We start from the raw sequence: 115,343 nt of genomic DNA, 5'->3' as shown, positions 1-115,343 counted from the left end.
GCATGGGCATGGGGGCGTCGCTCCTCGTGGCTGTGAGAGAGAAAGGGGGAGGGGAAGGGGATGAGGGGGCGGCGGCACGGGAAGCGGGTGCCGCCGCCTTGAAGGAACTGGCCTAATCGGTCCGGCTGTTCGTGCGCTTGGGCAGGAAGAACATCAGGGCCCACATCACGGCGAAGGCGCCGCCGACCCACCAGAGCACGCCGGTGAACGCATCCCGGTTGACCGCGGCGTCGGGCGAGCCGCCGGTGACTGAGAAGAACACGAGGGCGGTCAGCGCGGTACCGAGGGCGATGCCCAAATGCATCGCGGTGTTGAACAGGCCCGAGGCTGAACCGGCGCTCTCGTGCGGCACCTTGGCGAGCGACATGTCGGCGATCGGTCCGCCGATCGCGCCGAGGCCGAACCCGAGCATCAGGACGGGGACGGTCGTCGTCAGGAGCGTCAGGTCGCCCTGCAGGCTGACGACCTGGAGCCCGTAGGCCGCCAACGAGCTGACGGCGATCAGGACTCCGGCCTGGGGCAGGCGGCGCCCGAAGCGCCCGGCGGTCTTCATCCCGATCACCGCACCGGCCAGCTCGCCGAGGGAGAGCGTCACGAAGGCCACGGCCGCCTGGAATGGGCTCATGCCCAGGCCGCGCTGCAGGTACAGCGTCCAGGTCATGAAGAACAGGCCGCACAGCAGGCCGAGCATCAACTGCGCGGACAGACCGCCGGAGAACGCCTTGCCCTTGAAGAGGGACAGAACCACGAGCGGGGCCTCCTTCTTGCGCTGCTGGTGGCGCAGGAAGATGCCGAGTACGAGGAGACCGCAGGCGAGCACGGCGAAGCACCACAGTGGCCAGTGGTGTGCGTGGCCCTCGGTGAGCGGGAAGACGATCAGGAACACGGCCAGCGCGGACAGCAGCATGCCGGTGAGGTCGAGGCGGTCGGCGTTCTCCGCGGTCGACTCGGTGATGAACTTCCGGCCGAGGAGGAGCACGGCGACGCCGACGGGCACGTTGATCAGGAAGATCGGCCGCCAGCCCAGTCCGAACAGGTCTGCTTCGGCGAGCACGCCGCCCAGGACCGGGCCCAGGACGTTGGCGAGCGACAGGACGGCCCCGTAGAGGCCGAACGCCCTGCTGCGGTTCTTCCCGTCGAAGGTGACGTGGAGGGTTGCCAGGACCTGCGGGATCATCACGGCGGCTCCACCACCCTGGAGCACGCGGGCGGCGATCAGCATGCCCGGGCCGTTCGCGATGCCGCACAACAGCGAGGCGAGGGTGAACACGGCGGTGCCGATGAGGAGGACCTTGCGTCGGCCGTATATGTCGCCGAGTCTGCCGCCGGTGATCAGCCCGAGGGCGATGGTCAGCGAGTAGCCGGCTGTCAGCCACTGCACAGCGGCCGGTACGGCGCCGATCGTTTTCTGGAGGGTGGGGAGGGCGGTGAGGACGACCGACTGGTCGAGGATGTCCATGAGCTCGGCGACCAGGACCACCACGAGGGCGATCCTGGCGGCCCGGGTCAGCCTGGATGCTGTGCCGGACGCGGCGTGGGCCGAGGGCTCGGCTGGGTGCTTCGGCTCGTTGTCGAGCACGGGAGAAGCCACGGGGGGACTCCTGGTTCAGGAATCGGGGAGCTCGCCGTCAGCCGCGCCGGGGCCGGAAAACACGAAACCCGGGGCAGTCGGCAGAGCTGCACCCGGGAAATGACAGGAAACTTGCGGGGGTGGGTGACGCAACTCAGGCCAGTGCGACGTCCGCCCCCGGGCACGTTCCAACGATCAGAACGTGGGGGAATGCGGACGGCTACAGGGCCTGGGAGATACGTCGTCACCTCGAAACCACTACAGAAGGACCAGGAAGTCCGAAACCGCCGCCGAAGGGGTCTTCGGGGCGGGGACTCATCCACGATACGACAGCCCCAGGCCCCTGCGCACGCGAGATACGCGGAGGCCCTCCGTGAGGCCGAGAGGGGGCGCGTCCCGCTGCCGATTGAGTTCCGGCCAGGCAACCTGTCGACCGCCGGCCACCAGCGGCTCGGGCACAATCAGGAGCCGTGCCCACCCCTCCTGACCCCACTGTCCTGTACCCCGACGTCGCGGCCTGACGACATCCGCCGGGCAGCACCCTTCGTGCACCTGACCGGACGCTTCGAGGTGCCCGACCTCGACCCCGCGCGCCTGACGCACTCCGAGTGGCAGAGCATGCGCCAGGAGGCGAGCGAACTGGAGTATGTCTGGAAGGAGACGTACCAAGCCCTGATTGAGGCGGCGCACGCCGAGCCGGCGCTGCGCGCCCTCTACCCGTTCACGAGCCACTGGGCGCTGCGCTTCTCGATTACCACCCGCCCGCGCCTGACCGTCGTCGGACGTGCCTGATGGCGCACAGCGACGGTACGCACGGGGTGGGCAGGCTCTTCACCGGCGGGGACCTCGATCGATGCGCCACGGTGCATGAGGCGGTGGAGCTGGCAGTGTGTCAACTGCCCTCCGGCCTCAGGCCAGTCGCGCTCGGCGAATGACTGTGCTCGTGGCCAGAGCAGTGTCGCAGTGCCGGCGATCGTCCCAACCGGGCCCCAGGGACAGCGTCCACTTCCAACGGCAGAAATGGCCGCGCGAGCGAAGCCGCTGTGCGCCCGTGCCCGTGGTGACGTCATCGCTTGGCGCGTGACTGGGCGAGCCTGGTTCCAGCCCTGGTCAGCCTCTGGCCGAGGAGGTGGATTGGCTCGCGTCCGTGTCGGCACTCCGCGCTCTGTGCCCGTCCAGTAGGTACCGGGGCATCGGTGGAGTTCCGAGAGTTGAGAGGGAAGGTTGTGGGAGGGGGAGAGGGCTCCAAGGGAGAGGGGGGAGAGGGGGGAGAGGGGGGAGAAGAACATTGAATTATGGAGGATGCAAGGGGTGAATGACATGTGAGGTGATGTTGGGTGATACGAGGGTCACCGGCCAACTTCTTTGTGGCATCTGCCAGTACGGCGGCCAGGCAGGGCGGAGGGAGACTTTCTGCCACGACCGCGACCTGGCAAGTCTCTGCATCGGGGCGGCCCGGCGTGGCCACGTAACAAGGACGAAGCGCAGAAGGGGGCAGCACGTGAGCGTGCAGCAGTACGACGAGATCGGCGAGGCATTCGAGGGATTCAAGTCCCTGCCGCTGATGCGTTACGGGGAGGTGCCGAGCTTCCTGGACATGGTCGGGGACGTGAGTGGCAAGTCGGTTCTCGACGTGGCGTGCGGCACCGGTTTCTACAGCCGGGAGTTCAAGCGGCGCGGCGCCACGGATGTCTTCGGTGTCGACATCTCCGTCGAGATGATCTCCGCCGCGCAGGAGAGCGAGCAGCGTGACCCGCTGGGTGTGCGCTACGAGGTCGGTGACGTGGCCGATCTGCGGCCTCTCGACCGGCGCTTCGACATCGCCGTGGGCGTTCAGTGCCTCAACTACGCCGAAGACATCGCGGAGATGAAGCGGATGTGCCACAACATCCACCAAAACCTGTTTCCGGGCGGGGAGTTCTTCGTATTCGCCCAGAAGCCGGACTACCGGTTCGACTGTGAGTCCCTGGACAGGTACGGGTTCCGCTGCGAGCCGACCGGCGAGGAAACCGAGACGGGTCTGCGAGTGCGGGTCACGGCTCTCCTCGACCCGCAGCCGATCAGCATCGTCAGCACGGTCCCGCGCCGCGAGGTCTACGAGGACTGTCTGCGGGCGGCCGGCTTCAGTGAGGTGGAGTGGGTGCCGCTGCAGGTGTCCGAAGCCGGCATCCGTGAGTTCGGTGAGGACTTCTGGGCGGACCTCCTCGCGAAGCCGCCGCTGGTGATGCTGCGCTGTCGCGCCTAGCCGGCAGGCCGGCCGACTGGCTGGTTGGCCCTCCAGTACCGTTCCGTCCCGAGTCTTCCTCGGGACGGAACGGTACTGGAGGTCTGGTCCTGGAGGGGATGCGCGACAGCGGCGCCGCACCGCGCCACGGGCGGGGCGCCGACTACGGGGCTCTCCCAGCGGGCTCGCCCCCACAGAATGCGCGCACCTGGGCCTGTTCGTCGCCTTCCCGCTTCGACGAACTTCGCGTCGCAGCACATCAACTGCGCCGCCCGCCCCGGCCGCATAACCGTGTCCAGGATTCGTGGCCCAGTCCCATCCGGGCACGCCATGGGCATGTCGGATAGGGTCCTCCGGGCGACGGAACCGTCGTAGAAGTCCATCACCCGGGGGAATTTCGTCTTATGCATCCCGTTGCACGTGTCTTCCAGATCCTGTTCCTTGTCGCGGGGCTGTTCATGCTCGTTGTCTCGATCGGCGACAGCGGCTATCACGGCACGGACCACTGGAAGTGCGAGACCCGGTCGGTACGCGACGGGCTTGAGCCGCACCAGGAAGAGAAGTGCGAGGGCGGCGGCACAAACGACACCACCCTCGTCCAGGCCCTCACCGGTCTGGGCCTGATGATCGGCTCCGTTTCCATCACGGTCGGCGGCCGCCGCACGCCCCGCGCCGACACCCCGGCCGCGCCTGCCGCCCCGCAGCAGCCGTACGCCGCCCAGCAGTTCCCCGCGCAGCAGCAAGGCCAGCCCCACGTCCAGGCTCAGCCCCAGGCATTCCAGGGCACGCCGCCGCAGCCGCCGCAGAACTTCTGACGGCTACGGCATCTACGGTGGTGGCAGGGCGCTTTCCGGCTTGCACGCACCCGGTGCGTACGGCCGAAGCGCCCGCAGCCCTCACAGGGGACATGAATCCCACGCGGCCGACTCCAAACCCCAACCCAACGCCTCCGCGCAGACAAGGCGTACGGGCGTCCCGCGTCTGCGGAAAGGGGTTTGGGGCAAGCGCATCGCAGTCCGCATCGCCCGCAAAGGTACCGCCTCCAGCGAACGCCTCGTCCGCCGAAGGTGGGCCATCGAGCGGCTGGTCCAACACAACTTGGGCAGCGGCGGCGTGCACAAGGCCGTTCCGGCCGCCGGCTACGTCACCTTCCACTGAGCAAGCGAGCCGGCCCCCTCGCTCAGTGCGAACTGCGGTCGACGGATGCGCTGTTCAGCGACGTCCCACACACAGATTCGACGGATGACGAACCGGGCCCGGGACGTTCACGTGCCGGGCCCGGCAGTATCAGCCATTCATGGCCGCCCAGAACTCCTCGAAGGACATCTGGCGGTCGCCGTTGGTGTCGAGCGAGTCGATCAGGTCCTGGGCCTGCGACTCGGTGATGTCCGAGCCCTCCAACTCCGCCACGACCTTCCGGTATTCCTCCGCGGTGACCAGGCCGTCCCCGTCGATGTCGTAGCGCTCGAAGACCTTCCGCGCCGCCGTCTCCATGATGTCCGCCATGTACTTCGCCCTTCTGTGATCTTCGCTGACGGGCCCAGACTATCCGTCCGCCCGGAGCAACGCGGGCGCTGCCCAACCGGCTTTGGAGACGGCGGCCCAAAGCCCGACAGCGTCGCGGCCGACAAGGGCATGCAGCAACGGACCTTGTCGTGCATACCTGCGGCGCCGCTGCATCCGAACACACGGTTCCGGAGAAGACCGACAGCCAGGCCGCCCGCCTACGCAAGAGTTCACGCGGCGGACGGGTCCCAGCCCAGTGTGGCGTGTCCCGTTGGCGCTCGTGGTGTCCTGCGCGCTGGGTGCATGTAGCCAACCGGGGAAGACGCGTACGCGGCGCGGCGCTGCTGTTCAGCCCGTCCGGTGGCGGCGGGTCCTTGCTGCGCTGGAAGACTTCTTGGCGCCCGCCTTTGCTTCGCCCGGGAGCCAGGGTACTTCGAACCGACCGTCTTCTCCGGGGTGCTATTCGTCGTCTCGTCGTTGCTGGGCCGGGAAGGGGGATGAGGCTGGCCTCCTCCCGGAAGCGGTCGTGCACATCGTCCTCGACGAGCGGCCCGAAGCCGTCCATCAGCGTCTCGGATGCCTCCAGCTCGTCGGGCCCGACCTCGACCTGCCGGCGGGGGAGGACCCCGTCCAGGGGGCGGATCCGGTGCGGCCGTAGGAGCTACTGGGCGCGGCGTGGGGATCACCGCGCGAAGTCCAGCAGAATGACCGGCCGCTCTCTCCTGCCCGGGCGGTCTCCGGCGGGCTCCGGGCGATCGAGTGTCCCGAGAGCACCGAGCGCCCGCACGATGTCGGCGCGTGTACCGGGGACGGGCAGTTGTGTCAGCTCAGTCGAACACCAGGACGCACAGCTTCAGAGGAACCCGTGTTCCTGAACGTAGCTGAGCAGCGCGACATCGTCTGCAAGCCCTAGCTTGCGCATGGCCGACATCTTCTGGGCCGTGACTGTCTGCTTTGACCTGTTAAGGCGTCTTGCAATCTCGCCGAGGCCCAAGCCGCTGGCGAGATGCCTGATGACCTCCAGCTCCTTGGGGCTCAAGGAATCGCGGCCAGTGGTGGGGGTGCTCTCTGGGGTATTCACTCTTGAGTCCCTTCAGTAAGGGCGGCTTCGGGCGCGGTCGGGCTCCGGGGGAGACCGGTTCCCGGCGTACGGCGGCGCGTAACGGCGAGACGTGCGGATTGCGCCGGATGCCGCGGTGGCAGGAAACTCGGCCTTACGGCCGTGTCCGAACGAGTTGTGGTCCTGCCACTGGGACCATCCCGCCAGATGGCGCACCCTTGCTTCCGCTCTTCCGCGGCCGATGTTGGGCGCCCAAGACGGCCACGGAGCGAGACCGTGGGTGAGGCGTGAGGGATCGCAGCATGCTCAAGGGGTGGCGTGCGGTTGTGTCCGGCGGGTGGTGGCCAGGGTGCGCCACCGGGCGCGGGTGGCCTGCTGGCCGTCGAGCGAGCTGGCTCAGGGCCTCCGGCGTTGCTCGGGCGACTACTTCGATGCAGGAGCCGACGTGCAGGTAGGCGGCTGCTGTCACCCAGTCCGCGTCCGAGTCCCAGTCCCAGTCCCAGCGCGGCGGGCCCTCACACGACGTGCGTAGTACCGCTCGCCGTAACGTGTCTCGTTCCGTGACGCGTCCTGTCGTTGGTGACCTGGGGGACCGGGCACTATGCAGGACGACGAGACCGTGTTGCTCGCACCGGCTGTGGGTCGTCGGCCGTGTTGATGACCGGCGGCTGCTCGTTGTCGGGGCTGGGCTTGTCGCGGTGGAGGCGTTCGATCCTGCGGCCCCAGGCTGTGCCTGCGAGGACGAGGGCGGCCCCGATGAGACCGGCGATCCCGAGGCGTTCGCCACCCAGTGTGAGGCCGACCACGGCGGCCCAGATGGGTTCGGTGCCCAGGAGCAGGCTCACGCGTGACGGGGAGGTTTTGCGCACGGCCCACATCTGGATGAAGAAGGCGAACACCGTGCAGACGAAGGCGAGGTACAGCAGGCCGCCCCATTCGGGGCCGGTCAGCCGGGGCAGCAGGGTGATGAAGGAGTCCCCGGCTAGTGGGCTGAGGGTGCAGAAGAGAACGGCACCCACGCTCATCTGCAGGAACGTCAGGGTGAGTGAGCTGTACTGGCGGTGCGCGGAGAGGCGGTGCATCGTCGTGACGTGCACGGCGCGTAGGCCGGCGGCGGCCAGAACCAGCAGGTCTCCGAGGGAGGGGGCGCGCAGGCTGGAGCCGGAAGCGAGGAGGGCGACGCCGACGACGGCCAGGACGGCTGCGACGAAGAAGCGCGGCGGGAGCCAGGAGCGGGTGACGACACTGTCAAGGATCGGGGTCATGACGATGGTGAGGCTGATGATCAGCCCGGCGTTGGTGGCCGAGGTGCCGGCGATGCCGTAGGTCTCGCTGAGCAGGACCGAGGCGAGGATGGCTCCCAGTATCAGCCCGGTGCGGATCTCGGCCGGGGAGGCTGTGCGAAGGGCTCGCAGGCAGAGGGGGAGCATGGTCGCCGCGGTGATCAATAGGCGCAAGGCCAGCACGGCGACGACGGTCTCTGGGGTGACCAGTTCCTTGGCTGCCAGGTAGGTCGATCCCCAGGCGATGGCGACCAGCAGCAGCATGGCGTCCACCAACGTGGTGGGGCCGGTGCGGCGAAGTGCGGGCATGCGGCTTCTCTTTTCGGCCGTTCGGCGAGGCTCGGTCGACGGCCTGTGCGCGGCGGCCGACCGAGCCGGTGGTGGGTCAGGAGAGGGCGTAGGCCGCGCTCTCCTCGCGTATGGAGGCTTGCTCCCAGGCTTCGCGGTCACGCAGGTAGCGCGGCCGTTCCGCGATGATCGCGCGGGTTTCCGCGCCGCCGGGCGTGAGGTGCCACTTCACCGAGCCGGTGACCTGGTCGGCGCACAGATCCATGAATGCCGCTACGGCTTGGCGTAGTTGGCCGAACCAGCGTCCTTCCAGGGCCTCGCGCACCCACAGTTGCTCCAGGTGCATCTTCTCCCGGATGGTCTCGGCGGCGAGCGTCGCGCCTTCCAGGTGACGGTAGGAGCGCAGCAGCAGCCAGGCGGCGGGCATTTCCCTGATCTCCAGGACCTTCTCGCCGTTGTCGAGGTGTTCCAGGCCGCTGTATCGCCCGAGGCCGTAGGAGCCGACGCGCTCGTTCAGGGCCTCGATCAGGTCGATCAGGTTCATCGGGGTGCCGTCGACGGCGACCGGTACGCCCGCCCTGAAGGTCACCTCCACCGTGTCGCTGGGGGCGGTGTGCCGCACTGCGCTCCACCGGAACATGTGCTCGGGGACGCAGTGGTCTTCGGGGTCGTCGAGGATCCCCGACTCGAACTCCCGGCACCACAGATTCGAGTCGCCGCTGACGATGCGCTCGCTCATCTGGTCAAGGCCGACGCGCTTGAGTTCGAGGATCTTGTCTTGGCGGTCCACCGGGTCCAGGTCGTAGGGGCTGCCGTACCAACCGGAGAAGTCCAGCAGTTCGAGCGCACCGTTGAGACGGCGGAGAGTGTTCTGCGAGCGATTGGCGGTATGCAGCACGGTCGTGGCGCCCAACTGCTGGGCGAGCTCGACCGCGAGCCGGGCGATCAGCGGGCGGCTCAGGGTTGAGCTGACGGGGTGGGTGTCGAGATATACGGCCTGAGCGGCGATGGCCGGCCGCACGTGTTCCTCGGCGAATTCCTGGCGGCCATCGATGATGTGCAGGCGCACGCCCAGCGCGTCCGCGATGCGCTGCTTTTCCTCGCTCGACTCGTCTTCGCCGAGATCCACGCTGACCGCGTGGACATCGGTGAAGTTCATTTCGCGCAGTCGGTGCAGCAGATAAGTGCTGTCCAGCCCACCGCTGAAGAGCGTGACGAGCGGACGGGAGCGGTCTATTCCGACGGCTTCGAGCTGGCGGAAGGAGCGCAGCAGATGCTGGTGTGTCACTTCCCGTCCACCGCGCTTTCGGCGCGGGTGAACATGGCGATCAGCACGTCGCGATGTCCTTCATCACTGCCGGGGGTGGGGGTGAGGGCGGTGACGTCGTGCAGCATGCGCGCGTCGTCGGCGAAGAGGAACTCACCAGGCTCGGTGAGCTGGACCTCGGCTCGGCCTTCCCGCGATGCGGCGTCGTAGATCCCGCTTTTGCCTCCCTCGACGGAATTCCGACCGATCAAGAGCGTCAGGACGAAGTCGACGCCGTCGCGGTGCATTCCCTCGGGAGCCGGCTGCCCCTTCTCCCCGCTTCGGGCGAGGATCCGATTCTGGAACGTCTGCACCTTCCAGGCGCTTCCTGCGCCGGACGCGGCCATCACGTCCGCGCACCGCCGGAACACCGCTTCCATCACCGGGCTGTTGGCTATGTGTTCCTCAAAGGGCTCGAAGCTACGCTCGATGCCACCGTTGAGGTGATTGACCTCTTTGGACTGCGAATACGGGACGTGCGGAAGAAGAGTGACCCGGGAGCTTGCTGTGGAGCAGTGGAATTCGGAGTAACGCCGCAGTCGGTACGTTCCGCCGTCCGCCATGTAGTTATCCTGGCAGAGGCTGTTCCAACTGTCGGTGAATTGCTTCCACTCGGCGCCTTCGACGAGGGCCGGGCCGAGATTGCTGTGCAGATAACCTTGCTCGGCGAGCTGAGCTGCAGCTTTCTGTAAGGATTCAGGCATGGCGAAGCCTCCAAGAGATGCGGGTGACCGCCGCGGCAGCCAAGCGAGAGTCATTTGCGTGCCAGTGCATGCCAAATTACCCGAAACGCCGGGCCGCGGAAGAGAATAAGTGAAGAGAGAAGAGAGGCTCGGCATCATTGCGCGAGTCGAAGAAGCGCCGTGAGATGGCAGGCAGGTCAGGCCTTTGTGGGGCACCTAATCCCCGACATTAGAGAAACCCTACTCCAGAGTTGGTCAAGGCAGCAAACGCTTTCAGTGCTCGGTTCAACGCGCGTAGATCATCACCGCGCGGTGAAGTGTCTTGCCGACGTCCACCCCGGCCCGGACCCCCGGCGCGGTCACCTCCACCGGCTCGTCGCACTCCATCCCGCAGACGACCTCGCCAGCAGTGTCCGATGGCGCTCTGCTTCAGGTAAGCCTCTGCCCCGCAGCCGGCCGATCAGGCTCCTGGCCTGCGCCAGCGCGAGGCGCCGTGCACGAATCCCTGTCGGGCAGCGCTCCCGCCGGCTGGGTTCGGCTTCGTCCGGGCCTGCGGGGAGAGAGCGGGCCGGGGGGGGGTGAGCCGGGTTCAGCCTGATGCGCCACCTGCGCCTCGGCGGTGCCCGGCTGCTGACGCTTCGCCGGCGGCTGGGGGAAGCCAGCGGTGCCCGACTGACCGCAGCCTACGTTCGTCGACGGCCAGCCGTCCTGGCGGACAACTGGCCGTCCCACGTTCGCGGTGTCCTTTGGAGAAAGTCTCAAGAATCGAGCACGGCGGCGACGGCCTCGATCTCGACGAGTTGGTCCTTGTAGCCGAGCACGGTGACGCCCATCAAGGTGCTGGGGACGTCATGGTCAGCGAACGAGTCCCGGACCACCTGCCAGGCGGCCACCAGGTCTTCCCGCCGGGCCGATGCGACGAGGACCCGGGTACTGATGACGTCCTGCAGTGACGCGCCTGAGGCAGAGAGAGCGGCCTGCATGTTCTCCATGGCTTCGCTGCCTGGCCCGCGTAGTCCCCGATCGCTGCTGTGGAGCCGTCATCGTTCAGCGGACACGCCCCAGCGAGGAAGATCAGGCGTGACTCGGCGGGCGCAGTGGCCGCGTAGGCGTACTCGGCGACGTCGGACAGGGAGGCGGAGCGGATCAAAGTGATGGCACGAGCCACGGTCGTGGGGTCCTTTCCCATCGGATGTTGAGGGGGGACATCCTGCCAACGGCCAGTTGGCTTCCGCCTTCCCCTTTTTCTCACAGACGGTCAGCCGGGCGCCGGGGAGGCGAACGAGCCGACCACAGCGAAGAACGCTCTATGGAACCGCCACCACCGGGGGCTTCGACGTCACCGAATTCGCCCAAAGCGTCGACGAGGCAGGCGGCGACGTCACCGCAACTCCCCGGCAGCGGCTCCGGAAACCAGCCGCATGCACCCCTGGGCGCACCTCACCCACTTGGAGATTCGCACCTGGCGACCCCGCCGGCACCCACCCAGGCCTCGCGTGTGAACACTTGGCCAGCCACCTCTGTTCCCCCGTTCGGCACCGGTCCGCCGCGGGTTTTGGCTACGGTGCCAACCGCGGCCGCCAAGAGGCAATCGCGGCTGAAAAAGGGGGAGGGGCATGCTGAACGAGAAGGACATCCTGGAGGCGGTGCGGCGCCACGTCGTCGAGCGCGGGCAAGCACCGAAGCTGGGCCTGCCGGCTGCTGGGGAGATCACCTGGCACTCGCTCCTCGAGGGAAGGATCGTGCGCTCCATAGAGAGCCGCACAGAGGAAGAGCGGTTGCACCGTGGTCGGATCGACCTGTCGGACCGCCCGCAGTACGACAGGCTCCAGCGTCACCGGCTCGCCCCGCCGAAGGACCCTGCCGTCGGGACGACACTGAAGCTCGTGCAGCGAGGATCGGTGACAGAACAGTCCTGCGCCTGCGGCAACGGAAGGGTCGCCTGCCCGCGCTGCCAGGGGAGGGGCGACCTACCGTGTGAGGAATCCGCCACCTGTACCGACTGCCGTGGCATCGACTCCTGCCTGCGCTGCGACGGCACCGGACACCGAAGTCGGAAGTCTGTCGATGACCAGAGGCAGGCAACGGACGAACGCCTCACCTGCAAAAAATGCGGCGCGCTGGAGGCCGCCTGCTCCACATGCCGCGGCCGGGGACGCATCACCTGCACGCGCTGCCAAGGGAAGGGCGTACGACGGTGCCCCGACTGCGACCGCGCGGGAACCGTGCCCCACGAACGGTGCGGAGGCACCGGCCACACGGTGACATGGGTCGAAGGCATTATCAGCCGGCAGCCGCGGACTGAGGAAATCAGGTGGCCCGAGTCGGGACTGCCCTACATGGCCCGCCAGTACGCACGCGAAAACGGTAACTGGCGAAAGACATCCCTTACCGACAACGACTCCATCCCTGACGCTCTCGAGACCGAGTTCAAGGCGCTCCTGCGGCCCCGCCTCAAGCCGTGCGAAGGCGAAATCGCACGACAGGCCAGCCTGCGGTACCTCCCACTGGTCCGGGTCGCCGTTCCCCAGCACAGGCACCGGGTCTACTACGTCTTCCCCGGGGACACCGCACTTCAGGTATTCACCCTGCCCTCACAGCAAAGAGCCTGGCAGATCGCCGGAGTGGTTCTCGGGGCCCTGGCAGTGCTCTACGTCTTCTCACGACTCATCTGGTAGAGCATTCACGCACCCCGCGGGCCCCCCTGCCCCGCCATGCGAACCGCGCATCGACTCGCAATTCGTCGCAACGCAGGCCCAAACCTGGGCCACGGAAGGCGGTGGGCCAGGACGTCGTCTCGCTCCCGCTACGGTGCTCAGGCACCCGGCTCGCGCCGCTGCGTACGAACCGTCGGCCTGGTCGGCGTGTGCGTGGCCAGCGGTTCCGCTCTCTCCCGCGCCCACCGCGGGCGTGACCCGCTGCGACTCAGCGTCCTGGTGGGTCATGTTGGCCAACTAGCTGGCCAGCCCCCGTAGAGGTCACCCTGCCTGCGACTTGATGTGGTCGATGACCTCTTTGAACTCCTTCGTGGGCGAGAAGTCCATGTACTCACAGTCTTCGAGTGCTTCCGGGGCGTGACCGGGCGGCCAGTAGAACGCCTGGCCTGCCTCGTAGATCTCGTCCCCCTGCTTCGTCCGCATCTTCAGACGCCCCTTGACCAGGTATCCCCAATGGGGGCACTGGCACAGGTCGTCGGGCAGGCCCTTGACCGCCGGCGCCATGTCCGTGCCCTTGGGAAGCCGCGCGAACGCGACGGTCATGTCTCCGCCGACCTCCTGCATACGCAACTCGACACCACCGCCTTCGATCGCGACCGGAGCTTCGTCGCGCGTCGTCGCCACCATGACTCCTCCATATCCGGTCCACTGAGAGACCTGGGGGAACTCGCTTCCCCTCCAGCCTGTGCCTTACGGCTCCGGTTCGCGACACTGGGGGCTCGCGTCGGACCCGCGTCCACATCAACGACCGGACCAGAACGGTCACACAATCGACCGGACGCGTCCCTGTGAGCAGCGGAGTCTCTGGCGTACGCCCCGCCCGTCCGGGGGCGGGGCGTACCTGGTGCCTTGGGATCAGGCTGGGATCAGGTGGGGGGCAGTTGGGGGCTGAGCGGGTGCGGCGTCGGTGTCTTGTGGTGCTCTCCGGCTGTGCGGCCGGTTTGCTGGGCGGGGATCTGGCGTACGCATTCGATGAGGTAGTCGCCGGTGTCCGGTGCGAGGGTGACGCCGTGGGTCTCGCTGTGGAAGCCGGGGAAGCGCCGGTCGAAGGATTCCAGGGCGGTCAGGTAGCGCAGCAGCGGGCCGTCGGGGCTGCCGATGTTTTCACCGGGCATCAGGACGGGGATGCCCGGCGGGGTGACGGTGACCATGGCGGCGGCCACCCGGTCGGCCGCGTCGGTCAGCCTTACGCGCTCGGTGCCGCCGCGGATGAGGCGTTGGTAGCAGTGCTGGGGCGGGGTGACGGGCTCGGGCAGGTCTTGGAAGGCGGTGTCGAGCAGCTCGACCAGGCGGGCGTCGCGCAGGTGGTCATGCATCTCCTGGCACAGGTCGCGCAGGGTCTGGCCGGTGTAGCGGTTGGGGTGGGCGGCGACCAGCTCGGGCAGCAGACGCTCCAGGGGGGCGTTGTGGTCGTAGAGCGATTTGAAGTCCGTGAGGGCGTCCATGAGGGTCCCCCACTTGCCCTTGGTGATCCCCATGGAGAAGAGGATGAGCGTGGTGTAGCTGTCGGTCTTCTCCACCACGATGTTCCTGGTGGCCAGGTAGGCGGTGAGGATGCGGGCGGGGATGCCCCAGTGGGACATCTGTCCGGTGGCGTCGATGCCGGGGCAGGTGAGGGTGACCTTGATGGGGTCGAGCAGGCAGTAGCCCTCGGTCAGGCCGGTGAAGCCGTGCCAGTCGGCGTCGGGCTCCAACTGCCAGCAGGACGGTTCGGTGCGCAGCAGTTCGGGCGGTGCGTCGGCGAAGGGCAGACGTTTGCCGGTGGCCGGGTCGGTCACGGTCTGGGGTTGCCAGACGCCGAAGAACCAGTCGGGCCGGTCGCCGGCGGCGGCGATGCGCCCGGCGATGCGTACGACCGTCTGGCGAAAGCGGATGGCTTCGGTCACCGCTTCGTCGATAAGGCAGTGGCCCTGGGGGCCGTCCATCATCGCGGTGGCCACGTCGAGGGAGGCGATCATCGGATACAGCGGTGAGGTGGTGCCGTGCATCATGAACGCCTCGTTGAACCGGTCGTGTTCCACCGGCGCCCGGGGTGCGGGCTTGACGTGCACCATGGCGCTCTGCGATAGAGCGGCCAGCAGCTTGTGGGTGGATTGGGTGGAGAAGACGGTGGGGCGTTCGGGGCCGGGGAAGGTGTCGGGGCCCACCGCCATGCCGTAGCGGCCGGCGTAGAGGGGGTGGAAGCGGGCGTAGGCGAACCAGGCTTCGTCGAAGTGGAGCCGGGGGGTGCTGGGTGCGAGGGCCTGGGCGACCTGGAGTGTGTCGTAGCACAGGCCGTCGTAGGTGGAGTTCGTCAGCACCGCGTACTGCGCCTTGGGCGAGACGGCGCCCTGGGTCAGTGGGTTGCGGCTGGTCCGTGAGGCGACCGACTGAGCCTGAATCTCGGCGGGCGGCAGGGGGCCTGCCAGTCCGTAGCCGTTGCGGGTGGGGACCAGGTAGACCGGCCGGGCCCCGGAGAGGACCAAGCCGTGGAGCACCGACTTGTGGCAGTTGCGGTCCACCAGTGCGATCTCGTCCTGGGTGACGCAGAAATGACCGACCATCCGGTCGCAGGTCGAGTCGCCGTGGAGTACGAAGTAGGTGCGGTCGGCGCCGAAGACGCGGGCGGCGTTGCGTTCCGCCGCACCGACCGGGCCGGTGTGTTCGAAGAGGGAACCGAGCTCCCCGACGGAGATCGACAGGTCGCTGCGCAGCAGCCGTTCTCCGAAGTAGTCGTGGAAGGCCCGGCCGACGGGGGACTTGAGGAAGGCGACACCGCCGGAGTGGGCAGGGGTGTGCCAGGAGTACTCGTGCGCGTGGTCGAAGCGGCGCAGCGCTTTGAAGAACGGCGGTAGCAGGTCGTGCTGGTAGCCGCGGGCGGCGCTGGCGATGCGTCCGGCGATGAAGGGTGCGGTGTCCTCCAGCGGCCAGATGTAGCCGACCACCGCTTCGGCCACCCACAGGGGCAGGTGTTCCAGGTCCTCGCCGGCCGTGACCAGGAAGACGGGGAGGTTCTGGAAACGCCGGCCGACGTGGCGCAGTACCTCGGCGCCGCCTGTTTCGTCACCGTCTGCGGCGGCCTGGGGAAGGTCCCAGTCGACCACGGCGGCGGCCATGCCCGCCTCGGTGCGCAGCACTGCCTGGGCTTCGTCGGCTGTGGTGGCCCAGCGCACGTCGAGGCCCCGGGTCTCCAGCTCGTTGCGGATTCGGCGCAGTTGCTCGGTGGCGGCGCCTCCGCTCTGTTCCTGTACCGCGAACAGAACCGTCCCGTCGGTCATAATGGCCCCTCTGCTCCGCGCGATTCGGCGCATGGTGCTGATGCGCGCCATGCGTGCTGTCCGCGAGACAACCGGAAGAACACGGGCAGTGGCCCAGTTACTGGGCGAAACCACTCCGACGAGGGACACGCCGCATCTGATCGCGCTGTGTGAACACTTCTGGCGCTGTCCTTGCCGACGACGGCACCTACACCGTCACCCTCGCCGACCGCCTCGGTACCGGCCAACTTGTCATCAAGGCCGCCGACCAGTCCCTCACCCAACGCCGCAACCTGCCGCTGGGTGGGCCCCGAGGCACCAAACCGACTGCCTGGCCCGGCTCCCAGGGGCTACGTCGGGGGGACAGACGACACCGACGACACCGGGCTGACGCACCTCGGGGCGCGCGAGGACGACTCGGAGACCGGCCGATTCACCTCGGTCGCGGTGCTGTTCGAGGGAGCGCAGGCACGGCGTCGCCGGGCGATGCGCCGTTCGGAACTGGGTTTGGCCGGTAGAGCCGTCAGACCGCTGGAGTTGGTGCGCTGGCGGGTGCGTCGGATGTCGGCAGTTCCGCTGGCCGGGTTGAGGTCTCCTGGTTGACCGCCTGACGGATTCGCGCGGACGTCGTCAATCCCCGCCGAACGGCTGGGTGTCCTGTGGCGCCATGGCAGTACGCACTGCTGGTACGCGTCACGTATTTGCGGTACGCGGTATTCCTCGGCCGGGCGAAGACGAGCGGTATGCCTGGGAGTTGCGCCGGCAACAGCCCTCCGGGCAGTCGCAACACACGCCCGCGCGATCACCACAACTTATCCTTCGACTGACCGAAACATTGACGGCTAGAGGGCCAAGGCGGGGGAGAGACATGACATATCGGCGCGCGGCGCGGCACTCGTCGAAGGTGTGCTGATCACGCTGTTGCTGTGGTGGGCGGGGGCGAGCACGCAGGCACTGCAACTGCCCGGGAGCACGGGCGTGTTCGACGTTCAGTCCGCGAACGAACTCCGGCGATGGCTCGCACCCTGGTCGTACGACCCTCCGACGGCGCTGCTGTCCGACGGGCCTGCGAGTGGGGCCACGGCCTTGAGTGGAGGCACCCAGTACGCCGATCTGTACAGCACCGCGATGCAGATCAGGTTCGTGGCCGTCTTCGTGTTCTTCCTGGCCGGTGCGCTGCTCCTGGTCCGCAGGATTCCACCGACGCAGGGCCGTACGCCGGCCACGCTGCTGGCGCTGTGGGCCTGGGGCCCGGTGGCCGGAACGCTGGCCGTGACGGTTTCCGCACCGTGGCTGATCGCGTCTCAGGGGCACGGCAGCTACCGGTTCCTGCCGCAGCTCGCTGGTGTGATCGCGTCGAGCGGTCCGGTCGTGGTGTTCGCGGCACTGTTGACCGCTTTGCTCACGGTGCTCGTGGCGCGTGTGACCGTCAAGGGCGTGGACCCGCTGCCCCGGCACAGTGTGCCGCCGCGCGCTGCCCGCCTGGCCGCGAGCGTCGGGACCGCGGTGATCGCGCTGTCGCTGGTGGTTCTTTCGTACCAATCGGTGGCGGCCTGGATCCAGACCGGATTCGGCGGGGGAGGGCTGCTGTCCGAGCCCGGCGATCTGCTGCGCGAGTGGCTGCTGCTCGGCGGCTGGACAGGCCCGGCGTCCACACCGCTCGGCGACTGGCTGCTGTACCGAGCCGCGGATGTGCTCATGCTGGCCGTGATCTGGTGGGCGCTGCGGCTTCTGCCGGGCCTGCTCACACGGACCACGGTGGCGGCGATGGTGGCAGGCGCGGTCTGCGCAACCGTGCTGGGGCTGCTGGCGAGCCAAGTGCTGCACATGGCGCTGGACGACACTGTCACCGTATGGGGGCCTGCGTACCTGTTCTCAAAGCTCGGTGACGGCGTTCCCGCGGCTCTCACCTTCGGCAGCGCGGCGGGGGTAGCGGCCCTTGTGACCCTGCGGCTGGCCGGGGGCTGTGGCACGGGCGATTCCTCACGGTGATGGAACGGGCGGTACGCCACGTGGCGGTCTCGTCGGCTGCCCCTTGCGGTGGTGGCATGCGGCCTCGCAAGCCATCCAGGCTGCCGCGCTTCGCAGGTCGGCTGGGGCGTGTGCCTCGCCAGCCGTGAGAAGCCGTATCGCCCGTGCCGAACAGCGGAACGTCACAATGTGTGAGGTTGGCCCGAACGCGCAGTACCCGGACGGGATGCCGCTACCGGCCGCAGGTCCCCCCGGCCTTGCTATTCGCCTGGGGGTGACCAAACACAAGTAGGCCCGCGACCCCGCCCTCGAAGGTCACGAGTCCGCCCGCAAGCGGGGCAAGTCGATCGGCGGCGCCGGCCCGCACTCGCACCACTGCCGGTGCGGGGGCGTTGCCGGCGCTGCCCGACGCGGCTCCCACGATGGCCCGGCGGCCGGGTTCCCGGGCCATCGTGGAAGACCACGAACACAATCGTGGAAGGTTACGAACTCAGCGGGGAGGGTGCGCAGTTCACGCCCGCTCCACCCGGATCAGCGGATCAGCGGATCAGCCCAGCGTCACCGCGCCCTCCGCCACCCCGAACCACTCCTCCAGCGCCTCCGTCAGCCCGGCCATCGACGTCGGCGCCTGTGCCCCCGCGTCGGCCGCCCAGGCCGTGAAGCCGTCCGGACGGACGAGGACCGCCGCCAGTTCCGGGCGGGAGGGGCAACTGGCCGTCAGGATGTCGACGCGGCCGGCGTAGCCCGCGGCGAGGGCCCGGAGCTCCGGGTCGTCGGTGAGGTCGAGCAGGAGCGCCCGGCCGTCGTGGAGGTGGTCCGCGAGGCGGCCGCCGTTGGTGAGTTCGAGGTCCGGGGCGCTGCGGCCGGTCAGCGGGTGGTCGCCCGGCAGCTCGTACCGCACGCCGGCACCGTTGAGCCGCGCGGTGAGGTACGTGGTGCCCACGACCGTCCCCGCCAGGTCGCTGACGATCTCGCGCAGGGCCCGGGACTGCGGGTCCGGGCGCATGGCCGCGACCTGGGACAGGGTCCAGTCCAGGACCCACGCGCCGACCGGGTGCCGCTCGGAGGTGTAGGTGTCCAGCAGCCCTTCCGGCGCCCGGCCGCCGATCACCGCGGCGAGCTTCCAGCCGAGGTTCATCGCGTCCCCGATGCCCAGGCTCAGTCCCTGGCTCCCGAACGCGGAGTGCACGTGCGCCGCGTCGCCCGCCAGCAGCACCCGGCCCTTGCGGTACTCGGTGACCTGGCGGGCGTGGTCGGTGAAGCGGGTCGCGGTCCGCACCCCGGTGATCGTGACGTCCACGCCGGATACGCGGCGCAGCCGGGCCTGGAGGTCCTCGGCGGTGACCGGCGCGTCCCGGTCGGCCGGCGGGCCGTCGAATTCCACGGTGACGACGCGACCCGGCATCGGCCCGTGGGCGTACACCCCGGTGTCCGTGGCGGTCCAGCCGACCTTCAGATCCTCGGTGCCGGTCATCTCCACGATCGCCTGGTGACAGGTGATCTCCGGGTCCGTACCGGGAAATTCGAACCCCGCGAGCTTGCGGACCGTGCTGCGGCCGCCGTCGCAGCCCACGAGCCAGCCGGCGCGTATCGCCCCGCTGCTCGTCCGCACGGTGACGGCCCCGTCGTCCGCGTCGAAGCCGGTCAACTCCACTCCCCGGCGCACGTCGACGCCGAGCTCGTCCGCCCGCCCGCCGAGCAGCCGCTCGATGTCCTGCTGGGTCACGAGAGCGATCTCGGCGGCGGGTCCGGCGTCGCCGAGGCCCGGCTCCGTACGGTCGACCAGGTCGGCGCGCAGCATGATCCCGGCGAAGTGCCCGACGAACCCGAGCCCTTGGCCGGCAGCCCCGCCTCCGTCCCCGCCGTTCCGCTCGCGCATGAACGCCCGGAAGCGGTCCATCGCCTGCCGCTGCACCTCGGCCAGCGCGGGCAGCATGCCCCGGCGGTAGAGCGCCTCGGCGCTGGGCGTGGTGATCGCCCCGCCCTTGACCGTCGGGTCCACTTCGGTGAGGCGCTCCAGGACGGCCACCCGCGCGCCTCCGAGCCGGAGCTCGCAGGCCAGCATGAGTCCGACCGGGCCGCCTCCGGCTACCACTACGTCATAGTCCATGGCGCCCACTATGACCGAGGGTCAAAAAGGCCCTTACACCGCCCTGACCAGCCACAATAGGCGCCGCGTGTCAAGCGATCGGCGCCGCGAGGAGGGACGGTATCGGGCCGTCCGCGCGCTCCTCCTCGGCTATCTCACCCGCCCCTCCGCCGGTCACCTACACGAGGGAGGTGCCCGGCGGTCACCGCTAAGCGGCGCCGGTATGGGAATGGGCACGGGAATGGGCATGGGAATGGAAATGGGGGTGGCTTGACGCAAGGCTGCAGGACGCGGTGTCCGGGGGATGTGATCACCGGTCAGCACCTGGCCGTCACCCCGCTCAAGCAGACCGCCGGCGGCCTGACGCGGACGAAGCACAGCAACGGCCGCAGATGCTTCCCTCCGGCCAGGAAATCCCCCGCCAGCCCAGGCACCTCACCCAGTGACCTCTCGCAGTGAAGGTTGCGCGTTCTGACCGAACGTTGGTCGAGGGGCCTGCTTCTCGCCGAAGGTGGTGCGCTCTGCTCAGGGCGCGGATCGATGAAAAGGCTGCCGTCCGGCTCGTGAGAGCGGGCGGCAGCCCCGATCGGCGCGTGACGGGATCAGTCGGGGATCCGCTCCAGGAGCCAGGTGCACAGTTCCTCGGTGATGGCCGTGTGCGCGGTGGTCGTGGACGAGCAGAGGAAGTCGTCCAGCTCGCTTTCCTCTGGATCGGCTTCGCCGATGTTCAGGTACAGGTCGTCCTGCTTGTCGACGTCGCGGATCGCGACCGCGCTGACCGAGGGGACGAAGCACACGTCCTCGTGCCGCAGGTCCACCTCGCCGCCGAACTTCTCCAACGTCTCAGCGAGGATCTTGTAGGTGTGCAGGGTTCCGCCCGGCGCCCCGTCCAGTTCCGGGAAGCCATCGGTCGTGATGGTCTTCTCGGCCTTGGGAAACCTGCGGTTGAGGTAGGCGGCCGTCACGTCGTGGCCCTGGGCCTGGATGTAGAAGGTCGTGCCCGGGTAGATCCGCTCGATCCGCAGCGCGACGTCGCCGGGCATCGCGCCCGGCAGGCCGACACCGTCGGCGCGACCATTGGCCACGGCGATCTTGCGCGGGATCATCGGCCAGCCGCCGAGCTGGTCCAGAGCGTCGAGGAACTCCGTGCGCTCCGGGGCGACGCCGATCTTGCCGGTGTCCTTGTCGTAGTGCTGCCACAGCATCTGGCGCGCGGCCGGGCTGTTCATCTGCTTCGCGAAGTTGTTCGGGAGCGGGATGAAGTGCGAGAACGCCTGCACGCCGACCGGAATGGAAGCACCCCGGTGCGGGCTGTCGTAGGAGAAGTACAGCGCGGTCTGGTGGTCGATGCGTTGCCGCTCCAGGTGGGCGAGTGCGTAGCGGGTGACGATGCCGCCCATGCTGAAGCCGCCGACAACCAGGGGGACGTTGCCCTCTCGCTCGGCGGTGGCCCGCAGGATGGCGGCCTCGGCCGCCCGCGCGTTGTCCAGGATTGACGCGCTGCGCTCCTCGAACCCGAGCAGGATCACGTCCCTGCCGCGCCGGCGCAGCTCGCTGATGAACGGAAAGGCGCTCTCCAGCCCGTCATAGAGCACGTCGAGCTTGCTCCGGCCGAGGTTGAAGCCGTCGGCCATGATCACGGGCCGGACGAGACCACTGTTGCCCTCACCACGAAAGACCCAGGCGAAGCCGTTCGGCAGGGTCCACTCGTCGTGCTCCGGTACCTCGATCGTCCCGGCGGGTTCGGCGGTCAGCGGACCGCCGAGGGTGAACGAACCGACGTTGGGCTCGGCCGTCTCGGACATGGTCGTACTCCTCGTGGAGGGGGGTGGGTGAGACGACGTCATCATGGAGGGCAATCCGGGCACATCAGTTCTCTGAAATGCGGGGTTCACCACATCTGATGGAGAACTGACGGGAATGTTTGACGGCCCGGGCATGTGCCGTTGGCCTGTTCTCCTCGCTTGCCCGTTCCACATCGGACGCACGCCGAGAAGAGCCGGACACCGCTGAGGAGAACCGCTCGTGACGACCACTTGGCTCGGGCTTCCAAGCCGGCCGCGTTGCTGGCGTCAGGAGGTCGGGCCACAAACCGGGACACCCGGCGCCCTACCTCGGCACACCCTCACGTGAGAGCCGGGACGGAGTCTCGTTCACTGGCGGCACGCAACCGTCGGTGAGAACGCTCAACCGTCGCCGCGACAGAACGCCCAGCGCGCTCCACCGGCCACATCGGCACGGGCCTTATCCCGCAGTCCCACTCCTCCAACACGAGGGACTCGTCCGGCCGACGGAGGCCGACTCCGCCGTGCAGTGGCCGATGTAGCAGAGCCGGCCGATAGCTGTCCTCGTACTGCGCCGGCTCGTCGACGAGTTCGGCGCCGTGGGCGCGCAGGCGGGCGACGACGTCCCCGATGTCGTCGACGGCGAACCTGATGCGTCGGAGGAATCCGATGCGACGCCCTTAGCGAGTTGTTCGATCCCGTGACGTTCCGGCACGTCGACCAGCTCGGGATCGCTGCCGGCATGCGGTGCTGGGAGGTCGGTGCCGGTGGTCCGTCCGTACCGCTCGGTCTGGCCGAGCGAGTCGGGCCCGCGGGAACGGTGATCGCCACCGACATCGACGTGTCCTGGACCCGGGACATCGCCAGTGGCGTAATCGAGGTGCTGCGCCACGACGTGGCGGCCGAACCGCCGCCGTCCGGGGGCTTCGACCTCGCCCACGCCCGACTGGTCCTCGTGCACGTCATCGACGGCACCGAGGCGCTGCGCCATTTGGTCAGGGCGCCGCGGCCCGGCGGCTGGCTGCTCTTGGAGGACGCCGCCCCGGGGTTGCAGCCGCTGTTGTGTCCGGACGAGTCGGGTCCCGCACAGCAGCTCGCGGAACGTCGCCACCGGACGCCTCGACCTGGCCACCGCCCGATGATTTCCGCGTGGGGACGCCGCCCGTAACTCCCCTGATGGCCCGCCTCCTTGGGGCTGTCCCGTGGGTGGTCTCGATCCGACGGACGCGCCTCTGAGGTGTTCGAGGATTTACGCCCAAATTGTGGACATGAGTTCCAATTGCAGGCATTCCCGAGGCAAGGGAAGATCGACAAATCAGGCAGGCGAAGAAACTAGCAGCAGGAGGTACCTGTCGTGCTGACCGGTGACAGTTTGAGCAGCAGCACCTTTGCCGTCGAACTGGGCAACTTCCGAGTCGAGACCATCCAGAGCGTGTCCGGACTGCAACTGGAACAGGACGTCGTCGAGGTCCGGCAGGTGTCCTCGACCGGTGAGCTGCTCGTGCGCAAACAGCCCGGCGCACGAAAGAGCGGTGAGGTCACGATCACCCGTGGCATGGACAAGAGCACCGCATTCACCGACTGGATCAAAGAGACGCTGGTCAACGCAGATCTCGACAGCGCCCGGCAGAACATCACCATCGCTCTGATGGACGCAAAGAGGGAGACCGTCCGGCGTATCCACCTCAGCAACGCCTGGGCGTCCCGCTGGGAAGGCCCCTCACTGGAGGCTTCTGACGCCGGACCTGCAACAGAGCAAGTAACAATCACCTACGAGGACATCACCGTCGAGTAGGCACGTTTGACTCACCAGTCACGCCCTACCAGTCACGCCCTACGGATGTCCGGCGGGTCACGAGCGAAGCCAGAGGCGAAAAACAGCGACGGTCACGGTGTTGTGGAGATGTACGCCCTCTTGTCGAAGCCGGTGGGCCCGCCGCCCGCGCTACCACGGCGCTGGCGGTTGGCTCGCTGCTCCTTCCTCTCGGCAATCGTGTGCTTGATTTGGTGATGCCGCCAGGTAGCGGCGGTTCCGGCGGGATGAGTACGCCTCGTCGCCACGCAGACGATCGGGGTGTGTACGCGGATGACGCCGGCCGGACGTGCGGCACGGATGCGTTCCAGGGCCGGGGTCAGTTGTGGGTATCGCCCCACTGGCCTACAGTCCGGGACTGCTGCGTATCGCCGGGCGATCAAGCTCGTTAAGACGAGCATGAGCGTACGCACAAGTGCCCGAACCGTCATCGTCATCCTTGCCCTGGCGGGAGCGAGCCAGACTTCCGCGGCCTGGGCTGACAGCCCCTATCAGCAGTCTTCCGACGACCTTGGAACGATTCTGCCCGTCTGCCAGTCGGTCGACCGACAGAGCACCCCGGGGCTGCTCCGCGGCCTTGGGCTCCCCTCCACAAATACCAGCACGACTACCTGCGGCCCCGTCGCGTTTTCCTGACATCCGCAGCAGTGCAAGCAGCAAACCACGGAGAGAGCTGAGTGCTCCAGTCGGCGAATCCCGCCGGCAGAAGCACTCAGTACTTTCACCAGGACATCCCGACGCTGCCCTGGCAAGCCCTGGTGCCTCCTCCCAACCCATCGACAAGTGACGTCACTGCTGCACTGCTGCACTACTCCCCGATGACGCCATGCTTCCTACAACCAGCCGCACCCTCGCTGCTCCACGCCCCGGGGGGAGGCGCCGCTGAGCGTTGATCGCAAGCAGCCCTGCCCAACCGTTCATCCGTCTCACCGGCCCCTGGCGGATGGTCCTCCGCCACATCGCACGACGCCCGACCACATTCGGCAAGACGGAGCGCTGAAGCATCGCCCCTCCCACACGGGAGGTTGGAGCAGCAGCACCGTGGTTGAGGCCGCCACCCGGAGATCCGCACGCCCGCCAAAACCGTCGTCCTCCACGCCGGCCATATCCTTCTCATGCGCGCCAACTGGGACGACTCGGAGTGCTACTTCCTCCCCGGAGGTGGCGAACACCCCGGCGAGAGCATGGACGCGCCGTCTGCCGCGAAGTCCACGAGGACACGGTCGGACGTTGGAGGGCGCGGTGCGGTTGCGGAACGGCACCGTGCCCGTTGCGGCGGGCCTACGGTGCGGAGCACGGCGGACGTCCAAGGCTGGCGGAAGTGGCGAGGAGCTCGGCGCGGGAGCCGTAGGACTGGGCCCGGTGCCGTCCTGGCGTTGACGGTCGCGGATCGCTGGGACGACGGTGTCCATGTCGGTGACCTTCCGCGCTGTCTGGGCCATGACCATGGCCGGGTCGCACGGACAGGGACGTGGAAGCCGAGTGCACGAAATTGAAAGCGCCGTCCTGGCCGTTGAGTGAGCCTCCGAACGACTCCATGGCCACATAGGTGCCAACGCCCGTGTTTTGGTCGAACGCTGAAGTGAACAGGGTCGCCGAGCGCCCCGCGACCTCCCCCTCGTAATGCTTCTCCATGTCCCCTGCCGGGTTCTGATCTGGTCGCGGGCCTGGATGTGGGGCCGGTTGCACGAGGCGGTCCTGCACCGGCTTGATGACGCCGGCCTGATCGAGATCGCCCGCGGGAAACGTCTTGCAGTCGAGGGGATTGAATGTTTCGGGTCTCTGCCGCGCCCACCACGTGGCCGTGGCCACTAGGAGTTCCCTCGGCACGGCCAGTGGCGGATGGACGTCTTTAGTGGCGATCTTCCGTGGGTCTGGCCAGGTGGGGTGGGGCCCGAGCTCAAGGGCGCAGTGCCTTTCGCAGGAGTTCGCCGAACTCGGCGGGGTGGGTGGTGAGGCCGGTGTGTCCGCCGGGGAAGTGCTGGAGTTCCGTGCCGAGACGGTCGGCCAGGAAAGCGGCCGAACGGTAGGGCAGCTCGCCGCGTGAGTCCTGGCCGCAGGCGAACACGAGCCGGTCCGACAGCGTCTCCAGCCGGTGGATGTCGGGGGCGTAGGCCATGAAGCGGGGCACGATGCGCCCGACGAAGTACGGCAGGTTGGCCATCGTGCGCTCGGCCCGCGCCGCGGCCTGTGGCGGAAGCTTGAGATTAGCGGTCGGCTCGGCGGTGTCGCCGTCCTTCTTGAGCCCCGCGGCGAACTCTGCCATCGCCGGTAGGAGCCCCTGCGTGTGGAGCGTCTCTTGCACGTGCGCGAGGAGCGCGCGATGGTCGGCGGCGTCCGGCAGGACCTCCACGACCGGCGGTTCGTGCACCACAACGCGTTCGAGGCGTTCGGGGTGGCTGGTAAGCAGATGCAGGGCGGCGATCGCCCCCGAACTGGCACCGAACACCCGGCCGGGCTCATCGGGCGACAGCAGTTCCAGCATCCGGAACGCGTCGTCGGCGTGCTCGGCCACGTGCTGCTCGGCGTCGGGGTCGTCCAGCGGGCTACGGGACATGCCGCGCGGGTCGTAGGTCGCGACGGTGTATTCGGCGGCCAGGTCGTCGGCGATGCCGTCGAAGGAGGCCGCGTCGCCCGCCCCTCCGGGTATCAGCAGCAGGAGCGGGCCTTGGCCGCGTACTTCGTAGTGCAGGGTTGCGCCGTTCGCGCGCAGGGTACCGGTGGTCGGTTCCGTCATGAGGAGACTCCTTCTTGAGACGGGGGCCAGTGCTCCAGGAGGGTGTGGAGAGCGTCGAGGGCGCGGACCCAGGACTGCTGCGGTGAACGCTCGTGCGCGAACCCTCCCGCGGCCTCCAGGGCGACGAACCCGTGGAAGGTGCTGCGCAGCAACCGGACGGCGTCGGTCAGGTCGGGCTCGGCCAGTCCGTAGCCGCGCAGCATGCCGTAGGTCAGCTCGACCGCGCGCCGTGGTCCGGGGGCTTGCGCTGCCAGTTCAGGGGCGATCTGGAGGGGAGTCTGCGTCGCCGTGTACCGGCCCGGATGCTGGTGGGCGTACTCCCGCCAGGCGTTTGCGAACGCCACCAGCGCGTCCTTGCCCGCCCGTCCGGCGGTGGCTTCCGCGATACGGATGGTCTTCTCGTCCGCCGCGAGAAGCGCGATCCGTCCGCGCAGGTCGTCCAGACTGCGGACGTGCGTGTAGAGGCTTGCGTCCCTCACGCCAAGTCGGCGCGCCACCTGCGACATGGTCACCTGGTCGAGCCCCACCTCGTCCGCCAGCTCGGCGCCCGCGAGCGTCACCCGCTCCGCTGTCAGTCCAGCCCGCGCCATGCAGCCTCCTCGCTCGTTCCCAGGGACCCTAGGATCCCTAGGATCCCTAGGATCCCTAGGATCCCTAGGATCCCTAGGATCCCTAGGATCCCTAGGATCCCTAGGGTCCCTAGGTTATAACCTAGGGGCCCTAGGAAGCAAGGAGGGTGTATTCGCGTCCGCAGCGCTGTCGCGGATGGCTCACACGCGCGACGACCGCCGGACATGCGCCCCGGCCTCGGATGATCACTGGTCCCTCTCCGGCGCCGCTCGGCGGCTCGTCGTCGGCATCGCCGCGCGGGAAATCCCGCCGCACAGACCGTCCACTGTGGACAACCCCGGCCGGATAGCTCCCCGCCGCCTGAGCGTTTCAGAATGAGGTTCCCAGTCGTCTCAAACGGAGGGTGCTGCGAGCGGGTTGGAGCATGGCGAGGTGGAGGTCGGCGCGTATCTCGTAGCGGATGTCGAGCCGTGTGAACTGGTGGAGCCGGGCGAAGGTGCGCTCGATGGCCCATCGGGTCTTGCCCGGGGCACCCGGAGCCGGGCGGGGTGCTGCGGCGGGCGATCTTGGGTGTGATCCCCCGAGCCCGGACGAGGCGTCGGTACTTGTCGAAGTCGTAGCAACGGTCGGCGAACAGCCGCCGGGGCCGGTGGCGTGCGTGGCCGGCCGTGTAGGCCGCGGATGGGTGGGATGGGCTCCAGCAGCGGCATGAGCTGGGTGACGTCGTGACGGTCTTGGCGAAGGTGTCGCTCAGTTGAGGCCGTGTCAGTGCCGCCCGCTACGGTGACCGGTCATGAGCGCTGATACGAACCCCGCCGATCACCCCGAACTACTGGCGTGGCTGGCCGAACGGCGGAGCGCTTTCGTCCGCTGGGCCGACGGGGCCGGGGGGCGAGAGCGGTTCGACTTCACTGCGGCCTCTCTCGATATGCTCGACGATCTGTTCCGCGAGACGTTCGACAGCTCCGAGGACGTCGACTCTCAGCGGCGGCGTGACGATTTCGTGCAGGGTGCCATCTGGTACGTCGGCGAGATGATGTGCCGTAAGCACGGAATGGTGTGGCAGTACGTGTCCGAACCTCTTGATGACGGCACCTGTCCGCCGTTGTTCGACCCTGCCGACACCCCGGCCCTCGATACCCCCTGCGTCGCTTTCCCGGGCGCCGGGCCCTATGCGGGGTTCTACCCGCTGAACCTCCTGCGGCGGATGCTGATCGACGAGGACGAGACCGGGATGCCGGTGGATGAACGCCTGGTCGACGTCCTCCACCCCGACTACCTCAAGGACGACGAGGAAGACGACGAGGAGGACGAGGACTGATCGGGGATAGGCCCTTCGGCGCTCCCGCCCCCGCCTCCGGGCTTATCGGGGACTGGGCGGGGGCGCGTTCAGCGGAACTTCAGCCGGCCAGTTCGCCTCCCGGCCCGGCTCGTATCGGGGTGGCGTGGCCAGGGTCCGCCCCTGGGACACATCAGTGCGTGTTTGAGTCCCGTGCCAACCCTGCCGTCTGCGATGAGCGCGGAAGCCGCTGGTGTGACGGTATGGCGGGCGGATCGGTCTCCGGTGGCCCCCCATCGCGGGTCGGACCGTCGCAGAGCCCGGGTGATGTGGTGATCGCCTTCCGGTTCTCTCCCTGTGCGGGGACGGAATCTGGTAGGACACCGGGCGTGGCGTTGCAGGCAACTGACGGGTGATCAGTGGAAGTTCATCGAGCCCTACCTGCCGATTGGCGGCTTCGGCCCGTACCCCGAGCGGCTGCGCGGCCATGATCCCGAAGCCGTAGGGGAGGTCGTACAGACCGGCGGGGGTGGGGTCGGTGCCCTCCCCGCGCCTGCCGCCCTCGACCAGCTCCTTCGCTCCCGAACCGGGCGGGCGCGCTGCCGGCCGCGACCCACTTGCCAGGCAGCGGCGGGACCGGGGCCGTCCGGGGCCAGGGCGGACAGGGCGGCGGTAGCGCGACACCGGCACGTATGACGCCACGGCAACCCCCGGGGGGAGAGGGACAGTTGCTCAGAAGTTGCTGGGCGGCAGCGGAAGCGGCAGCCCGGGCAGGCCGTCGATGCTTTGTGCGATGTGGTCCTTCTTGGTGAAGTACGCGCTCAGTGAGGCGTCGTCCTCGCGCGCGAAGCGCTTGCCGTGCAGGTCACGATCTTCGTCGTACGACATGAAGGGCACCCCGTATCCGCACGTGTCGCGGACGAGTTCGGCCGTCACGACGATGATCGCGCGCAGTCCGTGCAGGTTCGGGTCGATGTCCGGGAAGTGTGCGAGCAGTTCCTTGAAGCGCGGGTCGTCGCGGAAGACGGGCTCGCCCCGGCCGTGCACCCGAACGATGTTGGGCGGCCCCTGGAAGGCGCACCACATCACCGTGATCCGGCCGTTCTCCCGCAGGTGCGCGATGGTCTCGGCGTTGCTGCCGGCGAAGTCGAGGTAGGCGACCCGCTCTTCGTCGAGCACAGCGAAGGAGCCCTTGAGACCTTTGGGGGAGAGGTTGACCGTGCCGTCCCCGGCCAGCGGGGCGGTCGCGGTGAAGAACATCGGCTGCTGCTCTATGAAGGTGCGCAGCCGGCCGTCGATGCGTTCGTAAGTCTTTCCCATGCCTAAGAATTATGTAGAGAAACTCTTCGCCTGTCTAACGAATCCGTCCGGCCCAGTCGCGGACCTTGGTGTTCTTGTCCTCCAGCAGGGCTTGCAGGGGTCGGAGTTGGCGGCGCCTGCCCCTGCGGTAGTCATCCTGCTCGGGCGACCCGTAGGGCAGGTGTGGTGGTACACATCGATGTCGAGGTAGTCACCGTCCTTTGAGTGCTGGCCGTTGTGCACGTCCAGACACTTGTAGCCGGCCGGCTCAGGGGACGGTACAAGGGCTGGCCCGGTGGATTGGTTTGGCCGAGGGGGCGTAGGAACCAACGGGAGGACGACGAGTGCGGCCTTCCTGCCACGGGTAGTGGTCGACACCGTTGACCGTGACCGGGTGGCGGGTGGCGGGTGGCGGGTGGCGTGTGACTGTCCGGGGTGGCCGCTTGTGCGTTACCGGTCGAGGCGGCGATGCCTGCGCAGGTCAGCAGGAAGGCCACCGAGGAGGGATACCCGCCGAGCGTGATCGCCGGTTTCTGCCCGGCTGCCGGACGTCGGTGCCATCGTGTCGGATGACGCGATGAGGAAGCGCGTCAACTCGCCTTTTTCCAGGGCCATATGTGCGATTGAGTCGACCCTTCCCTATCAGGCATTCAAGATCATCGCATGGCGGGTCTCTGACGTATCGATACCTCCTCTCAAGGCCGTCGAAGCCCGGGCGTGGTGCGTGGCAGGAGGCGGAGAGCGGCTGGTTCGTTGGCGGCACGGGGGCGGGGCGCCGTAGTGCTCGGTTGGATACGTCGTGGGGGAGTTGGGAGTTTGGCCGGGCTAAGGACGGATTGAGGTTGAGTCGGCTCTCTCAGGTACGGAGGGACACCAACGGCCATGTGCAGCGAGGCAGTTCGGGGCCGATGTGCCTTGCTCGCCTCGGGCACGGGACTAGGATCGGTGCAACAGTAGGGAACGGGGAGCACAGGGAACGTTCGGTTGGTGGGGGAGGATCGCTCGTATGCGGCTCAGGATCGCAGTCGATGGCGAGAATGACGGCGAGTGCGTCACTTCGCTGTTCCGTTGGCTGGCCCAGGATCCCGACGTGCGGGCCTGCTCGGAGGTCTCCCTGGTGGCGGGCCCGCTGCGGCCGGGCGACATGGGCGGCGCGTTCGATGTGATCAATGCGGTCGTCAGCAACGGGATCGCTTTCGGCGGACTCGTGGTGGCATGTGCTGCTTGGCGTGACTCCCGCCCGAAGGCCCCGTCGGTGCGTATCGAGCGAGGGCCGCTGACCGTCACCGTCGAAAGCTGTTCCCCGGAGGAGGTTGCGCGCGTGATCGAGGCGTTGGGTTCGGCTGAACCGCCGCTGGACGGTGACGTGGCGGATCGGTCCTGACCATGGCGGTACTGCCCGACCCTGAACGCTCTCGAGCACTCCTCATCGGTGTCCATACCTACGACAGCTTGGGGGAAATCCCCGCGGTCGAGGAGAACCTGAACGGACTCATACGGGCGCTGACCGATCCTCAGTTATGGGGGTTGCCGGCGGCGCACTGCGTGTCGTTGCCGCAGCCGCGGAGCCTTCAGCATGTCCTCGATACGTTGCACCACGTTGGAATGCAGGCGACAGACGCCCTGCTCGTCTACTACGCCGGACACGGTCTTGCCGACCCGCACAGTGACGAGCTCTATCTGGCACTGCCGGAGTCCGACCGTGAACGTATGTACACCGCGCTGCCCTACGAGTGGGTGAGGCGCGCGCTGCTGGATCCTCGTATGCGCGCACGGCGCAAGATAGTCGTCCTGGACTGCTGCTACAGCGGGCGGATGATGCTGGGCGGCATGAACGGGTCCGCCCGGGCGGCTGACCACACGCCGGAGGTCGCCGACCATGCACTGATCGAAGGCACCGCGCTGTTGGCGGCCTCTGCGGAGACATGCAAGGCCGTTTCCCCTCCGGGTGAGCGACACACAGCATTCACCGGCGAGTTGATTGCCGCTCTGACGGAAGGCATTCCGGACGGTCCGCCGCTGCTGGACATGGACACCTTGTACCGGCATCTGCATTCCACGCTGAAGGCCAAGGGCCGACCGCTGCCCCAGCAGCGCAACCGCAACACGGGAGGGCTCGTCGCCCTGGCCCGCAATCGCACACCTGCTGCCGCCGGGGAACCGCCCGGCCGGGAAGCGTCAAGCGCGAGCCCTGCCGCACCACCGGCGCGCAGCCGTAGGGCCCTCGTCGTCAGCGTCGTCCTCGTGGCCGCGCTGGTGGCTGCGGGAGTCCCTGCCTTGCGCGCGTTGCTGGATTCCCGCGACTTCCCCGGCGAGGCAGCCTCCTCCGGAACCGGTGGGCCCGTCCGCAGCACCGGGTACGACGCAGCAACCAGTGGTGTCGTCAACGCCTCACGAAAGAGAGGCGGAACGCTGAGGTTCATCAGTAAAACGCCCTTCGACTCCCTTGACCCACAGCGCCAGTACTACCCAAGGTCCTGGAATTTCGCGCGCTTCTACACTCGCCAGTTGGTCACATATCCCACCGAGCCGGGCGCGGTATCCGACAAACTGGTCCCCGACCTGGCGACCGACACCGCCAAGATCACGGACGGCGGCAGAAAATACACCTACACACTGCGCTCCGGATCGACGTGGGAGGACGGTTCACGGATCACTTCGCAGGACGTCAAGTACGGCATCGAGCGCATGTGGGATCAACGCGTGGTCAGCGGTGGCCCCACCTACCTCAAGACGGCCCTGGACCCGAAATCCGAATACCAAGGCCCGTATCAGGACAAGACCAAGAACAAACTGGGCCTGCCGGCTATCGAGACTCCCGACGCCAGAACCATTGTCTTCAAGCTGCCTCGGCCCAACGGTGACTTCGAGCAGATGCTCGCCATGCCCTCCGGCTCACCTGTGAAGCGGCAGCAGGACACCAAGGAAAAATACGGGAATCGCCCGTTCTCCGCCGGCCCCTACAAGATCGAATCGTACGATCCGGACGCAGGTGCCGTACTGGTACGCAATGACAAGTGGAACAGTTCCTCCGATCCGATCCGCAAGGCACTGCCGGACCGGATCACGATCACCATGGAGACCAACGCGGAAGACATTGACCGACGCCTGATGAAGGGCGAGTACGACCTGGACCTCGCCGGCCTGGGCATGACCAAAGAGGGGAGCGTCGCGGCCCTGCGGAACTACAGCGGCAATGTCGACAACCCTGAGACCGGCTTCATCCGGTACGTGTCCTTCGCCACCAGCGTGCAGCCTTTCGGAAATGCGCGCTGCCGCCGGGCCGTCATCTACGCGACAGATCACAGGAAACTGCAGGGCATTTACAGCGGCGAAAGAACCGTCGGCAGCCTTGTGTCGAACATGCTGCCCAGCGCCTTCAAGGGATCGGACACGTACGACCCGTACCACGTGCTGGACCGTGACGGCGCCCCAGACCTGCCCCGCGCCAAAGCCGAACTGACGCGGTGCGGAAAGGGAGACGGATTCTCGACCAAGATCACCGCAAGGGCTGATCACGCCTCCGAGGTGGAGTCCGCCACTGCACTTCAAGAGCAGCTCGGTCGGGTAGGAATCAAGGCCAAGGTGGTGCAGTACAACGCTGCTGAGACTGCATACGTCACCGGTTCCCCTACCACGGTGAAGAAGCAGGGCCTCGGTCTTCATGTGTCCAGATTCAACTCGGACTTCCCGACCGCCTACAGCTTCTTGAGGCTCCTCTTCGACGGCCGTTTCATCTCTGCCAGCGGTAACCTCAACGTCTCCGAGACCAATGACAAGGAGATCAACACGATGTTCGACGAGGCGACCGCCGAGTCGGATCCCAATAAGGCCGCCGAGAGTTACCGTCAGATCAACCACAAAGTCGCCGACATGGCCCTGACGATGCCCCTCATCAATGAAAAACGTATCGTCTGGCGCGGTTCGCACCTGACGAACGTCTACGCTTCCGCCGTCTACGGCGGCAGCTACGACTACATCGCCCTTGGCGTGAAGTGAGCTACAGGGGAAGCGTGCGCGTCGCTGGTGCGGCGGGGGCAGCGGTGCAAGGCGGCAAGGCGCCCTGTATCTGCGGGGGTTGATCTCGCCCATCACGAAATCAACCATGCCGTCCGAGAGCTGCTCCTTGTGCGCGACGTGCTTGTACAGAGCATCGGCGCGGCACGGCACCATGCACGGTTAGTGCGGCATCAGGCAACGTCCGCCCTGGGCGGTCTGCGACGATGGCTCCATGGACGAGCAAGTCATTCCCATTCTTCGCGTCGAGGACGCTGCGACGGCGGTCGCGTGGTACGAGCGACTGGGCTTCGCCAAGCTGTGGGAACACCGCTTCGAACCGGGACTTCCCGTGTTCGTCGAGATCGCCCGGGGCGGGGTGCGGTTGTTCTTGTCTGAGCACAAGGGCGACGCCCGCCCCGACACGTTGGTCTACCTCCGCATTCGTGATGTCGACGCCATCGCCTCCGAGTTCGGTATGCAGGCAAAGGACGCTCCATGGGCGCGTGAGATTGAGCTGCGCGACCCTGACGGCAACCGGCTTCGGATCGGTACGCCGGCGGAGTAACACTCCCGGCAGCGCGCGGCAGGGAAGCGGTGCCGGCGGCTGAGCGAGCAGGCGTCCGCGAGCGTTTGCGGTGAGGGATGGCCAGCCGGGTGTTGGTGTATGCGCCGTCTCCCAGCACAATTCCGGGCCTTGGGTCTGCCGGCGGAAGCAGCAGCCCCGGGCCGGATCGCCTGAACGGCTCAAAGGCTGACAACAAGACCAACCTGGTGACCCACTTCGATCGACCATAGGGAAACGGCGGAATGAGACAGCAGGACGCGACCGCCTATGAGGAAGGGGAAGAGGCGGCGGAGAGGACGAAACCCGTGTAACCGCTCCGGGCCACGGCGGCGCATTCCTCCCGGTACCGGTCCAGCCCGCCCGCATAGGCCAGGAAAACACGGGGTTTGCCCGGTATGTTTGCTCCTGTGTACCAGGAGGCCACGGCCGGGTAGAGCGTCCGGGCGGCGAGCTCCGCCACTTGGGCGCCCCAGTCCGCCTCGGCCGCTGGAGCGGCGTCGATCTCCGTGAGGCCGTTCCTCCGCAGATAGGCGATGCAGTCAGTGATCCACTCCACCTGCTGTTCCAGGGACACCGCGATGTTGGTGAGCACGGATGGGCTGAGGGGCCCGAGGACGGTGAAGAGGTTGGGGAAGCCGGCCGAGACGAGCCCCAGGTGGTGCCGTGGGCCGTCCGCCCACTTCTCCCGGAGCGTCATGTCGCCCTTTCCCACGATATCGACGGCGAGCTGGGAGCCGGTCAGGGCATCGAAACCGGTGGCGAAGACGATCGCGTCGAGGGCGTGCTCCCCATCCGAGGTCCGGATGCCCCGGGGCGTGATCGTCTCGATCGGGGTCGTGCGCAGGTCCACCAACGTCACGTGTGGCTGGTTGAAGGTGGCGTAGTACCCGGTGTCCAGGCAGGGACGCTTGGTCGCGAAGGGGAAGGTGCGCGGGGAGAGCAGTTCGGCCGTCGCCGGGTCGGTGACGATCGACCGGATCTTGGACCGGACGAACTCGGCCACGGTCTCGTTGGCCGTCTCGTCGGTCAGGATGTCGGTGTAGGTGCGCAGCAGTCCGCTCAGCAGGCCCGAGCCCCAGGCGTCCTCGTAGGCGGCGGTGCGCTCCGCCTGGTCCGCCTCCAGGGCCGACCGAGTGGGCGGCTCGAAGACGGTGCCGCCCCGGGACAGCCGCTGGGCCAGCCGGAACTGCGGGTATCGGGCCTTGAGTTCAGCGATTTCCGTGCTCTGCAGTGGCCGGTTGTGGGCCGGCAGGGCGTAGGCCGGGGTGCGTTGGAAGACGGTGAGTGCGGCCGCCTCTTCGGCGATGACGGGGACGGTCTGGACACCGGAGCAGCCGGTGCCGATCACGGCGACCCGCTTGCCGGTGAAGGAGACTTCCTCGCGCGGCCAGCGGGCGGTGTGGTAGGTGGCGCCTGTGAAGCTGTCGGCGCCGGGAATTCCGGGGTCCTTGGGGACCGACATGCAGCCCGACGCGAGTACGACGAACCGTGCGGTGACGGTCTTTCCGGTGTCCGTGGAGACCTGCCAGAGGTGACGGTCCTCGTCGTACGCGGCGCGGGTGACCCGTGTGCGCAGCGTGACGTGCCTGCGCAGGTCGAACCGGTCGGCGACGTGGTGGATGTAGCGGAGGATCTCCGGCTGGGATGCGTAGCGCTCGCTCCAGTCCCATTTCTGGTCCAGTTCCGGGGAGAAGGAGTAGGAGTACGACATGCTCTCGACGTCGCAGCGGGCCCCGGGGTATCCGTTCCAGTACCAGGTCCCGCCGATGTCGTCACCGGCCTCTAAGGCGACTGTGGTTAAGCCGAGTTCACGCAGCCGGTGAAGCTGGTAGAGGCCGGAGAGCCCGGCCCCGACGACGACGGCGTCCACCGGTTGGGCGGCGGAAGGGGCGGGGGTGGCGTTCATCGGGGTTCTCCTGTCTCCCCGCACGCGGCGCACGGGCCGCGGTGTGCGAGGCGTGCGGTCGTCGTGCATATGGCCGGCGAAAGCGTAGGGCGCAGAGGCGACATCATGGTCCACTCCCGGCGTCACGGGAAGTCCATACCTCGTCCGACGGCCGTAGTCCCAAGTCGGCTCCATCTCGCGCGTCCGGCTCATGGGGGCCGGTGATCCGTTCCCGACATTCCAGACGGCCGGGGTAGTCCATGGCGGTCGGAGGGCGCGTCGTCGCAGTCCTGCCTCCTGCCTCCTGACTCTTGCCCTGGGGCCAGGGGCCCCTGGTCCCAGGCCCCTGGCCGGGTGGTGCTCCAACGCGCCTGCCGAGCCCGCGGCGACGGATGAACAGTGGGCGAGCAGAAGGTGTTGCTCCAGTGAAGACGTGGGTGGTTCCGATGGTCCGGGCGCTTGCGGGAGCGATCCCCCGGGGCCCTAGGGGCGTACGCCTGGGCGCATCGCAGTGGGAAGTGCGCCAATTACCCACCTGTGGGCAGTGCTTGACCGTTATTTGCCCGTGACTTGGCCCCTGGGCGTGAGGTAATGTCTCTGCAAAGAGGTGTTCGCGTGGTGGTCAAGCGGACTGCTTCACGTGCTGACGCAGTGGCGCGCAGGTGGGCTGGCCCATGGCCACGTTGCTCGGGGGGAGATGTGCTGATGAAGCGGCGACGCATTCCATGCGATTCCGGCCACTGGTCGGCATGGTCACTCCCGGACCACAGACGTTTTCGCTCATGCCGCCACGCGGTGGTGGGGTGCTGCGCGCTGTAGGCGCGAGCGTCCTCCCGTCTCGGACGGTTCTCTTCGCGTCAACGCTGACGCGGAAGCACCGATGTCATGCCCTTAGGGCACTCCGACGCACACCTTTTCCACTGATGACCTGAACACACCGCGCCGCAAACCCTCATGGCGCAGGAGAAAGGCCACCATGAAATCCCTGGTTGACAACGCACGATCCTTCACAACGACGCACGTGGCAGAGCGTGCCGAGGAGTTCCGCGCCTTCGAGGCCGGTCAGAGCCCAGATGCGCTGTTCATCACCTGTTCCGACTCGCGGGTAGTGCCGTCCCTGATCACCGGCGCACGGCCAGGTGAACTGTTCGAGCTGAGGACGGCGGGCAATATCGTGCCCGAGTACAGCAGCGACCACCCCACCAGCGAGACGGCCACCATCGAATACGCGGTGCGGGTACTGGGCGTCCGCGATGTCATCGTGTGCGGCCACTCCCACTGCGGCGCGGTCAACGCTCTGGTCAGCGGAGGCGACCTCTCCGAACTACCCGCCGTACAAGGCTGGTTGGAGCGGGCGGCATCGCAGCCTGAGACGACCGCACCCCATTCCCCGGACCTTGCCGAGGCAGTCCAACGCCACGCGGTCGCTCAACTGGAGCGGCTGCACACCCACCCCTGCATCGCGGAGCGAGTCGCCGAGGGGGCCTTGGCGGTACACGCCTGGTACTACGAGGTGCACACGGGAGCGGTGAAGGTATACGGGCCGGACGACACCACTTTCCGGCCGCTGTGACCCGCATCCGCCCGCCCCACGGGCCGCCGAGAACCTTCCCCCTTCCGCTTCCGCTGTGCGAGGAAGTCCACTGATGCGCTCCACCCTTAAAAAGCCCGCTCACCTGCGGCGCGATGTCCTATCCTCCCTCGTCGTCTTCCTGGTCGCCCTGCCGCTGTGTGTGGGAGTGGCCGTGGCTTCAGGAGTGCCCGCCGAACTCGGCCTGATCACCGGCATCGTCGGTGGCCTGGTGGTCGGCTTCCTGCCCGGCAGTTCGCTTCAGGTCAGTGGCCCGGCCGCCGGCCTTACCGTCCTGGTCTTCGAGGCCGTTCAGGAATTCGGCCTCGGCGTTCTCGGGGCCATCGTCCTGCTGGCCGGCCTTGTCCAACTCGCCCTGGGAGCCCTGCGGTTCGGCCGCTTCTTCCGCGCGATCACGGTAGCCGTCGTCCAGGGCATGCTCGCCGGCATCGGACTCGTGCTGATCTTCGGTCAGCTCTACACCATGGCCGACGTCAAGCAGCCCCGCTCCGGGCTCGACAAGATCGCGGGCGTGCCACATCTGGCCACCGAGATCGCCACCTCCAGTCATGCTCTGACCGCGTTCGCCATTGGGGCAGCCACCATCGCCGTCCTCGTCCTGTGGAAGAAACTCCCGTCCCAGGCCCAGATGGTCCCCGCACCGCTTGCCGCGGTCGCCCTGGCCACCATCGCCACGGCGGCAGCCGGCTTGTCCGTCCCCCGTGTCGAGGTGCAAGGACTCCTCTCAGCCATCCAGCCGCCCGGCATAGCCGACTTCACCTCGCTGGCGAGCCTCGCCGGCCTCGGTACGGTGCTCGCCTTCGCCCTCATCGCCTCGGCCGAAAGCCTCTTCAGCGCCGCCGCCGTCGACCGTATGCACGACGGCCCACGCACCGACTACGACAAGGAGCTGATGGCCCAGGGCGTGGGCAACAGCATCTGCGGCGTACTCGGCGCCCTGCCCCTGACCGCTGTCATCGTGCGCAGCGCGGCCAACGTCCAGGCCGGCGCCAAAACGAAGCTCTCCCGCATCCTGCACGGATTGTGGCTCGTGCTGTTCGCCGCCCTTCTCCCGGCCGCGATCGGCATCATCCCTCTCGCCGCACTCGCCGGGGTCCTCGTCCACGCCGGCTGCAAGCTCATCCCGGTCAAGGACCTCCTGCCCCTGTGGCGCACGCACCGCGGCGAAGCCATCGTCCTCGCCATCACCGCGATCGCCATCATCACCACCAACATGTTCGAAGGCGTTCTCCTCGGCCTCGGCCTCGCCGTGGTCAAATGCGCCTGGGAGACCTCCCATGTCCACCTCGACACCCACGAAATGACCGATGGTCGACTCATCGTCACCATCACCGGTTCCGCCACCTTCCTCCGGCTGCCCCGCATGCTCGAAACCCTCGAAGCCCTGCCTCCGGGGCACCCGGTCGAGCTTGACCTCTCCGAGCTGCGCCACCTCGACCACGCCTGCCGTATAACCCTGGAGAATTGGGCACAACAGCGGGGAACCACGATCGGGGAACTCGCGAACGCCTGACCGGCACTCATCTCCAACGCGCGACTGCGGACAGCCACCCGCACGGCAGACGCGCAAAACGCATCCACTGCTGCCCCTCGCCCGACGCCGGGGGAGGGGCAGCAGCACGCGTCCCGACACTCCAGCCTTCCGATCATCTGCGTCACCGACTACCAGGTCATGCCTGAGCTGTTCGGCGCGAGCGATGTCGAGCTGGGCGGGCGAAAAGGAGTGGGCCGGATCGCATCGGGTTGGTAGGTTGAGGCCGGCCGTGACACCGTCCGAGGAGGTGAGACCCATGAACGCTGTATCGATGTGGGTGCTCCCTCTTGCCGCCACGGTCGGGCGATTGACGTAGGTATCGCCGGGAGTGCCCCGATAACAAGGCACTCCTGGAAGGCGAAACCTATGGTTCACCATGTTGCTCTGGTTCTCGGTGGTGGTGGGGCTGCCGGACAAGCGTGGCAGATCGGTGTCATCGCCGGTCTGGCCGAGGCTGGTCTCGATCTGACAGAGGCCGCCGATCTGGTGGTCGCCACCTCGTCCGGTTCCACCACGGCAGCGTGGGTGCGCAGCGGCATATCAGCGGCCAAACTGTTGGCTTCGGTGCTGTCCGAGCCGGTTCGACCGGTCGGGCAGAGCCGGGAACTGCCGCCGTCCCTGCCGATGGCCACGGTGTTCGAGCGGATGAGGGCCATCGGCGCCGCCGCCACCTCGGCGGCCGATCTACGACGTGCGATGGGCGCGTTCGGGTTGGAGAGCGACTCCATACTGGGACCTGCGGCGGCGGGACAGCGCCGGGCAATGGTCGCCGCCCGGTTGCCCAGCCATGAATGGCCGGACCGGCCGATGATCGTGGTGGCCGTCGACGCGCATACCGGCGAGTTGGCTGCGTTCGACCGGGATTCCGGCGTCGACCTGGTGGACGCGGTCACCGCGGCCACCGCACTGCCCGGTATGGTCCCCACGGTCAGCATCAACGGCAGTCGCCACATCAACGGTGGCGTGCGTTCCGCCGAAAACGCCGACCTTGCCTCGGGCTATGCGAACGTCGTGGTGCTCTCGCCGTTCGGCGGACGGAGCCAGACACCACCGCAAGCAGGCCAGTTCGAGGGCCTGCGCAGAGACCCGGCATGGGGCACGGACCTGGCAAGCGAGGTCGAGGCCCTGCGCAAGCAGGGCAGTCGCGTCGAGGTGATCACACCGGACGCCGATTCCCGAGCCGCGATGGGCACGAACCAGATGGATCCGGCGACCCGCGTCCCCGCCGCCCGTGCAGGTTCCGCCCAAGGCAAGGAGGAAGCGACCCGCGTGACGTTCCTCTGACGCTTGCACGCCGTCTCCTGGTCTGACGTGCGCGGTCGCGACGGCCGGCTTGCCAGCCGGAGCCGCGACCGCGGGCGTACCGCGTCCGGTTGGGCGCGCGGGCGGCCGACCGGTCCGCGCACCGTGACTTTCTCGAGCACCGCGATGAACCGGGGGCTATCGGCGGCCTGTCCGGGCGTGAGCGCGTACGCCAGCAGGGTGCAGTGCCGGTCTGCCGCAATGTGGACCTTGCGGCCGGGCCGCCTCCTCGTCGGAAGCGCCGTTGGTGGTCGTCAGCCCACCGCGCGAGCGACCCAGCGTTGCCGCATCGAGCCGGGCCCGGCGGCGCCGACGCGGCCGTCGGCGCTCGGCCCGCTCCTCGGACTCCCGAGCTGGCGAGCTGACGGCCACCGGAGCAATTTGCCTGGTTTCCGTGGCCCCGCTTCCTGCGCCGCGGGGCCCTTTCCAGCGCCGCCAAGATCTCCGGTTACCCCACCATGCCGGCCGCGTCGTGATGGGCGCGGGCGGGGCCACCGTGGAGCCACGCTAACGAAAGACATGTCCTACGCCAGATGACGCCCTCAAACTGTTCGCGCAGGTGCTGCGGGAAGGGGGCCGTACCGTCCGATCGGCAGGAACGGCTCTATCAGTTCCCCACTCATCATCGTTCAGTACACGTCGCGTCACCTGAGCGTTTTACCAGCCCGGCCGTGACGCTCGGGTCCGAATCAGACCGTATTGATCATGATTCCAGGCCAGGGCCACCTGACGGAGTCCTTCTGGGTCCCGCATCTGGTACGTACACAGCGCCTCGACAGCGGGGGGCGAACACGGCCAGGGTGGCCACCCCCCACGGGAGTCACCCTGGCCGTGCTCGCATACGGGGCATCGCATGCGCCCGTATGCAGTTCTGCGCCGCAGCACGCTGCCGCGTTACTCGGCCAAGCGATACGTCCCATGTGCGTGGACATGTGCGCGGACATATGCGCCCTCCCGGCGCCTGGTCGTGCGGGGGTAACAATCGATCAACCGGTGGCGCAGTGAGGAATCGCCGACGTAGAACGGGTCGAGAAGCAGGCCGGCAAGGCAGGTGGCAGTGGACCGCGGGCGTCTTGAGCAAAAGACGACCTCGGCGAGTCCTGTCGGCGGAAGCGCAACATCAGAAGCGTCGCAGCCAGGCGGCTGCGCCACCGACGAAGACGTTCGCCTGATTGGCTTCGAGCAGATGCAGCAGGATCCACAGTCCGAGGAATATCGCGCGACATCCGCGAGGCTGCGGATGATCAAGGCGTGTCCGTCCGCCTGACCGCCCGCGCCGCGCGCGGCAACTTGAGGCGGGGGGACCGCAAACAGCAAAGCACCGCGGGGGCCGATAATGATCGGCACTTCCCACTGCGGCGCGTAGGGCGGAAGTGTCAGACCCGGCTGCGGCCGCCTCACCGCAGATGCCTTGAAGGGCATCGCGACGGAGTCAGGTCATCCGTGCTGCTTGGCCGCGACGGTGAACTTGCCGCGGATGCCGTCGCCCACCATGCCCGGCTTGCATGCCGTGGTGTACGTCCCGGGCTCGGACACCTTCACGGTCAGCGTGCGGGAGGTACCGGGGCCGATGCCCTCGACCTCGCTGACGACCTTGCGGTCGGGTCCGTAGAGGTAGAACTCGGTGATCTTGCTGCCTTGGTTGGAGCCATTGAAGGCGATGGGCCCGGTCTTGGCGGAGGTCCTGGAGAGTTCGCAGGCGTCGTCGGTGGCCTCGACGCTGATGGCTCCGGACTTCGCGTCGGCACTGTCGCTCTTCGCGGTGCAGCCGGTCAGGGCGGTGAGTGCTCCGGCGGCGAGCAGAGCCGCGGTCATGGGCTGGGGCATGCGAAGCGTCATGAGGTTCTCCCGGGGAGGGCGGAAGCGGGGGTTGGGGGCGGCGGACGCAGTGTAGGCAACGGAGCGGCTGAGTTGTCCAAATCACGGCCAACCCCCGGCACTTCTTGAGCGACATCAACAGCTCGACTCTGCATAACTCGCATGAAAATGGCGGTCCATTTCCAGCGAGTATCGCCCTCACTGAACGCTAATGTCCGAATTATTGGGCGGGTTGACTCGGAAGCTCCACACACTTAGGTTCGCCTAACCTCACCCCCCTACCGAAGGGATTCAGCCATGCCCAGATTCGTACCCGTCGTGTGCCTCGCGGTGCCCCTCGCCCTCGCCCTGACCGCCTGCGGTGGCACCGATTCGGACAAGAAGCCCGCCGCCCAGGACAAGGCGAAGGAGACGGCTCCGGCCGGCGTCGCGCACCAGCACACCGTGCTGGCGGCGGAGATCGCGGCCAGGGGCGGCAAGACGCGCGTGGGCGACTACAACGTCGGCTACATCGTCGAGGCGGCCGAGCCGTGGTTCCACGCGGAGCACGGCACGCACGGCAAGCAGGTCCACCGGGACCCGGCCAAGGACGAGACCCACCACATCGAGATCATCCCGATGGAGGCCAAGACCGGCCGCATCGTGCCCGACGTGCCCATCACGCTCGAAGTGGTCAACAAGGACGGCAAGGTCGTCCAGGCCAAGGAACTGAACTTCTACTACGCGGAGTTCTTCCACTACGCCAACAACTTCTCGATACCCAAGGCCGGTAAGTACACCCTCCGCGCGAAGCTCAAGGCCCCGACCTTCCTGCGGCACGGCGCCAGCGGCGAGAAGCCCCCGCTCAGCGAGGGAGCCACCGCCACGTTCCGCAACGTTGAACTGAAGCCGGAGAGCTGACGGGTGGAATCCACCTCCGCCAAAGGCCAGGCCGCACTCGGGCCCCGGCCGGCCCGGGAACCGGGGCGGCCTGCCCTCCTGTCGGCGGCGAGGGGTCCTCACCCAGGTGCGTACGGCGACGCCTGCTGATGCGGACGGGGATCGCCGCCACGATCTCCCAGGGCGGAAGGTGGGGCGCGCGCCGGCGTCATCGGCTTCCTCAACAGCCACCCCCGAACCGACACCTCACGATCTTCACGATCTTCGCTAGGAGACCGGCGTGCTCGCCAACTACCTGATCGGCCTGCGCGAGGGACTGGAAGCCAGCCTCGTGGTCTGCATCCTCGTCGCCTACCTCGTCAAGACCGACAATCGCAGCAAACTGCCGCCGATCTGGCTCGGCGTGGGCATTGCTGTCGGCCTGAGCCTGGCTGTGGGCGCGGTGCTGCAATTCGGCTCCTCCCACCTGACCTTCGAGGCACAGGAAGCGCTTGGCGGCACCCTGTCCATCGTGGCCGTCGGGCTGGTCACCTGGATGGTCTTCTGGATGCGCCGCACCGCCCGGCACCTGAAGGCAGAGCTGCACGGCAAGCTGGACGAAGCCCTGGCCATCGGCACCGGCGCGCTGGTCGCCACCGCATTTCTCGCGGTCGGCCGTGAGGGCCTGGAGACGGCGCTGTTCATATGGTCGGCCGTGCAGGCGACGGGCGACGGTGTGCAGCCGGTGCTCGGAGCCGCCCTCGGACTGCTCTCGGCCGTCGTGCTGGGCTGGCTCTTCTACCGCGGCGCGCTGCGCATCAACCTGGCGAAGTTCTTCACCTGGACCGGCGTCCTGCTGGTCGTCGTGGCGGCGGGCGTCCTCGCCTACGGCATCCACGACCTCCAAGAGGCCGACTTCCTCCCCGGCTTGGACGACCGGCTCTTCGACATCAGCGCGACCATCCCTCCCGATAGCTGGTACGGCACCCTGCTCAAGGGCATCTTCAACTTCCAGCCCAACCCGAGCGTGCTCCAGGCCACCACCTGGGCGCTCTATCTGGCGCCCGTCCTGTTCTGGTTCCTGCGCCCTCAGCCCGCGAAGAAGGCCCCGGCCCCGGCGTAAGTCGGGTAGCCGGGTCGCGTTGCTGTGACCCGGCCACCCGACCAAACCCCTCTTCGGCACCCTCGTGAACCGCATCGACCCCAAGCCGTGCTGCACGGCGGACTGGCCTCCTCCCGGTGCACCGGCTCGCCTGCGCCTGTCACCTCGGTGCGCGCTGTCGGCGTGCCGACCGGAAGTCCTTGTACTGGACGCACTTGGGCTTTCGGCCGGTGCGGCGAAGGGGGGTACCTCCCTGCTCAATGGGGCTCCCCTGATCGAGCGGAGCCGAGAGCTTGCGGAAGAAGCCGAGAGCTTGGGGGTGCGTGCCGGGCACCGCGACGGCGAACGCTGCCTGTCGGGGCACTAGCGTGCGGCGAGCCGCTCCAGCAGGGCGGCGCTCTGTGCCAGCACCGCCCGCTCCTCATCCGTGAGCTCGGCCTCGATGGCCTGCGCGAGCCAACCGGCCCTGCGGCCGCGCTCCGCTTCGAGCGCGGCCCGGCCCGCGTCCGACAGCTCGACCAGCGACTTGCGGCCGTCCGTGGGGTGCGCCCGGCGCGTGATCAGGTTCTGTTCCATGAGCAGCCCCACCGCTCGGGCCATCGACTGCGGGCGTACGCGCTGATCGGCGGCGAGGTCGCTGGTGGTCATGGCGCCGTTGCGGTCGAGCGCACCGAGCACGGCGGCCTGGCCCAGCGGGATGCGGTCCTCGTGTTTGACGCGTCGGGTGAGCTTGCCCATCGCGGTGCGGAGTTCGGCGGCGATGGCGGCGGCTTCCGAGGTGGGCATAGGGCACTTTACCCCGCTGGTCAGCAAAGCTGTGCACCTGATCTGCGCAGCAATACTGAACAGCAAAACTGAGCAGCATTGCTGTAGGGTTTTGCGTTGTCGGGCTCAGCGCCAGCGTTGTCGCAGCCGGGCCACGGCACACGACAACGGGAAGGAACTCCCATGTCCGCAAAGGCAGTCGGAACCGTCAACGCCGCCATCGAGACCGTCACCGCCCGCCGCATCATCGACAGCCGGGGCAACCCCACGGTCGAGGTCGACGTCGTCCTGGCAGACGGGTCCCTGGGACGCGCGGCTGTCCCCTCCGGCGCCTCCACCGGTGCCCGGGAGGCCGTGGAACTGCGCGACGGAGACTCCGCGCGCTGGCACGGCAAGGGCGTCGACCGCGCGGTGGCCCACGTCAGCGGCGAGATAGCGGCGTCCGTGCGCGGCCGGGACGCGACGGACCAGGCGGGTCTCGACGCCGCGCTGGTCGCCCTCGACGGCACCGCCACGAAATCCCGGCTCGGCGCCAACGCGATCCTCGGCGTCTCCCTCGCCGCCGCCAAGGCCGCCGCGGCGGTCCACCGCCAGCCCCTCTACCGTTACCTCGGCGCCGACGCCCACCTCCTGCCGCTGCCGATGATGAACATCGTCAACGGCGGCGCCCACGCCGACAATCCGCTGGATTACCAGGAGTTCATGATCGCTCCCGTGGGCGCGGAAACCTTCGCCGAAGCCGTCCGCATGGGCAGCGAGATCTTCCACACCCTGCGCCGCGATCTGCTGGCCGCCGGGCACTCCACGGGCGTCGGCGACGAGGGTGGCTTCGCGCCCGCGCTGCGTACCGCTGAGGAGGCGCTCGACTTCGTGATGACCGCCATCGAGCGCACCGGCTACCGCCCCGGCACGGACATCGGCCTGGTCATGGACCCGGCGTCGTCGGAGTTCTTCCGCGACGGGGTCTACGACTACGCGGGCGAGGGGGTGCGTCGCACCCCCTCCGAGCACGCCGACTACCTGGCCAAGCTCATCGACGCCTACCCGGTCGTCTCCATCGAGGACCCGATGGCGGAGAACGACCTGGACGGCTGGCGCGAGCTGACCGCCCGCGTCGGCGACCGCTGTCAGCTCACCGGCGACGACGTGTTCTGCACCAAGGAGACGCTGCTGCGCGAGGGCATCCGCACCGGCGTCGGCAACTCGGTCCTGGTCAAGGTCAATCAGATCGGAACCCTGACCGAGGCGCTGGCCGCGGTGGCCACGGCCCATCAGGCGGGCTGGACGGCCGTCATGTCGCACCGCTCGGGCGAGACGGAGGACACCACCATCGCGGATCTGGCGGTGGCGACCGGCTGTGGTCAGATCAAGACCGGCTCGCTCTCCCGCTCCGACCGCACGGCGAAGTACAACCAACTGATCCGAATCGAAGAGGAGTTGGGCGACTCGGCGCGCTTCGCGGGCCGCTCCGCACTGCGTCGGGCCTGAACAACAGGCAGAGGTAGAGACCACGCGGGCCCCAGATCGATCGGGGGCCCGCTCGCGTGCCGGGACGACGAATCTTCCTGGGCTGTTCACACCCTCCCCGTGTGACCTGCGCCTTCCCGGACCGGTCGGCAGGCCGGTCGAATGGAGCCGGCAGTGTCGGATCGGGCGTCGGTCGCCCTGCCGTGATGGGACGCGCTGCTCGGTTCTGCTCCGGGCGGCGCGTGACCGTCATTCTGTACTCGCACGACCGGCAGGAACCCGAGCGCCTCCAGGGAATCCTTGCCGCCCACGAAACGGGACGGGATGGGACGCGCCCCATGACCACTACCGCCCCGCCCAAGACGACGCCAACCTGACTGCGACTCTGGGGCGATGGACCGGCTCCCTTGCCGGCACTCCGTTGAGATCCACAGGCAGACGCAGCGTCTCCCCAATGGCCCTCGAAGCAGGCGTCAAGCGCCGGTATCTCACGCATCAGTACGTGGACGTCAAGAACCTCTTCCCAGCACGGGCCAAGACACAACCCGGACTACTTGGAGGGACTACTTGGAGGGTGCTGAAAGGGGCGCTGCTAGCCTGCTCCGCATGATCGAGAAGGCCCCAAGCGGCGGATATCCAGCTTGCTAGCGCCAAGCGGTCCGCAGCGCGCTCTCATCATCTCGAGCTTCGTCAGTCGGGTGGGCAACGGGTTGTTCAACACCGCTGCGGTGCTCTACTTCACGCTGGTTGTCCACCTGCCCGCCGCACAGGTCGGTGTCGGCCTCACGATCGCCGGGCTGGCCGGGCTGCTGGCCGGGATCCCGGCAGGGAATCTGGCCGACCGGTACGGGCCGCGCACGGTCTGGCTGACGACCCTCGCGACGCAGGCCGCGACGATGGCCGCTTTCGTCTTCATCCAGAGCTGGGCCACGTTCACGCTCATCGCCACCCTGGACCGGCTGGCAGCGACGGCGAGCGGCGCCGCAGGTGGTGCGCTCATCGCGCGTGCCGGCGGCGAACGCCCGGCCGCTTTCAGGGCGAAACTCCGCACATTCGTCAACCTCGGCGTGGTCCTGGGCACCGTCGGCGCCGCCTTCGCCGTCTCGGTCAACACCCGCCCGGCCTACACCGCGCTCATCCTCGCCAACGCCGCCAGCTTCGCCTGCGCCGGCCTGATCGTCCTGATCGGCGTCCCGAACTACCCGCCCCTGCCCCGGCCCAAGGAACACCACCGCTGGGCCGTCCTGTCCGACCGGCCGTTCGTGTCCTTCGTCGCGCTCTACGGCGCCATGGGCCTGCAATACCAGACCGTCTCCCTGCTGCTGCCGATCTGGCTTTCCGCTCACACCGACGCGCCCCGCTGGACCGTGGCGGCGGTCTACGCGGTCAACAGCGGGGTATGCGTGCTGCTCCAGAGCAGGATCGGCTCCCGGGTGGAAACACCGCGCCAGGGCGGCCGGGCGTTCCGCTTCGCCGGGCTGCTCTTCTTGGTCAGTTGCCCCTTGATGGCCCTGACCGCGGACGTTCCGGCCTGGATCGCGCCGGGGCTCGCCATCCTCGCCGTCTGCGTGCACAGTCTCGGAGAGATATGGGAGTCCTCGGCCGGCTTCGCGCTTGGCTTCGGTCTCGCCCCCGACCACGCCCAGGGGCAATACCAGGGCCTCTTCGGCATCGGCTTCGACGCCGGACAGGCCCTGGCCCCGGTGATCCTCACGGCAGCAGTCCTTGGACTCGGACACGCAGGCTGGCTGCTACTCGGCGCGTTCTTCGCGGCTCTGGGGGCAGCAGGCCCGCTGGTGGCCGCGTGGGCGGAGCGAACCCGTCTCGCGGGCCAGGACACGGCCCGTGCAACACACGGTCGGTCAAGCGAAGCCCCGCTGCTCGACGTCGACTAGATACGGGTTGGACGGCCATGGGCGCCTGGACGGACAAGTCCGGCTGCTGGGCCGGATCGCTGCTCGTGTCAGGCTCGGGCAAAAGCGAGGCTAGTCGTCTGAGTCGCCGCGGTGCCCCAGGGCGGTGTTCCGTCGCCTACTCCCCGCCTGGCTCACCACTTCGCACGCCACCAAGGTCACGGCGGACACCGCGCGCACCCAGCGTGGGCCACCCCGCGCCGCCCACACGATGCAAACGCACCCTCCAACGGCGAGCGCCAGGCCGCCGGACAAAACAAGCACGGCCATGCCCGTCCCCTTCCTCCACTACGGTCAACGCAATCCTCTCAGCCTGCCAAACAGGCCATCACATCGGCTTTTCACACCCACCGATGCCGCCCGCCACGTCGCCCCCGCACGGCTCCGGACTGCCCCGGGCAAGATACGATGGGTCGTCGAGCGCACCTTCGCCTGGCTGCACCAGTTCAAACGGCTCCGCGTCCGCAACGAGATGCGCGCCGACCTACACCTCGCCATGCTCCAACTCGACGGCAGCATCATCCGTCTCGAGAACCGCCATCCCCGGATGCGAGGAGGCATCAGATTCTGGCGGCAGCCGCACGAAGAAGCGCCGCCCGCGGTGACGCCCGTCAGAACGCCCCCTGAAGGTAGGCAATTTGACGAGACAGAATGTGACATTCGGCAGGTATGCATGTCATGGTCGGGTCATGAAAAAGATCGCGGCGCTCCTGTCGCCAGTCGCAGCCGCAACGATCCTCATTGCCGGAGCCGCCGCGCCCGCGAGCGCGGCACCGTGGTGGAACAAGAAGGAAAGGTGCAGCGCGGTCGACCCCGACGGTCGGGAGATACCGACGCGTATCGGCAACGCCGAACTGGGCTGGAACCACTTCACCGGCCGGCACAACATCCGCAAGTGCGACCTGCTGAACATCCCTCTCGGCGGCCAGGCCGACAAGAAGAGTGGGGCCAACCTGGAGTACTGGGGGGTCGTCACGAACCGCCAGTACGGAACCGTGAAGATCGTCGTCAAGGCCCGGTACGCCCGGAAGACGGACGACGGGCGCTACGACGCCGGGAAGGGGAATAAGATCGGCGTGATCACCGCATACTGCAAGGGCATGCAGAAGTGCCCGAACTGGGTAAATCAGTGACCTACGAACACGACGAGATGGCGGAGCAGCAGGCCGACATCACGGGCCTGCTGCTCCACCACGTTTACGCACCCCTCATCGACGACCAACACGTACGAGGCGTCCTCCCCGCACCACCCACGACGGAAGCCGTACGCGTCGTCCTCGGCGACAAGGACGAGTACGCCTCCGACCGGCTGACCGCCTACGAGATTCCCCTGCGCACCGGTGACGAACTGCGCACACCGCACGACGTCGCCGCCCTCCTGCGCACGGTCCACACAGGCACTCATATCTACCCCCGCGACAAGGTCAGCACCGTCATGGGAATGACCCTGTTCACCGTGGACCCCGCGACCGTGGATCCCGCCCCCTTCACCAACGACGACTGGTCCCTCACGCTCCTGCGCTGTCTGGCCTACCCCTCCACCGAGGAACGCCCACAGGCGCGCTTGTGCGGCTTCCTGTTCCTGGACCCAGACCGGCTCCGTCTCTACCTCGACACCGATGAGGCTCTCCCCGGAATAACAGCCGCCGACGTACGCCCCGGTGGCGCCCTCACAGCGCTGCTGGCGGCCCTGCCGTCACTGCTCGACGAACAGCGGCTCACAACGACCGACACCGACGACCCGCACTGTTCACGGGTGGTCGACCTCACCGACTGGTGACCACCGCCGCCGACGGCTGCCCTGGCGGAGTTCATCCGCGAACTTGCCCCGGGCCCGCGTGGGTGCCGGCGACGGCGCTGAGTCCGGCACCAGGGCTGGGCTGGTCAGCCTTCGCCGTCGCATGTGGTGCGACGTACGTCTCAGGCCCCAGCGGCTCTGGACCGGAGCAGGAAGTCCCGCCTGGGCGTAGGCCGCCCGGCCCCCCTCACTGGTCGCGCCGGCGCACGCTGGCGACGGCAACCGCGGCCGAGGTGAGCGCCCACACCGTGTAGACGGTCCAGGCCCACCTGCCGTCCAGGGAAGGCCGTTGGTGCGGAATCGACCGTGACCAGCCGGATCTGTGCCTGGTAGGGCATGGCATGCCCGGCGACGGCAGACCAGCGGCGGCCGTCGGTGAGCACCATGGGCAGCACGAGGAGGACCACGACGGAGGCGGTCATGGTGGCCGCGGTCTGGCGGATGACGGCGCCGAGCGCCAGGCCGGCGAGCGCCCACACCGGGGCGAGGAGGGCGGACGCTGCCACTACGCGCCAGGCGTCTGGGTGGCCGATCGGGACGCCCACGTCCCTGCCGTCGAGGATTGCCTGGGTCAGGGTGAACGAGGCGCCCGCGACGAAGGCGCCGAAGACGGTGGTGACTGCTGTGACGACGACAGCCTTGGCCGCCATCACCGAGCCTCGGGCCGGAACGGCCGCGAAGGTCGTGCGGATGGTGCCCGTGCTGTATTCGCCGATGATGGTGAGGGTGCCGATGGCGCCGAGGGCGAGCATCATGACCATGGCGGCGTTCGCGGTGAAGGCTTCCTGGAGCGGGATGCCGTCCCGGATGAAGTCGGCCCGGTCGGCCGCGTTCCGTTCCGTCCCGTGGTTGTACGTGTCGTAGGCGGTGCCGGCGTTGAACGCGATGAAGGCCAGGGCGGTCGCTCCGTAGGCGATCCAGGTCGAGCGCAGGGAGCGGAGTTTGATCCGCTCGGCGGCGACCAGGTCGAGGAAGATGGCGCGTGGCGGGTGTGCCTACCGTGACGCTCTGCCGGGAACCACGGGCCGAGAATTGCGCGAGGCTCTCCGCCGCGATCAGTGCATCAGGCCCGCACCCACACCGAAGAGCTGCACGCCCGGGCCGCCACCCAGGCCGTCACCGCCGAACGCCTGCGCATCGCCCGGGAGATGCACGACACCGTCGCCTACAGCATCGGCATCATCGCCCTCCAGGCCGGCGCTGCGGCCCGCGTCGTCGAGACCCAGCCGGCCAAGGCCCGCGACGCGATGCTCACCGTGGAGAAGGCCCTGCCCGCCGACATCGACCTCGCGGCGTTCCGCATCGTCCAGGAGTCGGTGACCAATGTCGTACGGCATTCGGGCGCCGATTCCTGCCGGGTCAGCGTCCACTACGGAGAGGAGGAGCTCATGGGACACCGCACAAGATCCGCGACTACTCGATCAGGCACGGGATGCTCGGCATCGAGGAGTTCCCGGCCGTCGAGGACGACGTGACTGAGTTGGCCGGAAGCATCATCAGCGAAGTTGAGACGTCGTTCGGGATGTGAACCGGCCGGCCCGCACCCGGGAGGGGGTTCTCCGGAGTGACCCCAGGGTCCGGCGCGACCCGGAAAGGGCCTGTCCGGGAGTCCGCTACAGGCGTGGGGTGCGCGCCTCGATCCGGTAGTCGAAGGCGGCACCGCCGACGCCGACCGTGGTCACCCCGCCGTCGACGGTGAGGACGGCCCCGTTGACGTAGGACGCGGCGGGTGACAGCAGCCAGTCGATCGCCTCGGCGACCTCCTCTGGATCACCCGGCCGTCCGGCGGGATTCAGCCGGTTCGCCTCCTCGTATGCCGCCTCGGTACCGCCCGCCAGCCCCGCCTCTGCCGCGAACCGCGCCATCCGCTGGTCGGCCATCTCCGTACGCACCCAGCCCGGGCACACCGCGTTGGCCCGCAGTCCCTGCGGGCCGTAGTCGACGGCGAGGGAGCGGCAGAGGTGGAGGAAACCGGCCTTGGACGTCGCATAGGCGGCGTTGCCGACGCTGTTGCGGAGCGCGGCGACCGAGGCGACCGCGACCACTGCGCCGCGGGCCGCCAGCAGATGCGGCAGCGCGGCACGCAGCAGCAGGAACGGGCCGGTGAGGTTGGTCCGCATCAGCTCTTCCCAGTCCTCGACCGCGGTGTCGCCGACCGCGCCGCCCCGCCCGATTCCGGCGTTGAGCACCACACCGTCCAGTCTCCCGTACGCCGTCACCGTCGTCTCCACGAGCTCGCGCACGGCTTCGGGGTCGGCGGCGTCGGAAGGGTGGGCCAGCGCTCCGGTCTCCTCGGCCACCCGGCGCAGTGGCTCGGGCCGCCGCCCGGAAATCACGACCTCGTGCCCGGCGGTGCGCAGCAGCCGGGCGGTCGCGGCCCCGATTCCCGTTCCCCCGCCCGTAACCAGGACAACACGCTGTTCCGACATGGTCGTTCGCCTCCGAAGGTGGTCAGCTTCCGGTTCCCCGCACCGCGAGCATACGAGGCGCCGGCACCGCCGGGCCGACCGGGCAACGCTGTCGTCGGCACAGCGGTTCACCCCGCCCTGGCGGAGGTGAGCCGTCTGGCTTTGTTCATGAGAACGGACAGCAGATGTTCACCACTTCGGGAGGCGTCAGAGCCCGCCGTGGATTCGAACGGCGATGCTCATGTCGTGGCTGTGCTTCGGCACCGCAGTGGATTCAAAACACGTTGGCTGGTCTGCCACGGAGCTGCGACAATGCCCTCTGTTTCGCTGGCGGAGGGCATTTGTTCGTTTTCGTGTGTGGGGGATGCGGCGCCGAGCTGACCAACCCGCTGTCCTGGGTCGCCCTGCCGGCCCACGCTCATCAGAAGTACGGGAACGGGAATCAGCTTCCGGTGCTGATGGAGTCGGGCACGTTCGCCGTGGACCCGGAGCCCTGGGGGCCGCCGTGGCGGAGATGGGAGGAGATCCATCCGGACGAGGCGGTGGCCCGCGGCATCTACGCGCCGGTCTACGCCCTCTCCGACGGCGCCCTCGGCTCGATCGTCATCGCACCCGGCGACGCCCGCGGCACCCTGCTGATCCCGGAGCGGGCCGGCGGCTACTGTTGCGGCCTCGACGGAGCAGAAGGCCCCAACATGGCATGCGAGGAGTGTGGCCTGCCTGTGGCGAGCCGGATCGACGACTGCTCGCTCTGGCAGGCGGTATGGCTCGCCCCCGACGCCGTGCGCCGCCTCCTCGTCGACGGCGCCGACTCCGCACCGCTCTCCTGGGCAGAGCTGTTGGAGGAAGGGAAGTACACGCCTCCGTTCGAGCCGATCGCCACATGGGGGTCGCGGCTCGGGCCGAACCACTTCTCGTCGTGGAGCCCGCAGTGGGAGGCCGCGGTTGGCCGGGCACTCGCTCACCTGCTAGCGGCCTCGGAGGGACGGCCGGTGACCGTCCCGGACGGTCTGAGTAAGGAAGTGTTCCAACGCGCTCTCGACGCCCTGCTACCCGCGGGTCCGTCGGCACGGCGCGCCGTCCTGGCCGGACCAGGACGGCCCACCCTCAACGCGGACGCTGACATCGTCCTCGTGCCGACCCATCCGCAGACCGGAGAGACTTGGACCCCGGCCGGCCCTGCCACTACGGCCTACCCGGTGCCTCTGCCGTTCGGGGTGTGGCTGTGGCTGGCTTTCCCCAAGCCGCACCTGCCAGTTCCCGCGTCGGGCGGCATGCCCGACGGTGTCCTCCGCGACGACCCGCCCGCACCGCGCCCCCGGTACTTGTTCCGGGTCGATCCGAGCGCGTTTCAGCACACCCTGGCCCGGCTGCCGGCCGTCCGCAGTCCGTGGTTGCGCGAGATCACCGAGAACCTCACCCAGCACATGCGCACCGGCCTCTTCTAGCGGACTGACCAAAGGTGCCGGTACCCGGTCTCCGACCTGCTCCGCAATCGAACAGCGCCTGGCAGCGGTGCCTCCCGAAGTGGTGAACATCTGCTGTCCGGTCTCATGAACAAAGCCAGCCGCCCGACGCCGAGTACTGCGCCGCGCTCCTGCGGTCCGTCCGCGCAGGCCGAGGCGGCCGCGCGCGGGGGGACGAGCTGGCTCTCCTTCGACAGCAGGGATCGCGACGGCACCCGATCCGTGCTCGAAGGCGCCGTCGGCCGCGCCCAGCAAGAGCCGCGCAGCGAGTACTTCCTCGCGATCGTGGTTCCGCCCAGCGACCATGCCGTCGGGTTCTGCCGCGTCGGCTTGAGCGGCATCCGCGCCGGCAAGCTGGGGTACGCCACAGCCGCTTCCGAATGGGGTAAGGGTATGCGGCCTCGCCGCACCCTCCGCATCGTTCATCACCGGCCAGTCGTTGCGCATCGACGGCGGCTCACCACGGTGTAGCCACCTCCGTACTGCCGGCTCCACACAAAAGGCTCGCCGCCACGGACAGGCAAGGCGGGACCGCGGACAGCGATCACCCCACGGGAGTCCCCCAACGTCGACGGCCTCCGAACACAACGCCGTCGCGCACGTGCGGCCGTGGCGAGCCGATGACTCCGCATCGTGTTGGACGCGCTGCGGCACAATCCGGGTGTGCCGCTGCTGGGGCGTGACTGACCGATCGATTCAGAATCCTGATGTTCCCCGGCACGACGACGGGCACGGTTGAGCACCGTCTTGGAGGCGACTCGCCCGCCGCCCGCTGCCCGCTGCCCGCTGCCCGCTGCCCGCTGCCCGCTGCCCGCTGCCCGCTGCCCGCCGCCCGCCGCCCGCCGCCCGCCGCCCGCCGCCCGCCGCCCATGCGCCGGTTCGGCGGTGCGGCGGGCGGGAGGGGTACCCGCCGCACGGGCCCGGGTCGCCTCAAAACTCGCCCAACCAGTAAGGCGCTGACCACCGGGCGTCACGTAATGGGCGTGCGCCTTGGCGGCAGCGACGTCAGGGCGGATGAACAGCACGTCCACCATGCCCGCTCTCGGTAGGTAGTGGTCAGACGGTGCGGAGCGCGGGGTCGCTGGTACCGGGCTCGCCTGTTTCGACGTGTCCGGCGAGCCGGCGCAGGTAGGTGCTGTCGCTGTCGGAGTGGACGCGGAGGTCGTACCAGCGCTTGCTGTGGCCGAGGTCGACCCAGCGGGTCTGGCGGCCGCCCGCCGCGATGGTGACCTTGCTGCTCTTGCCGCCGTAGGCGTTGGTGATGGTGAGGTGGCACGTGGTTTTGGTGGGGTTGGTGATGTTGAGTTTGACGCGGCCGGTGTTCTTGTCGTGGTGGCCGGTGATTTCCGGGCTCGCGGTCGCGGCGGTGCCTTCGTAGGTACGCAGGTAGCCATTGGGGCCGTGCGCGGTCAGCTTGTACGTGCCGTCGGAGGGGCCGGTGCTCCAGGTGTCGGAGATCTTCTTGCCCGCTTCGGCGGTGTAGGTCCAGGGCCCGTCGTCACGGTTGCCTGAAGTGACGAGGAAGCAGGCTCCGGTTTCGTCACCCGGGGTGAACGTGAGCTTGATGTTGCCGCTGGAGGGCTTGACGGCCGCGGTGACGAGGGGCATGTAGGGGAGGGGCCGGGTGGGCTTGGTGCCCTTTTCCTGCCTGGGCAGGGCCGGGGCGGCCGGCGGTGAGTGGGTGTAGCTGCTGTGCCGCTCCTTGTCCGGCGGCTGGTAGGCGTCGGTACTGGGCAGCGGTGCGTGCTTGGTGTGTTTGAGGCTGAAGTCGAAGGCGGAGGTGAGGTCGCCGCAAATGGCGCGGCGCCAGGGCGAGATGTGCGGTTCGTGGACTCCGAAGCGGCGTTCCATGAACTGGATGATGGAGGTGTGGTCGAAGACCTCGGAGCAGACGTAGCCGCCGGTTGACCAGGGGGAGACGACGAGTGTGGGGACGCGCATGCCGAGCCCGTAGGGGCCCGCGCTGTAACTGCTGTCACCGGGGAAGATGTCGAGCTTGGTGTCGACGGTGGAGGCTCCCCAGGAGGAGTCGGCGGGCGGGTAGGGCGGGGGTACGTGGTCGAAGTAGCCGTCGTTCTCGTCATAGGTGATGAACAGCGCGGTCTTGCTCCAGACCTCGGGGTTGGACGTCAGGGCGTCCAGGACCTGGGAGATGTACCAGGCGCCGTAATTCGCCGGCCAGTTGGGGTGCTCGCAGAACGCTTCCGGGGTGGCGACCCAGGATATCTTCGGCAGGGTTCCGGCCTTGACGTCCGACCGGAGGTCGTCGAGAAGATGGCCGCTCTTCTTGATGTTCGTTCCCTTACACGCCTTTTCGTAGAGCGGGTCACCCGGTTTGGCGTTGCGGAACTTGTTGAAGAACATCAGCGAGTTGTCGGCATAGTTTCCGCGGTAGGCGTCTTCGAGGGCGCCCCAGAGCCCGTCCTCGGTGAGGCCGTCGCCGATGTCCTGGTAGATCTTCCACGACACCCCGGCCTTCTCCAGACGCTCGGGATAGGTGGTCCAGTCGTAGCCGGCTTCTTCGTTGCCGAGGACAGGCCCGCCGCCCTTGCCGTCGTTTCCGACGTGGCCGCTGTAGAGGTAGTAGCGATTGGGGTCGGTGGCTCCCATGAAGGAGCAGTGGTAGGAGTCGCAGACCGTGAAAGCATCGGCCAGGGCGTAGTGGAACGGTATGTCTTCCCTGGTCAGGTGGGCCATGGTGCCGGACGACTTGGCAGAGATCCAGTCGTCGTACTTGCCCTTGTTCCATGCCTGATGACCGGTTTCCCAGTCGTGGTCGAGTCCGGCGATGAACTGCATTCCCAGATCGTCGGCGTCCGGGTGGTAGGGCAGGACTTCCTCGCCGCCGCCGGACTGGTGCCACACGGATTTCCCGCTCTCCAGCGTCAGCGGCCGCGGGTCACCGAATCCCCGGACGCCCTTGAGCGTGCCGAAGTAATGGTCGAAGGAGCGGTTTTCCTGCATGAGGACAACAATGTGCTCGACGTCATCGATCGATCCTGACCGGCCGGAGGCGGGGATGCCGGCGGCGCGCATGATGCTGGCGGACAGAGCCGCGACGCCGGCGGTGCCGCCCGCTACCTGGAGGAAGCGCCGGCGGTTGAATTCAGGCATGGAGCTGTACCTCTGAAACGTGGGGGAGCGGGTGGGTCACCGTAAACCGGCTCGCCCTTGAGACGTCAAATAGTGCGAGGGAAAGGTGAAGGGCTGGGGATATTTCACCTCCAGAAGCAACGTGATCTGCCTTGAGGGCCTCGCCTTCTACCGGCGAGTAGGGGGTGTGGGGTGCGTTCTGCTGTTGGAGCGGGGGTTGGGCGCCTCACGGGGCGCCTTGCCTGGTGGTCCTCCGGAATCAATGCGGTGCCGGCCCGCTCGTCGCCTGGTGAGCCGGGCGCGGGCGGCAGGCTCCGCACCCCGGGGCGAAGCCTGCCGCCGTAGCAGCCTGGCGCCGTCTGGGCCGTCCCGCTCGGGCGGACGGCGGCGACGCAGTGCTGCAGGCCACCCGGATCACCCTGTGCCTGCTGGCCCGGCGCGTCGCGCGGCACCGCCTGGGGCAGCTACCCAACTCGCCATTCCACCAGCGCCCCTCGACGAGCCGTTGAGCGCCACTCCGCCCCCCCCGCCGAGAACGGGCGGCGCGCCAATTGCGGGCCCTGTCCACCTGGACCGTCCGCGGCGCCCATGCCGCCCAGCACATCGCCGGCCTCGCCATCACCCACCAGATCGACCCCGACAGCGCCATGGCCTTCGCCTGCCTGCTCTACCGTGCCGACCGCGATGAACTGGCCGAATTTCCATGGCAGTTCGCCACCGACGCCGTGGAATCGGCCTCCGTCGAACCGCGGTCCAGGGCCTCACCAGCGAGCCCGGTGTCGAAGCAGATGCCTGCCGTGGCCCGACCTCGCGCTCGCCGACCAACTCCAAGGGTGCCGGACAGCCTGAACCTTGCGCGGAACAGCCGACCCACCCTTGCCGTCGCCCAACAGGCAAACCACAGGTTGGCTTTCGGGTGGCCCGGTGCAGAAGCCAGTGCCGCATCAGACAACGTTCGCCCTGTTGTGACGCCCTGGACGACCATCCCGAACAGGAAGATCGCGATACCTGCTTTCTGGCGGCAGGGGCAGCTACCACGAGATGATCGCCCTATGGCAGATGTGATCTTCTTCGATCTGGACGGCACCCTGGTCGATCACCGAAGCGCGGTCTGGGAAACGATCGGCCAGATCGTCCAGGCCGCGCCGAACGCGACGGCTCCACCCGAGGAGCTCGCGACGTTGTGGTGGACGCTGGAGGCGCGCCACATGCGGGAATACCTGTCCGGTCAGTGCTCCTTCGCTGAGCACCACCGACGCAGGCTCCGTTCCTTCTTGCCGATGCTCGGCGAGCCGGTTCCTGAAAGTCCCCGCCTTCTGGACGCCTGGATCGCCGAGCGCTACCTCACCGTGTTTGAGGAGTCATGGCGGTGCTATCCCGATGTCCAGCCATGCCTGGAGGCCCTGAAACGGCATCCCCGAGGACCGCGCCTGGCTGTTCTCACCAACGGGAACCCCGAGCAGCAGCGCGCCAAGCTCACCCGCTTCGGCCTCCTCGAATACTTCGACGCCGTCCTGACCCCAACCGAGCTCGGTGCGGCCAAGCCCGTCGCCTACGCCGCTGCCTGCCGGCAGATGCGGACGGACCCCGCGCAGGCGGTCAACGTGGGCGACATGCTGGAAAGCGATGTAAACGCAGCCGCCCTCGCCGGGCTCACCGGCATCTGGCTGGACCGCGGCATCGACTTCGTCACCGGTGGACCGTCGCCGACGGCAGACGAGACGGTAATCCGCATCGAACGGCTCACAGACCTCCCCGACCGGCTCACCGACCTCCCCGACCACCTATCACCCACGAACGTCTGACGAGCTCTCACGGCCCTCGTAAGTGAGCGACCCGGGTCAACGCTTTCCCCGGGGCACGCATCAGATGGTTCCAAGAGTCGTGAGTGGGCGGTCCTGATTGGTGACCTGATCCTTACGGGCCCAAGGGCGGTGGTGCCCTGAGTCCGGCCTGAGGACGCGCGCGCGTCGTGCGGGTCAGCTTGTTTGGGGGCGGCGTGGTGGTGGAGTGGCTGGTCCGAGCGAGTTGGGGGTATTGCTGGGCGTGTGCGTGTGCGTAGTCGTTGGGTGTGGGCGTCTTGACGTATCCCGCCGACGGGCGGGATCTATGCTGTGGCCCGCGGCCACCGTCTCATCGTCAGTCCACACAACTCACGATGATCGACGGTGGCCGCACCTGTTCCCGCACCCGTTCCTGCACCAGCCTTCACCAGCAAGACCACGAGCTGCGCCTCAAGCATCAGCGTGACAGTTCGATCTGATATCGGAGGAAACCACGGTTCTCCGCTACCTTGTCGTAAAGATGCCGAGCCGTGCTGTTGGACTCGTGAGTGTTCCAGTACACGCGGCAGCAGCCGCGAGCCCGGGCCCAGTCGGACACGGCAGCGATCAGCGCGCGAGCCGCGCCCTTGCCGCGCACGTCCGGTGCGGTGAAGAGGTCTTGCAGATAGCAGACGTCAGGCCCCGACGTGTTGGGGTGGACGAAGAAGTGCGTGATGCCGACGAGCCTGTCATCCAGCCTCGCCCCGAGGGCGTGCAGACGTGTGTCCGCCTGGAATTCGTGCCACGGCCGCTCGTACATCTCGGGTGGCTCGACTCGCTGATAGAACTCGATGTAGGCGCGGAACAGGGCCTCCCAGACATCCCTGTCGGACGGCACGAGCTTGCCGATACGGATCATGCGGCACCCCTCACATTCATGTGGACCTGAAAGTCACCATCTAGCGGTTGGCGGGAGCGGGGCTCGGCGCGATAACCGAGCGCACCTGTTCAACCGCCAGTCGGTCAAGCTCGGAGTCGCTGAGCCGGCAGCCGCCCCATCCACCGTTTTCTGCGATCTCCGCGTCGATCTTTACGTACAGCATGGTCAACAGGGGCTCAAGGTCTGTTGCCACGTGATCAGGCGTTGACGCACCGGTAATGGGTGGTCAGCCGTCCCTCGTCGTCAAGCACATGGAAGGCGAGCGCGGGTGGCTGGTTGAGGTGGACGTGGTCCTCGGCGTGGGCCCGGTGCTCCCAGGGGAGTCGGAGTGTGGAGACGACTCCCGGTGCCACCAGCAGTGGGCGTCCGGCGAAGGTGGTCGCCGCCGGGGTGTGGGCATGCCCGCACAGAAAGGCCGTGACGTTGGAGTGGCGGCCTGTGAGCGCGGCGAGCCGCTCTGCTCCGAACTGTCGGATGCCGTCGACGAAAGGGACGTGCAGTGGAGCCGGTGGGTGGTGGAACCCGACCAGTACCGGCACCGCGTCCGGGGTCTGGGCCAGGACGTCCTCCAGCCACGCCAGCGTCTCGTCCTCAAGGAAGCCTTCGTCCTTGCCTGGCACCGAGGAGTCGCACAGCGCGATGACGACCCTGGCGGCGCGGTGCACCAGGTTGATCGGTGCCGCCGAACCCGGCTGTCCGAGCAGGTGCTGCCGGAAGGTGGCGCGCTCGTCGTGGTTGCCTGGGCAGACCACGACCGGGTGCCGGGAGGTCAGCAGTCGGCGGGCCTGCTCGTACTCGGCGGGCAGGGCATGGTCGGCGATGTCTCCGGTAACCAGGACCGCGTCCAGGTCGTAGGGGAGGTCTTCGAGGTAGTCCATGACGGCCCGGGTGCGCTCGATGCTGCGGGGCCCACTGTCGATGTGAGTGTCGCTGAGGTGGGCGATCACGTTCACCGCCGGGGTCCCTTCGTCGCGGCGTGCAGGATGTGGGAAAGGACGGCCGAGTAGTCCTGATCGGCGCGCCCCGCGAGCTCGGCGTCAACCAGCCAGTCCCGGGCCGCGGCGGTCAGACCGAGACCGAGCCCGCCGTCAGTGGCCGCTTCGGCGACGAGGTCCGCGTCCTTGCGGGCCAGAGCGAGCGCGAAGCGTGCCGGATAGTCGCCGGCCTCGATCGCAGGGCGTCGACGCGCGGCCTGCTCCGCCAACGGCGTCACGCCCAGCACCTCGTGCAGAGCCTCCCACGACAGCCCCAACGCGCCGCCCAGCGCGAGGGATTCGCCCAGCACGCCCAGTACACCGAAGAGTGCGTTGTTGGCGACGAGTTTCGCCGCGGTGCCGGCCCCCAACTCCCCGACCCGCAACGCTGCACCCAGGTGCGCCAGAAGGGGCAAGCATCGCTCGACCAGCTCTTGCGGGCCACCCACCAGGATCCGCAGCGCCCCTGACGCCGCCTCGGCCACGCTGCCGAGCACCGGCGCGTCCAACAGTCCCGTACCCGGTGGCAGCGCGTGTGCCAGACGGGTCACCGATGAGGGCGCCACCGTCGACATCTGCACGACCACCGCTCCAGGCAGGATCCCGGCCGCGATCCCCTGCTCGCCCTCGATCACGGCCAGCAGTGCCTGCGGGTCGGCGACCAACACCATCACCGCCTCAGCCCCCCGCACCGCGTCCGCCGGACTCGCCCCGACCGCAGCGCCCGCCTCCTGCAACGCCACCACCCGCTGCGGCGAGCGATTCCAGACGGTGACCTGGCAACCGTTGCCCAGCAACCGGCGGGCGATCGGCGCGCCCATCGCGCCGAGCCCGATGACAGCGACCCGTTTCACGCTCATGCTCCCTCCGTCCAGGCTTCCGACCTCGAACGTAGAGCGCCGCAGGACCAGGAATAAGATCCAGTTCCATGCCAGAAAATTGGTCCAGTTCCCGGCTCGACCTGCACATCGATCTCGATGCCACAGGGGGGCGTCGCTCGGGCCTGGAGTCCGCGCTCCGGGCGGCCATCCGCCAGGGACGCCTGCCTGCCGGAACGCCCCTACCGTCCACTCGCGGGCTGGCCAAGGAACTCGGACTCTCGCGGGGCACCGTCAGCGCCGCCTACGACCAACTGGTCGAAGAGGGTCACCTGACCACGCGGCCGAGATCGGGCACCACCGTGGCCGAGGGCCCGCAACACGCCACGGCTCCCGCACCCCCCGCACCCGCGCCGACGATTCCCCGCCACGACCTTCGCCCCGGGCTCCCCGACGTCAGCGCCTTCCCCACCCGGGCCTGGCTTGCCGCCACCCGCCGAGTACTCACCCGCGCCCGCCCCGAGGTCTTCGGCCCCGGAGATCCGCAGGGCCGGATCGAGCTGCGCCAGGCGCTCGCCGACTATCTGGGCCGCACTCGCGGCGTGATCACAACCCCGGACCGCATCGTGATCACCTCCGGCTACTACCAGGGCCTGGGCCTGCTCAGCGGCGTACTGGCCGCGGGCGGCATCAGCACCGCGGCCGTGGAGGACCCGAGCCACAACCTCTTCCGCGAAGTCGTGCAACGCGCCGGGTTCACCACCGTCGCCCTGCCCGTCGATGCTCACGGCGCCCGCGTGGAGGCGCTGACACAGTGCACGGGAGCTGTGTTCCTCACCCCCTCGCACCAGTACCCGACCGGTGTCCCGCTGCATCCGGGCCGCCGCCAGACACTGTGTGTCTGGGCGCGCTCCACGGGCGGGTTGATCGTCGAGGACGACTACGACGGCGAGTACCGCTACGATCGCCTGCCTGTCGGCGCCCTCCAAGGCCTCGCCCCTGACCATGTCGTCTACTGCGGAACCGCGTCCAAGACCCTTGGCCCTGCCCTCCGCCTGGCCTGGATGGTCCTGCCGCCCCACCTGGTGCCACCGTTGGCGCGGGCCAAGCAGGAAGCCGACCAGTACACCGAGACCCTGGGCCAGCTCGTCCTCGCCGACCTGATCACCACGCACACCTACGACCGCCACATCCGCGCCGCCCGCCTGCGCTACCGCCGCCGCCGCGAACTCCTCGTCAATCGCGTGGCCGCCACCCCCGGCCTTACCGCCCACGGCGTCCCCGCCGGCCTGCACGCCCTTCTCACTCTCCCCTCCGACGGACCCACCGAACACCAACTCCTGACCAGATGCGCCCACCGCGGCCTCGCCCTGCGCGGTCTCACCGAACTCCACCACGACCCGGCCAACCGCCCCCAGGGCCTGCTGATCGGCTTCGCTGCCCCGTCCGAACACGGCTACCCAGCCGCCCTCGACACCTTGTTCACATCCCTGGGCTTCGGATAGACCAGGCAGCGCTCCCGGTACGTAAGCACCACCGCCGGGTTTGGGAGTGTCATGAATCAGGTGTGATCCACAATCAGGTGTGATGCTCCCTGCGGGAGTTACCTGATGAGCGCCGCGACCCATCATCAGATCGAGATCGTGGACGGCGTGTCCCTTGCCGGGGCCGGTGAGCGCCCCAGTCGCCGGTGCCGCCGGCGCGGTGGTGACGGTGGTTGGCCGGCGTAACGGCGCCGGCGCTTGTCGGTGGTAGCTATCGAGGTGCCCGGTCCCATGATTTCGGCGGCCGGGGCACCTGTTGCTCAGCACTCCTGCGGCTGGCGGACCTCGCCCGTGCCCAGTGTGATCACGGCCCGGGGCCGCATGGGCCCCTCGCCGCGCCGGGACAGCAAGACCACCTCCTCGACCACCGCCGACAGCGCGCCGAGCCGGACAGCGCACTCGGCGGCCAGGCGCTTCGGGTCCTGGGTACGGCCGAGGGACAGATGCGGGGTGAAGCGGCCGACGCGCCTGTGGCAAAGGGGGAACCGCAGCCCCAGCTCCCGGTGGAGATGGGCCCACGGTGCCGGGTCGGCCGCAGCCGGATCGAGCCACAACGTCGCGTAGTGCCGGTGCCGGAAGTACCGCACCCCGGACAGGCGCGCCGTGAACGCCGCGCTCTGCGCCGCCCCGGCGGAGAGGAGTGGCACGGCCTGCGCGAACGCCTCCTCCGGCACGAAGCCGAACAGCAGATTCACGTGCGGCGGCCACCGCCGTACCTGCGGATCGTGCTCCCAGCGGATGTCCTGAATCACCGGCCAGAGCTCCCGCGGCGGCAGCCACGCCACCGCCGTCCGGCCCGTCGGCGCCACCTCGCACGCGTCTACCGGCTCGGCCCCGCCGAAAACGGCATTTTCGTCCACAAGGCCATGGTCCCAAATCGGGCTCGGAAACCGTCCAGAGCCTCTGTGACGAGGCGCGCCGAGGCATGGCCTGTCAATGGGCGCGACGCCGATGGGATCCAAGAGCTCACGATCGTAGCCAACACCTCCCGGTCACCATTGCGGCGTCGGCCGACGCCCTCTACGGGGTCTACGTCGCCTTCTTCCGGGACACCTCGACCTTCGAACGGCATGCCTCGCACAAGGGTTTCCCGCCGGCGCCGTACGTCTGACAGGCTGAAGACCACTGTTGTAGTCGTTTCGCCTGTGAGGGCTTGGCGGGCGATTCTTTCAGGGACACGAGTTCACGGTGTGTTCGGACGTCCCAGCGATGTACTCGGTCCTTTCCGAGGTACCGGAGTGTGTGTCCGGAGCCGCTGAGATGCACATTCACAGGTCGACATCGTTGGGTAGGAGCATGGCGTCCAGCTCGTGAGGGGGGAGCGCTGCGCCGAAGAGTGCTCCGCGGGTCTCGGGGGTGCGGTCGAGGTTCCATGCGGCGAGGCTCAGTCGCATGGCGCCTACGGGATCGGGGGTGCGCAGGCTTAAGGCGACGGTGGCGATACGTCGTGCTTCGGCCTGGGTGTGCTCCGTATCGCTGTGGAGTTTCTGCTCCCACGCGATGGTGCCTGCTACCAACGCCACTGCGCACAGGACGGCCAGAGCCGCCATGGATCGGCGCGAGAGGCGCTTGGCCCGAACCGCTCGGGCGTATGTGGCGTCACGGGCGGCGAGTCCCGTCGTGAGGAATGCGGCTTCCAGCGCGTTGAGTTCGCTATGTCGCCGGCCGGTGAAAGCTTCTTCGGCCCGGGTGAGTCGGATGCCGCGGTAGAGGGCTCCGGGGTCGCGGTCGAGGTCGTTCCAGATGGTGGCGTCGTGGGTGAGTTGGCGATGGAGGCGGAGGCGGTCGCGTCCTTCGTTGATCCAGTTGTGCAGGCGTGGCCAGGCGGTGAGCAGTGCCTCGTGGGCGAGGCGGACGTGTCCGTCGTCGAGGGTGAGCAGGCGGCTGCGAGCCAGACGGTCGATAACGATTCGACGTCGGCCCCGTCAGCACTGTCATTGGTGGCGAACTCGCAGCGCCGTGTGGGGCGGTGGGTGTCTTCCGCGCCATCGCCCGGGGCTGTCAGGCGCAGCAGGATGCGGCGGGCAAGGGTGGCCTGGGCGGGTATGAGCTGGTGGTAGGCGTCTTCGGCGGTGCGGGCGATGGCGCCGTGCAGGCCGCCGGCCGCCTCGTACGCCTGCATGGTCAGCGTCCGGCCGCGCCGCCGACGCCAGGTTTCCCTCAGGGCGTGGGACATCAGCGGTAGCGCGCCGGGCTCGTCTGCGACCTCGTCAAGGATCCGGGAGGTCAGTTCACGTTCCACGTTCAGCCCGCAGGCTCCGGCCGGCCGGACGATGGCCGCCCGTAACTTCTCCGAGTTCATGGGGCCCACCAGGAGCGTGGCGTCGTTGAGTGCTGCGGTCAGGCATTGGTGTGCGGCGCACCGGCCGAAGAAGTCCGCACGCACGGCGAAGACCACCCGCAGCCGGCTGCCCTCCTCCCGGGCGGCCACCAGCCGGTCCAGGAAAGTCCCACGCTCGTCGGGATCAGTGCAGAGGGTGAACAACTCCTCGAACTGGTCCACCAGCAGCCACGTGTCTCCCGGGCCGTCGGCCGGCTTCAACCGTTCGGCATGCCCCATCGGATGCGCGCCAGGGGTCAACACCCGCACCGCGGCCGGCCTCAGGCCCGCGTCCTGGTCGGGGCGGCGCAGCCGGGGTATGAGGCCGGCGCGCAGCAGGGAGGACTTGCCGCTGCCGGACGCCCCCACCACCGCGCAGACATGACGCTGACGGGCCATCTCCTCCAGCCGCTCCGTCATCTCCTCGCGGCCGAAGAACAGTTCCGCATGCCCCGGCTCGAAGCGTGCCAGCCCTCGATACGGCGGCTCGCCGCCCTCCTCGTCCGGGCGCGGTTGCGCCGCGATCTCCTCGTTCACCTGCTCCCAGCGGTGCTGCCACTCCTCCACCTCACCCCCACAGGCACGTACGTAAGCCAGCAGCACCGGCAGGCTCGGCAGACGCTCGCCCGCTGCCGCCTTCGACAGAGCCGGCGCCGAATACTCGACCCGCCGCGCCATCGCGCGGTATGCCGGGCTGCCGGCCTCGTCACGGAGCTTGCGCAACTCATACGCCAAACCCCGCACCGGACCGTCTTGCGGATCGATGGCCTTCTCCGGACGACCCATGCGTCTCACTCCCCCTCTTCGCTCCCGTTTGCTTCGCCACCGTAAAGACCAATTCGTCAGGCCAGAAAACAGCGGGCTGTTCCAGTGCGGATCAAGACGAATTGATTCCCGCAGGTCAGACGGGGTGCGAATCAACTGTGCGGCGAGTGAACTTACTGGCGTCGGCCTGCCTCGCTCGGTGAGCAGGGCAGGCCGACGGATCAGTCAGCCGAAGCAACAGCCATGCCACTGGAGGATTCCGTGCAGTTCCGACGTACTGCCACAGCGGCCGCGACCGCGGCTGTGCTGGGCCTGAGTGTGCTGGCCGGTACGGCACACGCCGACTCCACCATGCCTTCACCGCCGGCGGTGGCGAAGGCGACCTCGTCCGCCGCCGTCACCCACCCGGGCTGGAATGTGAAGAACGCCTGGGACGCCTCCGACGTCAGTGCGCCGCATTCAGGCGACGGTAATGTCTGCGTTTCGGTCACGTCGGGCGGGGGCGCGACGAAATACGGTGAAGTGTGCTTCGTGTCGAACGGCGATAGGTTCTGGGTCAAGGACTCGCGGGCCGACAAGATGAGCGTCTACATGCGCGCCCTGTACCGCGGCAACACGCAAACCGTCTTCGAGTGCAGGGATTCCCTCGGCAGTACCGCGGGCTGGACGGTGTGCGACTTCCCCCGCGAGATGAAGGAGGGCCGGGGTATCAACTTCATCGCCCTGGCCGTGAACGCGGACGGCCCCAAGTACAAGAGCGTGACCGCGGACGCGGAGAGCTGAACGACCAAGCGGAGCGGACCTCTTGGCGGTTTCCCTTGCCACCGGCTCCGCTGGTTGCAAGGGGTGCGACTTCTCCGTTCGATGCCGCCACGACCTCTCAGTAGAGTGCTTTGAGGGCCGGTATCTACCGCTGTACATCTGTCTGCCACCGCACCGTCACCGGCCACGCCGCGGACCCACCTGATCGACGTCCCGCCAGCCACCCCTCGGGTTCAACTGATCGTCGCAACGCCCGAACCTTGGGGATGCGAGGAGTTGCAGAAGCCGGCGCCGGGCCGCCCCTGGCTGACGAGCGACGGAAGTTCCTTGTCCTCGTTGGCCAGGGGGTGAGCATCAGAGAAGCCAGCCGGATCGTCGGCATCAACCACCGGACCGGGCAGGAATGTAGCGGCGACCGCCTGTCTCTTGCGGCAGTACTTTCCAAAGAAACCCAATGGTGCGGCTGCCCTCACCATGCTGGAGTGAGCGGATGAACCATGAAGAAGTACTTGCCCTGTTCGACCGCCAGATGAGGCGCGACGCGCAGGCCGACAGCCCCGGAATCCGTGTCGAGCGTGACGGCAACGTCGTGCGGCAGGTCGGCGCGGAGCACGACTGGAACGGCGTCCTCTGGTCGGACCTTGACCAGACCACGGCGGATGTGGCGATCAGAGCCCAGACGCGATACTTCGCCACGCTTGGCCGCGCGTTCGAATGGAAGGCATACGCCCACGACCGACCCGGTGACCTCGGGAGGCGGCTGAAGTCGGCTGGATTCACGCCCGAGCCGCAGGAGGCAGTAATGGTCGCGCCGGTCCGGGACCTGCCCACCGACGCCAGATTGCCCGAAGGCGTTCACCTGCGTGTGGTGACCGACCCCGCCGGGGTGGATCTCGTGGCGGACGTCCACGAGCAGGCCTTCGGCACCAGCAGCGCCCGCCTGCGGCAGCGGCTGCTCGCCCGGCTCGCCCAGAACTCCGAAGCCGTCAGCATGGTCGTCGCGATGGCCGGCGACCTGCCCGTGTGCGCAGCGCGGATGGAACTGAACCCAGGCACCGACTTCGCCGGCCTTTGGGGCGGCGGCACCGTGGCTGCCTGGCGAGGCCGGGGTATCTACCGTGCTCTGGTCGCCCACCGCGCCCGGACCGCCGCCGACCTCGGCTACCGCTACCTTCAGGTCGACGCCACCGACCAAAGCCGCCCCATCCTGCAACGACTCGGGTTCACCGTCCTGAGCACCACGACTCCATACGTTTACGATCCCCACCGCGAGGCGTAACCCGATGACGCGGCTGCCAGACGCGCCCGGCGAACCTTCCCGACAGCACTGAACTGCTGACGCCCCATCACCAACAGTCACCTGTTGCAACGTTCCGTTGAATCCGCCCCCGGTCGACGGGGCGTTCCTCGTCACATCCGCACGGCGAAGGTCATCCCGCCCCTTGATCAGGTTGAGGGCTGCTTGCCCCGCACCGGCTCGGCCACCACACCTCCAGCAGTCGGAACGTCACCACCCATCCAACCGCTTCACCCGCCAACCCGGTGAACTTATGCGGTCACAGCAGTAGCGCGTACTTGAGGTATGGCTGTGAGGGGCATGGTTGACCACCACTGAAGCGAAGTACCGTGATCGCATGGAACAACGCATCACTCTGGTCACTCTAGGGGTCTCCGATCTCGCTCGCGCCAAGGGTTTCTACGAGGCCCTGGGCTGGCATGGGCAAGAAGTCGAGGAGACCGTCTTCTTCCAGGCCGGCGGCCTGGGGCTCGTCCTATGGGATCGCGACAAACTTGCGAAGGACTGCGGCCTGGAGCCCGGGCCGGCGGTCGGTTTCGGCGGGATCGCCCCGGCACACAACGTCCGGTCGGAGGCGGAGGTTGATGCTCTGCTCGCGGCAGTGGAGCGGGCCGGCGGGACCATCACCAAGCCCGCAGCCATCAACGCCATCGGGTTCTACTCCAGCGCCTTCGTCGATCCGGACGGCCACGCCTGGGAGATCGCGCACAACCCCGGAATCCCGCTCGCCGAGGACGGCTCGATCACCCTTCCCGATTTCGGCAGCCTCTAGGCACTGTCCAGCCTCTGGGCACTGTCTCTCCGATCACGGCCGCAGCCAGATGAGGAGTGCGGCAGTCGTGGACCGGCTCCCGCCCCGGGGGACCTGCTGCCCAGCCCCGGGATCAGCACCGCCGCCACCGCCAGGTGCATCAGAGCGAGGGAGACCCGGGTGCCGCCGTCCATGCCGTCGCCGACGAACGGCAGGAAGGACACGGCCAGTACGGCCCCGGCCACCCCGGTCCAGATGGCGCGGGCGCGCCGCGCCCCGAACCGCTCCAGGGCGGCCAGCAGTCCCCAGCCGGAGAGCGACGCGAGCAGTGCGACGACCGCTACGGGCCCGGCGCCGATGTCGAGCGTCTGCTCGGCGTCGGCGATCCGCAGCCGGTGCCCCAGCAGTGGGTCCGCGACCAGCCACACCAGGACGGGGGCCAGGACGGCCAGGGCCGTAGCCTCCAGGCGCCTTCTCCGCGCGCTCACTTGGCGTCCCCCGAGAGCGCCCCGTGCAGGAAGACCTCCACCAGCTCCTGCGGGGTCAGGTCGGGCTCGTCCTCCGTACGCGGCTGGGTGAAGAGCAGCCCGAAGAAGAGGGCCGCGATCTGCTCCGGCGGTCGGCGCAGGGCGGCCTTGTCGGGCTCCAGCAGCTCCGCGAGGGCCGCGCGGATACGGGCCGTCGACTCGGTGCGGCCCGCGCCGCGCACCGTGCCGGGGTGCTTGCCGCCGCGATGCCCCAGCGAGCCGGCGATCGCGCCCATCCTGGACATGTGCGCCTGCAGCGCCTCGGCCGCCTCCGCGAGCCGGTCGGGCAGCGGCTGGGATACGTCGATCGCGTCGAGCTCGCGGACCGCGTGCTCGGGGGAGAGCGCCTCGGCCATGCAGGCCTGCAGCAGCTCGTCCTTGTCGGCGAAGACCCGGAAGATCGTGCCCTCGCCGATGCCCGCGGCGCGGGCGATCTTCGCGGTCGTCACCGCGGCGCCGTACTCGGCGATCAGCGGGATCGCGGTCTGGATGATCATTTTGCGGCGCTGCTCCGGCGACATGCCGGGGGCGCGGCGGCGGGTGGTCTGGTTCTCCTGAGGTGCTGTCATGACTGCGAGAATACGGAGTGAGGACTCACTCCGTCAATGAGTGAGTCCTCACTCTGCTCACTTTTCCGTACTCGGCTGCTTGTCGATGGCCGCCCGCCAAGATCCACAACTGTGGCTGGAGTACTGGCTTGATCTTTGACCTGTGCCGGCCAAGACGAGCGGCTGATGGTGACTCTTGGAGTCGGCCAGGCCGTTGTAGGGGTTTCCTGCTCTGCCTGGTGTGGATGCGGGGAGCTGCCCGGGGCGGCGTCGGGTTGACGCCTCCCCGGGGTTCTTCCGCGTGGTAGTTCGCGAGCGGCGCGATCGCACCGTCGCGGGAACCTTGCCGGGCGGTCGGCCGTGGGATCCGGCCGGGTTTACGCGGCGGGGCGGTTGGTGCGGCTCGGGCGGTTGCGGAAGCCGAACAGGATGGCTCCCAGGGCGAGCAGGATGACCACGAGGAGGGGGCCGTTTCCGCCGGTGAGGCGGGTGGCGTGGTCCTTGAGGTCGTCCCAGAAGCCCGGTTCCGGTGTCTGGATGGAACCGCCCAGCCAGATCGAGCCGTCGGCCGCGGTCACCCGGCGGTCGGTGGAGGACCGTGCGGACTGGGCGAGTTGCGGGTACCGCTTGCGCATCTGCGTCGCGGAGACGCCGGTCAGCCGGACGTTCGTGAGGTCCGCGCCGCCGTACACGTAGCGGGTGATGCGCCTGAACCGTCCGTCGTTGGTCTCCCGCGTGATGTCGAACTCCTTGTTGCGGTACGAGCGGACGTAGTCGTCGAAGACCTTCTTGGGACGCCAGTGGCCGGTCATCTTGGCCGGGCCCAGGTCCTTGGAGCCGATCAGCGAGTCGAACGAGGTCCGCTGCCCCTGTTGGTGCCGCTCGCGCACCCACTGCGCGATGATCCGCGCCATGAACGCGCGGCGCAGCGGCGCGTACTCCGGGTCGTGGTTGACCGCCTCCACGACCTTGGGCAGGACGAGGGTGCGCTCCAGGTTCTCGTTGTGGGCGTTGGTGGCCGGATCGGCGTTGCACGGCTTGGCGTAGGGGTCGTCGATGTGGTCCGACTGCGTCTTCACGTCGAGCTGCGCCTTGAGGATGTAGAGCGCATCGCCGTCCTGGCGCACCTCGACGTTTCCGGGCACGATCCACATCCGGGAGGAGAAGCAGAGGGAACCGTCCGCGGAGCTCTTGAGTTGCCGCCAGTACTGTTTTCCCGTTTCCGAGTCGGGGTGCAGGATCTTCGCCGACGTGCGCTTCATCTGGAGGTCGGCCTCCAGCATGGCGCGGCCGGCGTTGGTCTCTCCGAGCGCGGAGTCGACGATGCGGTCCGGTTCGGTGGGGTTGAGATTGACCCAGAACTTCTGCGGATCGAGCACCAGCCAGGTCCGCAGGTCGGATCCGAGGTTCTTCACCATCCTCGCCCCGAGTCCGGTGTCCTGTTGGTAGCCCTTGGGCAGGGGCTGCGAGGAATAGGCGTACTGCACTCCGCCTGGGGTGTCGGAGAGGTAGCGCATTTCCAACGTCGAGAAGTCCACGCCTCCGTAGGCGTCGGCACCGGGCGGGGAGGCCAGGAGTCGCTGAAGGGCGCCCGACTGTGTGCCCTCGTCCTTGTCACAGGGGCCGGCGGCGAGGGGCACGGCCATCGCCATGACGGGACGTCCGTGGCCGCGCCCCATCGAGGTGCAGGGGGCCTTCGGGCTTGCCGAGACCGGTAGTGCCGCTGCGGCTTGTTGTTTCTGCGCTTCCTCCTCCCTCCGGAGGATGGAGCCGGCCTTGCTCGTGAGGGCGCCCACCCGGTTCGCCGACTCCGACTTCTCCTGACGGGTGGCGTAGGGCGTTCCGGACACGAAGTTCTTTTCGGGTATGGCGCTGGTGAGCTTCAGGCAGGCCGCACACCGGCCACGGTCCGAGTAACCGGCGATCGCCCTCTTCAGCAACCTGTTGATCGCGGCGTTCCGCAGCCCGAGGTTGGACAGGACGGTGGAGAGGATCTTGTCGTAGATGACGGCTTCGGAATGGTCCTTGCGCGGGTCGTTGACCGCGGCGAACTCCAACAGCGGACCGTTTCCCCGGATCCCGATCCGGTCGAAGAGGGCCTCGTTCCCCTCCCGCCCGAGCAGCTTGCCGTACCCGAGGTAATAGTCCGCGTGAGAGGGACTCTCTCCGAAGTGTCGGGTGATCGAGGCCAGGTGTGTGGCCTGGAAACCGGCCAGGTCGAACCAGATGACGGCGAGATTGCGGTTGCCGTCCGTCATCCGGAGGGTCCGGTGGGCCTGGATCCCGGCCCGGCCGATCGGGTCGTTCACCAGGTCGCGGGCGATGTCCGCGAATTCGCCCCCCACCTCAGGCGTCGGGGAGGGGGCGGCGTTCGGTGTGTCGGACGCCACCGCCGAAGGGGCCGGCTGGCCGGCGAGCAGGATGCCGACGACCAGGAGGGCGGCGCCCCACCGGCCTGCGCGCACGGCGCGGCTAGAGCGGCCGTTGGGCACCGTGCCCACCCGTTTCCTGCTCGGTCCGGCGGGGGGAGCCGGAGACCGGATCCGCCGAGCCGTCGCGCCGGCGGCCCACCGCGATGCCAGTGGCGTCCAGGTAGCTGATCAGGGCCTGGCTCGGGCCGGTGCTCCCGTTCTCCGAGGGCGTGCCGAATCCCCTCTCGGCTTTCCGGTGGGCACACCAGCTCGCCGCGACGAGGGCGCCGGGGACCAGGACGGCGAGGGCGCCGGCGCCGCCGAGCGAGGCGCCCGTCGAGCACGTCTTCGGGTGGCTCAGATCGCGGAGGGTGAACGACGGCTTGTAGCCGATCCCGACCGTGCAGGCCGAGGCTTGCTGTGGGGTCAGGAGCAGCACCGCTCCGGCGAGGGCGGTGGCGCTGACGGCTGTCCGCCAGGCAGTTGTGAGACCGTTCATGGGGTTACCTCCGGGGGCATGCCCTTGAGCCGCGCGATCCGTGCGCGCAACGCGTCGGCGTGAGCTGTGTCTGTGGGGTCGTTCTGCACGTGGTGGCCGGCCAGGTCCAACTGGACGGAGTGCAGGCGGTGCAGCGCGCGGGCCGTGCGCCAGCCGTGCCAGCGCCAGGTGCCCACCACCGCCCAGAGCCGCAGCGCGGGCGAGGTCAGGACCGGCACCTCCGCCTGGGTGATGGCCGGGCCCGCTGCGATCTCCTCCGCGACGGCCGCCCGCAGCGCGGGTGCGCGCGCCCGTAGACCATGGACCAGCAGCGCGACGGCCAGGGCGATCAGGGGCAGTTGGGGGAGCAGCCACAGGAACGGGGAGACCACCAGGACGTCGAGCGCGCTGCCGACCTCGACGTGGTCCCGGACAAGCCCGGACAGCCACCCCGACAGAAGCTCGGAGGCCGTGGCCCCGCCGATCGCCCCCACCACGGCGGCCGTCGCGATGAGCCCGCGCCGCCGTGCCCGGGCTGCGACGCCGAGGCCGGCCCCCAGCAGCGCGCCGTAGGCCACCTGCCCGCCGAGCAGGCCGATCGACTGCCGGATCCAGTACTCGAAGCCGCCGGTCGACCCGAGCATGCCGCCCAGCGAGCCGTAGATCTTCATGTAGAGGCCGCTCTCCACGAAGTTGAAGCCGAGCCCGACGGCGGCACCGAGGACCAGGCCGCTCACGGCATCGGTGACGCGGTGGCGGAACAACAGCAAGAGCAACGTGACGCCGCCCGCGACGGCCAGCGCGTCAACGACGCTGAGGTGCACGATCAGCAGGTCGATGGTGCGGAACTGGTTCTCCGCGAGTCGGCTGATGTCGGTGGGGGAGGACTTTCCCAGGTAGCCGAAGAGGGTGCCGAACGCGAGCCCGCTGTAGGCGCGGCCCAGCCCGAACACGATCAACGCGCCCCAGGCGAACGCGGCCAGCAGTGCGGCCAGCGGGACCCGGGCGAACCGCACCCCGCCGCGCAGCAGGAGCAGGACGAGGGCTGTACTGGGCACACAGGCGAGCATCAGCGGGAAGTACTCGACGACGACCACCAGCGACAACAGGCCGAACGGCAACAGCAGGCACCCCAGCGTCAGCCAGGTCAGCGCCACCGAGCGCCGTTCGGATCGGCGCAGGACGGCCGCCGCGACCTGGATGGCCACCCCCGCCACGATGCCCGCCAGCGTGCACCAGAAGACGGCGCGCGGCATGGACAGCAGCCGGTCGAGCGAGCCCGCGAAGCCGGGCATCTTGCCGAGGCCCGCGGGCAGTTCGTAGAAGATCGACAAGGCCGGTTCGTCGGCCAGCACCCGCGGGCGGGTCATGTTCAACAGCAACTCGACCAGGTACAGGACGATCGCGATCCGAGCGATCATCAACGCCCTGGTGTGCGCCAGTCGGTCGTCCCGCAACGGCAAGGAAGCGAGACCCTTCACGAGCCACCTCCGGTCAGATCGGTCGGCTGGGGAGGCAGGCTCGGCAGGTTCGTGGGCAGGCCGGTGGGCAGGCCCGTGGGAAAGTCCGTGGGGAAGTTCGTGGGAAAGTTCGTGGGAAAGTCCGTGGGCATCGAGCCGGGACCCGACGGTCGGGACGTCGGCATCGGGGGCAGACTCGGCAGGTCCGTGGGGAATCCCGTGGGCAGGCCCGTGGGGAATCCCGTCGGCATCGAGCCGGGAGCCGTCGGGAACGAGGGCATCTTCGGCAGCCGTGGGACGCCCATGGTGGGAGAACTCGTGAGGCCGACGACCAGGGACGCCGTCAGCAGCGCCGCACCGACCAGCCCGCCCGCCAGGACCAGCCGGACCGGCACCCGGCCGGGACCCCGCTCCCCGCCTTCGGTATCGCTCACCGCCGCCTCCGGCGGTGACGCGCCGGACGTGTCCGCCATACCCATTTCCCACGCTCCCCCTGACTGGCCATCACTCATCAAAACCCCACACACTCCACGCGGATCCGGCGGAACGTGCAACCACCGGCGAACACCGCCCCCGACGCTGCGCCGGGCCCGCCGTCGGCCCCAGCTACGCCTTACGGAGCCGGGCGATGGTGCCGTCCGGGTCGCGGAGGATTGCCGCCGGCTGAACTCGCCGTCGACGCCGTCGCGAGGACACCGACCCCGCCGAAGCCCATCGCCGCGAAGACTCCGCTGACGGCCTTCAGGACACTCCTGCGGGTGGGCGGTGCGCGCTCAACCTGGCCTCCTCATCGGGACGTTCCCGCTGTTTCCCGTGCTTCCTCGCGGCACTGCTGCTCAGCGGATCGCACGCCGGTTCCGACGCCGTCCGGTCCACTGTCGTGGGAGGCACTGAAATTTCGATGAAATAGCGATGACACGGGCGGCAGCCCGGGCGGCGCCGGGCCTGTCGCGCGGCCGCCAGAGGGGCTCGTGCGCGTCCCCCGTCCCACGGGCGCTCGCTTCCGACCGCCGCCCCGGCACCTCCCCTTCTCTGTCTTTCGGCAGAGCGGCGGATCGGCCGTGGGGTGCAAGCCCTCGTGGCTCCGGGCATCGATACCGGGTCGGCGTGTCACGCACTACCGGTCGGCGTGTCACGCACCGGTCTGTTCCGTCGTTTCGTCCAGGGTCGTCCGCCCCCGGGCTGCCCGGCACGGCCGTGCGCACGGCGACGGAGGCGGCCGGGCTGCTCCCAGCGGCCCCCAGGGGACCGCCGACAACCGGCAGGCGAAGGCGTCCACCGCGGCGTCACGATCCAGAGCGGGAACCTCGCCACTCTCCCCGTGACGCTCTGGCCTTGCTGACGCAGTCTTGCAGGGCTGCCATCAGACCCATCACGGGGCCGGTGGGGAGGGCGCGGCGACCTCGGAGAGATCGACCGGCTTCTTGTCGACCGCCTTGTTCTCGCTGCGGGCGAGCAGCAGAAGCCCCTCCACCAACTGCTCGCTGCGCGCGTTCGTCGCCAGGAGCGTCTTGCCCAGCTTCGCGAGCTCGGGGGACGCGTCCGGGTCGGCGAGCTGGACCTCCAGCAGAGTGCGGTTGATGGCCAGTGGTGTACGCAGCTCGTGTGAGGCATTGGCGACAAAGCGACGCTGCGATTCGAAGGCCCGGTCCAGGCGGTCGAGCATCTCGTCGAAGGTGTCGGCGAGCTCCTTGAGCTCGTCGTCGGGCCCGTCCAGCTCGATCCGCCGGTGCCGATCGGAACCGGCCACCCTCCGGGCGGCACGCGTGAGGCGCCCCAACGGGGACAGCACCCGGCCGGCCATCGCGTAACCGAAGGCGAGGGCGACCACGGCCAGGCCGAGGAGAGCCAGCAAGGAACGGTTCAGAAGGGTTTGCAGTGCCTTGTCACGCTGCTGCTCGATACAGGTGTTCAGGGCGACGTTGACCTCGTGGAGGGAAGCAGCCGAGGGCAGAGAAGAACAACTGTCACTGCTGACACTGATGCCGCTGCCGGAGACTCCGAGCGGCGGGACGCCATCCTCCAGGGCGGTCGCAGCAAGCATGTAGATGATCGCGAGCAGCGCCACCCCGGCCATCAGGAACATACCGCCGTACAGCAGCGTCAGCCGTATCCGGATCGTGGGGCGTAACCCGTGAGCCTCCCGGTCAGGTGCCTTGGGATCCCACGCCGGTTTCGCAGGCGCAGTCAGCGGTGCGGAAGATTCGGAGGATGCGGCCATCGCCGGTCAGTCTCGGTAACCTGAATTGGGCATAATGGATGATGCCGGGATGATGAGTGAACGCACTGCTGATCCTCTCTCATGCGCCTTACAGCTCAATGGAGTTGATTGCTCTCCATCCTGCTCAGAAGGCCATAAACCGACGGTAAGAAGTCCCGTCGGCGGGTTCGCTCCTGCCTCCACGGGGTGGGCGCTTCAGTGGCTGCCTGTCTCCTTCCCGCCGAGTTGTGCGATGCCCGGCGGGCCGCGATGAACCAGGCGTCCGCGCGATCTTGTCCGCACACCGGCTTCAGCTCGCCGACGCCCGGCTGGGCGAGGCCCCGCTCGTCAAAGGGCTCACCCGGCCGGACAGGTGAGCCCGACGGCCTGTCCGACAGGTCATGTGACTCGGTGGGTTGCTGCCTGAGGTGGGGCCGGGGTGGGGTGAAGGTTCGGGTGCTGCAGGCCATGGCTGCTGACGTCACGACCTGCGGTACAGGTCAGTCCGGGTCCTTCGCCGCAGACTCGGCCTCTGGCAGCGCCGGATAGTCGGTCGGGTAGAGCCCGGCCGCGAAGCCGTACATCACATCGCCTCCGCGCGGCAGTTGTGCGTAGTCGTTGGCAAGCTCCAGGACCCGCGCCCAGAACTCGCGGGCCTGCTCCCGCGGGATCCGCACGTGTCGCACGATCGAGGAGAGTTGATCTGCCTGGTGTGCGGGGGCCGACTCGGCGGCGGCCGTGGCGAGATCGTTGTTGCAGTACGGCGTGGCGCCCTCGCCGGTCGGGCTGACCGTGCCGACGCGGAAGATGCGCGCGGTGCGGCCGTAGTAGCGCTCCTCGATGGCTCGCACCCGGCGGGTTCGCACGACTTTCAGCAACTGGGCATCAACCAGGACGCTCACGTGGTGCGCGACCGTGCTCTTCGGGCGGCCGAGCGCGGAGGCCAGTTCGCTCACCGTCGCGGAGCGTTCGAGGAGCAGCTCAAGGATGGCGTTGCGCAGTGGGTTGGCCAGCGCGCGGAGCTGGGCCGGGGCTGTCACATCTGTGACGTCGGAGAGGTCGTAGTCAGGGAGGCGGGTATTGTTCGACACTCTTCGATTATTCTAGAGTTCCGGATCATTCGCTACCTGCGAGCAAGGGGTTTGGGCATGGCAGAGGTCGTACTGTTCCATCACGCGCAGGGGCTGACGCCCGGAGTCGCCGCTTTCGCCGACGAGCTCCGCGCGGTCGGCCACACCGTCCACACGCCCGACCTTTTCGACGGGCGCACGTTCGACTCCCTCGAAGAGGGCCAGGGCTACGTCGAGCAGGTCGGCTTCGGCGAGATAACCGAGCGGGGCGTCCGCGCGGCCGAACTCCTGCCGCGGGACGCCGTTTACGCCGGCTTCTCACTCGGTGTGCTGCCTGCCCAGAAGCTGGCGCAGACGCGGGCGGGCGCGCGGGGCGCGCTCCTGTTCCACGCCTGCATCCCCGTATCGGAGTTCGGCGCGGCCTGGCCTGACCGGGTGCCGGTGCAGGTGCATGCGAAGGAAGCCGATCCGCTCTTCGCCGAGGACATCGACGCTGCCCGCGCGCTCGTCTCCGGTTGCGCTGAGGCCGAGATGTTCCTGTACCCCGGAGACCAGCACCTGTTCGCGGACAATTCGCTGCCGTCCCATGACCCGGACGCCGCCAAGCTCCTGACCCAGCGGACGATCGAGTTCCTCGCCTCGCGCTAGGTCGTTGGCGGGTCATGCGCAATGCCAGAGGTGCAGGGTTGCGGCGGCCGCGCTGCCGTGAAACACGCTCACCATGGAGCAGAGGAGAACGCATCGGCTCAGCCTGTGACGGCACCGGCCGAGTCCTTCGCCTGCCGCACGGGATCGTCCGAGAGGTCGGATGCGTGATCTGCGGCCCACTGTGCCAGCGTGCGGCCCGGCCTGCCCAGGACTCGTTCGACGTCGGGCCGAACCTCGGGCGGCTCTGCCGCGTACTCGGCCTGATAGCCCAGCAGGTATTCGGCGATGTCCCACGGCATTCCTGCCGTGATGTACGCGGCGCGGGCCTGTCCGTACGTCACCGGCTCGAAGCTCAGCGGCCGGCCCAGGCCCTGGGCGATCGCCGCGGCTTGCTCCCGGTGCGTGAGCTGCTGTGGCCCACTCAGCGAGTACGCGTGCCCGGCGTGGCCATCCGAAAGGAGCGCGGCAGCGGCCACTTCGGCGATGTCCGCCTCGTGGAGGGGGACACCGAGCGCGTCGGGGAAGGCGCTGCGCACCGTGCTCTCCGCGCGGATCGATGGGCCCCACATGTCCAGCTTGTTGCTGGCGAACTCGCCCGGCCGAATGTGCGTCCATTCCAAACCTGAGGCTTCGATGACCTCCTCGACGTCGCGCAGCATTTCGTAGCTGCCCGGCCGCCGCACGGTGACGGCGAGGCCGGAGAGGTCGACGATGCGCCTGGCCCCCGCGCCCGCGGCGAGCTCCACGAAGGCGCGTGCCTGGTGTATCGCATGTTCCGGGTCGAGTGCTCCGGACAGGTAATAGACGCCGTCCACTCCGTCGAGTGCCCTCGCGGCTCCTGTGAGGTCGGTGTGGCTGCCTGCCACCACCTCGACGGCATCGGGAAGGTGAGCTTCTTCCGGGTTCCTGGTCAGGGCCCGCACTCGCTGTCCGGCCCCGAGCAACCGGTCGACCAGGACGCGGCCGGTCTTTCCCGTCGCGCCCGTTACGAGAATGGTCATGGATTCCCCTTCGTCGTTGGTGCGGAATTCGTCGTTGGTGCACGAACTCCTCGGCGGGCGGCTGACGATAGGCCCGGGTGGCTCTTGTGCGCACATCTCATTTGGCGGATCGCCAGGGTGGCCCGTCAGGGGTGCGTACGATCAGGGGAATGGAGGCACTCGCTCAGCGCCTGGTCCCCGACGAGATGTGGGCGGCGGCTCGTCCGCTCTTGCCGGCCCTGCCACCGCGGCCCCAGGGCGGTGGCAGGGCCGCGACCGACGCGCGCAGGGTCATGGTCGCCGTCGTCTACGTGGTCACCAGCGGCTGTGCGTGGCAGCACCTGCCCTCCTCGTTCGGGGTCAGCGTGCCCACGGCCCACCGCTGGTTCACCCGCTGGAGCGGTGCGAATCTGTGGCAGAACCTGAGCGAGGCGACGTCCCACACCCCGGCGCTCGCCGCCTGGACCAGGACGATCCACCAGTGTGCGGCACGCCGCGTCCACCGCTGAGAAACGCACCAAACGAGACATGGCACCACTTCCGGCGCCCGTCACCCGGCGGCAACGATGCCAGGGACAAGGCCGCGGAAATGGAACAGGAAGACCGCCACCTCATCCACCTGACGAAGGCCGGCGCCATTGACTCCGCCTACCGGATCGACGCCGGCCCGTGGGAAAGCAGCCGATGGCTTGCCGTGCGATGGATCGAAGGCGTCCCGCTGTGGCGCGCCTTGGCCCTCGCCCGCGGCCCGGAGGGAAACCGCCCCTCCGTGCCTCCCTGGCTGCTGGGCGTCGCCCGAATCCGGGCCCAACGTCTGGACGCCCTGCACGCTGCCGGATGGGCACACGCGGACGCGCAGCCCACCAACACACTCGTCGATTCAGGCGAAGTGCACCTGATCGACTACGCGCTGGCGTGCGGCCCCGAAGAAGCCGAACGACTGCCATACCAGGGGCGCGCTCACTCCGTATGGGCTCTTCGAGCCGGTCCAGGCGCACCTCGACGTCGTACTCACCAGGTAGCAGCCCACGCTTCCGCCCTTCCGGGATCGAGCAGGTCGTGCACGAGGGGCGGCACGGCTTTAGGTGCCGCCGGCGCCGGCGGCGCGGCCGGACACTGACGGAGGACGCGTACGAGGGCGTGGGCGGGGTCCATGGCGCGATCGCCGCGACGGCCGAGCGGGTCCGTGCGTGTGTGGAACGCGTCAGCGTAGGCAACCGCGATGCCCGCACGCGTCCTTGGGGCCCGCGTGTGCACACCTCCCCAGCGATGCTGGAACTCGCCCATGCCCGGCCGACTCCGCGGGTCGACTACCGGCTGAGCCGCGACGGCAGCCTGCGGTTCCTCCCGGACGCGTCGATGGACGCCGGCATGTGCTGCTTTGTCTTCATCTGTGTGCCCACCCGGGGAAGAACTCGGCTCCATCTGCGCGGCAATCTACCGGGTCTGCGTCCCGGCGGTCGATTAGCGGTGCTGGGCTCGGACCGGGCCTCCATAGGTAATGGCTACTGGCTCGTCTCAGATCCTTGACCAGGTAATTGATCGTCTGTCTGTTGCCCGGCAGGTTGTTTCCAAGTTCTGATCTCGGTGGTGGTCGTGGGATGTCGTCCGGGAGTGTGTTCGTCCGGCCGGTAGCACGGAGGCCCGGCGCGGAGCGCCTCGGTGGTGTCTGCCGCGTACTGACGCCGGCAGGCGGCAGTATAGGTACGCATGGACCGTTACCACCGCTGGGTAAGGCGCACGACGCCGTGGCTGACCGGTTTGGCGCTGGTGTCTCTGGTCAATTTCGTGCTGACCTCCGCGCTGGGTCAGGCGCTGGCCTTCACCGACCCGGTGGACTACACAGCCTGGGCAGTGTTCGCCGTCGACTACGGGGTGCGGCTGTACCTGGTCCAGGACCGGTGGCGGTTCGTGCGTACCCACCCTCTGGACCTGATCGCCGTGGCGGTTCCCGCGGTCAGGTCACTGCGGGTGCTGGCTGTCTTCAGCCGGGTCGCCGTCGTCGCGCAACGCAGCCGGTCCGAGAGGCTATTGATCTCCACAGTGTTGGTGGTGTTGACGGTGGTCCTGATCGGAGCTGGCGCCGTTCTCGGTCCGGAGCGGGACGCCTCGGGCGCGAACATCCACTCCTATGCGGACGCCGTGTGGTGGGCGATGAACACGGTGACGACGGTTGCCTATGGCGACCGGTTCCCGGTCACCCCGGAGGGGCGGATCGTCGGCGGGGCCCTGATGGTGATCGGAATCGGCACGATGGGGACAGTCACCGCAGCCTTGGCCTACCGTTTCGTCACCAACCCGGAACCTGACGACATGCCAGTCCCGGACCCACGCCTGGACAGGATCGAGGCCCAGCTAAACGAGCTCACCGAGCTGCTGCGAGAGCGCTGAAAGGAGCTGGGAGAGAGCCGTTCGCAGCACAGGCCCGACCTGGCAGGTTGACCTCAACTCTGCCTAGCTTGCTCTTTAACCTTTGCGGCGGGGTCGTGGGATGGACACCGGCCGGCTGCGGTCTCTGCTGGCCGGCCTGCCGCTGCCACGGTTCCCGGACAGGCGGCTGGTGCCGGCGGTGGACGTCTCGCCATGACTGTGGTCGGACGCGCCGTGCTCGCCGGACCGGCTGTTCTGCCATGTCTACGGTCGGGCGAAGACAGCCTCGCAGTTCATCCCGGGTCGATCGTTCGTCGCGGTGCTGGAGATGGGCGCCACGCCTGCACGCAGATCCTGGACGGCGTCCGTCTCGGGCCGGCCGACGACGCCACCGCTACCACTGCCGCCCAGCTCCGCGGCGTCGTCGAACGGCTCATCACGGCGGGTCAGTGGCCGACTGGGGTCCCAGACATCGTCACCGTCACGGATGCCGGATATGGCGTCACTCGCCTGGCCTGGGTCCTCCAGGACCTCCCCGTTCGTCCTGCCCAACGCCTATCGGCGGTCCTCACGCGTATTGGCGGCTCAGGCGCGGCGCCGTTCTACGGCCTCGTGCCGCTGGAGCGGTGCTCCCTGCTGGTCATGAATCCGCGCGGAGAACCAGGGACACCCCGCGGCTTCGACGACGCAGGGCCCGGGGCCCACGAACGCGACCTGTTCCTCCACATCATCGAAACGGGTTGCACCGATGTATGTGTTCTCGCGGTGACCGGTCCCCTCAGCGGCCGTGTCCTCATTGGCAACAGCGACGGGTATTGGGGCCCCAACGTCTCCTCCGCCACCGACTTCCTCGACTGCTACGAACGCTGGCTGAAACACATGAGCGCCGGATGCGACAACCGGGCCTTGGAACTCACCTCGCTTCAACCTCGTGCCCATCCCAACCGTTATCGCATGGCGCCGAAGATCTGACTTTCCGTAACTACTCCACGGAATGTGAGCCCGACCGCAACTCGTGAACAATCCGATCCCGCGCCGGTGCCATGGTGACTCCCGAACGGTTGTCGAAGTGCTGTCCAATCTCTCGTTGACAAAGCCATGCGGCCGAGCAGCGGCTGTTGCTTCCGCCCTGAACAAGGGCTCAAACAGCAGTTGTACTGCCGGGAAGGTGGGGGAGGGGCCTCTGGTCGGGTGTCCTGGCTCGGCCCCGCGACTTCCGAGCGGGCGCGAGTCAGGCCCGATCGCGTTTGGACAGGGGCCTTACTCACGCCGGCGGGGCGACGCTTGGGCGCCGCTGCGTGCCGTGGCTGCGAGAAGCGCGGTCGTAGCGCTCACGGCGAGGGCCGGAGGGCGGCTGGGCGGCGGTGTCGAGCGAGGCGGGCGCAGGCGAGGCACTTCATGCGGTGCTCCTGGTGCGAACGTCTGGGGTGATGAACCAGCCGGCAGTGGTCATCTCGCGGGCCAGGTACTCGGTCTCGTCGTGTGGGGTGGCCAGGTCGAGCGGGGTGAGCACGGCGTAGATCTGCAGGGCCATTCGTATTGTGGCGGCCGGACGGGAGGGCGCCGGCCTGACCGATGGTGTAGCCGCTGATCACCAGGTATTCGGCCCGAGCCGCAGTGGGGGTGGACCGGGCGTCGGGACGCTCGTCCGTGGGCAGGGGCGGTCGGTTATGTCCGAAAGTGGGCCATTGAGGATCGAATGGGCATGTGCAGGCGTGGAGCCCGCGCCCATGGCGAAGGATCAGAGGGCGGGCCTGCATCACGGCAGCCCGTCCATGGGATGGCAGCAGTGAGGTGGATCGGTGGCGATTGCTCAGACACAACGGCAGATCGGGCAGTTAGACGGTTTGTTGGACGAGATGCGGCGTCAGGTAGCGCGCGGCGCCGATCCGGACGTCCGAAGGATCCTCGACTGGTTGCACCAGCAGACCAGTGCCCATGTCGCGTTGATCGCGAGCGACGCGCGCGCGGTGGAGGCGACCAGCCCGGGCTTCCCGCGGGCGATGCTGCGGCCATTGACGGAACTGCTCGGGCGCTTGTCCGGTGGGCAGCTCGCCGCGGCCGTAACCCAGGCCGGAGGGCTGCACGTCCGCTGTGAAGCACTCGGGCCACATGGGCCACGCCCGGTGCTGGTGGTGGCCAGTCCTTCGGAACCGACCCCGGAGACAGCCGCTCTCGCCTCCCACACCAGCAGCGTCCTCACCTTGCTGCACCGGGCCGGGGACAGTGACCGTACCTGGCGTGCCTACCAGCACAAGGCACGTCAGGTACGGCTCGCCGTGCTGCACGCGCTGCTGGCGGGAGGACCGATCCTGGCACGCCGGATGACCAGCGGTGCCGTTCCCCCGCTGCTGGAGGCCGACCGACTGCGCGTTCATCTGCTGTTCTGCCCGTCGGCCGACCGTGACCGCATCTCCCGGGCCCACGAAGACCCTTCCGGTTACCACGGCCCGGACCTGATGGTGCATTGCCCGGTCTTCAAAGAGCATCTGATCTGTCTCGTCGTGGAGGACGATGAGGAAGGCAACTCGGGTGGTCGGCCGCCCGGACTGGGTGAGGTCCTGCTACGTCTGGTGCGCGACAACCCTCCTTATGCGCTGGGCATCAGCGGCGCGCATCCCCTCGGGGCAACGGCCGAGGCATATGGCCAGGCTGCCCACGCCTTGGCCGCGGCCCGCACCACTCCCGGCCGCGTGGCCTTCTACCACGGCCAGACTCCCTTGGTGAGCGTTCTTCGCCAACAGCCCGCCACCCGTTGGTCCCGCGAGCTTCTGCGACCGCTCGACTCGGTCCCGAAGACCAGCGCCGACATCACCGGCCTGTCCATGATCATGCCCCGATCCGGCGTGGCCCGCCTGCTCGGCCTGAGCCGCAACACCGTCACCGCGCATATCAAACATACGGAACAGGCCCTCAACCAGAACCTCACCGACGTCCGCTGTCGTGCCACCGTCCACCTGGCCCTTGCTCTCAGCAGCTCCTGCGCCGCCCCTGCAACCGACGACCGCGACCAGCCCCCCACGCTGGACGACTTACTCAGCGTCGAACCCGCCGCCGCCTGGGCCCGGGCGCTTCTACGCCCCCTGCAAGCTCGGCATCTGCGCACCCTCCGGGCGTGGATCGACACCAATTCCGACGCCCAGCAGGCCGCCCGCCGCCTGGGCATCAACCGCAACACAGCCCGCTCTCACCTGCGCACCGCTGAGGCCGCCCTCGGCCTCGACCTGCTCACCCACGGCAGCGGCGTGCACGATGTCGTGCACGCGCTCCGCATCGCCGATATCCACGGCTTCTGAGCAGCGTGCACAACCGGCTCCGGAATTTGCGCACCGTGCACATTGGCCGATCCACGCGCCACCTCCTACGGTTTTGACATGTTCTTCCGGCAGGAGAAATACGACCGGGAGAACGACCGAAACACCTGTAGCTCGACGCCCTGCCCTGAAACAGCGGCATGGGCAGACCAACACGAAAAGCGGGGAAAACATGAACAAGACAGCACGCGGACTGTCCGTCGCGGCTACCGCCACCACGGCGCTTCTCCTCGGAGTCTCCAGCGCCGGTGCCACCGCCCAGTACGGAGATTTCGTCCAGTGGCATCGGAGCTGCGGCACCGATTACGCCGGTTCCGTCTCCAAGACCAAGGCCGTCACCGGCAAGGCCAACAACGGCCACTGCGCGGGCCATGCCTGGGTCAAGGTGAAGTACAGGAACGGAAACTGGAGCGGCTGGAAGCACGGAAAGCACCAGGCCGTCATCAAGAGCTCCGGCGGCAACATCGTCAAGGCCGCCCACAAGGGCTGCGCCGACTGCAAGAAGCACTACACCAAGCCGTAAGGCTTCTCCGCGAGGCCCCGGGTGCAGATATCAGGCACAGGCACCAGGAGTCTCCCCTGCTCACGGGATCAGGAAGGCGCCGTGTGCCGTCGGCGATGCTGGCCGCGTACGCGAGTGAGGGCTCCTGGTCGAGTGTGGCCAGGAACCGCGGTCATCGCGAGCAGGTTGTCCGGCTGGTCGTCGACGAGGACCGCCGTCGGCGCCGAGGGAGCCGGCGGCTACCCACAGCGCCCAGTCTGTTCACACGTCACCGCGGGCGGGTGACCCGAGCGGTGCCCGCTGCGCGGTACGCGTAGGTCCAGGTCCCAGAACCGTTCATGTGGCGAAGCCGGAACTGGCCGGCAGCAACGGCCAGTTCCCGCCAACTCGGTCAGACTCATACCCGAACCGGCGCAGCAGCGGCCTGAGTCAGCGGCGCAGAGCCAGCACCGTGCCTCGCGTGACGGCTTCCTTGAAGCGGGCCGAGGCGCGGCCGGTGAGGATGCCACTGCGCGGTCTGTCGTCGGCCTGGGTGAACTGGGTGAGGCCGTCGTGTCGGCCCAGGCTGATGTTCTGCCAGACGTAGCGCAGGCGCAGCGGCTTCGGGTCGCGGCCGGTGAGCGCTGCGGCGACGCTGCCCGCGGCGTACGAGCCCATCGGCAGCGCTGTCTGGCATGACATGCGGGACGCGGAACCGTCGGGGCCGTGTGTCGCCGCCGCGTCGCCGACCGCGAAGACCTCCGGGTGAGAGGTCGAGCGCAGCGTCGGGTCGACCGTGATCAGGCCGCGGGCGTCGACCGCGATTCCGGCCTCGCACGCCAGGTCGGGTACGCGGAATCCGGCCGCCCAGACCACCGCGTCGGCGGGGATCTCCCCTCCGTCGGCCAGGATCAGGCCGTGTGCGGCGACTTCAGAGACGCGGGCGTGCTCCCGCAGTGCGACGCCATGCCGGTCCAGGGCGGCGCGGAGGTAGCGCCGCCCGCGCTCCGAGAGCCCGACGCCGAGCTCGCCTGCCGTGACCAGTCGCACCTTGAGCCGCGGGTAGGTCTCGGCCAGCTCCGTGGCCGCCTCGATACCGGTGAGACCTGCCCCGGCCACGGCCAGCACTCCCTGGGCGTCCGCCATACGCTCGTGCAGGCGGACCGCGTCCTCGTGGGTGGCCACTGCCCATGCGTGCGCTGCGGCGCCGGGAACAGTGGCGGTGTCGGCCGTGCTGCCCAGCGCGTAGACGAGGGTGTCGTATCCGATGGTGAACGGAGCGGAGTCGACCCGGACCGTACGGGCGGCGAGGTCGACGGCGTTCACCCGGGCGACGACGAGCTCGATGCCCGTGCCGGCGAGAAGCTTGCTCAGGGGCAGGTCCTTCAGCGGCTGGCCGGCGGCGAGCTGGTGCAGCCGTACTCGCTCGACGAAACGGCAGCCGGCGTTGACCAGCGTGATGCGGACGTTGCTGCGGCGCAGCTTGCGGGCCGCGCCCTTTGCGGCGGCCAGTCCGGCGTACCCGGCTCCCAGAACCACGATGTGATGTGTCATGCCTCCTGAACCGGCGGGCGGGCCGGTCCGTGACAGCTCGGGGTGTGAAGCGGATCACGCGAGTTGGGCAGTGGCGAAGGCGAGTTTGCCGGGATTGAGGACCGTACGGACCCTGATGACCCGGTCCTCGTAGATCTCCGGGACGACGATGGCGAGCAGCGTCTGACCGGCGAGGATGACGGCCGCCGGGTCGCCGTTCGCCTCGGCGAACTCGACCGTCACCTGTGCTGCCTCGGGCCGGGAACCCAGGCCCAGCAGATAGCGGAGCACTCTCTCGCGTCCGGAAATCGGTCGGCGCGCCGCGGTCACCTGGCCGCCCCCGTCGGCCCAGGCGACCACGTCGTCGGCGAGCAGTTGCTCAAGACCAGCCACATCGCCTTCGACAGTGGCGGCGAAGAAGCGCTCGACGATCTTCTTGCGCTGTTCGTCGTCGACATCGAAGTGCCGTCGTGGACGGCCGATTTGCTCGCGGCCCCGGCGGTACAACTGCCGCGAGTGGGCCTCGTCGATGCCGACGGCTTCGGCGATTTCCCGGTGGCTGTGCCCGAACGCCTCGCGCAGTACGAACACCGCGCGTTCGGCCGGAGTGAGCCGCTCCATCAGGGTGAGCAGCGCGAACGACACGGACTCGCGCTGCTCGGCGGTCTCCAGCGGGCCGAGCCGATGGGAGGCGGTGTGGGTGAAGACCGGCTCCGGGAGCCACGGCCCGACGTACAGCTCCCGTTGTGCGCGGGCGGAGCTGAGCTGGTTGATGCAGAGGTTCGTCATGACCCTGGTGAGCCAGGCGGCCGGGGTACGGACGGCGGAACGGTCGGCCGTGCTCCAGCGCAGATACGTCTCCTGCACGACGTCCTCGGCATCACTCGCCGAACCGAGCATCCGGTACGCAAGCGAGAAGAGCCGAGAGCGGTGCGATTCGAACTCCGCGGTAGCTTCCTTGGTCACGTTCGCAGCATGCCAGGCGGGTCAGCGGGACTGCGCGGCGAGGGTGGGTTGGACGATGCTCATCGCCACCGGGTTCATGCCCTCGCCCTTCGCCAGCACGGCGGGGACGCATGTCACCCCCCGGCGGCGCGAACCAAGGGTTGCCGACGACCGCCTTGACGCGCCTCGGTTTCCAGGAGGAGTCGCTCCTCGTCCGCGTGGCGGAGCGCGATGGTTCTGCGGCAGGAAGCGGGTGGCGTTGACGCTGGACAGCATGGAGTCCATGACCGTTTCCTACGTCGCCGCGATACGGCGCCAACTGCTCAGGCCCGGCCGGCCGTCATCCGCGGGGCCCTTCGTCCAGTTGGCCGTGGGCCTGGTGACAGCCGAGATGCTGATTTATGCCGGGCAGAAGGTGTACATGGCGGCGCGAGGTGAGGTGGGCATGCCTGGACACCCCGCGCCTGACTTTGTGCAAGCGCAGTTCGAGCACGCCGCGCTCGCCCAAGCGGGCAACGCTTCGCTCGGTGTGATCGCGGCGCTGGTGGCACTGGCGACCGTCACGCGCTGGGGATCCCGCATCCCGCGATGGACGTTGCTCTGTGCGCTGACACTCGCCCTGGTGGCGCAGGCGCTGGGGGCGACGATCACCATCCGGCGCGCGGACCTCGACCTGGCGCACCTTGGCTGGAGCGCCGGATTCGAGGTGCTGTCGGGAGGCGTCCAGATCGCGGCGTGGCTCGTGGTGGCGCTGTCGTACTACGTGCGCACGCGTCGACCGCGCGTTCACCTGACGACGGGAGCGCTCCGGTGACAGTCACGCCTCGCGTGCGGGCGGCAGCGGCATACGTGGCCTTCGCCTGCGCACTTGCCTACGGTGCGATGAAGCTTGACTGGGCAATGGGCGGCGAATTCCTGATGCGGCAGACTCCGCTGCCCCGTGCCGCTCGGGACGAGTTGCTGGCTCACACCACGGGCGCGGTCATTCAGCACTGGGGGTCCGTGGCGCTGGCCCTGGTGGGCATGGCCGCCGCGCTCCATCTGTCGGGCTGCTTCCGGCCGCACGGGAGGGTCCGCCGCTGGGCGCTGCTCGTCGGCCCCTGGATGGGTTGTGCGTTCATGGTGGCGCGCGCGGTCGGGGTCCTTGGCTACGGGTTCGTCAACGACCTGCGGCTGCTCGCGGGCTTGGATGCCGTCCCTCCCGCCTACGCCGATCTCGCGCATTTTCAGGCCGGTTGGGACCTGCTGCTGTGGTCGCCGTACTGGCTGCTCTTCGGTACGTGCTGGGCTGTCGCGGCCTGGCACTACCGGCGCCAGGCGCGGACGTACGGACTCGCTCACAGCGACGGGCTCGCCCAGTCCCGCAGGGCTCAAGAGTGCGGGGGAGCGAGCGGTGGTCGAGGCCCGAGCACTCCGAGAGCATGATCCGCCCGCCTTGCCCTCCTCATCAACGTAAGTGGTGTCAAACCCACATGCCCTCGGAAGCTGCCGGGACTACCTGCCATGTGAGGACCAGGTGGGCATCTGGCAGGCCAGGACACAGTGCACGAGCACGCAGATGGACCACCCGCTCGTGAAGACGGCGTCTCAGGCGTCCAGGAGTCGCCACGCGGTGAGCGCGATCCTGGCCCGTGTCAGCCCCGTGGGTTCGGTGAGTTCGATGTCCAGGGTCTTCGCGATCTGTTCGAGGCGGCGGGCGATGCTGCTGTGGTGCAGGTGGAGCACGTCGGCGGCCCGGCGCAGCGACCCGGTGGTGCAGTAGGTGTCCAGCGTCTCCAGATCCTCCGAGCTGCCGGCGATGCGGGCGATGGCGGCCACGTCGGCGTTCTCCCGCGCGGTCTCCGGGGGCACCTCGGCCAGGAGCGCCAGCGCGCCCAGGTCGGCGTGGCGGATGACGGGTTCGCGCGGGGTCGTGAAGCGGAGGGCGGTGCGCGCCTGCCGCCAGGACCGGTCGGGGCTGTCGGCGGCGCCGATGCCCGCGCGCACGTCTGCCGGGAACCGGGCCGGGTCCACGAAGGTGGCCAGGATGACGCCGACGTCGGCGAGCGGCGCCGCCTTCACGGCACGGGCCGGGCAGATCAGGCCGCCGATCCGGTCGAGCGGCATCTGCGAACGCACGGCGACGACGTGGAGGGGCAGTTCGGCAGCGAAACCCAGGAGCCGAAGGGCCCGGGCTCGGGCCGCGTCGTCGCCGTCCGAGCTGATCGCCAGTTCGACGAGGGCGGGGTCGGCCATGGTGGTGCGGGCCGGGCCGTACCGCTCGGCGACGGCCGCCGCGGCGATGGCGAGCCTGTCGAGGAGCACTTCGTCGAGCGGGTTGGGCCGGCCGGGGCGTTCCAGCCACACCCTGCCGATCTCCTCCTCGTCGAGCGTGATCGGCGCCGTGGTGGACGCGGGCGCCGGCGGGGCGGACGCGGGCCTGCCGTCGGGCGAGACGCGGGTCGCCCGCCCCGCGCCGTGGAGCCGTATGCCGGCCACGCACTCGGCCAGTCCCGCCGAGGCCCGGGCGAGCGCCGGGAGATCCACCCGTCGGCGCATCAGGGTGTCGTAGAACGCGACGATGCGCATCGCCCCGTCGACATACGGATCCAGTCCCGACAGCCGAACCGCCAGTGCCTCCATGGCAGAAGGATAGAAGGACGGGGGTGCGCCGACCGGTGCGCGATCGGGGCGGGATGCGCGACGGATGGCGGGTGACCCCCCAGGTGACGACCGTGAGGATGGTCGCCATGGACCCCGAACTCGAAGCATTCATCCCGTTTCTCCCGCGACTCGACATGAACGAACCAGTCGCCGCACGCAAGGACTTCGCCGAGCGTGCGGCTGCGGCGCCGGCACCGGACACCTCGGACATGGAGGTCGAGAACCGCACGGTGTCCGCCGATCCGGACGTGGCGGTCCGGGTCTACCGCCCGCACCGGGCACAGGGCGCCGTCGTCTGGCTGCACGGCGGCGGCGGAGTCTTCGGTGACCTGGACACCGAGCATCCGTGGGCCGCCCGGGTCGCGTCCCTTTCCGGGGCGGTGGTGGTCTCGGTGGGCTACCGCCTGGCGCCCGAGAACCCGTTCCCGGCCGCCTTCGACGACGCCTACGCCGCACTGGCCTGGACGGTCGAGCACGCCGGCGAACTCGGTATCGACCCGGCGCGGATCGCGGTCGGTGGTCACAGCGTGGGCGCGAACCTCGCGGCCGCGGTGACGTTGCGGGCGCGTGACGAGCAGGGACCGGCGATCCGCTTCCAACTGCTCAACCAGCCGGGGCTCGACGACCGGCAGGAGACGTGGTCGGCGCGGAACTTCACCGACACGCCCTGGTTCGACCGCGACAAGCTCTCCGCAGCGTGGCGGCACTACCTGGGCTCCCGGCCCGCCACACCGTACGCCGCCCCCGCCCGGGCCGCCGATCTGTCAGGGCTGCCACCGGCCTACATCGCCACCGCGGAGTTCTGTCCGAACCGCGACGAGGGCATCTCCTACGCGCTGCGCCTGATGCAGGCGGGCGTGTCGGTCGAGCTCCACCAGTGGCCCGGCACCTTCCACGGATCGCAGGCGCTTCTGTCCGCCGAGGTGTCGCAGCGCCAGAACGCCGAACTCGGCGCCGCTCTGCGCCGCGCCCTGGCCCCTTGAGCCGTGCACGTCGAAAGGCACGGGGAGCGTCCCCGCCGCCTGCACTCATTGATCACGAAAGGACGACTGTCTTGAAGATCCGACTGGCGATGTGGGGAAGTATGGCCGCGCTGAGCGTCTGCGCGGGCACGGTGGCGGCAGCTCCCGCGCCCGGCGAGACGAATACCGTGACGGCCGGCAGCGCGAGCCCGTCGTCCCCCTTCCGCCCCTCCGAGCTGAAGTCCGCCCTGGACGGTGTCCACCGCGCGGGTGTACCGGGGGTATACGCCGAGGTGCGCGACGGCGGCCGGACATGGCGGGGCGCTTCCGGGGTCGCAGATGTCACCACCGGCCGTCCCGTCACGCCCGACATGCGGCAGCGCGTCGGCAGCATCACCAAGACCTTCACGGCCGCCGCGGTCATGCAGCAGGTCGAGCAGGGCCGGATCCGGCTCGATGCGCCGATCGGCGACTACCTGCCGCATCTGGTGCCGGGAGAGCGGGGCCGGAAGATCACGGTGCGGATGCTGCTCAACAACACGAGCGGCATCCCCGATTACATCCGATACGCCTTCCCGTCCCTCCAGACCGGCTCGCCCGAGAGCCTGGACGACAACCGGTTCACGCAGTTCCGCCCGGCCGAGCTGATCGAGTTGGGCCTGAACGCGCCCCCCACCGGCGAGCCCGGAGGCCCCACCGGCGTGTACTCCAACACCAATTACCTCCTCCTCGGCCAGCTCCTGGAGCACGTGACCGGTACCCCGGCCGAGGAGTACATCACCCGGAACGTCATCCAGCGGGCCGGCCTGCGACACACAGTGTTCCCGACCGGGACGCGGATCCAGGGGCCGCACTCACGGATGTACGAGGCCCTGTGGGGGCTGCTCGACCCGCCCCGCGACTACAGCGTCTACAACATGTCCTGGACGGGGACGGGGGCCGCCCTGGTGTCGACCACGGATGATCTCAACCGTTTCTACCGCCAACTGCTCGACGGCGAGATCGTGAACCGGTCGTCGCTGGAGCAGATGCAGCGCACGGTCCCGGTCATCGCCCTGGACGGATCGACGATCCAGTACGGCCTCGGGCTGCACAAGGTCGACATCCCGGATTGCGGTACCTTCTGGGGCCACGACGGCACGGTCTGGGGGGCCGGAACGATCTCCCTGACCCGAGCCGACGGCAAGCGTCAGATGTCGGTCGCGGTCAACCTCCAGAGGTGGAACGCGCCGGACTCCTCGGGCAAGCCGCAGCACCACCCCATCGACGACGCGCTGAAGACGCTGTACGGGCAGGCGATGTGCGGCGACGGTCAGGCCGCGCGGCAGTAACCGTCCGGGGCGAGTTCGAGGCGGCGGCCGCGGAAGGTCTCGCGCAGCTTCGAGGCGGCGGCCGCGGAAGGTCTCTCGCAGCCGCGGGTCGTGGGTGACCAGCACCAGGGTGCCGCCGAAGTGGGCCAGGGCCGCCTCCGGTTCCTCCACCACGGCCGACCGCACCCCGCACCCCGCACACCGCACCTCGAGAGGCAACCATGTCGCTCTCCCGCGCGCGGGCCGCCACCGTGCTCGCACTGCTGCTGGCTGCCACCGCCTGCACGGCCGCGCCCAAGGAGCCCACGGCCGCCCGGCACTCCACCGCACCGCTGCCGTTCAGTCGCCAGGCCAGGCAGTTGGAGCTCCCACTGGACGCCTATGCATCGAACGACGCCGACGTCCACGCGATAGAAGACGCCCAGGACATTCTCATGCGCCGGTGCATGAACCGCTTGGGGAAGGAGTGGAAGGTGCTGCCCCGGGTGAGCGCCCAGGAGATCGAGCCGGAGAACCTCCGCCGGTACGGAGCCATCGAGGCGGAAGCCGCCCGCCGTTACGGCTACCACCTGCGACCGGATCCGGAGTCGATGGTGCGGCGCAACCGTGCCTGGGACGAGCGCGACAAGCTCCCCGCCGACGTACTACGCGCAGCCTACGGACGCACCGGCCAGGGCGGCTGCGCCAAGACCTCCCGGCGCCGGCTCGTCGGTAACCTCGCGCAGCTCAGACATCACACCTTCAACCGGCTGACCATCGCCGCGCTGGAAGCCTCCCGGCGCGCTCCCGAAGTACGCGATGCCTTGCGCAAGTGGAGCGCATGCATGGCGAAGGCAGGCTTCCGGTACCGGGATCCAACGGCCGCCGGCGGCAACCCACGCTGGAAAACGACCAATCCCACACCGGCCGAACGCGACACCGCCCAAGCCGATGTGGCCTGCAAACAAGAGACGAAACTGGTAACGGTGTGGGCATCGGCCGAGACCCGCGTCCAACGCCGTCTGATCCGGCAGAACGCCGACCAACTGCACGAGGCGAAGGCCCGCAAGGACCGTTGGCTGGCAGCGGCCCGCCGCGTCCTGAACCGTGAGGGCCGCACGCACTGACCGACCAGCATCACGTATCCGGCCAATAGCCACCCGAACCCATAGCCACCCGGAGGAGTTCATCATGCGTATCGGTCACACAGCCGCTGTGGGGACCGCCGCTGCCGCCTCACGCTCGGCGCCGCGCTGCCGGCTGCCGCCGACGGTCACGCGGACCTTGCCGGGGCCAAGCCGTCCGGGTCTTCGAGAACCCCCAGTTCAAGGGCAAGCACACGGCCTTCACCCACGGCGTGCCGAACCTGGCGGCCCGCGGCTGTGACCACATCGGCTCCGCCAAGAACGTGGGCAACCGCATGGTCACCTTCTACCAGCACGCCAACTACAGGGGCGCCCGCTTCTCCCTGGCGCCGGGCGAGAACGAGCCCCACTTCGGCCACCACGGCGGCATGCGCGACGGCGCCGGCTCCCTGCCATTCCGCTGACAGCGAGCGGCCAGGCGGCCTTGGCGGGCCCAGCGCCCACCAAGGCCGGCCAACATCCCAGTCAGAAATCCTCATTTCCGCTGGTCAGTAGCGCTTTCTGGTTTCTTGGCCACCAGTCGGAAAGCCCGCCTCGTGAAAGCGCGAGGCTAAGGAGGCCCTGCCGCTCCAGGGAAGTTTCGCGGGCACCTGAGCCGCGAGACGGGACGTGGGTACAGGAGCGTGCGGCCGTGGCCGCCAACCTGCACGAGTTCGTCAGGCGTCGGCGAGGAGGGGGTCGTACGGGGTGCTCGTACGGCGGCCCGACATGAAGGAGAGAAAGTCGCCTACGAAGGCGCTCCGACCGTAGGTACCGTCGGTGGTGGTCAGGTCGCGGTGGAAGGCGGTGCGGAAGAGGGTCCGGTACTCGTCCGCGTCGATGGTCCCGCTGCTGTCCTTGTCGGTGGCGTCGAAGAGCACCTCGGCGACGCGGATGAGTGCGGGTCCGGCGAGGGAGGGGACGGCGGCGGCGTATTCGTCGGCGCTGACACGGCCGTCGCCGTCCGTGTCGAGGGCGGCCTGGAGCTCGCGCCACCAGGCGGCGAAGGCGTCGTAGAGCCGGGTCTCCTCGGGTTCGTCCAGGTCGAGGCGAGTGGAGAGTTCGCGGGCCATGGCGGCGAGGTCGGGCCAGTCGAGGTGGCCGTCGCCGGTCTGGTCCAGTACTCGACGGAAGAACTCCTCCGCCGAGCGCCGGCCCTCTCCCGTGGCCGCCGAAGGTGCCGGGTCCGGGCCGGGGTCGGCGTCGCCGCCCAGCGGTGTGAGGAGGCGGAGCAGGGCCGATGCCCGCTTCATGCGGGCGCGCAGGGCGGCCACGGTCCGGGCGCGGGGGTCGTCGCTGCCGGGCGAGAGCGAAAGGACTTCGATGATGCTTTCGGCGTTGATCCAGCCGTCGGGCAGGAAGCGGGCGAGTCCGGCGGCGAGGTAGGCGCCCTGCATGAGGGTCGGGGCGCCGGGCATCTCCGGCAGGCCGGCCCGGCGCCGGTACGGCTCGGGAAGCGAGGCGACGGTGATCGCGCCGAGGAGCGGACCGGCGACGGCGCGGCCGGCCGCCCACAGCGTCGGTGCCCCGTCGAGCAGTGCCGGGGCGGGCAGGTGGTCGAAGAGCCGGTAGAGGATGACGCGGGCCGCCTCGGTGTTCTCCAGCTCGTTTTCGACGACCCGGTCGAAGTACTGCCAGAAGTCGTTCAGGTCCTCGGGGAGTTCTGCGGCGTCCCCGTCGAGCGCGGCGAGGAACGTGCGGTACTCGGCGTACATCCGCTCCATCGTGTCCTGGTCGAGTGGTTGGCCGCTGAGCCGGCACATGGTGACGGCGCTCTCGAAGAGGGTGGCGACCACCCAGGCGCGGGTCGCGCGGTCCATTGCGTCGTAGGCGCGGCCGCGGGAGTCGGTGCCGCTCATGCGGGCGTGTAGCCGGTTGAGCCGGGCGGCCTCCCTCTCGCGTACCGCCAAGTCGGTGCTGAACATGCGCCGCATGCTGAGGAAGGTGTTGCGAAGACGGCGCCAGGGGTGGGCGACGAAGGTGGAGTTGTCGACGAGGGCGGCGCCGATCTGCGGATGAGCGGCCTCCAGCACGGTGGCGCGGATCATGGCCAGCGCCCAGCGCGGGTCGTCGAAGAAGGTGCGGAACTGCGATTCCGGGCTGAACAGGGGTACCTCGTCGGCCGCTCGGGTGGTTCCTGTGGTCATGATGGGTCTCCGTTCGTCCGGGGTGGCACGCCGCCGAAGCGGCGGTCGCGGCGCCGGTAGGTGTGCAGGCAGGCGAGGAAGTCGGGGGCCCGGAAGTCCGGCCAGAGTGCCTCGGGGAAGACCCACTCGGCGTAGGCGACCTGCCAGAGCATGAAGTTGGAGATGCGTTGCTCGCCGGAGGTGCGGATGACGAGGTCGACGTCGGGGGTGTCGGGGAACGGCAGGTGGTCCGCGAAGAGCTGCTCGGTCACCTCATCAGCGGGCGTCTTGCTGCGGATCAGCGACCTTGCCGCCTCGACGATGTCCCGGCGCCCGCCGTGGTCGAAGGCGACGGTCAGCGTCATCCCCGGTTGTCGGCGGTCAGCGTCGCCAGGTCGTCGAAGTCTTGGGCCAGTTCGCGGGGGATGCGCGGGTCGGCGACCCCCAGGAAGCGGCAGCGGATCCCACGGGCGAGCAGCAGCGGCGCGTGCTTGCGCACGACCCGGCGGACCAGCCGCATCAGGAATTCGACCTCGGCGCCAGGGCGGTTCCAGTTCTCGGTGGAGAAGGCGTACAGGCTGAGCCACTCGACGCCGGCGGCCCGGGCCGCCTCGATGATGTCGATGACGGTGGTCTCGGCCGCCCGGTGGCCCGCCGTGCGGGGAAGCGAACGCCGCTGTGCCCAGCGGCCGTTGCCGTCCATCACGCAGGCCACATGCCGCGGCACCGCACGTGCCGGCCCGTCGTCCCGCCGCTGCCCGTCGCCGTACTGTCGCCCACCCGGCCGGTTCTCCGTCGCCACGCGTGCGCTCGGGACGCCGTGGTCCCTCACGCCCGGCCCCGTCTCGTCCGGAGCGGCACGATCGGCCGTACCGCGCTCGGTTACGCCCACCCCGCCTCGCCGCCCCCGCCTCACCCACGCCCCACCGGCGCATTCCCTTCCGGGAGTCTGACAGCGCGAATGGGCCCTAACCGGCCAAACGGGTGGCCGTGACCCCTGGCTCATGTGTCCGAGTCCCTCGTACCGGCATCGGATGGCGTTCCTCCGGTGACCGCGATCGACGACTTCGTCCACCTCGCCCACCCTCCATGGGAATGGGGGTCGCTCAGGTGCGGGCACAGACTGTTCGACTGCCTGAGCGGCGAACTCGCGTCGCGCTCTGCCTGATGCACGATCAGAAGGAGTCCGCCCTCACGGCGTACCGGGCCACGGTGCTCGGCCCCGTCGACTGAGCCGGCTGGGCCGGTCAGCCCGTGGCCCTGCTTGCCACAGAACACCGCCTTGATGAGCCTCTGCTGCACCTTCGGCAACTCCTTTGCCGCGTCGATCGCGGCGTCCCCGGTGATCATCGAGGTGGTCAGGGTCTTCCCGCCGTCGGGCGTGCTGTACATGAGCGCCTCGTAGCTGTTGACGCCGCCGTTGTGGGTGAGGATGGTGCCGCCGCAGTTCGGGCCCGCGTCCTGCACCATCAGCCCGAGGCCGTAGCGATAGTCGCCACTCTTCGGGTGCGGCTTGCGCATCTCGGCCAGCAGCCGGGCAAGCAGGAGCTTGCCGCCCTGCAGCGCGGAGAAGAACGTGTGGAGATCTTTGGCGGTCGAGATCACCTCATCGACGGCGAAGACCAGGAGGGGCTCTGGCGGGTGACGCCGACCACCTTGGTTCAACAATCAGCGCCTCCACACAGCGATCGGCAGGGTGTCGGTCCGGTAGGACATTGGTGTGACGCATGCCCAACTGACCGGCGAGGAGTGGGAGTTCATCGAGCCGTTCCTGCCGATCGGCAGGAACGGCCCGTACTCCGAGCGGCTGCGGGAGTAGTTCGAGGGGGTGATCTGGCGGTTCCGCACCGGCAGCCAGTGGCGGGAGATGCCCGAACGGTTCGGCGCCTGGCAGACGGTGTACAACCGGTTCATGCGAGGGCGGGACGCGGGCGTCTTCCAGGCACTGCTGGAAGAGGCGATCGCCGAGGCCGCCCGCAGAGACGAGATCGACATGTCCCTGGTGAGCGTGGACTCCACCACGGCACGGGCTCATCACGACGCGGCCGGCATGCGGGTCAGTGGGGAGACCCTGGCCGCACTTGAGGAGGCGGCCTCGCAAAAGGGGGAGCGTGCGAGGAACGGGCAGGACGGCGAAAGCGACCCGGCCCCGGTCGAGCGGCGACGCGTTCGCCGCAGGCGGCGGGCCCGGCTGAAGGCCGCCCTGCTCGGCCGGTCCCGCGGCGGGCTCACCACCAAGATCCACCTGGCCGTCGACCGGCGCTGTCGGCCGATGGCTCTTGTCCTGACCGCCGGGCAGGCCGCCGACAGCCCTCAGTTCATCCCCGTCCTGAAGAAGGTGCGGGTCCGCCTGCCCGGCGGCCGTCCCCGTACCCGGCCCGCCGCCGTGGTCGGCGACAAGGTCTACTCCTCCCGCGCCAACCGAGCCCACTTGCGCAAACGCCGTATCAAGGCGGTCATCCCGGGGAAGAAGGACCAGGCCGCCAACCGTAGGAAGAAGGGCAGCCGGGCGGCAGGCCCGTCACCCACGACGTCGGCCTCTACCGGGACCGCAACACCGTCGAGCGGGCCACCAACAGAATGAAGGACTGGCGAGGCATCGCCACCCGATACGACAAAACAGCCGAGAGCTACCTCGCCGGACTCGATCTCCACGCAGCAGCCATCTGGATCAGCAGTCTCTGCAAACCCATTGATCGCAACTGAAGACAACCCCTAGGACTGAGACGCGGCTTCGGAAGCGATGCGGTGGACGCTTTTGTCAGTGGCATCGACGGTTGCTGAGTGCAGGGCACCCCCGTCGCGGACGTTAAGGCGCCAATGGATGCGCCATTGCCCGTCGCGGCGCTCAGCCAGGTAGATGGGCTCTGCTCGTTGGCCTTGGCCTGGCTTGAGATTGAAGTGGGTGTCAAACGCTTTCCATGCTTCAGCTTCGCTGATGCGAGCTTGAGGAAGTTTTGGATCGCTTATCTGACGTGCCATTAGGTCAGTCATGCGTCCTGACGGTTCAATCATTATGTCCAGGCGCATAGGCATCAGCACTTTTTCATGCCACCTGCGCCATTCGATGATCCAGCCAATGTCGGCCTTCTCGTCGATGGGCCGCACGGTGACCTTGGAGCGGCGGAGAGCCCATGGAGCGTATTGAGACGCGTATTGAGTGGCGACTCGCTCTGCTTCCGATGCAGTTCGGGCAGGGCGGCTTACTTTGGGGATCTTGTACGCATAGGTCCCTTCCCTGTGGTGGGTCGGCGTGAAGTGGGCTTCGAACTGTTCACGGTCCGGCCAAGTAATTTCGGCGAAACCTCCGTGGAGTTGAGCAGTAACCGTGCCCTTGCCGGCGCTGGTTTGCAGGTAGTCGGCCCCGCTAATTCGGTAAGCTCCCCGGAACGCCTTGCTGAGAGCAGCGTTAAGAGCTTGGAGTTGGACTGCGCTGGCTGTTGGAACCTCGGTGGGCTGGATGGCGCGTACCGGGTGAATGGCCGTTGCCCAGGCCACGGTGATCAGAACCGCGATGGCAGTGCCGACCCCGGTAGCACGCCGCATCGTGGTCTTGCCGATGGGTGGGGTGCTGTGGGTGCGGCGGCAGATGATGGCTCCAAGAATGGTGCCCGCCAAGACGCCGGCAGTGTTGGTAGCTAGGTCATCGCTATCACACAGACGGCTGATGAAGGGGACGACAGCCTGCGAGGTCTCGACGGCGGCAATGAAGAGGAGGCCGGTGGCCGCTGAGAACAGTGGCCTTCTGGAGGCAAGGGCGGCGAAGAGGCCGAATGGGGTGAACAGTAGCACGTTGAGCTGTCCTTGTGTGCCGGCGAAGGCTTCGAGGACGTTCAGGTTGATAGTGCACTCGCCCGTTGCCAGGCCACTGCCGCCCCACGTGGTCAGCGCCATTGGGCCGGCAGTTGAAGATGCCCAAAGTCCGTAAAAGGCAGCTTGAGTACGGTTGGTGCGGCGCGCGGCGAGCAGGTAGGCGACTGAGCCGACCAGAAGAGTGGCAATGATGGCCAGGGCCAGGAAAGTCAGATGGTCTTGGAAGACGGCTCGTATCACGGGATCTTCTCGAAGAAGGATGCGGTGAGGCCCGCGCCCCAAGCGGGGAGGCGCGGGTCCGGGGTCTGTGCTGATCGGGCTAGCAGTTGTATGCCGGCGGTGTCGTGTAGGTGCTGCCGCCAGCGTAGAGCTTGCCGTAAGTTGCACTGCAACTGCTGTCGGCCGACCAGGACTTGTCGTAGTGGAGAGGGGTGCTGGACATGTTCATCGAGGCACTCCAGTGGTTCGTTCCGGACCGCTCGTAGCCAAGCTTGCCTGTGAGGCTGCCGCCGCTCTTGCGGTAATACCCCACGCGTACGGAGCTGCCGTTATTGGCGAGGTGGACGGAAAGATATCCGTTGCTGAGGGTGCTGCAGCGATCCCCGCGGGTGATGTAGCCGTCGTTAGGGCACGAGGTCACCGCGGCAGAGGCCGGGCCAGCGCCAAGTCCAAGTGCCGCAATTGCGGTTGCTCCGATGACTACTGCGTGTATGCCTGGGAGATTTTTCCCACGTGTTGTGGACATGGTGTAGAAACAGCACGACACCCGCCTCAGTGATCACGGAAGCTCTGAACCTGCGCACCTGACAGAGGCTTTCCCGGCGGTCTGACTGAGACCCCGATCAAGCGGTATCCCCCAGGGGCCATGACTGTGAGTCACGATTCTCTTGATCGGTCACCTCGTGGTCAGAGGTGATCGAGTAGCCGAACGCAGGTCGCGACTCGGGCTCCGAGCCGGCGGCCAGCAGCCGCGTAGCCGCTGCCTCCGCTCGGGCCAGGCCCTTACTGATCTTTTCGTAAGTTCGGTGGGTGTGGTGGCCGTGTGGGTGGGAGGCTGTCGGGGTGGCTTATCAACCTTCCCCTTCGGTTGCCGGCTCCTCCCTCCTTCCTTTGTCGCGGCCTCAGTTGGCGGAGGCGCGTCGTGTTCGGGCAGTCGAGTTGTTTGAGGACGGCGTCTCGAATGCGGAGATCGCGAGGGCGGTGGGGGTGTGTGCCGAGAGTGTGCGGCGTTGGCGGCGGGTGTGGGAGCAAGGCGGTGCTTCGGCCTTGCGGCGCCGGGCAGCCACCGGGCGCCCACCCAAGCTGGACGACACCCAGGTCGAGACGGTCCGGGCCGCGTTGGAGCAAGGTGCCCAGGCTCATGGTTTCGAGGCCGACCTGTGGACCCTGGAACGAGTCGGCGCGGTCGTCACCCGGGCCACGGGGGTGGTGTTGTCGAGGGCGTCGGTGTGGCGGCTGCTGACCGGCCGGCTCGGATGGAGCCTGCAACGTCCCGAGCGGCGGGCGGTCGAGCGGGACGAGTCGGAGATCGCCCGATGGATCGCGCACGAGTGGCCGCGCATCAAAAAGGGGCCGTGAACACACGTGCCTGGATCGTCTTCCTCGACGAATCAGGCGTCTCCCTGCTCCCTCAGGTCCGCCGCGCCTACTCGCCCCGAGGGCGGACTCCGCTGCTGCGGCACCGCCTGAACTGGAAGCGCGCGTCGATGGCCGGGGCCTTGGGTTACCACTCCACCGAGCCCGATCGTGGGGCCCGCCTGTGCTTCCACCTCAAGACCGGCAGCTACGACACCGCCGGACTCATCGAGGTCCTGGAGCAGATGAAGGTGTTCTACCGCGGCGAGCGAGTGGTCCTGGTCTGGGACGGCCTGTCCGCTCACTGGAGCCGGGCGATGCGGACCTGGGTCGCCGAACAGGCACGGCTCACCCTGGAACGATTACCCGCCTACGCTCCCGAGCTGAACCCGGTGGAACTGCTGTGGTCCTCGCTCAAGACGCGTGAACTCGCCAACCTCACCGGCGACCACCTCGCCGATGTCGCCGACGCCACCGAGCAAGGCATCCACTGCATCAACACCAACCCCCGACTGCCATGGTCATTCCTCGCCCATACCGGACTGACCATCCACCCACCACACCCACCGAACTTACGAAAAGATCAGTAGGGCCTGTTTCGAAAGTGCGGTGATCTGGGAGCATGGTGCGATGGATCATGTTCGGCAGATAGTCAGTTCTGGCTCACCACTCGAACTCCAAATCGGTTTTTCCCGGGCAATCCGTAAAGGGGCGCACGTCGCAGTCGCTGGGACTGCTCCCATCGGGGACGACGGGACGGCCGTGGGGCGAGGCGACGTCTATGCCCAGACTGTCAGGTGTCTGGAAATCGCAGACGCCGCACTGAAGGCAACGGGGGCGTCGCTGGGGGATGTAGTGCGGACCCGCATCATGCTCACCGACGTGACTCGTTGGAAAGAAGCCGCGCGAGCGCACGGAGAGCGGTTTGCGTCTGTCCGTCCGGCCTGCACCTTCGTTGAGGTCCCACGCTTCATCGATCCCGAATGGTTCGTTGAAGTGGAGCTTGACGCCATCCTCGACTGACTCCCGAAAGTGCTGGTCACAGCCACTCGTTGATGGCCGCGATCAGCACTGTGGCTTCGTAGCGGACGGCGAGCTTGTCGTACCTGGTGGCCACTGCGCGGTGGCGCTTGAGGCGATTGATCCCGCACTCCACCGCGTGGCGCTCTTTGTAGTCGTCCTTGTCGAACTTCCGTCCGCCGAGGGAGCCGCGCTTCTGGCGGTTGGCGATCTGGTCGCGCTTCTGTGGGATGGTGCAGCGGATGCCGCGTCGACGCAGGTAGTCGCGATTAGCGTGGGAGCCGTACGCCTTGTCGGCGCGGATCCTGTTCGGGCGGGTGCGCGGTCGTCCCGGGCCGAGCCGGGGAACCCGGATGCGGCCCAGGACGACCTGGAACTGCGGGGAGTGAATCTTGGTCGTCAGTCCGCCGCGTGAGCGTCCGAGGCCGTGGTCGTCGGGCTCTGTGAACACACCGCCGGGCGGCTCGACCTGCAGATCCCTTTCTTGCGGGCGCCGGCCGCGTGCTGGTGGGCGCGAGCGATCGTGGAGTCCACCGAGATGTCCCAGGAGATCAGCCCCTTCGCATCGGCGCGCGCCTGGAGCTGCTCGAAGGTCCGGTGCCACGTGCCGTCCCGCTGCCAGCGGCGGAAGAGCCCGTACACCGTCTCCCACGGCCCGTACCGCACGGGCAGGTCTCGCCACGGGACGCCAGCCCGTGTGCGGAACCGTATCCCGTCGATCAGCTGACGCTTGCTGTGAACCGGTGGCCTACCAGGCTTGGTGCCTATCGGCAACAACAGTTCCAGCTCTGCCCACTGTGTGTCTGTCAGATCTCCCCGAGGCACGAAACAAGATGATCCCAGACCTTGATCCACTTCTGAAACAGGCCCTAGCAGCAGGAGGTAGTGGTCCGCGAGCGCGGAGACGGCGTTGCCGAGGACGAAGGCCGCGAGGGCCCCCACCAGCACGGTACGGCGGCAGGCCGACCGGGTCAGGGAGGCGCTGGTGGGGGCGAGGACGGCGTAGGCGAGGGAGTAGGCGGTCACCAGTTGGCCGGCTGCTCCTACGGACACGTCCAAGTCGGTGGCGATGTCGGGCAGGATGCCGGCGACGACGAAGGCGTCGGTGCCGATGGTGAAGGTGCCGAGGGCCAGGAGCCACAGAGCGGAGGGCACGCGGGGTTTTCATCCTTTCTGTGGGACGTCACTGCTGTCGGGGAGGTGACCTACCGAGGGTTCGGGCGCCGGGCGGGCCGTCTCGGGGAGTCTCGGCTCACCCGAGTCGGGTGCCGCTGCGGGAGCTGATGTGCTTGGGGGGTTCGATGCCGGCGGAGAGCAGGGGGGCGGCTTCCGGTTCGCCCCAGGTGGAGACGAGGGGCAGGACGCCCGCCCAGATTCCCAGGGCGGCGTCGGGTCCGTCGCCGTCGTCCGGGCCGCCGGTGCGAATCTTGATCGATGCCTCTTCGAGCGAGAGGGCGAGCAGGGCGGTGGCCGCCATCTCCTTGCGGTTCGGCTGCCGTGCGTAGTCCCACTGGCCGGGTGTGGCGTTCTCGGTAAGGCAGCGCAGCCCCTCCAGCTTCTCGTCGGGGTCGGTGACGAGGCGCGGGACGCCGTAGACCATCACGCTGCGGTAGTTGACGCCATGTTCGAACACTGACCGTGCGAGGACGAGGCCGTCCACGTGCGTCACGGTGACGCAGACTGTCGCGTCGGGCGAGGCGACCAGGCTGCGGCTGGCCACAGAGCCGTGGAAGTAGAGGTTTTGTCCGTCGCTTCCGTAGACGGTGGGGACGACCATGGGGTGCCCGTTGATGACCACCCCGAAGTGGCACATGAAGCCTGCGTCCAGGATCGCGTTGAGCTTGGCACGGTCCAGGCTTCCTTGTTCTCGCAGACGACGGTGGCGAGTGCGGTCTGTCTCCGGGAGCATGGTGGGGAGTTGGCTGTGGTTCACGTCAGCTCTTTCACAAGTGGGCTGGCGTTGCGGGGGTTTCGCAACGTTGCGGGCTTGGGCTGAGGGCTTGTAGTGCGTTCGAAGCCGCGAGCCATGCATGACGGGGCCGGTCCCGCCGTGGACGACGGGGGGCGTCCGGCGCCCCTTTGCCCGCGGGAAGCAGGCGCGGGGCGAGCCGTCTGTCGGCTGCTCAGGCCCGCGCCCCGCCGTTCATGCAGGGGCATGCCTGACAGACGAGCCGGGGCCCGGTGCGGCCGTACGCTACCGATATCGTTGCCATGGCGCCAGAGTTCAACGAAATCAGTCTGCGTGAAGCTCAATTGCTGCGGAAACCCTTGCCGGGCTCAGATGGCGTGTGCCAGTCTCATGATCACCGGCGGACGAGAGCAGTGGTCACCTACGGGGGTGTTCTGCTGCCATCACGATCGCCGTCAGGACGCCTCACTGACCGTGGGTCTGCACCTGACGTGCCTGCTCGGCCATCTGTCAGCAATCCTGGGCGAGCTCAAGCGGTCAGCGCATCACCGCTGTTCAGGAGGCCAGCGTAGACCTCTGCCGGGGTGCGATAGCCATGGGTCTTGCGCGGACGATGGTTCAGCTCGTGGGCGATGGCGTCCAGATCGGCCTGGCTGAACGTACGGAGGTCCGCGCCCTTGGGGAGGTACTGCCGAAGCAGCCGGTTGGTGTTCTCGTTGGTGCCGCGCTGCCACGGGCTGCGCGGCTTGCAGAGGTAGATCGGCATCCCGGTCCCGGCGGTGATGGCCTGGTGCTCGGCCATCTCCCGGCCCCGGTCCCAGGTGAGCGTCCGCCGCAGATGGGGCGGGATGCCGAGGAGGCTGCGGGTGAGGTGCGGAGTGACCTGCTCAGCCTTGATGCCGTCCGGCAGCGCAACGATGGCCGTGTAGCGGCTGGTGCGCTCGACGAGCGTGGCGACGGCCGAGGGCCGGGTGCCCATCACGAGATCGCCCTTCCAGTGACCGGGAACCTTGCGGTCCTCGACCTCGGCGGGGCGGGCGGTGATGGACACCATGCCCCGGATGATGCCCCGTCCGGTGGGCTGGCGGGCGAGCTTCGGGCGGCGCATGGGCCTGGCTGACCGCAGCCGCTGGGTGAGGCTGCGGTCGATCGCCTGGCGCCGGCGAGGGTCGTAGAGCGAGAGGTAGATCGCTTCGTGCGAGATCTGCATGGAGGCGTCACCAGGAAACTGACGGCGCAGCCATCCTGCGATCTGTTCAGGAGACCAGCACACTGCGAGCTTGGCCTCCACCAGGCCACGCAGAGCGGGCCGTTGGGCGAGCTTGGCCTGCTTCGGTCGACGCCCGCGCGCATAGGCGGCCGCATCGGCGGACGCGGCTCGGTAGCGGTCCCGGCCGCCGTTGCGGGCGATCTCGCGGGAGACGGTCGAAGGGGATCGGCCCAGCCGTTTGGCCAACTGCCGAGCAGATTCTCCAGCCGCGATGCCGCGGGATATCTCCTCGCGCTCGCTGCCGGTCAGATGCCGCTCGGAGCGCTGCTGCGGGATGAGGCGGATGCCGCCGCTCTGGTACAGGAACTGGCGGACGTGGTGCATTGGCGCCCCGAGTGCCCGACCAATCAAGCTGAACGACTGCCCTTCGCGCCAGCGTCTCCAAACCTCGTCCTGCTGAGCCGACGAGAACCCGTAGTCACGCACCTGTACCTCCACGATCACATGATCATCCGTGGGTGGTGCGTTGATCACTTGAGGGTGCCTGTCTTTCCGGAAGCAGACTGCGGCCGCGCGAGATGTGACGCTGGGGCATGCACCGCCTCCGCCAGATACCCACGCGGGCACTCACACGCATCTCTTCTTGCCCATATCCCTGAGGCTCAGCCGTTGGAACACGCCGTCCCGCGATAGCGCGCACTGCTTTGCGGGCGTGCTGTGGAACGGAAAGGAAGTTATGAAGGAACGATTCAGGGGTTCACGTACGAGTTGCAACCGCTTGGCGCCCAGGATTCCTGGAACCCGCGCGTCTTTCGCTGCGGCGTCGGCGAGGAGCTGATGGGCCTGCCCGATGGTCTGCGGGTTGTACTCGTCCTCGGTGCCCAGCAGCCGGCCACCCACCCGCACCATAACTGCACGCGATTGCATCCCACCCGCCCCGGGAGCGTCGTGACACCTCCAACTCCTCGGCACCATGACAGGGTCGTCCGCCCGTCCGGACCGCTGGGCATCGGCGAACTGCCCGAACACCAACTCTGACGCCTCCAGTCGCGCGACTTCGGCCCCGAGCTCGGCGAGTTCCCCGCGCAGCCGCTCGGCGCGGTCGGCCAGCACTTGCCGTCGCTGAATCAGCGAGCCACCTCAGGCAGCCCGCGTGGTGAGGGATCGTGATCATCCACATCTGGTTGTCAGAGAACCGTTTCTGGCTAGAGCTGCGCGGCGATGAGGGCGATGGCACGGGGAAGGCCGAGATAGTGGTGTTCCACGGGGAGCGTGTGATGGGTGAGCTTGTGCTGGGTCATGGCCTGCCACTTCGTCGCGGAGGCGGAGGGAATGAGGGAGTCGTCGCGGGCGGTCCACACCGTGATGGGGTAGGTCAGCAGTTGGCCGGCTCCGTGGCGGTAGGAGTCGACCAGGGTGAGGTCGTGGCGGATGGCGCGCAGGGCGACGTGTCGCTGGTGTTCGTCGCGCGGGAGGGGGATGCCGAGTGACCTGGAGAGGCGAGTCAGGGTGGGGTCGTCCATCGACCGGGCGTCGAGGTCGATGTCGCCGTATTCGGGTGGCGACAGAGCTGCGGACGCGTGGAGGGCGAGGGGCGGCTGACGACGCCGGGTTAGCTGCCAGGCGGTCTCATAGCCGATGAGGGCCCCGAGGCTGTGTCCGAAGACGACCAGCGGCTCAAAGACGTGGTACGTCAGGCGTTGGGCGAGTTCGTCGACGAGCGTGGTGAGGTCCGCCGCCACAGCGGGGGACAGGCTGCGTCCTGGGTAGCGTGCGCTCAGGACGCGGAAGCGGGGTACGAGGTAGCGCGGCCACAGGGCGAAGTCGCTGGGGCCTCCCCCGACCCCAGGCAGCAGGAGTACGGCCAGGTCCGCCACCGCCGCCTCGGGCGTCAGCTCCCACAACAGGCCGTCGCCGAGTGGTCCCATCATTATCCCTTCCCTGGAACGGACAGTCGATCTCAAGTACGGCCTGTTCACTCATTAGTGATGCCTGGTCATTTCGGGCTGGTCTTCCGGTGCCGGTCGGGGCAGGCTCGGTGCAGACCGTCGGTGACAGAGGTGGGAACGAGACATGGACCGGGCAGCGGGCAGCCCTGAGCACGGCACACGCAGGCGTGCGGATGATGTGGCGATCGTCGGGATCGGCTGTCGGCTCCCTGGGGGCCTGGACAGTATCGACGCCCTGTGGTCGGCACTCGTTGAGGGTCGTGATCTGGTCACGCAGATCCCTCCCGAGCGATTCGACACGGAGGCGTTCACCGACGCCGATCCTCGCCGGCCGGGTAGAACCTACACGGCCGCCGCCGGTGTCCTCGCCGATATCGCGGCCTTCGACGCCGAGTACTTCGGCATCTCCCCGCGCGAGGCAGCGTGCATGGACCCGCAGCAGCGGCTGCTGCTGGAGCTGGCCGCGGATGCCATCGACGACGCCGGCATCGATCCGGCCGCCGTCGCCGGCACCGGCACGGGGGTCTTCGTCGGGGTGTCCAACCACGCGTACGGCAACCTGCAGCTCAGTCGCCTGGAGACGGTCGGTCAGCACACCATGACCGGCATCGCCGGCGCGAACACCGCAGGCCGGCTGTCCCATGCCTTCGACCTGCGCGGACCAACCGTGGCCGTGGACACCGCCTGCTCCTCCAGCCTGGTCGCCCTGCACCAGGCCTGCGAGTTCCTCCGCGCGGGCGGCGAGACGGCCGTGGCAGCCGGGGTCAACATCCTTGTCAGCCCTCATGAGTTCGTCGGATTCGCCAAGGCCTCGATGCTCTCTCCGACCGGCCGCTGCCGCGCCTTCTCCGCGGCCGCCGACGGGTTCGTCCGGGCGGAGGGCGGAGTCGTCCTCCTACTCAAGAGCCTTGAACGCGCCCTCGCCGACGGGGACCGCGTCCACGCGGTGATCGCCGCCACCGGTACCAACAGCGACGGCCGCACCCCTGGCCTCGCCCAGCCCAGCGCCCAGGCCCAGGCCGATCTGCTGCGCCAGGTGTACGGGCGGGCCGGCCTGGCAGCCGACGACCTGCTGTATCTGGAAGCGCACGGCACAGGCACCCCGGTGGGCGATCCACTGGAGTGCGAGGCCATCTCAACAGCGTTGACAGGGCAGCGCACTGGACGCCCGCTGCCCATCGGCTCGATCAAGACGAACCTCGGACACCTGGAATCGGCCTCCGGCCTCGCCGGCCTCCTCAAGGCCGTGCTGGTCCTGCGCCACCGCATTGTCCCGGCGTCTCTGCACGGCCAACCAGCCAGCCCCGCCATCGACTTCACCGGCCTGGGGCTCGCCCCCGTACCCGTCGCCATGCCGCTGGCCACGGCCTCGGGCGGGCTGGTCGGGGTCAACTCCTTCGGGTTCGGCGGCGCCAACGCCCATGCCATCCTTGCCCCCGCCCCGGACCCCGGACCCCGGACCGCCCCACCGTCGGGACCGCGGCCCCTGCTGGTGTCCGCCCGAACTCCCGCCGCCCTCGCCCAGGCCGCCACCGCCCTGGCGGACCGCCTCGGCGATGCGGACGTGGACGAGCAGGTGTTCTACGACATCGCCCACACCACTGTCACCCGCCGCGGCCACCACCCCCACCGCGCCGCCGTGCTGGCTGCCGACGCCGCCACCGCGGCCCACCGGCTGCGCGACGTCGCCGCCAACCCGCACGTCCCCGCCCCCGGCCACGGCGATGTCGCCTTCGTCTACAACGGCAACGGTGCCCAGTGGACCGGTATGGGGCAGCGTCTGATCACCAGTTCGGCCCAGTTCCGCGAGGCCGTCGAGGAGATCGACGAGGCACTGGCGCCGCTGCTCGGCTGGTCCGTAAGCGAGGAGCTCGCCACCGGCGCCGACACCGGCCGACAGGCGCTGACCGAGGTCGCCCAGCCACTGCTGTTCACCGTGCAGGCGGCCCTGAGCGCGACTCTGGCCGGCTACGGCGTGCAACCCGCGGCGGTGGTCGGCCACAGCGTCGGTGAGGTTGCCGCCGCCTACGCCTGCGGCGCCCTGGACCTGCCGGGAGCGGCGCTGGTCATCGCGCACCGAAGCCGTGCCCAGGCCCGAACGGCCGGGTCCGGGCGGATGGCGGCGGTGGGACTCAGCCGCCCTGAGGCGGAGGAAGAACTTGTCGCCTACGACGGAAGACTGGAACTGGCGGCGGTCAACAGCCCGCAGGACGTCACGATCGCCGGCGACGAGGCCGCGCTCGACGACCTGGCCCGAAGCCTGGCGGTACGCGGCACGTTCTTCCGGATGCTGGACCTGGACCACGCCTTCCACACCCAGCACATGGACCCCATCGAAGAGGACCTGCGCAGTGCTCTGGACGCCCTGGCGCCGCGGCCCGCCCTGATCCCCTTCGCCTCCACGGTCACCGGCGGCCTGCTGAAGGGCCACGAGCTGACTGCTGACTACTGGTGGCTCAACGTCCGCTGGCCGGTACGGCTGACCGACGCCGTCCAGGCCCTCGCGGAAGCCGGCTGCGGTGCGTTCGTCGAAATCGGCCCACACCCTGTCCTGAGCCACTACCTGCGCCGCACGCTCACCGCCGTGTGCCCGCCCGGGCAGGCAGTTGTGGTACCGACTCTCACCCGGGACCGCGACGGGACGGAGGCACTCGAAACGGCCGCAGCCACCCTGCTGGCGGCCGGAGCCCGCACCGACCACACCCGGCTCCTCCCGGTTCCCGGCCGGGTCCAGAACCTGCCCGCCTATCCCTGGCAGCGCGAACACCACTGGCACGGCGCCCCGCAGTGGTTCGGGCGCGGCTGTGGTGACGGCCGGCGCCACCATCCCCTGCTCGGTGAACGGGCGGCGCACCCGGACCCGCTCTGGCACATCCGCGTCGACCCGTCACGGCACCGCTGGCTCGCCGACCATGTCGTCGCCGGAGCCGTGATCGTCCCGGCCGCCGCCTTCGCCGAAGCCGCCCTGGCCGTAGGCGGTCTCCACCACCAGGCCCCTGTCCAACTGAGCGACCTGGCCGTCGACCGTGCCCTCGTCCTGCCCTTCGACGACCCCGCGATGGACATCCAACTCCAGACCGCCCTCGACCCGGCCGACGGCACCGTGCGCCTCTCCAGCCGCGACGGCTCCGGCCCCTGGCGAGCGCACGCCCGAGGCGTCGTCCGCCGGCTCCTGCGCGAACGCCCCGCGCCGCAGAACCTGGCCGCTCTGCACGGCCGACTGACCGAGCCCCTGAGCGCCGCCGCCCACTACGCGGCCGTCGCCGCGACCGGCATCAGCTACGGCCCCGCCTTCACCGTCCTCACCCAGATGCACACCGGCCCCGACGAGGTCCTGGCGCGCTACACCCTCACCACCCCGGAGCCGTCCGCCGACCCCGCCACCGGGCACATCCTGCACCCCACCCTCCTGGACGGCGCCATCCAAGCCGGCGCCGCGCTGCTCCACCGCACCGGCGGCAGCCCCGGGCATCCACTCGACGCGCCCTATCTGCCCGCCGCGGTCGAAGCCCTGCGGGTATGGAGCCGGCCACCTGCGGAGGGCTGGGTACACGTACGCCACCGGGAAGCCACCGACCGCGAAGTCTGCTGGGACATCCGGCTCCTGGACGACCAGGGCCAGGTCACCGCAGAACTGGACGCATGCCGGCTGCGCCGCTTCGACACCGCCCGCACCGTGCCGCGACACCTGACCACGGTCCTGCGGGCTGCCCCCCGCGGACACGAACCTGACATTCCGTCACACTGCCTGCCCGGCCCACTCGAGCTGGCCCACGCGGTCTCCCGCAGTCCTCTCCCCGCGCAGGCCAGCGACCGGTATGCCCGGGCACTGGGCCTGGCCAGGTCACTGAGCGCCCACTTCACCCTGCAGGCCGCCCACACCATCGACCCGGCCTCCACCACGTTCACCCCCGAGAGCCTGATCGCCGCAGGCGCCCTGCCGGAGTACCGGCGTGCGATGCACGGACTCCTGGGCCACGCCGAACGCGCTGGGCTGCTGCGCCGCACCGGCGACGGCGGCTGGACGCCCACCAGCCACGCCGACCCGCGCCAGGCCCTGACCGAACTGCTGGGTGCCGCGCCGGGCCAGGTTGTGGAAGCCGTCCTCTACAGCCGGTGCGGCAGCGTGCTGGCGGACGTCCTGCTGGGTCGACTGGACCCCGTCGCCCTGCTCTTCGGCGACTCCGAACGCCATTGGATGGAGAGCTTCTACTCCGACACCGAAGTCACCCGCCACTACAACGCCGTGGCCGCCGCCCTCGCCCGCGAGATCGCCCGGCACTGGCCCGCCGGACGACCGTTGCGAGTTCTGGAGACCGGCGCGGGCACCGGGGCCCTGACCGCAGCTCTTCTCGCCGCGCTTCCCGCCGACCGCACCCACTACACCTTCACCGACGTCTCCGAAGCGTTCTTCCACCACGCCCAGCGCCGCTTCAGCGACCACGACCACATCACCTACCGCACCCTCGACCTCAATCGGGACCCCCAGCGGCAGGGCTTCACCCCCGGCTCGTTCGACCTCGTCATCGCGGGCAACGTCCTGCACGCCACGGCCAGACTGCGGGAAAGCCTCACCCGTATCGCCGCTCTGCTCGACGACGGCGGGCAGCTGCTGGCCGTCGAGACCCACAACTCCGACGTGCTCCTGCCGATCTTCGGCCTGCTGAAGAGCTTCTGGCACGCCGACGACCCCGACCTGCGCCCCGACTCACCGCTCCTGACGCATGATCAGTGGCCGCGCCTGCTCGCCGGCACCGGGTTCGATGAGACCGCCCAGCTCGGCGCCGACCGGACCGGCGGCGACTACTCGGTCCTCCTCGCCCGCCGGGCCCCCCGCCCGCAGCCCCGACCTCAGGCCCCCACCCCCACCACTGACGTGACCTCCTGGATCATCGCCACCGAACACCCCCGCAACGCGCTCACCGGCCCCCTGGCGGCTGCCTTGCGCGCGGCCGGCGACGTCCCCGTCACTGTCGTGCCCGCCACCACCGACCCCGCCCACTGGGCAGCCCAGTTGTCCTCAGACCAGGCCCGACCCGCCGTGGTCCTTCTGCTCGCCGACTCCGACACCCCTCGCGACGACGACGGCACGCAGCACGGAGCCTGCCACGGCGACCACGAGCCGGGCGTCCTGGAACAGGCCGTCGCCCGCACCGCGGTGCTGCGTGCCCTCGCCCAAACCTGTGCCGGGCTGCCCCGGTCGAGTGCCCCTGAACTCTGGCTGATCACCGGGCCGTCGGGGGCCCTTCCCGCACCGGGCGCACTCCTGACCCCGGGCGACGCCGTCCCGTGGGGTGTGGCGCGAACGGTCGCCAACGAGCAGGCCAGGCCGGTCGTCCGACGGCTGTCGTTCGAGCCGGGGCCCTCGCCCGAGCGCGACGCCCGTCGGCTGGCCCGTGAGCTGCTGGCCGAACCGGCCGAGGAGGACGAGATCGTCCTCACCTCCCGTGGGCGGTTCGTGCCTCGGCTGCGGGAAGCGCCCGCCACGACGGTGCCGGCACACGGGAGCCCCTACCGGCTGAGGCTGCGCCGGCCGGGTCTGGGCTTCGGCCTGGACTGGACGCCCGCCCCCGCGCCACCCGCTCCCGGCCCGGGCCAGGTGGCCGTCGAGGTGCGAGCGGCCGCCCTGAACTACCGTGACGTGATGCTGGCTACCGGCCTGCTGCCGCTCGGAGCCGAAAGCCCCGCACCCGGCGAGCACAGCCTGGGCCTGGAATGCGCCGGTGTCATCAGCGCCGTCGGGGCCGGTACCCCGTTCACCGTCGGGCAGCGCGTCCTCGCCTACGCACCCGGGGCGCTGGCCTCGAACGTCATCGTTCCGGCCCTGGCCGTCGGCGCGATCCCCGCCCGCCTGAGCTTCGCCGAGGCAGCGACGCTCCCCGTGGCCTTCTTCACCGTCCAGCACGCCCTGGAACACCTGGCCCGTCTCACCGAAGGCGAGACCGTCTTGATCCACGGCGCCGCCGGCGGAGTGGGACTCGCGGCCCTCCAGTACGCCCACCAGGTGGGCGCCCGGGTCATCGCCACCGCGGGCAGCCCGGCCAAACGGGAGCTACTGACCTTGCTGGGCGCCGACCATGTGCTGGACTCCCGCACTCTCGCCTTCGCCGACCAGGTGTTGGAGCTGACTGGCAGTCAGGGCGTCGACGTCGTCCTCAACTCCCTCGCGGGCGAGGCCATCGCCCGTAACCTCGACATCCTGCGGCCGGGCGGCCGCCTTGTCGAGCTGGGCAAACGCGACATCCACACCGGCGGGCGCCTCCCGCTGCGGCCCTTCCGCAACAACCTGTCCCTGCACGCGGTGGACGCCCACCAGATGTTCACCCGCCAGCCGGAGCTGTCGAACCGGCACTTCACCGAACTCGTCCGCCGCGTCCACGAAGGCGCCTACCGGCCACTGCCGCACCAGGTGTTCCCCGCCGACCAGGCCATGGAGGCCTTCACCCTGCTGCGGCATTCCCGGCACATCGGCAAGGTCGTCGTTTCGCTGGAGACCCCGCCGCACCTGACCCCGCCCCCCGCGCGCCTCGCCTGCGCCCCGGACGCCACCTACCTGATCATCGGCGGCCTCACCGGTCTCGGAGCCGCCACCGCCCGATTCCTCGCCAACCGCGGGGCCCGACACCTGGCCCTGGTCAGCCGCCGCGGCCCCGCCACGCCCGGCGCCGCCGACCTGATCGCCGCGCTGGCCCGGCAAGGAGCCACCGCCACCGCCTACGCCGCCGACGTGGCAGACCCCTCGGCGATCGGCGCCGTCCTGGAGAAGATCGCCGGCACCGGACGGCCCCTGCGCGGCGTCGTCCACTCCGCCATGACCCTGGAGGACCGGCTGCTGACCGACCTGAGCGACGAGGCCATCAGGACGGTCCTCGCGCCGAAGCTACGCGGGGCAGCCGTCCTGGACCGCCTCACCCGCAAGGCCGACCTGGAGTTCTTCGTCCTCAACTCCTCCATCTCCGCCACCGTCGGCCACCGTGCCCAAGCCGCCTACGGCGCCGCCAATCTAGCCATGGAAGGGCTCGTACGCGCCCGCCGAGCAGCCGGCCTGCCCGCTCTGGCCGTCGGCTGGGGGCTGATCGGCGAGATCGGCACCGCCGTCGAGGCGGACTACACCGGCACCTTGGAACGCATGGGCCTGGGCCCCCTGTCCTCCCGCCAGATCTTCACCGCACTCGAAGACCTCATGACCCGCGCCACCGATGCCGCGGTCGTCCAGGTCGGCCACTTCGACTTCCGCCGCATGGTCACCCTGCTGCCTGCCCTGCGCGCCCCCAGGTTCGCCGCCGTCCTGCCCCTGGAAGAAGTCGACGGCGAGGAAGACGCCGACCTACGACGGTCCCTGGCAGGCTGCGACCCGCAGACCCAACACGCCACTGTCGCCGACCTCCTCGCCCGCCTGGTCGCCCGCGTCACCCACCACGCCCCGGAGCGCGTGGACCGCACCTGCTCCCTGGACGCGCTCGGCATGGACTCGCTGATGGCCGCGGAACTGGTTGTCGCCCTCCAGCGTGAAATGGCCTGCGAGATCCCCACCATGGAAGTCATCAATGCCGCCGGCATCAACGACCTCGCCAGTCGTGTCCTGACTCTGCTCAACCCGCCCGCCACCCATTGACCGACAGCGTCGACAGGATGAAGTCGCGGTCGACGGCTGGAGGTTCGTTGCAGCTCAGACCCAGAGCGGTCAGACCGGCATTGTCGTAGCGCCGAGACACCTTGAGCCAGCACAGGAGGCTGCTCATCGACTCGTGCAGGACTCGTTCGGCTGCCGGCACTGGTGGGGGGGGGGGCTCAAAAAGGGGGGAGGGAGAAACCCCACACCCAACAGACGACGACCACCACTCC

General features: G+C 68.7%; 89 protein-coding genes and 16 pseudogenes. 50 read left to right on the top strand and 55 right to left on the bottom strand.

Features of this window, described 5'->3' with window-relative positions; translation table 11 throughout:
* Positions 1-112: 112 nt before the first annotated feature.
* Positions 113-1,591: an MFS transporter gene (locus tag ACZ45Z_RS07905; RefSeq protein WP_468357837.1), complete on the bottom strand. Its 1,479-nt coding sequence runs from the start codon at positions 1,589-1,591 to the stop codon at positions 113-115.
* Between the two features lie 525 nt (positions 1,592-2,116).
* On the opposite strand from ACZ45Z_RS07905, the gene ACZ45Z_RS07900 reads away from it, so the two are divergent.
* The 4 genes and pseudogenes from ACZ45Z_RS07900 to ACZ45Z_RS07885 all read left to right on the top strand — a co-directional run.
* Positions 2,117-2,362, top strand: a complete 246-nt coding sequence (locus tag ACZ45Z_RS07900; protein ID WP_468357834.1) for a DUF6193 family natural product biosynthesis protein — start codon at positions 2,117-2,119, stop codon at positions 2,360-2,362.
* A 709-nt stretch (positions 2,363-3,071) separates the two neighbouring features.
* A complete protein-coding gene (locus ACZ45Z_RS07895; protein ID WP_468357831.1) occupies positions 3,072-3,815 on the top strand; it encodes a class I SAM-dependent methyltransferase in 744 nt (247 codons plus the stop codon).
* A gap of 383 nt (positions 3,816-4,198) precedes the next feature.
* A complete protein-coding gene (locus tag ACZ45Z_RS07890) occupies positions 4,199-4,609 on the top strand; it encodes a hypothetical protein (RefSeq protein ID WP_468357828.1) in 411 nt (136 codons plus the stop codon).
* Between the two features lie 102 nt (positions 4,610-4,711).
* Positions 4,712-4,877, top strand: a pseudogene (locus ACZ45Z_RS07885) (IS5/IS1182 family transposase); the annotation flags it as partial.
* Positions 4,878-5,081: 204 nt separating this feature from the next.
* Here ACZ45Z_RS07885 and ACZ45Z_RS07880 read toward each other — a convergent pair.
* Complete coding sequence (locus ACZ45Z_RS07880) at positions 5,082-5,300, bottom strand: EF-hand domain-containing protein (RefSeq protein WP_468357826.1); 219 nt, start codon at positions 5,298-5,300, stop codon at positions 5,082-5,084.
* Positions 5,301-5,826: 526 nt separating this feature from the next.
* On the opposite strand from ACZ45Z_RS07880, the gene ACZ45Z_RS07875 reads away from it, so the two are divergent.
* Positions 5,827-5,958 carry a hypothetical protein gene (locus tag ACZ45Z_RS07875; RefSeq protein WP_468357823.1) on the top strand — a complete coding sequence of 44 codons (132 nt, stop codon included), beginning with the start codon at positions 5,827-5,829 and terminating at the stop codon, positions 5,956-5,958.
* Positions 5,959-6,153: 195 nt separating this feature from the next.
* Here ACZ45Z_RS07875 and ACZ45Z_RS07870 read toward each other — a convergent pair whose 3' ends face one another.
* From ACZ45Z_RS07870 to ACZ45Z_RS07850, 5 genes and pseudogenes are all read right to left on the bottom strand, one after another.
* The gene (locus ACZ45Z_RS07870; RefSeq protein WP_468357820.1) at positions 6,154-6,381 is read right to left on the bottom strand and encodes a LuxR C-terminal-related transcriptional regulator; all 228 of its coding nucleotides are present in this window, start codon (positions 6,379-6,381) and stop codon (positions 6,154-6,156) included.
* A 578-nt stretch (positions 6,382-6,959) separates the two neighbouring features.
* Positions 6,960-7,952 (bottom strand): DMT family transporter, encoded by a 993-nt coding sequence (locus tag ACZ45Z_RS07865; RefSeq protein WP_468357817.1) that lies wholly within the window; start codon positions 7,950-7,952, stop codon positions 6,960-6,962.
* Between the two features lie 76 nt (positions 7,953-8,028).
* Positions 8,029-9,219 (bottom strand): argininosuccinate synthase-related protein, encoded by a 1,191-nt coding sequence (locus ACZ45Z_RS07860; RefSeq protein WP_468357814.1) that lies wholly within the window; start codon positions 9,217-9,219, stop codon positions 8,029-8,031.
* Positions 9,216-9,941 carry a 2OG-Fe dioxygenase family protein gene (locus tag ACZ45Z_RS07855; protein WP_468357811.1) on the bottom strand — a complete coding sequence of 242 codons (726 nt, stop codon included), beginning with the start codon at positions 9,939-9,941 and terminating at the stop codon, positions 9,216-9,218. Before ACZ45Z_RS07855 ends, ACZ45Z_RS07860 begins: the two co-directional genes overlap by 4 nt.
* 737 nt (positions 9,942-10,678) lie before the next feature.
* Positions 10,679-11,088, bottom strand: a pseudogene (locus ACZ45Z_RS07850) (RidA family protein).
* Between the two features lie 448 nt (positions 11,089-11,536).
* Between ACZ45Z_RS07850 and ACZ45Z_RS07845 the strand changes: the two are divergent.
* Positions 11,537-12,598 carry a CCHC-type zinc finger protein gene (locus tag ACZ45Z_RS07845; protein WP_468357808.1) on the top strand — a complete coding sequence of 354 codons (1,062 nt, stop codon included), beginning with the start codon at positions 11,537-11,539 and terminating at the stop codon, positions 12,596-12,598.
* A gap of 300 nt (positions 12,599-12,898) precedes the next feature.
* Here the strand turns inward: ACZ45Z_RS07845 and ACZ45Z_RS07840 are convergent, their stop codons facing one another.
* A complete protein-coding gene (locus tag ACZ45Z_RS07840; protein WP_468357805.1) occupies positions 12,899-13,264 on the bottom strand; it encodes a cupin domain-containing protein in 366 nt (121 codons plus the stop codon).
* A 239-nt stretch (positions 13,265-13,503) separates the two neighbouring features.
* The gene (locus tag ACZ45Z_RS07835) at positions 13,504-15,894 is read right to left on the bottom strand and encodes an Orn/Lys/Arg family decarboxylase (RefSeq protein ID WP_468357802.1); all 2,391 of its coding nucleotides are present in this window, start codon (positions 15,892-15,894) and stop codon (positions 13,504-13,506) included.
* An 885-nt stretch (positions 15,895-16,779) separates the two neighbouring features.
* Between ACZ45Z_RS07835 and ACZ45Z_RS07830 the strand changes: the two genes are divergently transcribed.
* Positions 16,780-17,865 carry a hypothetical protein gene (locus tag ACZ45Z_RS07830; RefSeq protein WP_468357799.1) on the top strand — a complete coding sequence of 362 codons (1,086 nt, stop codon included), beginning with the start codon at positions 16,780-16,782 and terminating at the stop codon, positions 17,863-17,865.
* A gap of 526 nt (positions 17,866-18,391) precedes the next feature.
* On the opposite strand, the gene ACZ45Z_RS07825 is transcribed toward ACZ45Z_RS07830, so the two are convergent.
* Both ACZ45Z_RS07825 and ACZ45Z_RS07820 read right to left on the bottom strand, forming a co-directional pair.
* A complete protein-coding gene (locus ACZ45Z_RS07825) occupies positions 18,392-19,954 on the bottom strand; it encodes an FAD-dependent oxidoreductase (protein ID WP_468357796.1) in 1,563 nt (520 codons plus the stop codon).
* Positions 19,955-20,535: 581 nt separating this feature from the next.
* Entirely contained in the window at positions 20,536-21,738 is a 1,203-nt protein-coding gene (locus ACZ45Z_RS07820; RefSeq protein ID WP_468357793.1) for an esterase/lipase family protein, read from the bottom strand.
* Positions 21,739-22,381: 643 nt separating this feature from the next.
* Between ACZ45Z_RS07820 and ACZ45Z_RS07815 the strand changes: the two are divergent.
* Together ACZ45Z_RS07815 and ACZ45Z_RS07810 are read left to right on the top strand one after the other, a co-directional pair.
* Positions 22,382-22,873: pseudogene (locus ACZ45Z_RS07815) on the top strand (class I SAM-dependent methyltransferase); the annotation flags it as partial.
* Between the two features lie 198 nt (positions 22,874-23,071).
* A complete protein-coding gene (locus ACZ45Z_RS07810; RefSeq protein ID WP_468357790.1) occupies positions 23,072-23,512 on the top strand; it encodes a phage tail protein in 441 nt (146 codons plus the stop codon).
* 57 nt (positions 23,513-23,569) lie between these two features.
* Here the strand turns inward: ACZ45Z_RS07810 and ACZ45Z_RS07805 are convergent.
* A pseudogene (locus ACZ45Z_RS07805) lies at positions 23,570-23,882 on the bottom strand (IS5/IS1182 family transposase); the annotation flags it as partial.
* Positions 23,883-24,811: 929 nt separating this feature from the next.
* On the bottom strand, positions 24,812-25,165 hold the full coding sequence (locus ACZ45Z_RS07800) for a DUF3224 domain-containing protein (protein ID WP_468357787.1): 354 nt from the start codon (positions 25,163-25,165) through the stop codon (positions 24,812-24,814).
* Positions 25,166-25,174: 9 nt separating this feature from the next.
* Here ACZ45Z_RS07800 and ACZ45Z_RS07795 point away from each other — a divergent pair.
* A pseudogene (locus ACZ45Z_RS07795) lies at positions 25,175-25,270 on the top strand (IS5/IS1182 family transposase); the annotation flags it as partial.
* 160 nt (positions 25,271-25,430) lie between these two features.
* Here the strand turns inward: ACZ45Z_RS07795 and ACZ45Z_RS07790 are convergent.
* The 3 genes and pseudogenes from ACZ45Z_RS07790 to ACZ45Z_RS07780 all read right to left on the bottom strand — a co-directional run.
* Positions 25,431-26,267, bottom strand: coding sequence for an alpha/beta fold hydrolase (locus tag ACZ45Z_RS07790; RefSeq protein WP_468357784.1), 837 nt, complete (start codon positions 26,265-26,267; stop codon positions 25,431-25,433).
* Complete coding sequence (locus tag ACZ45Z_RS07785) at positions 26,264-26,857, bottom strand: TetR/AcrR family transcriptional regulator (protein ID WP_468357781.1); 594 nt, start codon at positions 26,855-26,857, stop codon at positions 26,264-26,266. The genes ACZ45Z_RS07790 and ACZ45Z_RS07785 overlap by 4 nt, the downstream gene beginning before the upstream one ends.
* A gap of 349 nt (positions 26,858-27,206) precedes the next feature.
* Positions 27,207-27,571: pseudogene (locus ACZ45Z_RS07780) on the bottom strand (transposase); the annotation flags it as partial.
* A gap of 59 nt (positions 27,572-27,630) precedes the next feature.
* Here ACZ45Z_RS07780 and ACZ45Z_RS07775 point away from each other — a divergent pair.
* Entirely contained in the window at positions 27,631-28,158 is a 528-nt protein-coding gene (locus ACZ45Z_RS07775; protein WP_468357778.1) for a hypothetical protein, read from the top strand.
* A gap of 690 nt (positions 28,159-28,848) precedes the next feature.
* Here ACZ45Z_RS07775 and ACZ45Z_RS07770 read toward each other — a convergent pair.
* A complete protein-coding gene (locus ACZ45Z_RS07770) occupies positions 28,849-29,436 on the bottom strand; it encodes a pyridoxamine 5'-phosphate oxidase family protein (RefSeq protein ID WP_468357775.1) in 588 nt (195 codons plus the stop codon).
* A 985-nt stretch (positions 29,437-30,421) separates the two neighbouring features.
* Here ACZ45Z_RS07770 and ACZ45Z_RS07765 point away from each other — a divergent pair.
* The 3 genes from ACZ45Z_RS07765 to ACZ45Z_RS07755 all read left to right on the top strand — a co-directional run bounded on the left by ACZ45Z_RS07765 (position 30,422) and on the right by ACZ45Z_RS07755 (position 33,979).
* Positions 30,422-30,799, top strand: coding sequence for an effector-associated constant component EACC1 (locus ACZ45Z_RS07765; protein ID WP_468357772.1), 378 nt, complete (start codon positions 30,422-30,424; stop codon positions 30,797-30,799).
* 2 nt (positions 30,800-30,801) lie between these two features.
* Positions 30,802-33,414: a caspase, EACC1-associated type gene (locus tag ACZ45Z_RS07760; RefSeq protein ID WP_468357769.1), complete on the top strand. Its 2,613-nt coding sequence runs from the start codon at positions 30,802-30,804 to the stop codon at positions 33,412-33,414.
* 232 nt (positions 33,415-33,646) lie between these two features.
* Positions 33,647-33,979, top strand: coding sequence for a glyoxalase superfamily protein (locus tag ACZ45Z_RS07755; protein WP_468357766.1), 333 nt, complete (start codon positions 33,647-33,649; stop codon positions 33,977-33,979).
* Positions 33,980-34,244: 265 nt separating this feature from the next.
* Here the strand turns inward: ACZ45Z_RS07755 and ACZ45Z_RS07750 are convergent, their stop codons facing one another.
* The gene (locus tag ACZ45Z_RS07750; protein WP_468357764.1) at positions 34,245-35,885 is read right to left on the bottom strand and encodes a flavin-containing monooxygenase; all 1,641 of its coding nucleotides are present in this window, start codon (positions 35,883-35,885) and stop codon (positions 34,245-34,247) included.
* Positions 35,886-36,840: 955 nt separating this feature from the next.
* Here ACZ45Z_RS07750 and ACZ45Z_RS07745 point away from each other — a divergent pair.
* The 3 genes from ACZ45Z_RS07745 (at position 36,841) to ACZ45Z_RS07735 (ending at position 40,273) form a co-directional block, all read left to right on the top strand.
* A complete protein-coding gene (locus tag ACZ45Z_RS07745; RefSeq protein ID WP_468357761.1) occupies positions 36,841-37,437 on the top strand; it encodes a carbonic anhydrase in 597 nt (198 codons plus the stop codon).
* A gap of 73 nt (positions 37,438-37,510) precedes the next feature.
* Complete coding sequence (locus ACZ45Z_RS07740) at positions 37,511-38,968, top strand: SulP family inorganic anion transporter (protein ID WP_468357758.1); 1,458 nt, start codon at positions 37,511-37,513, stop codon at positions 38,966-38,968.
* A 387-nt stretch (positions 38,969-39,355) separates the two neighbouring features.
* A complete protein-coding gene (locus ACZ45Z_RS07735) occupies positions 39,356-40,273 on the top strand; it encodes a patatin-like phospholipase family protein (protein WP_468357755.1) in 918 nt (305 codons plus the stop codon).
* Positions 40,274-41,728: 1,455 nt separating this feature from the next.
* Here the strand turns inward: ACZ45Z_RS07735 and ACZ45Z_RS07730 are convergent.
* Positions 41,729-42,130 carry a cupredoxin domain-containing protein gene (locus tag ACZ45Z_RS07730; protein WP_468357752.1) on the bottom strand — a complete coding sequence of 134 codons (402 nt, stop codon included), beginning with the start codon at positions 42,128-42,130 and terminating at the stop codon, positions 41,729-41,731.
* Positions 42,131-42,406: 276 nt separating this feature from the next.
* On the opposite strand from ACZ45Z_RS07730, the gene ACZ45Z_RS07725 reads away from it, so the two are divergent.
* Complete coding sequence (locus ACZ45Z_RS07725) at positions 42,407-43,009, top strand: iron transporter (protein ID WP_468357749.1); 603 nt, start codon at positions 42,407-42,409, stop codon at positions 43,007-43,009.
* Between the two features lie 259 nt (positions 43,010-43,268).
* On the top strand, positions 43,269-44,090 hold the full coding sequence (efeU, locus tag ACZ45Z_RS07720) for an iron uptake transporter permease EfeU (protein WP_468357746.1): 822 nt from the start codon (positions 43,269-43,271) through the stop codon (positions 44,088-44,090).
* Positions 44,091-44,432: 342 nt separating this feature from the next.
* Here the strand turns inward: efeU and ACZ45Z_RS07715 are convergent, their stop codons facing one another.
* On the bottom strand, positions 44,433-44,855 hold the full coding sequence (locus tag ACZ45Z_RS07715; protein ID WP_468357743.1) for a MarR family winged helix-turn-helix transcriptional regulator: 423 nt from the start codon (positions 44,853-44,855) through the stop codon (positions 44,433-44,435).
* Between the two features lie 162 nt (positions 44,856-45,017).
* Here ACZ45Z_RS07715 and eno point away from each other — a divergent pair, with 162 nt between their 5' ends.
* From eno to ACZ45Z_RS07690, 5 genes and pseudogenes are all read left to right on the top strand, one after another.
* Positions 45,018-46,322 carry a phosphopyruvate hydratase gene (gene eno, locus ACZ45Z_RS07710; protein ID WP_468357740.1) on the top strand — a complete coding sequence of 435 codons (1,305 nt, stop codon included), beginning with the start codon at positions 45,018-45,020 and terminating at the stop codon, positions 46,320-46,322.
* Between the two features lie 620 nt (positions 46,323-46,942).
* Positions 46,943-48,196: an MFS transporter gene (locus tag ACZ45Z_RS07705; protein ID WP_468357737.1), complete on the top strand. Its 1,254-nt coding sequence runs from the start codon at positions 46,943-46,945 to the stop codon at positions 48,194-48,196.
* A 415-nt stretch (positions 48,197-48,611) separates the two neighbouring features.
* Positions 48,612-48,737, top strand: a pseudogene (locus ACZ45Z_RS07700) (transposase); the annotation flags it as partial.
* A gap of 166 nt (positions 48,738-48,903) precedes the next feature.
* The gene (locus ACZ45Z_RS07695; RefSeq protein WP_468357734.1) at positions 48,904-49,347 is read left to right on the top strand and encodes a hypothetical protein; all 444 of its coding nucleotides are present in this window, start codon (positions 48,904-48,906) and stop codon (positions 49,345-49,347) included.
* Positions 49,344-49,994 carry a hypothetical protein gene (locus tag ACZ45Z_RS07690; protein WP_468357731.1) on the top strand — a complete coding sequence of 217 codons (651 nt, stop codon included), beginning with the start codon at positions 49,344-49,346 and terminating at the stop codon, positions 49,992-49,994. Before ACZ45Z_RS07695 ends, ACZ45Z_RS07690 begins: the two co-directional genes overlap by 4 nt.
* Before the next feature lie 140 nt (positions 49,995-50,134).
* Here ACZ45Z_RS07690 and ACZ45Z_RS07685 read toward each other — a convergent pair whose 3' ends face one another.
* Positions 50,135-50,773 (bottom strand): hypothetical protein, encoded by a 639-nt coding sequence (locus tag ACZ45Z_RS07685; RefSeq protein WP_468357728.1) that lies wholly within the window; start codon positions 50,771-50,773, stop codon positions 50,135-50,137.
* Positions 50,774-51,067: 294 nt separating this feature from the next.
* Between ACZ45Z_RS07685 and ACZ45Z_RS07680 the strand changes: the two are divergent.
* Positions 51,068-51,460, top strand: a pseudogene (locus ACZ45Z_RS07680) (sensor histidine kinase); the annotation flags it as partial.
* 165 nt (positions 51,461-51,625) lie between these two features.
* On the opposite strand, the gene ACZ45Z_RS07675 reads toward ACZ45Z_RS07680, so the two are convergent.
* A complete protein-coding gene (locus tag ACZ45Z_RS07675) occupies positions 51,626-52,441 on the bottom strand; it encodes an SDR family NAD(P)-dependent oxidoreductase (RefSeq protein ID WP_468357725.1) in 816 nt (271 codons plus the stop codon).
* A 320-nt stretch (positions 52,442-52,761) separates the two neighbouring features.
* Between ACZ45Z_RS07675 and ACZ45Z_RS07670 the strand changes: the two genes are divergently transcribed.
* Entirely contained in the window at positions 52,762-53,868 is a 1,107-nt protein-coding gene (locus tag ACZ45Z_RS07670; RefSeq protein ID WP_468357722.1) for a hypothetical protein, read from the top strand.
* A gap of 105 nt (positions 53,869-53,973) precedes the next feature.
* Complete coding sequence (locus ACZ45Z_RS07665) at positions 53,974-54,357, top strand: GNAT family N-acetyltransferase (RefSeq protein WP_468357719.1); 384 nt, start codon at positions 53,974-53,976, stop codon at positions 54,355-54,357.
* A 585-nt stretch (positions 54,358-54,942) separates the two neighbouring features.
* Here ACZ45Z_RS07665 and ACZ45Z_RS07660 read toward each other — a convergent pair.
* On the bottom strand, positions 54,943-57,000 hold the full coding sequence (locus ACZ45Z_RS07660; protein ID WP_468357717.1) for a phosphocholine-specific phospholipase C: 2,058 nt from the start codon (positions 56,998-57,000) through the stop codon (positions 54,943-54,945).
* Between the two features lie 1,031 nt (positions 57,001-58,031).
* Here ACZ45Z_RS07660 and ACZ45Z_RS07655 point away from each other — a divergent pair.
* Positions 58,032-58,784 (top strand): HAD family hydrolase, encoded by a 753-nt coding sequence (locus tag ACZ45Z_RS07655; RefSeq protein ID WP_468357711.1) that lies wholly within the window; start codon positions 58,032-58,034, stop codon positions 58,782-58,784.
* 436 nt (positions 58,785-59,220) lie between these two features.
* Here the strand turns inward: ACZ45Z_RS07655 and ACZ45Z_RS07650 are convergent, their stop codons facing one another.
* The 3 genes from ACZ45Z_RS07650 to ACZ45Z_RS07640 all read right to left on the bottom strand — a co-directional run bounded on the left by ACZ45Z_RS07650 (position 59,221) and on the right by ACZ45Z_RS07640 (position 61,531).
* A complete protein-coding gene (locus ACZ45Z_RS07650; protein ID WP_468357708.1) occupies positions 59,221-59,661 on the bottom strand; it encodes a GNAT family N-acetyltransferase in 441 nt (146 codons plus the stop codon).
* Positions 59,662-59,879: 218 nt separating this feature from the next.
* On the bottom strand, positions 59,880-60,635 hold the full coding sequence (locus ACZ45Z_RS07645) for a metallophosphoesterase (protein WP_468357705.1): 756 nt from the start codon (positions 60,633-60,635) through the stop codon (positions 59,880-59,882).
* Positions 60,632-61,531 (bottom strand): NAD(P)-dependent oxidoreductase, encoded by a 900-nt coding sequence (locus ACZ45Z_RS07640; RefSeq protein ID WP_468358723.1) that lies wholly within the window; start codon positions 61,529-61,531, stop codon positions 60,632-60,634. Before ACZ45Z_RS07640 ends, ACZ45Z_RS07645 begins: the two co-directional genes overlap by 4 nt.
* A 53-nt stretch (positions 61,532-61,584) precedes the next feature.
* Here ACZ45Z_RS07640 and pdxR point away from each other — a divergent pair, with 53 nt between their 5' ends.
* Positions 61,585-62,979, top strand: a complete 1,395-nt coding sequence (gene pdxR, locus ACZ45Z_RS07635) for a MocR-like pyridoxine biosynthesis transcription factor PdxR (protein WP_468357702.1) — start codon at positions 61,585-61,587, stop codon at positions 62,977-62,979.
* 299 nt (positions 62,980-63,278) lie between these two features.
* Here the strand turns inward: pdxR and ACZ45Z_RS07630 are convergent, their stop codons facing one another.
* From ACZ45Z_RS07630 to ACZ45Z_RS07615, 4 genes and pseudogenes are all read right to left on the bottom strand, one after another.
* Positions 63,279-63,878, bottom strand: coding sequence for a 2'-5' RNA ligase family protein (locus ACZ45Z_RS07630; RefSeq protein WP_468357699.1), 600 nt, complete (start codon positions 63,876-63,878; stop codon positions 63,279-63,281).
* Positions 63,879-64,286: 408 nt separating this feature from the next.
* A complete protein-coding gene (locus tag ACZ45Z_RS07625) occupies positions 64,287-64,412 on the bottom strand; it encodes a hypothetical protein (RefSeq protein WP_468357696.1) in 126 nt (41 codons plus the stop codon).
* Positions 64,413-64,796: 384 nt separating this feature from the next.
* A pseudogene (locus tag ACZ45Z_RS07620) lies at positions 64,797-64,898 on the bottom strand (nSTAND1 domain-containing NTPase); the annotation flags it as partial.
* A 104-nt stretch (positions 64,899-65,002) separates the two neighbouring features.
* Positions 65,003-66,016: pseudogene (locus ACZ45Z_RS07615) on the bottom strand (nSTAND1 domain-containing NTPase); the annotation flags it as partial.
* 348 nt (positions 66,017-66,364) lie between these two features.
* Here ACZ45Z_RS07615 and ACZ45Z_RS07610 point away from each other — a divergent pair.
* Positions 66,365-66,886 carry a hypothetical protein gene (locus ACZ45Z_RS07610; protein WP_468357693.1) on the top strand — a complete coding sequence of 174 codons (522 nt, stop codon included), beginning with the start codon at positions 66,365-66,367 and terminating at the stop codon, positions 66,884-66,886.
* Between the two features lie 212 nt (positions 66,887-67,098).
* Here ACZ45Z_RS07610 and ACZ45Z_RS07605 read toward each other — a convergent pair whose 3' ends face one another.
* Positions 67,099-67,254, bottom strand: a complete 156-nt coding sequence (locus tag ACZ45Z_RS07605; RefSeq protein WP_468357691.1) for a hypothetical protein — start codon at positions 67,252-67,254, stop codon at positions 67,099-67,101.
* A 101-nt stretch (positions 67,255-67,355) separates the two neighbouring features.
* On the opposite strand from ACZ45Z_RS07605, the gene ACZ45Z_RS07600 reads away from it, so the two are divergent.
* Together ACZ45Z_RS07600 and ACZ45Z_RS07595 are read left to right on the top strand one after the other, a co-directional pair.
* The gene (locus tag ACZ45Z_RS07600; protein WP_468357688.1) at positions 67,356-68,144 is read left to right on the top strand and encodes a GNAT family N-acetyltransferase; all 789 of its coding nucleotides are present in this window, start codon (positions 67,356-67,358) and stop codon (positions 68,142-68,144) included.
* Positions 68,145-68,499: 355 nt separating this feature from the next.
* On the top strand, positions 68,500-68,934 hold the full coding sequence (locus ACZ45Z_RS07595) for a VOC family protein (RefSeq protein ID WP_468357685.1): 435 nt from the start codon (positions 68,500-68,502) through the stop codon (positions 68,932-68,934).
* Here ACZ45Z_RS07595 and ACZ45Z_RS07590 read toward each other — a convergent pair.
* From ACZ45Z_RS07590 to ACZ45Z_RS07555, 8 genes and pseudogenes are all read right to left on the bottom strand, one after another.
* Positions 68,931-69,401, bottom strand: a complete 471-nt coding sequence (locus ACZ45Z_RS07590; protein ID WP_468357682.1) for a DUF6069 family protein — start codon at positions 69,399-69,401, stop codon at positions 68,931-68,933. The genes ACZ45Z_RS07595 and ACZ45Z_RS07590 overlap by 4 nt on opposite strands.
* Positions 69,398-70,009, bottom strand: a complete 612-nt coding sequence (locus tag ACZ45Z_RS07585) for a TetR/AcrR family transcriptional regulator (protein WP_468357679.1) — start codon at positions 70,007-70,009, stop codon at positions 69,398-69,400. The genes ACZ45Z_RS07590 and ACZ45Z_RS07585 overlap by 4 nt, the downstream gene beginning before the upstream one ends.
* 356 nt (positions 70,010-70,365) lie before the next feature.
* Positions 70,366-72,453, bottom strand: a complete 2,088-nt coding sequence (locus ACZ45Z_RS07580; protein WP_468357676.1) for a hypothetical protein — start codon at positions 72,451-72,453, stop codon at positions 70,366-70,368.
* Positions 72,454-72,460: 7 nt separating this feature from the next.
* Positions 72,461-72,898, bottom strand: a complete 438-nt coding sequence (locus ACZ45Z_RS07575; protein ID WP_468357673.1) for a hypothetical protein — start codon at positions 72,896-72,898, stop codon at positions 72,461-72,463.
* Positions 72,895-74,358 (bottom strand): PrsW family glutamic-type intramembrane protease, encoded by a 1,464-nt coding sequence (locus tag ACZ45Z_RS07570; RefSeq protein WP_468357670.1) that lies wholly within the window; start codon positions 74,356-74,358, stop codon positions 72,895-72,897. The genes ACZ45Z_RS07575 and ACZ45Z_RS07570 overlap by 4 nt, the downstream gene beginning before the upstream one ends.
* Positions 74,355-74,771 (bottom strand): hypothetical protein, encoded by a 417-nt coding sequence (locus tag ACZ45Z_RS07565; RefSeq protein ID WP_468357667.1) that lies wholly within the window; start codon positions 74,769-74,771, stop codon positions 74,355-74,357. Before ACZ45Z_RS07565 ends, ACZ45Z_RS07570 begins: the two co-directional genes overlap by 4 nt.
* A gap of 962 nt (positions 74,772-75,733) precedes the next feature.
* Positions 75,734-76,558, bottom strand: a pseudogene (locus ACZ45Z_RS07560) (histidine kinase dimerization/phospho-acceptor domain-containing protein); the annotation flags it as partial.
* A gap of 479 nt (positions 76,559-77,037) precedes the next feature.
* Entirely contained in the window at positions 77,038-77,628 is a 591-nt protein-coding gene (locus tag ACZ45Z_RS07555) for an ArsR/SmtB family transcription factor (RefSeq protein WP_468357664.1), read from the bottom strand.
* A 57-nt stretch (positions 77,629-77,685) separates the two neighbouring features.
* Between ACZ45Z_RS07555 and ACZ45Z_RS07550 the strand changes: the two genes are divergently transcribed.
* On the top strand, positions 77,686-78,255 hold the full coding sequence (locus ACZ45Z_RS07550) for a dienelactone hydrolase family protein (RefSeq protein WP_468357661.1): 570 nt from the start codon (positions 77,686-77,688) through the stop codon (positions 78,253-78,255).
* 98 nt (positions 78,256-78,353) lie between these two features.
* On the opposite strand, the gene ACZ45Z_RS07545 is transcribed toward ACZ45Z_RS07550, so the two are convergent.
* Positions 78,354-79,256 carry an NAD(P)H-binding protein gene (locus ACZ45Z_RS07545; RefSeq protein ID WP_468357658.1) on the bottom strand — a complete coding sequence of 301 codons (903 nt, stop codon included), beginning with the start codon at positions 79,254-79,256 and terminating at the stop codon, positions 78,354-78,356.
* A gap of 149 nt (positions 79,257-79,405) precedes the next feature.
* Between ACZ45Z_RS07545 and ACZ45Z_RS07540 the strand changes: the two genes are divergently transcribed.
* The 4 genes and pseudogenes from ACZ45Z_RS07540 to ACZ45Z_RS07525 all read left to right on the top strand — a co-directional run.
* Positions 79,406-79,744: a transposase gene (locus tag ACZ45Z_RS07540; protein ID WP_468357655.1), complete on the top strand. Its 339-nt coding sequence runs from the start codon at positions 79,406-79,408 to the stop codon at positions 79,742-79,744.
* 1,201 nt (positions 79,745-80,945) lie between these two features.
* Complete coding sequence (locus ACZ45Z_RS07535; protein ID WP_468357652.1) at positions 80,946-81,626, top strand: potassium channel family protein; 681 nt, start codon at positions 80,946-80,948, stop codon at positions 81,624-81,626.
* 82 nt (positions 81,627-81,708) lie between these two features.
* Positions 81,709-82,145: pseudogene (locus ACZ45Z_RS07530) on the top strand (transposase); the annotation flags it as partial.
* Position 82,146: 1 nt separating this feature from the next.
* Positions 82,147-82,577, top strand: a pseudogene (locus ACZ45Z_RS07525) (SMI1/KNR4 family protein); the annotation flags it as partial.
* 424 nt (positions 82,578-83,001) lie between these two features.
* On the opposite strand, the gene ACZ45Z_RS07520 reads toward ACZ45Z_RS07525, so the two are convergent.
* A complete protein-coding gene (locus ACZ45Z_RS07520; protein ID WP_468357649.1) occupies positions 83,002-83,139 on the bottom strand; it encodes a hypothetical protein in 138 nt (45 codons plus the stop codon).
* A gap of 268 nt (positions 83,140-83,407) precedes the next feature.
* Here ACZ45Z_RS07520 and ACZ45Z_RS07515 point away from each other — a divergent pair, with 268 nt between their 5' ends.
* Positions 83,408-84,901: a helix-turn-helix domain-containing protein gene (locus ACZ45Z_RS07515; RefSeq protein WP_468357646.1), complete on the top strand. Its 1,494-nt coding sequence runs from the start codon at positions 83,408-83,410 to the stop codon at positions 84,899-84,901.
* Positions 84,902-85,091: 190 nt separating this feature from the next.
* The gene (locus ACZ45Z_RS07510; RefSeq protein WP_468357643.1) at positions 85,092-85,442 is read left to right on the top strand and encodes a hypothetical protein; all 351 of its coding nucleotides are present in this window, start codon (positions 85,092-85,094) and stop codon (positions 85,440-85,442) included.
* Between the two features lie 408 nt (positions 85,443-85,850).
* Here ACZ45Z_RS07510 and ACZ45Z_RS07505 read toward each other — a convergent pair whose 3' ends face one another.
* Together ACZ45Z_RS07505 and ACZ45Z_RS07500 are read right to left on the bottom strand one after the other, a co-directional pair.
* Positions 85,851-86,954 carry an NAD(P)/FAD-dependent oxidoreductase gene (locus ACZ45Z_RS07505; RefSeq protein ID WP_468357640.1) on the bottom strand — a complete coding sequence of 368 codons (1,104 nt, stop codon included), beginning with the start codon at positions 86,952-86,954 and terminating at the stop codon, positions 85,851-85,853.
* A gap of 54 nt (positions 86,955-87,008) precedes the next feature.
* On the bottom strand, positions 87,009-87,899 hold the full coding sequence (locus tag ACZ45Z_RS07500) for an RNA polymerase sigma-70 factor (RefSeq protein ID WP_468357637.1): 891 nt from the start codon (positions 87,897-87,899) through the stop codon (positions 87,009-87,011).
* Positions 87,900-88,152: 253 nt separating this feature from the next.
* Here ACZ45Z_RS07500 and ACZ45Z_RS07495 point away from each other — a divergent pair, with 253 nt between their 5' ends.
* Positions 88,153-88,692, top strand: a complete 540-nt coding sequence (locus ACZ45Z_RS07495) for a hypothetical protein (RefSeq protein ID WP_468357634.1) — start codon at positions 88,153-88,155, stop codon at positions 88,690-88,692.
* Positions 88,689-89,303, top strand: coding sequence for a hypothetical protein (locus tag ACZ45Z_RS07490; protein WP_468357631.1), 615 nt, complete (start codon positions 88,689-88,691; stop codon positions 89,301-89,303). Before ACZ45Z_RS07495 ends, ACZ45Z_RS07490 begins: the two co-directional genes overlap by 4 nt.
* 162 nt (positions 89,304-89,465) lie before the next feature.
* Here the strand turns inward: ACZ45Z_RS07490 and ACZ45Z_RS07485 are convergent, their stop codons facing one another.
* On the bottom strand, positions 89,466-90,500 hold the full coding sequence (locus tag ACZ45Z_RS07485; protein WP_468357628.1) for a helix-turn-helix domain-containing protein: 1,035 nt from the start codon (positions 90,498-90,500) through the stop codon (positions 89,466-89,468).
* A gap of 107 nt (positions 90,501-90,607) precedes the next feature.
* Between ACZ45Z_RS07485 and ACZ45Z_RS07480 the strand changes: the two genes are divergently transcribed.
* The 4 genes from ACZ45Z_RS07480 (at position 90,608) to ACZ45Z_RS07465 (ending at position 94,321) form a co-directional block, all read left to right on the top strand.
* Positions 90,608-91,504: an alpha/beta hydrolase gene (locus ACZ45Z_RS07480; RefSeq protein WP_468358720.1), complete on the top strand. Its 897-nt coding sequence runs from the start codon at positions 90,608-90,610 to the stop codon at positions 91,502-91,504.
* A 71-nt stretch (positions 91,505-91,575) separates the two neighbouring features.
* Positions 91,576-92,814 carry a serine hydrolase domain-containing protein gene (locus ACZ45Z_RS07475; protein WP_468357625.1) on the top strand — a complete coding sequence of 413 codons (1,239 nt, stop codon included), beginning with the start codon at positions 91,576-91,578 and terminating at the stop codon, positions 92,812-92,814.
* A gap of 200 nt (positions 92,815-93,014) precedes the next feature.
* On the top strand, positions 93,015-93,899 hold the full coding sequence (locus ACZ45Z_RS07470) for a hypothetical protein (protein WP_468357622.1): 885 nt from the start codon (positions 93,015-93,017) through the stop codon (positions 93,897-93,899).
* A 41-nt stretch (positions 93,900-93,940) separates the two neighbouring features.
* On the top strand, positions 93,941-94,321 hold the full coding sequence (locus tag ACZ45Z_RS07465) for a beta/gamma crystallin-related protein (protein ID WP_468358717.1): 381 nt from the start codon (positions 93,941-93,943) through the stop codon (positions 94,319-94,321).
* Between the two features lie 252 nt (positions 94,322-94,573).
* Here ACZ45Z_RS07465 and ACZ45Z_RS07460 read toward each other — a convergent pair whose 3' ends face one another.
* The 3 genes and pseudogenes from ACZ45Z_RS07460 to ACZ45Z_RS07450 all read right to left on the bottom strand — a co-directional run bounded on the left by ACZ45Z_RS07460 (position 94,574) and on the right by ACZ45Z_RS07450 (position 97,627).
* Positions 94,574-96,043 carry an oxygenase MpaB family protein gene (locus tag ACZ45Z_RS07460; protein ID WP_468357619.1) on the bottom strand — a complete coding sequence of 490 codons (1,470 nt, stop codon included), beginning with the start codon at positions 96,041-96,043 and terminating at the stop codon, positions 94,574-94,576.
* Positions 96,040-96,725 (bottom strand): annotated as a pseudogene (gene uppS, locus ACZ45Z_RS07455) (polyprenyl diphosphate synthase). Before uppS ends, ACZ45Z_RS07460 begins: the two are co-directional and overlap by 4 nt.
* A gap of 299 nt (positions 96,726-97,024) precedes the next feature.
* Complete coding sequence (locus ACZ45Z_RS07450) at positions 97,025-97,627, bottom strand: hypothetical protein (RefSeq protein ID WP_468357616.1); 603 nt, start codon at positions 97,625-97,627, stop codon at positions 97,025-97,027.
* Between the two features lie 115 nt (positions 97,628-97,742).
* Between ACZ45Z_RS07450 and ACZ45Z_RS07445 the strand changes: the two are divergent.
* Positions 97,743-98,728 (top strand): annotated as a pseudogene (locus ACZ45Z_RS07445) (IS5 family transposase).
* A 9-nt stretch (positions 98,729-98,737) separates the two neighbouring features.
* Here the strand turns inward: ACZ45Z_RS07445 and ACZ45Z_RS07440 are convergent.
* Both ACZ45Z_RS07440 and ACZ45Z_RS07435 read right to left on the bottom strand, forming a co-directional pair.
* Positions 98,738-100,075: a VanZ family protein gene (locus ACZ45Z_RS07440; RefSeq protein WP_468357613.1), complete on the bottom strand. Its 1,338-nt coding sequence runs from the start codon at positions 100,073-100,075 to the stop codon at positions 98,738-98,740.
* A gap of 79 nt (positions 100,076-100,154) precedes the next feature.
* Positions 100,155-100,277 (bottom strand): hypothetical protein, encoded by a 123-nt coding sequence (locus ACZ45Z_RS07435; protein WP_468357610.1) that lies wholly within the window; start codon positions 100,275-100,277, stop codon positions 100,155-100,157.
* Positions 100,278-100,864: 587 nt separating this feature from the next.
* Between ACZ45Z_RS07435 and ACZ45Z_RS07430 the strand changes: the two genes are divergently transcribed.
* From ACZ45Z_RS07430 to ACZ45Z_RS07420, 3 genes are read left to right on the top strand one after another with little or no spacing between them, the layout of a single operon-like run.
* On the top strand, positions 100,865-101,413 hold the full coding sequence (locus tag ACZ45Z_RS07430) for a winged helix-turn-helix domain-containing protein (protein WP_468357607.1): 549 nt from the start codon (positions 100,865-100,867) through the stop codon (positions 101,411-101,413).
* Complete coding sequence (locus ACZ45Z_RS07425) at positions 101,410-102,000, top strand: IS630 family transposase (RefSeq protein ID WP_468357604.1); 591 nt, start codon at positions 101,410-101,412, stop codon at positions 101,998-102,000. Before ACZ45Z_RS07430 ends, ACZ45Z_RS07425 begins: the two co-directional genes overlap by 4 nt.
* Before the next feature lie 40 nt (positions 102,001-102,040).
* Entirely contained in the window at positions 102,041-102,433 is a 393-nt protein-coding gene (locus tag ACZ45Z_RS07420; RefSeq protein ID WP_468357601.1) for a RidA family protein, read from the top strand.
* A gap of 16 nt (positions 102,434-102,449) precedes the next feature.
* Here the strand turns inward: ACZ45Z_RS07420 and ACZ45Z_RS07415 are convergent.
* The 6 genes and pseudogenes from ACZ45Z_RS07415 to ACZ45Z_RS07390 form a co-directional block, all read right to left on the bottom strand.
* A protein-coding gene (locus ACZ45Z_RS07415; protein WP_468358714.1) for an IS5 family transposase occupies positions 102,450-103,255 on the bottom strand; the annotation gives its coding sequence in 2 pieces (ribosomal slippage) (positions 102,450-102,863 and positions 102,866-103,255; 804 coding nt in all).
* Positions 103,256-103,312: 57 nt separating this feature from the next.
* A pseudogene (locus ACZ45Z_RS07410) lies at positions 103,313-103,585 on the bottom strand (MFS transporter); the annotation flags it as partial.
* A gap of 97 nt (positions 103,586-103,682) precedes the next feature.
* Positions 103,683-104,339, bottom strand: a complete 657-nt coding sequence (locus tag ACZ45Z_RS07405; protein WP_468358711.1) for a pyridoxamine 5'-phosphate oxidase family protein — start codon at positions 104,337-104,339, stop codon at positions 103,683-103,685.
* 529 nt (positions 104,340-104,868) lie between these two features.
* Positions 104,869-106,035, bottom strand: coding sequence for an IS30 family transposase (locus tag ACZ45Z_RS07400; protein ID WP_468358708.1), 1,167 nt, complete (start codon positions 106,033-106,035; stop codon positions 104,869-104,871).
* A 141-nt stretch (positions 106,036-106,176) separates the two neighbouring features.
* Positions 106,177-106,662 (bottom strand): hypothetical protein, encoded by a 486-nt coding sequence (locus tag ACZ45Z_RS07395; RefSeq protein ID WP_468357598.1) that lies wholly within the window; start codon positions 106,660-106,662, stop codon positions 106,177-106,179.
* A gap of 92 nt (positions 106,663-106,754) precedes the next feature.
* Positions 106,755-107,480, bottom strand: coding sequence for a thioesterase II family protein (locus tag ACZ45Z_RS07390; RefSeq protein WP_468357595.1), 726 nt, complete (start codon positions 107,478-107,480; stop codon positions 106,755-106,757).
* Positions 107,481-107,622: 142 nt separating this feature from the next.
* Between ACZ45Z_RS07390 and ACZ45Z_RS07385 the strand changes: the two genes are divergently transcribed.
* Complete coding sequence (locus ACZ45Z_RS07385) at positions 107,623-115,113, top strand: SDR family NAD(P)-dependent oxidoreductase (protein ID WP_468357592.1); 7,491 nt, start codon at positions 107,623-107,625, stop codon at positions 115,111-115,113.
* Positions 115,114-115,343 lie beyond the last annotated feature (230 nt).

Source organism: Streptomyces sp. NPDC031210 (genome assembly GCF_055570395.1).
The sequence above is the reverse complement of the archived record's forward strand: the minus strand, read 5'-3'. Positions and strand labels throughout refer to the sequence as shown.

Excerpts from the sequence above, each read along its gene's own strand:
- ACZ45Z_RS07485 (WP_468357628.1), bottom strand. The coding sequence starts at position 90,500 with ATGGAGGCACTGGCGGTTCGGCTGTCGGGACTGGATCCGTATGTCGAC.
- ACZ45Z_RS07745 (WP_468357761.1), top strand. The coding sequence starts at position 36,841 with ATGAAATCCCTGGTTGACAACGCACGATCCTTCACAACGACGCACGTG.
- ACZ45Z_RS07775 (WP_468357778.1), top strand. The coding sequence starts at position 27,631 with ATGAGCGCTGATACGAACCCCGCCGATCACCCCGAACTACTGGCGTGG.
- ACZ45Z_RS07865 (WP_468357817.1), bottom strand. The coding sequence starts at position 7,952 with ATGCCCGCACTTCGCCGCACCGGCCCCACCACGTTGGTGGACGCCATG.
- ACZ45Z_RS07470 (WP_468357622.1), top strand. The coding sequence starts at position 93,015 with ATGTCGCTCTCCCGCGCGCGGGCCGCCACCGTGCTCGCACTGCTGCTG.
- ACZ45Z_RS07595 (WP_468357685.1), top strand. The coding sequence starts at position 68,500 with ATGGAACAACGCATCACTCTGGTCACTCTAGGGGTCTCCGATCTCGCT.
- ACZ45Z_RS07685 (WP_468357728.1), bottom strand. The coding sequence starts at position 50,773 with ATGGTCATGATGCTCGCCCTCGGCGCCATCGGCACCCTCACCATCATC.
- ACZ45Z_RS07510 (WP_468357643.1), top strand. The coding sequence starts at position 85,092 with ATGAACAAGACAGCACGCGGACTGTCCGTCGCGGCTACCGCCACCACG.
- ACZ45Z_RS07625 (WP_468357696.1), bottom strand. The coding sequence starts at position 64,412 with ATGCGACTGAGCCTCGCCGCATGGAACCTCGACCGCACCCCCGAGACC.
- pdxR (WP_468357702.1), top strand. The coding sequence starts at position 61,585 with ATGCCAGAAAATTGGTCCAGTTCCCGGCTCGACCTGCACATCGATCTC.
- ACZ45Z_RS07825 (WP_468357796.1), bottom strand. The coding sequence starts at position 19,954 with ATGGACTATGACGTAGTGGTAGCCGGAGGCGGCCCGGTCGGACTCATG.
- ACZ45Z_RS07660 (WP_468357717.1), bottom strand. The coding sequence starts at position 57,000 with ATGCCTGAATTCAACCGCCGGCGCTTCCTCCAGGTAGCGGGCGGCACC.
- eno (WP_468357740.1), top strand. The coding sequence starts at position 45,018 with ATGTCCGCAAAGGCAGTCGGAACCGTCAACGCCGCCATCGAGACCGTC.
- ACZ45Z_RS07575 (WP_468357673.1), bottom strand. The coding sequence starts at position 72,898 with ATGAACGGTCTCACAACTGCCTGGCGGACAGCCGTCAGCGCCACCGCC.
- ACZ45Z_RS07725 (WP_468357749.1), top strand. The coding sequence starts at position 42,407 with ATGCCCAGATTCGTACCCGTCGTGTGCCTCGCGGTGCCCCTCGCCCTC.
- ACZ45Z_RS07505 (WP_468357640.1), bottom strand. The coding sequence starts at position 86,954 with ATGACACATCACATCGTGGTTCTGGGAGCCGGGTACGCCGGACTGGCC.
- ACZ45Z_RS07790 (WP_468357784.1), bottom strand. The coding sequence starts at position 26,267 with ATGACGGAACCGACCACCGGTACCCTGCGCGCGAACGGCGCAACCCTG.
- ACZ45Z_RS07535 (WP_468357652.1), top strand. The coding sequence starts at position 80,946 with ATGGACCGTTACCACCGCTGGGTAAGGCGCACGACGCCGTGGCTGACC.
- ACZ45Z_RS07890 (WP_468357828.1), top strand. The coding sequence starts at position 4,199 with ATGCATCCCGTTGCACGTGTCTTCCAGATCCTGTTCCTTGTCGCGGGG.
- ACZ45Z_RS07750 (WP_468357764.1), bottom strand. The coding sequence starts at position 35,885 with ATGAACGCCACCCCCGCCCCTTCCGCCGCCCAACCGGTGGACGCCGTC.
- ACZ45Z_RS07855 (WP_468357811.1), bottom strand. The coding sequence starts at position 9,941 with ATGCCTGAATCCTTACAGAAAGCTGCAGCTCAGCTCGCCGAGCAAGGT.
- ACZ45Z_RS07800 (WP_468357787.1), bottom strand. The coding sequence starts at position 25,165 with ATGGAGAAGCATTACGAGGGGGAGGTCGCGGGGCGCTCGGCGACCCTG.
- ACZ45Z_RS07520 (WP_468357649.1), bottom strand. The coding sequence starts at position 83,139 with ATGGCCCTGCAGATCTACGCCGTGCTCACCCCGCTCGACCTGGCCACC.
- ACZ45Z_RS07480 (WP_468358720.1), top strand. The coding sequence starts at position 90,608 with ATGGACCCCGAACTCGAAGCATTCATCCCGTTTCTCCCGCGACTCGAC.
- ACZ45Z_RS07715 (WP_468357743.1), bottom strand. The coding sequence starts at position 44,855 with ATGCCCACCTCGGAAGCCGCCGCCATCGCCGCCGAACTCCGCACCGCG.
- ACZ45Z_RS07840 (WP_468357805.1), bottom strand. The coding sequence starts at position 13,264 with ATGGTGGCGACGACGCGCGACGAAGCTCCGGTCGCGATCGAAGGCGGT.
- ACZ45Z_RS07405 (WP_468358711.1), bottom strand. The coding sequence starts at position 104,339 with ATGCTCCCGGAGACAGACCGCACTCGCCACCGTCGTCTGCGAGAACAA.
- ACZ45Z_RS07835 (WP_468357802.1), bottom strand. The coding sequence starts at position 15,894 with ATGACCGACGGGACGGTTCTGTTCGCGGTACAGGAACAGAGCGGAGGC.
- ACZ45Z_RS07650 (WP_468357708.1), bottom strand. The coding sequence starts at position 59,661 with ATGATCCGTATCGGCAAGCTCGTGCCGTCCGACAGGGATGTCTGGGAG.
- ACZ45Z_RS07740 (WP_468357758.1), top strand. The coding sequence starts at position 37,511 with ATGCGCTCCACCCTTAAAAAGCCCGCTCACCTGCGGCGCGATGTCCTA.
- ACZ45Z_RS07760 (WP_468357769.1), top strand. The coding sequence starts at position 30,802 with ATGGCGGTACTGCCCGACCCTGAACGCTCTCGAGCACTCCTCATCGGT.
- ACZ45Z_RS07540 (WP_468357655.1), top strand. The coding sequence starts at position 79,406 with ATGGAGGCACTCGCTCAGCGCCTGGTCCCCGACGAGATGTGGGCGGCG.
- ACZ45Z_RS07495 (WP_468357634.1), top strand. The coding sequence starts at position 88,153 with ATGGAGTCCATGACCGTTTCCTACGTCGCCGCGATACGGCGCCAACTG.
- ACZ45Z_RS07675 (WP_468357725.1), bottom strand. The coding sequence starts at position 52,441 with ATGTCGGAACAGCGTGTTGTCCTGGTTACGGGCGGGGGAACGGGAATC.
- ACZ45Z_RS07845 (WP_468357808.1), top strand. The coding sequence starts at position 11,537 with ATGCTGAACGAGAAGGACATCCTGGAGGCGGTGCGGCGCCACGTCGTC.
- ACZ45Z_RS07545 (WP_468357658.1), bottom strand. The coding sequence starts at position 79,256 with ATGACCATTCTCGTAACGGGCGCGACGGGAAAGACCGGCCGCGTCCTG.
- ACZ45Z_RS07600 (WP_468357688.1), top strand. The coding sequence starts at position 67,356 with ATGAACCATGAAGAAGTACTTGCCCTGTTCGACCGCCAGATGAGGCGC.
- ACZ45Z_RS07435 (WP_468357610.1), bottom strand. The coding sequence starts at position 100,277 with ATGTCCAGCACCCCTCTCCACTACGACAAGTCCTGGTCGGCCGACAGC.
- ACZ45Z_RS07585 (WP_468357679.1), bottom strand. The coding sequence starts at position 70,009 with ATGACAGCACCTCAGGAGAACCAGACCACCCGCCGCCGCGCCCCCGGC.
- ACZ45Z_RS07665 (WP_468357719.1), top strand. The coding sequence starts at position 53,974 with ATGAACAAAGCCAGCCGCCCGACGCCGAGTACTGCGCCGCGCTCCTGC.
- ACZ45Z_RS07880 (WP_468357826.1), bottom strand. The coding sequence starts at position 5,300 with ATGGCGGACATCATGGAGACGGCGGCGCGGAAGGTCTTCGAGCGCTAC.
- ACZ45Z_RS07695 (WP_468357734.1), top strand. The coding sequence starts at position 48,904 with ATGAAAAAGATCGCGGCGCTCCTGTCGCCAGTCGCAGCCGCAACGATC.
- ACZ45Z_RS07550 (WP_468357661.1), top strand. The coding sequence starts at position 77,686 with ATGGCAGAGGTCGTACTGTTCCATCACGCGCAGGGGCTGACGCCCGGA.
- ACZ45Z_RS07460 (WP_468357619.1), bottom strand. The coding sequence starts at position 96,043 with ATGACCACAGGAACCACCCGAGCGGCCGACGAGGTACCCCTGTTCAGC.
- ACZ45Z_RS07765 (WP_468357772.1), top strand. The coding sequence starts at position 30,422 with ATGCGGCTCAGGATCGCAGTCGATGGCGAGAATGACGGCGAGTGCGTC.
- ACZ45Z_RS07730 (WP_468357752.1), bottom strand. The coding sequence starts at position 42,130 with ATGACGCTTCGCATGCCCCAGCCCATGACCGCGGCTCTGCTCGCCGCC.
- ACZ45Z_RS07820 (WP_468357793.1), bottom strand. The coding sequence starts at position 21,738 with ATGTCCGAGACGGCCGAGCCCAACGTCGGTTCGTTCACCCTCGGCGGT.
- ACZ45Z_RS07735 (WP_468357755.1), top strand. The coding sequence starts at position 39,356 with ATGGTTCACCATGTTGCTCTGGTTCTCGGTGGTGGTGGGGCTGCCGGA.
- ACZ45Z_RS07420 (WP_468357601.1), top strand. The coding sequence starts at position 102,041 with ATGGATCATGTTCGGCAGATAGTCAGTTCTGGCTCACCACTCGAACTC.
- ACZ45Z_RS07755 (WP_468357766.1), top strand. The coding sequence starts at position 33,647 with ATGGACGAGCAAGTCATTCCCATTCTTCGCGTCGAGGACGCTGCGACG.
- ACZ45Z_RS07390 (WP_468357595.1), bottom strand. The coding sequence starts at position 107,480 with ATGATGGGACCACTCGGCGACGGCCTGTTGTGGGAGCTGACGCCCGAG.
- ACZ45Z_RS07785 (WP_468357781.1), bottom strand. The coding sequence starts at position 26,857 with ATGGCGCGGGCTGGACTGACAGCGGAGCGGGTGACGCTCGCGGGCGCC.
- ACZ45Z_RS07655 (WP_468357711.1), top strand. The coding sequence starts at position 58,032 with ATGGCAGATGTGATCTTCTTCGATCTGGACGGCACCCTGGTCGATCAC.
- ACZ45Z_RS07770 (WP_468357775.1), bottom strand. The coding sequence starts at position 29,436 with ATGGGAAAGACTTACGAACGCATCGACGGCCGGCTGCGCACCTTCATA.
- ACZ45Z_RS07385 (WP_468357592.1), top strand. The coding sequence starts at position 107,623 with ATGGACCGGGCAGCGGGCAGCCCTGAGCACGGCACACGCAGGCGTGCG.